This is a genomic window from Moraxella pluranimalium, from assembly GCF_002014825.1.
Classification (GTDB): Bacteria; Pseudomonadota; Gammaproteobacteria; order Pseudomonadales; family Moraxellaceae; genus Moraxella; species Moraxella pluranimalium.
The window spans coordinates 1-115,343 of record NZ_MUYU01000009.1 but is presented as its reverse complement, the minus strand read 5'-3'; the positions used below and the strand labels follow the sequence as shown (position 1 = coordinate 115,343).

Sequence of the window (115,343 nt, the reverse complement as noted above, 5' to 3'; positions counted from 1 at the left end):
TATTTGGCATATTGACATCCAGCAAAATCACATCAGGGCAGAGGGCTCTCGCCTGTAGCACGGCACTATCACCATTATCCGCTTCGCCGACGACTTCAATTTCGGGTGAGTCATCGAGCATACGAGTGATGCCCATTCGCACCAAATCATGGTCATCAACGACCAATACTTTAATCATTATTTTGCCTTTGCATAGTATTTGTGGACATTGTACCAAAATGGCGATATCTTGTCATTGAATTGCTTGGGAAATTTTCAATTTGCTCAATCAAGCCTGCCCTGTGTTAGAAAAATTGATAAAAAGTCTTGCTCAAGCGTTACGCCATTATTTCCAATCTTTTATGAATTGGTGTAATTCTATAAAATTTGGGATATTGTTCAGTGTTTTTGTGAGATTTGCTCAAAAATCAGCCATCTTGCACAACCATTACAGCCAAAATGTGCTACAATTAAATTAAGAAAAGTGTGTCCAAATCCTGTCAAATCATGATAGATATGATGAATAATAAATCAATTTGCAGGACTTGAGACGCATGGTGACAGTTGTCTTATCATTCATGAGATGAGTGATGGGGCGGTTGATTAAAGTGGACACAGTGTCTGCGTGGGTAGTATTGCCCAACAAATGAGGATTAAGCATGAAACCAACCCAATTTACAAAACGAACGAGCAAACACCTAGCGTTGATGCTGGCGGTCGTGGCAAGTTCAAGTGCATCAGCATTTGTGGTCGATAACAGTCAATCCAAAACTGTTAGTAGTACAAATGGCGTCACAACCAGCAATCAGCGTGCCTATGCAGTCGGTGAGAGTGTCACTGTACAAAGCACGCCGACTTATACCATCAGCCAAAGCGAATACTACGAGCCAGCACCCACTTATACATCAACACCTGCGCCAGCACCACAGCTAAGCCAAAGCCAAACGGTATCGGTCGCACCTGCGGGTAGTCAGCCTGTACAAGCCCAAGCATCAACCAACTACAGCACTCAGCAGTATAATAACTACAATTTTAGCTCAGGTTCAAGCTTTGCTGGTGATCAGCTAGCGATTTCACCACGCTCAGCGGCGGTATTGGTTTATGATATCCAATCAGATCAAGTGCTATTTGCAAAAAATGCCGATGTACAGCGTTCTATCGCATCGATCAGTAAAGTGATGACAGCGATGGTTATTCTAGATGCACAGCTTGATATGCGTGAAGAAATTACCTTGATTGCATCGGATTTGGTGGGTGCTAAGCAAGCTAGCACACGCCTCAAAGCGGGTGATCGCATGACACGCTCAGAGTTTACCTTGATGATGTTGATGCGTTCAGAGAACCCTGCTGCCAAAGCGCTTGGACGTACTTATCCGGGTGGTTATGATGCGTTTATCGATGCCATGAACCGCAAGGCACAAGAGCTGGGTATGTACCAAACGGCATTTAGCGATACATCAGGTCTAGACCCACGTAACCGCTCATCAGCGACGGATTTGGTCAAGATGATGAAAGCGGTCAATACAGATCCGCGCTATCATAGCATCCGCAATTTCTCAACTGCGCCACAATACGATTTTTATATCGCCAACTACAACTCAGGCAACCGCACCTACAAGGGCAACAACACCAACCGTCTGGTGCGTGAAGGTACTTATCCAATCGGCGTCCAAAAAACTGGCTTTATCCGTGAAGCAGGCTACAGCGTCGTCATGGAGACCAATGTCAATAACCGTCCCGCAATCATTGTTCAGCTAGGTGCAAGCAACAGCGAGAACCGCTGGTCTGATGCCGAGAGTATCTTGACCGAATTGGCATATCGTCGCTAATAGCGTGATAAAATCTTAAGCTTGGGCATCTGCTCAAGCTTTTGTTTTATTTACTTGCAAATTTCGCTATAATTCATCCTGATGCCGTTTGCCATGCTAAGGAATGATATGGATATACAAAGTAAAGACAAAGCACCGAAACTGTACCTGCTTACCAATGATGATGAAATCAGCACCTTGCTTGATAAACTAGAAAGAGCCTTTGATACAGGTGCGGTATCACTACTACAGATACGTCGCAAGGTGACGCTCAAGCAGTTTGATTTGGCAACTGTGTATAAAGAAGCGGAACTGCTCGTCAGCCTTGCCAATGATTATGATATTGATGTGGTGATGAATGACGATTTGGAATTGGCATCGCATTTTGGTACAGGCTTGCACTTGGGTCAGCGTGATGGCAGCGTGCGTGTGGCTCGTGAAATTTTGGGCGAAGATGTGGTGATTGGGCGTACTTGTCATGCTGATATTGCCCTGTTTAAAGAAGCCAAGCGAGAAGGCGCAAGTTATGGCGCAATGGGTACGGCTTTTGCATCCATCACCAAACCCCGTGCCAATATTGTGCCTAGGCAAATTTTGACCAAAGCTTGCGAATTTGATTTTCCGCTATGTGTGATTGGCGGTATTGCTTTGGATAATATTTATCAGTTACGTGATGACTTACAAGGTCATCCAATCGAATATATCGCTGTCACGGCGGATATTATGGGTCATTCTGCTGATAGCATTGGCGCAAAATGCCTTGCTTGGGCGGAGAAATTGAAACATTGGTAAGTGTATTCTTATCGGTGTGATTATGATTGCCAACTTAGGTCAGCTGATGCTATAGATGTATCAATGAATGATGTCAAGGTCATGGCGACATCAAAATATCATTAGCTTAAAAACACATAAAAAAAGACCCAATCAAGGGTCTTTTTTGCCACAAGGCGTGCAGTGATTAGCCTTTTAGTGCTTTTACAGCTGCGTTTAGACGGCTCTTATGACGAGCTGCTTTGTTCTTGTGGATGATGCCTTTGTCCGCCATACGGTCAATTACTGGCACAGCTTTGTTATAAGCTTCAGTCGCTAGCTCGTATGATTTAGCTTCGATTGCAGCATTCACACGCTTGATGAAGGTACGAACCATAGAACGCTGAGAAGCGTTGTGTTGGCGACGCTTAGTGTTTTGACGAGCGCGTTTGCGAGCTTGTGCAGAGTTTGCCATTGTGTTTATCCTTATAGATAAAATAAAAAGTTAAAAGTTTAAGAATAAAGTGGGTGCGATCAAATGTGAGGAGGTTTAATCGCTTGGACAATATAAACGCCTATATTACCAAATTATTAAACATACCACAATAAAAAAATGCAAAATTTTGTTAATTTCATGCTGTCATCAGAGTGCTTGAGATGATTTGAAGTAAAAGTTATATTTTGTAGCAATTTGCCGATGAATATATTGTGGATTTTTGGCGTGTCGCCGTGTGATTTGTGATAAAATAGACTGTTAGTATTATATTGGCGATTCATAACAGATGAAAACAAAAGCGATCATCATTGGTGGTTCGGGGCGTGTCGGTCAGGCATTGGCTCGTGAACTTGCGACCATGTATGAGACGGTGATTTTGATTACACGCACACAGCCAAAGGTGATGAGCGAAAATATGCAGGTCTATCAAGTGCCTGATTTTCAGTCATTGACCACGACGGTTGAGTCTATCTCGATTGGTGAAGATACTGATGCGTTCAGCTGTCTTGGCGTGTCAAAAGAACAAACCGCCAGCCGCGATGAATTTTATCAGGTCAATGTGCTATACAATATGGAATTTGCCCGAGTGTGCCAAAGTAAGGGCGTGGGTCGGTTTTTCTTTTTGTCGATGACCGGCGCTGAAAATCCGCAGTATAATGATGAGCTGATGGCAAAGGCGGATGTCGAATATTACCTAAAGACGCTCAATTTCCAAGAATTGCTGATTTTTCGCTTATCAAAACTCACGCCCATCAATCCGACATTGAGTGTTACAGGTGTTAGACAACTACTCAATCGCACCAAAGATACACTCATTTCTGCCATCGGTTTTAATAAGGCTGAGCCTTTAAGCCCAAGCCGTGCAGCGGCTAGTATTGCGATTGTGGCATTTCGTCTGCACGCACGAGCCAGCCAAAAATCATCCAAGCAAGTGCAAATCATCAGCCATGAGCAAATGTGCCAATTGACCGAGCCAAAAAAATCCAAGCGCAAATTTGCCGTTGTCAATGCTTAGTGAATTGTCATTGATTTGATTAAGTTTATAAATAATTTATCTGGAAAAAATAAAAGTCGCACAACACGGTGCGACTTTTTTGTTTGGCAATAGCATTAAGCATTAAGCAGATAGCACTTGACGAATCTTGACTAAGGCTTGGTCTAGCTCATCTTTGGTGATGATGAGCGGCGGTGCAAAGCGAATCACGGTGTCGTGCGTCTCTTTGCACAACAAGCCAAGTTCTTTGAGTGCTTCACAGTATGGGCGAGCTGCTTCGGTCAGCTCAACGCCGATGAATAGCCCACGGCCACGCACTTCTTTGATTTTTGGGTTTTGGATTTTTTGTAGCTCGGCTAGGAAATATGCGCCCAATTCGGCAGAGTTTTCGGACAATTTTTCATCCACAAGCACATCAAGCGCAGCGATAGAGACAGCGCAGGCTAGTGGGTTACCACCAAAGGTTGAGCCGTGTGAACCAGGGTTGAATACGCCCAAAATGTCATCATCAGCGACCACGCACGAGATTGGGAATACGCCGCCACCCAAAGCCTTGCCTAGGATGTACATATCAGGGACAAAGCCTTCGTGCTCACAGGCGAACAGCTTGCCCGTGCGTCCAAGACCTGCTTGGATTTCGTCAGCGATAAACAGCACATTATTGGCACGGCAGACATCATAGGCAGCTTTCATATAGCCTTGTGGTGGGATGTTGATACCTGCTTCGCCTTGGATAGGCTCAATCAAGAACGCCACAGTATTTGGCGTGATGGCAGCTTGTAGTGCGTCCAAATCGCCATAAGGCACAAGCTTGATACCGCCAAGCATCGGGCCAAAGCCACGCTTGTAGTCATCATCGCTCGATAGCGACACCGCACCCATTGTGCGACCATGAAAGTTGCCAACGCAGGCGATGATTTCGGCTTGATTATCCGCCACGCCCTTGACATCGTAGCCCCATCGCCTTGCGGTCTTGATGGCAGTTTCGACGGCTTCAGCACCAGTGTTCATTGGTAGCACACGAGATTTGCCGGTAAGTTTGCTGACTTTTTCGTACCATGGGCCAAGCTGATCATTATGAAACGCACGGCTGGTCAGCGTCGCACGGTCGGCTTGGTCTTTGAGTGCTTGGATGATTTTTGGGTGGCAATGACCTTGGTTCACCGCTGAATAGGCGCTTAGCATATCCATGTAGCGGTTGCCTTCAGGGTCTTCAACCCAGATGCCTTGAGCCTTTGAGATGACGATAGGTAGGGGTAGGTAGTTGTTCGCCCCGTAGGTTTCGGTTTGTTTGATTAAATCTTGAGAAATTGTCATGATTGATTATCCTTACAATTTGGTACAATAATAGTAAGTCAAGTGAGACTTGGTCAATGCGCCAACAGTTGGCAAAAATCCTTTTTTTGTTGGATGGTCAATCATAGCGACGACCAAAAATGACAACAAAAAGCCATTTTATCACCTTAACCGAACTTTGCAAGCCAAAATAACCAAAAATCCGTGTGAAATTTATGCGAATTTTTTAATCATAGTATCGGAAAATATTAAAAAAATCACGCCATGATGCATGACGTGATTGGGTAAGTGGTTTTATGATGGCTAAAAAGTCATCATTAGCCGATAATACCACCAAATTGCAACAAGAACAAAATGGTAAATCCTGACAAGAACACGATGCCTGCTAGGGCAAATAGCGTCATGCCTGTGCTGATGTTACCTTCTTTTTTGATGAGCTTGTAGTTCAGATAACCAAAAATCGGTGCAGTGACAAATGCTGTAATCATCGCAAACTTGAGTAGTGCCGCCATTTGACCCAAGAAAAAGGCAATCAGCACATAGCCTGATACGATAAAGAACGCAGTCCATTTGGCGACGAATTTTTCGGTCTCTTCGGTGGTGTCAGTTTTGATCAGTGATAAGCTCTCAGCGGTGGTACGACCATAGCCGTCAGCACAGGTGATGACCGTGCCATACATACATAAGAACGCAATAAAAGCAACCAATAGGCGTGACCATTCACCGATGGTTTCGGTGTACATCTGAATCAGCTGACCGACATAAGCGCCACCTTGCATGGCAATCTCTTGACCTGTGCCGTACTGAACGAATACGCCCAGTGCCAAGAAAAACAGTGCCAAAATCGCTGAAGTCAAATAGCCGACATTAAAGTCAATCATGCCTTGATAGCGGCTGGTGTGGTCGGTGCGAATTTTTTTGGCAGTCCAAACTGAAGTAATCGCCGAGAACTCAAGCGGTGCAGGCATCCAGCCCATCAAGGCAATGATAAAGCCAAGCGCTGCCAAATTCCAAGGTGAGGCAGGGACAAAGTCAGGTGCGATTTGTGCAGGCTTGCCCATCGCCACAAATACCGCCGCCACAGTCGCCACCGTCAACGCCACGATAATCCATTTGGTTACGCCATCGAGTAGCTTATAGTGACCAGCGAACAAGAGTAGCCATGATGATAGCATTACAATGGCAGACAGTGCCAAAGTGTTAAGCTCAAAGGGTAGCATATAGCCCAAAATCGCCGCAGCAAGCAGGGCGACCGCACCTGTACTGATAATCCCTGATAGGATACACATGATAAAAAATGCCCACAGATAAAAGCGAGACAGCTTGGCATAACCTGCCACAAGGCTCTCGCCCGTGCTATAAGCGTATTCTGTGCCGAAGCGATAAAATGGATATTTGAACAAATTGGCAAGAATAATCATAATCGCCAACTGCCAACCATAGAGCGCACCTGCTTGGGTGGATGCCACCAAATGCGAACCACCGATGGCGGCTGACGCCATCAAAATCCCCGGCCCAAAGGCTTTCCAATTGAGTTTGTGGCTCGTGCCAATATTTGCGGTATTATCAGTCATGCTATCTTAGCCAAAATGGCTCTCCAAAGTTATCTAAAGTTATCAAGGTTGTCTTGGTCAATCGACAAAGAAGGTTATTATCTTTATTGCTTACATTACCAAAGTAAAATTTGAGAAGTACAAAATAACACAAAACACACAAATGATAAATTAAAAAATGGAATGATTGATATAACTTTGCGTATGCTGAATGAATAAGATGAATATTGGAATGGATAAATTTGATGAAAAAGTCGCAGCAATGATAGATGGCAATAAAAAACCGCTTTGGCATGACCAAAACGGTTTGGGATGATTTTATGATTAGCACTGACTAAAGCCACTACCGACATTCACCACATCAATGCGGTTCATGGCATCGGTGGCATGAATGGCAAGTCCGCCTTTGGCAGTTTCTTTGTATTTATCCATCATATCCATGCCGGTGGCTTTCATGGTGGCGATGGCTTTGTCGAGCGAAACATGATGGCTACCATCACCACGCAGGGCAAGGCGTGCGGCGTTGATGGCTTTGACAGATGCCATCGCATTACGCTCGATACAGGGGACTTGTACAAGCCCTGCAATCGGGTCGCAGGTGAGACCCAGATTATGCTCAAGTCCGATTTCGGCGGCGTTTAGGCACTGAGCGACACTCCCGCCAAGCACATGAGCAAGACCTGCCGCCGCCATCGCACAGGCTGAGCCAACTTCCCCTTGGCAGCCAACTTCAGCACCTGAGATGGACGCATTTTTCTTAATCAGCGCACCAACAGCACCTGCGACGAGTAGAAAATCACGCACCCCTTGATAATCAAACGACGGGATAAAGCCACGATAATAGTGTAGCACCGCAGGAATGATACCGGCAGCACCATTAGTTGGTGCGGTGACGACTTTACCGCCGGCGGCGTTTTCTTCATTGACCGCTAGGGCGTATAGGTTTACCCAATCCATCGCAAGTAGCCCGCCATTACCTGAGTAGCCGTATTCTTTGGACAGCTGTTCATACAGGGCTTTGGCACGGCGTTTGACATTGAGACCACCGGGCAAGATGCCATCGACTTTACAGCCTTGGGTGACACAGCCTTGCATCACCATCCAGACTTCATTGAGATAGTCTTTGAGCTCATCTTCAGTGCGGATGGCGGTTTCGTTGGCAAGCATGATGTCGCTGATGCGCATATCGTGCTTTTGGCAGAGATTGGCAAGCTCTTCTGCACTATTAAAGTCATAAGGATAAGGCGACACCGCTGACTCATCAGGCAGTTCGTGAATTTCAAATTCATCTTTGATAAAACCGCCACCGATAGAATAAAAGGTACGAGCAAAGGGCTTGCCATCACCAAAATGCGCCACCAGTCGCATACCATTGGGATGTGCAGGCAGGGCGTTATCATCCCACAGTAGATGCTTATCGGCGTCAAATTTCACCGTGTGCACACCGTTTAGGCTAAGGGTGTTTTCTTGATAAATGGGCGCAAGATACTTATCGGTCTTGGTAGTGTCGATGGTGCGTGGCTCATGACCAAGCAGTCCAAGCAAAATCGCCGTATCGGTGGCATGACCTTTACCTGTCGATGATAATGAGCCGTACAGTTCGATGTAGATTTCTTGGACGCTGTGGATTTTATCACCAAGTTCATTCACAAAGCGATTGGCAGCGACCATTGGGCCGACGGTGTGCGAGCTGGATGGGCCGATGCCGATTTTAAAGAGTTCAAAGACGCTAATCATTGTTATGCATTCCTTTTTATGTTCATTGTGTCCATGCCATTATATGACAAATTTTATCATAAGCATAGCGCACGATTGCTAACGGTAGTGGTGGCTGTTTTGTTGCTTGGTTGTATAGGGCTAATCTTGACAAGCAGCGGGATTGCCTTGACGGTCGATACACATCTTTGTGCCATTGGCAAGATTGCCAATCCATGCTCGGCCATTTTCAAATTTAAAAGGCGTACTTGGTAGGGTAGGTGTTGCACCGTTTGGCACGACGCCACTTTGCTCAAAACGAAAATCAATCACCAAATCACCCCGACCGTCGATATAACCCCAACGGCTACCCATGCGTACCGCTGCCAAGCCTTCGCTATAGCTTTGTACTTCATCAAAGACATATTGAATCATCGCCACGCCATTGGCATCAATAAAGCCCCATTTGCCGTTTTGCTCGGCAGGGAAAAATGGCGGTGATGTGGTGGATGAACGCATTGGCACGGCTGAGACGGTCGCAGCTTGATTGACCGGCGTACTGACAACCGATGAGCTGACAAAGGCTTGTGACATGGCGGGCGTTGTGCTTGTAGGCTGTGTCACGATATGCGTGCTAGACGCACCAAGCACATTACTACTGGTCTGCGAGATGGTGACCGATGCAGGCGGTGGCTTGGTCTGCGTATAGCTTGGCGGCGGACTGCTTGGCTCGGTAGCGACTTGCGGTGTAGGTGCTAGCGTCGCTGGTGTGCTTGCAATACGCTTGCCACTGGTATCGATTTGATAGCGTTGATTGCCTTTGGTGACGGTCGCTACCCCATTTTGAAAATCAGTGATATTGCTGATACTACGGTCAAAGCCAACCACCGTCTTGCCCCGTGTGTCAATCACCCCAAACGCACCATTTTTATAGACGACGATACGCCCATCAGAGACACCACGAGCCCACGCGCCTGTTGGCATACGGTCGTATTGGGCGCTGATGGCGGTTTTGCCATTTTTATTGATATAGCCGACCTTGCCACCTAATTGAACAGGCATCAAGCCATCGCCAAACTGATGTGCTAGCACCGCATGATAAGTGAACAAATCGGCGGTCTTTTTGCCTTTGTTATCAAGTAGTGCCACAGGCGAGCCATCATCTTTGGTCGCAAGATAAACACCGCTTTGGGCGGTACAGCTGACATTTTTGTAGTCGCTTTTTGGTGGTTTGCACGCAGCGGCAGCTACGCCGATGCTGGCATAGCTTAAGATTGCAAAAAGTCCAAGTCTAGATACGTGTGTTAAATAAGTTGTCGTCATTATCGTCACAAAGCTTAAAACAATAAACACATTTTACTGCCAAAATAGGCCAATGTATAGCCAAAATATGGGTGAAAGTACATTCATGGTATAGAATCTTTATGTACCAACATGGTCTGTCAGCTAGATAAATCAGAGTGAGATTTTGCATAATAGTTATTAAAAATCTGAGTAAATTAGTCAAGTTAATCGGAATCCATTTGATGATTAAAAATTTGTATCAAAAACTTTAAATAAATCAATCAAAACAGTTGCAAATGGGAACGGTTATTGTTATTATAACCGCATAAACAAGAATCACTCGCTTTTGAGAGTGAAATGTATTCAACTTCAACAAGCAAGCAACCGTCTTGCAGATACAAGGATTTGAGCGATGTATGTTTGTATTTGTCATGATGTCAAAGACACCCAAATCAAGACCGCACTCGCATCTGGCGTGGACGGCATGAATGGACTGCAAGAGACTTTGTCAGTCGGTACTTGCTGTGGTTGCTGTATCCCGATGGTGCAGGATTTGGTGGATGAGCATCAAGCAAACTTTGTAGCAATTGATGTGATGGCAGGCTAAGACTGCTAGCATCAGAGAATGATGCTGATTAAAGTGTATAAACTTTGTAATTATATTGCTAGATTATTGCTAAGATGTGATAATCATTCTTAAAAATAGCCAAGTGCCAAGTTTGTAAATTTTATCAATCGATAATCATTTTCAAATTTAAAAAACTAAATGATAGTGATTTTTGATTAACTTTTGTGCAAGATTTTAGATAATTATAATAAAATCAAAGACTTATCATATTTTACATACGATCATCTAGATGCGACAGTGTCTGGATGATTTTTTATGTCATTTGCAAGTTATTATCAGAGTGCTAAGCGTTCGCAGTTCTATAGCATTACAAAGTCATGCTAGATTTTTATCAAGTCTGTGTTAAGATAATGCTATAGCAAATTGGCAAGTTGCCCCGTGTTTATTTGGAGTACGACTATGAAATCTTCACAAAAAGTTATCGATTATCTAAATTTCCTATTGGCAGGCGAGCTTGGTGCTCGTGACCAATATTTTATCCATTCGCAAATGTATGCTGAATGGCATCTTGGCAAGCTGTATGACCGTATCCATCACGAGATGGAAGATGAAACCTTGCACGCACAGCTGCTGATTACTCGTATTTTGATGCTTGGTGGCACGCCAAATATGCAAGTGGGCGCGCTTAATATCGGTACTGATGTGCCAAGTATGCTAAAAAGCGACCTTGAGCTAGAATACAGCGTCCAAGAACACCTAAAAGAAGGTATCGCCCTATGCGAAGCTGAGCGTGATTATGTCACTCGTGATATGCTGGTGCGTCAGCTAGAAGATACTGAACAAGACCACGCGCATTGGCTAGAACAACAACTACGCCTAATCGAGCTGATGGGTCTGCAAAATTACCTACAAAGCGTGGCAGGCGAAGCGGTACAAGCGACCGCAGCGCACTAATATAGGATAAGGGAGTATTTATGAAAGGTAATAAAGAAGTTATCCGTGCATTGAACGCCGTGCTTGGTCAGTCATTGATTGCGATTAACCAGTATTTTTTGCACGCACGCATCGTCAAAAACTGGGGCATCGGCGAGCTTAATGAAGCGTTTTATAAGCAGTCAATCCAAGAAATGAAATGGTCTGATGAGCTGATTGAGCGTGTGTTATTGCTTGAAGGTTTGCCAAACCTACAAGAATACGGCAAGCTGATGATTGGCGAGACTGTCGAAGAAATCCTAGCTTGCGATCTAAAGCTTGAACAGCGTAAGCACGACATTCTAGTCGATGCCATCGGTGTTTGTGAAGCTAATCGTGATTATGTCTCTCGTGAACTTCTCGTTAATCTCAAAGATGGTAACGAAGAGTATGAAGATTGGATAACAACACAGCAAGAAATGATTGAAGATATGGGTATCCAAAACTTCATTCAGCTAAAAGCAAGCGACGACTAATCGACTACTTTATCTGTTTTGCGATTGGTAAAAGCGAGCCAAAAAAAGCCCTAATACAGCTTGGTATTTGGGCTTTTTGCTGTGTTTGCACTGTACCGCTCAACTTTGAGTGCACAGTAGTAAATTTTTTTAATGGCAATCATTGACAAAATTGATACAAAATCAGTAGCATATGCAGAGATTTTGACCGAAAATGCCGTGATTTAGCAGGTGTTTTGTGGTATTATTCACCAAATAAATGAAAGCTATATAAGTATTTATTTTTGGGAATAAACTTTTTTTACCAATACTCTTATAATAGCAATACGAAAAAGTTTTGATTTGCTGTTGATACTTTGTATCATAAGTAATTAAATGTGGTGCGTGTCAAGATTGTCTATCGGTCTTGGCATGTGTGTTTTGTAATCGCTGAGCGTTTTGGCGATTGCTTGGTTAACGCAGGATAAATGTGATGACTTATTATAACGATACCGATCACATCGAAACCCAAGAGTGGTTAGATGCTTTTGAATCGGTTATTAAAAATGCCGACAAAGATCGTGCACAATTTCTACTAAAAGCACTATACAACATGGCAGTTCAAGAAGGCTTGCCATTCAACCGACTAGATACCGCTTATATCAACACCATTCCTGCTGAAGATGAGCCAAATTATCCTGGTGATCTACACATGGAGCGCAAATTGCGTGCCTTGATTCGCTACAATGCGTTAGCGATGGTTATGCGTGCCAACCAAAATGATGACGAGCTGGGTGGTCACTTGGCGACTTTTGCGTCATCAGCGACTTTGTACGAAACAGGCTTTAACCATTTTTGGCGTGCACCAAGCGAAGCGCACGGCGGTGACATGATTTATTATCAAGGTCATGGTGCGCCGGGTATGTACGCTCGTTCGTTCCTAGAAGGTCGCCTAAGCGAAGAGCAGCTTGAGAATTTCCGCCGTGAAGTCGATGGTAAAGGTCTATCAAGCTATCCGCACCCATATTTGATGCCGGACTATTGGCAGTTCCCAACCGTATCGATGGGTCTAGGTCCGTTGATGTCGATTTATCAAGCTCGCAACCAAAAATACCTAACCAACCGTGGTCTGATCAAAGACGAAGACCGTAAAGTATGGGCATTCTTGGGCGACGGTGAGACGGACGAACCAGAAAGCTTGGGTGCGATCTCAATGGCGGGCCGTGAAAAGCTTGACAACCTAATTTGGGTTATCAACTGTAACCTACAGCGTCTAGACGGCCCTGTGCGTGGTAACGGCAAAATCATCCAAGAGCTTGAGTCGGTATTCCGTGGTGCAGGCTGGAAAGTGATTAAAGTCATTTGGGGCGATCATTGGGATCCGCTACTTGCCAAAGACAAATCAGGTGCGCTAAGACAGCGTATGGATGAAGTGGTTGATGGTGAATATCAGCTATATGCAGCCCGTGATGGTGCTTTTGTCCGCAAAGAGTTCTTTGGTAAATATCCAGAGCTTGCAGAGATGGTTAAAGACTGGACGGATGAAGAGCTGATGCACCTAAACCGTGGTGGCCACGATCCGAAGAAAGTTTATGCAGCGTATGCTGAAGCAATGAAAGCCAAAGGTCAGCCGACAGTTATTTTGGTCAAAACCGTCAAAGGCTATGGTCTATCAAGCCAAATCCAAGCGGTGAACAAAGCACACCAATTGAAGAAATTGGATGAAAGTGGTCTGAAATATTTCCGTGACCGTTTTGACTTGCCATTTACCGATGAGCAGCTTAAAGAATTACCATTCTACCGCCCAAGCCCTGATAGTGCTGAATACAAATATTTGATGGGTCGCCGCGAATCATTGGGCGGTCATTTGCCTGCGCGTCGTAGTGGTCATATTCCGCTACAGATTCCTGAGCTGTCAATCTTTGACCAAGTGCTACAAGGCTCAAAAGGCAAAGAACAATCTACGACGATGGTCTATGTGCGCTTGCTATCAGCACTACTAAAAGACAAAGGCCTAAACAAACACGTCGTGCCAATCGTACCGGATGAAGCGCGTACCTTTGGTCTAGAAGGCATGTTCCGTCAGTTGGGTATTTATTCATCAGTCGGTCAAAACTATGTTGCCGAAGATGCCGAAGCCTTGATGGGCTATCGTGAAGCCAAAGACGGCCATATGCTTGAAGAAGGCATCAACGAAGCAGGTGCGATGAGTGCGTGGATTGCTTTGGCGACCAGCTACTCGGTGAACGCATTGCCGATGATTCCGATGTACATCTACTACTCAATGTTTGGTTTCCAGCGTATCGGTGACTTGGCATGGGCGGCAGGTGACTGCCAAGCGCAAGGTTTCCTATTTGGTGCAACCGCAGGTCGTACCACGCTAAACGGTGAAGGTCTGCAACACCAAGACGGTCATAGCCACATCCTATTTGGTACAATTCCAAACTGTGTGACTTATGACCCATGCTATGGCTATGAGCTAGCTGTTGTGATGCATGACGGTCTGCGCCGTATGTATGGCGAAGGTGAGCGTGTGTACTACTACATCACCTTGATGAACGAAAACTACGAACAACCTGCAATGCCTGCAGGTGTCGAAGAAGGCATCAAGCGTGGTATGTATCTGCTTGAAGACAATGGCTCAACACAAGTTCAGCTACTTGGTTCAGGTGTGATTCTGCGTGAAGTCCAAAAAGCCGCTCGCATCCTAAAAGATGAATTTGGCATCACAGCAAACGTGTGGAGCGTGACCAGCTTCAATGAGCTGACCCGCGATGGTATGGCGTGCGATGACTACAACCGCCTACACCCAACTGCTGAACAAAAAACTCCTTGGGTGACTCAGCAAATGGCGCCACACAAAGGTATCGTGGTTGCAGCGACTGACTATATGCGCAACTACTCAGAGCAAATCCGTGGCTGGCTACCTGACAGCCGTCCATATGTGACGCTAGGTACTGATGGCTTTGGTCGTTCGGACAGCCGTGCCAAACTGCGTAGCTTCTTTAATGTCAATGCTGAACACATCGTTGTTGCGACTTTGAAGAAATTGGCAGACGAAGGCGAAATCGATGTACGCCTAGTACAAGATGCTATCAATAGCTTTGAGATTGATGCTGACCAAGCACCTGCATGGCAGCCACAACCACAGTACGATTTCTTCCCTGATGCGCCAGCACCGAAGACAACTCGTGAGCCAAACCCAGTGCCAGAACTGGTTGACGACAATCACTAATCACCCGAACTATAGGAGAATATGATGGAAATCAAAGCCCCCGATTTGGGTGTAGAAAGTGCCGAAGTTGCCGAAGTGATGGTAAAAGTCGGTGATGTTATTAGCGAAAATGACAACCTAGTCTTGGTTGAGTCGGACAAAGCATCTGTTGAAGTACCTGCACCTGTTGCAGGTACCATCACCGCCGTTCATGTCAATGTCGGCGATAGTATCAGCGAAGGCTCGGTACTATTCGCTGTTGAAACTGGTGCAGCTGTACCAGCACAAGAAGAAAAGCCTGCCGAATCAGCACCAGCACCAACTGAACAGCCTGCACAAGCAGTTGCACCAGTTGCATCAGCACCAGCATCAAGCCAAACGCACAACCTGCCTGATCTAGGTGTGGACAGTGCCGAAGTTGCCGATGTAATGGTGAAAGTAGGTGATACTGTGACCAAAGATCAGCCGTTGATTTTGGTTGAGTCAGATAAAGCATCTGTGGAAGTACCTGCGCCGGTTGATGGTGTTGTAGAAGCTATCCTTGTCAAACAAGGCGATGCCGTATCAAATGGTCAAGCATTCATCACCATCAAAGGTGGCGCATCTGCTGACACTGCACCACAAACTGCCCCTGTACAAGCAGAACAAGCACCAGTAACCGCACAAGCACCTGCACCAGCTGCCGCAGCATCAAGCCAAACGCACAACCTACCTGATCTAGGCGTGGACAGTGCTGAAGTCGCTGATGTGATGGTCAAGGTTGGCGATACCGTCACCAAAGATCAGCCGTTGATTTTGGTGGAATCAGACAAAGCATCTGTGGAAGTGCCTGCACCGGTTGATGGTGTGATTGAAGCCATCCTTGTCAAACAAGGCGATGCCGTATCAAACGGTCAAGCATTCATCACCATCAAAGGTGGTGCACAGGCTTCTGCGCCTGTGGCGACTGCTACACCTGCCGCACCTGCACAAGCACCACAAGCCAGTGCGCCAAAAGCAGCTGCACCACAAGCAAGCACAGCACCAAGCCAAAAACTGCCTGAAGCTGTCGTGAACGAAAAAGCGCGCAATGCTCATGCAGGTCCTGCGGTGCGTAAGTTGGCTCGTGAGATGGGTGTGGATATTAGCCTTGTGACAGGTACAGCGGCACATGGTCGTATCCTAAAAGAAGACCTATTCGGCTATGTCAAGAGCGTGATGAGCGGTGCTACTAAGCCTGCAGCTGCAGCAAGTGCACAAGCTGTTGCGGCACGAGTTGGCTTGCCACCACTACCAGATATGTCAAACAAAGAAATCTGGGGTGAGATTGAGACTGTTGAGCTATCTCGACTACAAAAAGTCTCTATCCCGCAGCTGAATCTGAACACGCTGATTCCACAAGTCACCCAGTTTGACCTAGCGGACATCACCGACACCGAGAACTTGCGTAATGAGCTTAAGGGCGAATTTAAAGCGCAGGGCGTCAGCCTAACTATCTTGGCATTCATCGTCAAGGCAGTGGCATACGCACTGACTCAGCATCCAAAATTCAACAGCCATGTCTCTGATGACAACACCCAAATGATTATCCGCAAGTCGGTCAATATGGGTATCGCTGTCGCAACGGATGATGGTCTGATTGTCCCTGTCATCAAAGATGCGCAAGCTAAGGGCATCCGTCAGCTGGCTGTGGAAATTGGCGAACTTGCCAAGAAAGCTCGTGATAAGAAGCTGTCTGCCAAAGAGCTACAAGGCGCAAGCTTTACCATCTCAAGTCAAGGCAATATGGGCGGTACTTACTTCACGCCACTGGTCAATTTCCCACAAGTGGCAATTTTGGGTATCTCAGAATCAACCTTCCAACCACGCTGGAATGGCAAAGAGTTTGAGCCACGCCTAATGCTACCACTGTCATTGTCTTATGACCATCGCACCATCAATGGCGCTGATGCGGCAGTGTTTACACGCTATATCGCCAAGCTATTGGCAGATCCACGCCGTATCTTGATGTAAGATATATCGTGTCAAGACGACAAAAAGGTGGCTTCGGCCGCCTTTTTTGTTATACTACATGAGTATGAAGGTTGGAGTTTATTATGCAAAAATTGCCATTATTCTCATTGCTGCTTGGCTTGGCTGTGACAACAGGGACATCAGCAAATACCACAGAGCAGCAGTTGATTGGAAAGTGGAGTTGCTCATACATTGCCAAGACCGAACTGACTTATGGAACAGGCTCTGATACCTTGACCTTTTCACCTGATGGGACGGGCTACGGCATTTCTAATTATTTTGAATGGTTCAATGGTGTTGCGTTAGAATGGTTTGAGTTTAAATATCATTTTAAATGGATGGTTGCAGGCGATAAATTGCACTATACGCAAGTTATCAGTGATGGACTTGAAGAATCCAAAGCAGAAATGATTGGTGAGACCGTGCCAAATGATGAGCTTGCCAATGATATCATGCAAAGTATGATGGCTGAGCCAACTACGATCAAATTTCACAATGCTGATGTATTTGAAACTATTGTGGAAGATCCAGAGTTAATTTTTAAAGATTTATGCGTCAGATACTATGAACCAGCAGAAGGGGAAACGCCATGAGCTACACACCACCAGCCGTTTGGGATTATGAAAGCGTCAAAGCCAAAGCGGGCGGTAAATTTGGCGGGACGAACCGTCCAACCGCAGGGGCAACGCACGAGCAGCGTCTGCCAATCGGCGATGCGCCATATCAGCTGTATTCACTTAACACGCCAAATGGCATTAAGGTGAATATCTTGTTAGAAGAATTAAAATCTCTTGGCAAAATCACAGGCTATGATGGGTACAAAATCAACATCATGAACGGTGATCAATTTGGCTCAGATTTTGTCAAAATCAACCCAAATTCCAAGATTCCTGCCTTGCTTGACTGTACGAATACGCCGCCTGTACCTGTATTTGAAAGTGGGGCGATTTTGCTGTATTTGGCAGAAAAGTATCAAGCCTTTATGCCAAATGATTTAACCAAAAAGGCCGAGATGTACTCATGGCTGATGTGGCAGATGGGTTCTGCACCATTTGTTGGCGGTGGCTTTGGGCATTTTTATGCGTATGCGCCATACCCGATGGAATATCCGATTGATCGCTATGCGATGGAAACCAAGCGTCAGTTAGATTTGCTAAATAAACACCTAGAAAATCGCAATTACATTTTGGGCGATGAGTATAGTATTGCTGACATGGCGATTTATCCATGGTATGGCAGACTGTGCTTGGGTGAGCTGTATGTGAGTGAGCAGTATGATGCTTCCAAATTCCTTGCAGTGCATGAATATAGACACATTATCCGCTGGGCAAAGATGATGGCTGACAAGCTGACGGTACAAACTGCACAAACGCTTGAGCTGTTGCCGATTGATTAGTAAATTTAATCCGATATAGCCAAATCATCCAAGCCAAGCCATAAAACAGCAGGGCGATAATAGGGTGAGTTGGCTTATTCTGGGCAAAATAAAAGGGCGTTTACATACAAACACCCTTTTGTTTTTTTAGCCAATTTAATCAATCAAAATTTGTAATTGATACCAATTCTGGTTTTGGTATCAAGTGCATCATCGGTCAATGGACTGTTCTTTTGAGCAGATGATAGCCATTCCACACGCTGATTGCCAAAGACGCTGATGTCATTGGTTAATTGATAGCTTGCTGTCACGGTAGCAAATGGCATAAAGCCTGAGTCGGCATTATATTGAGCAACGCCTGTGCGGGTGCTTTCGTCAGCTGATACGCCGTAGTAGTACTGGTTGTAGTCTTTACTTTGCCATACAGCGCCAAACTCTGGATAAACGGTTAATTTATCTTTATTGAATTTAGATAGGTGTGATAAGCTGATGGTTTGACCGTCATGACGGCTAAGTGCATCGGTAGTGGCTTTGATTTTAAAACCGCCATACGGTGTGATGTGCATATAGCTTGCGTGTGCAAGCACCGACCAATCGCGCTTGTCTAGATTTTTGTGCGTATCCGCCAAAGCATCACTTGGGTCAAAATCACGTCCGTCGTAGCTGACGCCGACACGCACGTGATTTTTGCTGTCTTTATAAGGATAAAAACCAGCTTCAGCACCTTCGATATATAGGCGGTTGTTGTCATAGAACGCCTGTGGCATCACGCTGATACCATTATCAATGGCGTAGGCGCTTGAGTTGTAGGTGGCGTTTATGCCAACGCTGAGCTTGGCATCTTTGTCAACGGGTAGCTGTCCTGATGGGCTGACGCTTGCCAAAGGTAGCAATGCCAATGCCATGACGGATTTGAATGGTGCTGATTGTGGGCGCATAAAAACTCCGCTGAATTTGAGTGTCTGTTGGTTATTATAAAACAAATTTGCCATCAGCGTGCGAGAATTTCATCACAAGCGGATAAATTTCACGATAATTGTACAAAGTGCACAAATTCAATGAGAGCTTGGGACAAGTTGGGCTGTATGGCAATCAACAGTGATTGGATTTAGTCGTGCTCATGGTGATAAGTTGCCAAATAACTGACAAATTTATGCCAAATTTGCTTGGAGCTTTTTCCCAAGCTCGATTGCTTATACTTCGCATAATGTATATTATGTTAAATAATTATGAGTTGAATTGCTAGCTATCAATTAGATTCTTAAAATGCCTTCAAAGCCAAACAAGAAAAGCATCTTATTGGATACGCAATAAGATGCTTTTGGTTAATTTACAAACTTATACTCGCTCAATCGCTATTGCAAGTCCCATACCGCCACCGACGCACAAGGTAGCAACGCCTTTGGATTTACCACTACGGATCAGCTCATGCACGAGCGTCACTAGGATGCGACAGCCAGATGCGCCGATTGGATGACCGATGGCGATCGCACCGCCATTGATATTCACTCGCTCAGCTGGCAGATTCAGCTCTTTGGCGACGCCCAGTGCTTGAGCAGCAAAGGCTTCATTGGCCTCAAACAGATCAACGTCATCGACCTGCCAGCCTGCCTTGTCCAGTACTGATTTGACTGCTGATACAGGACCTAAGCCCATCACTTCAGGCTCGATACCTGTGGCTGAATATGAGACGATTTTTGCCAATATTGGCAGTCCAAGCGCTTCGGCTCGGCTTTGCGTCATCAGCATCACTGCTGCTGCACCATCATTGATGCCTGATGCGTTGCCTGCGGTGACGGTGCCGTCTTTTTTGAAAGCGGCACGAAGTTTGCCAAGACCATCTAGGCTTGTGTTAGGCTTGATGTACTCATCACGATCGACGATGATGGCATCGCCCTTTTTCTGTGGCACCGATACAGCACTGATTTCATGGATAAATTTACCATCGGCGGCAGCCTTGGCGGCTTTTTGTTGGGATGAGAGTGCAAATTCATCTTGGGTGCTGCGATCAATGCCATATCTCTCAGCGATGTTTTCGGCGGTGATGCCCATGTGATAGCCATGATACACATCGGTCAAGCCATCTGCGACCATGCTGTCGGTCAGACTGCCGTTGCCCATCTTGATGCCGTCACGCAGATGGATGAAATGCGGACTTTGGCTCATCGATTCTTGACCACCTGCGATGACGATGTCGCTATCACCGCATAGGATGGCTTGCACGCCCATTTGTACGGCTTTTAGGCCGGAGCCACAGACGACATTGACGGTGGTGGCAGGCGTTTGGACTGGTAGTCCTGCAAAGATGGCAGCTTGGCGAGCGGGATTCTGCCCCACGCCAGTGGTCAAGACATTGCCCATAATCACTTCGCTTACCGCATCAGGGTTAATGCCTGTGTCAGCCAGTAAGTCGCTAATCACAGCCGAGCCAAGCTTGGGTGCAGGCACGCTGGATAATGACCCTAAAAATGAACCCACTGCCGTTCGTTTGGCAGCAACGATGACGACTGCATCAGCCATGATATCTCCTTATGATTAATTTTCCTAAATTTATTGTGATACTTTTACGCCAGTTTTGCTTTGTAATTCATCAAAACTTACGCCATCGGCAAGCTCAACTAGCTTTAGACCATCAGCAGTCACATCCAGCACAGCAAGATCGGTGATGATGCGGTGAACGACCTTTTGACCGGTCAATGGCAAATCGCAGTTTGGCTTGATCTTAAACGAGCCATCTTTGGCGGTATGCTCCATCAGCACAATGACTCGTTGAACGCCTGCGACCAAGTCCATCGCCCCACCCATGCCTTTGACCATCTTGCCAGGGATCATCCAGTTCGCCAAATCGCCCTGCTCACTGACTTCCATCGCACCCAGGATTGCCAAATTCACCTTGCCGCCACGAATCATGCCAAAGGACTGGCTGCTGCTAAAGAAACTGGCGCCGGTCTGTGCGGTGACAGTCTGCTTACCAGCGTTAATCAAATCAGCATCCAGCTCATCTTCGGTAGGAAATGCACCGATGCCAAGCAGACCATTTTCGGACTGCAGCATGACATTGACGCCATCGGGGATGTAGTTTGCGACCAATGTCGGCAATCCAATGCCAAGATTGACATAAAAACCGTCTTGTAATTCTGCGGCGGCACGCTGTGCCATCTGTTCACGAGTCCAAGCCATGAGTTACTCCTTATTTTTTAATATTATTTATGATATCAATTATGATTTTGAAATAGTGCGTTGTTCGATGCGTTTTTCGGGGTTGTTATTGACCACGATACGATGCACATAGATACCAGGCAGATGGACGCTGTCAGGGTCAATCTCACCCGTCTCAACGAGTTCTTCGACTTCAACGACGGTAATTTTGCCTGCGGTGGCAACATCGGGGTTGAAGTTGCGTGCGGTCTTGCGAAACACCAGATTTCCTGCCTTATCCGCCTTGTACGCCTTGACGAGCGCCACATCGGCGGTGAGTGAGCGTTCCATCACATATGCTTCACCGTCAAATTCACGCACTTCTTTGTCTTCAGCGACTTGGGTGCCGACCCCTGTTTTGGTAAAAAAGGCTGGAATCCCTGCACCACCTGCGCGCAGTTTTTCTGCCAAAGTACCTTGTGGTGTGAGTTCAACTTCCAATTCCCCTGATAAAAACTGGCGTTCAAATTCTTTGTTTTCGCCAACATACGAGGCGATCATTTTTTTGATTTGACGAGTTTGTAATAGTAGCCCCAAGCCAAAATCATCCACGCCAGCGTTGTTGCTAATGCAAGTCAAACCAGTCACGCCACTATCACGCAAGGCAGCGATTAAGCTTTCTGGGATGCCGCACAGTCCAAAGCCGCCGACAGCGATGGTTTGGTGATCTGCGACGATATCGGCAAGTGCTGCTTGTGCTGATGGATAAACTTTACTCATAATCATTCCTTAGGTTGAGTTGATATTAAAGTTAGATAAAAAATAAAAATGCTGTGCAGATGAGCAGACCTGAGTACACCAGAGCAATCAGGCAATACCCCATGATCGAGCGTGCATCCAGCCCAACGATACCAAGCAAAGGTAATGCCCAAAACGGCTGAATCATATTCGTCCACGCATCGCCCCAAGCAATAGCCATCGCTGATACAACGGGATCAACGCCTAGCTGAACACCTGCTGGAAGCATGATGGGTCCTTGAACCGCCCATTGACCACCACCTGATGGTACAAAGACATTGACAAGGCCTGCGCTTAAAAAGGTGAGCACTGGAAAGGTTTGCTGATTTGAAATCGCCACAAAGCCATTGCTAATCATACCTGCCAAAGACTGCCCGCCTTCAGCCGAACCCATCATCAGACCCATGATGCCACCATAGAAGGGAAATAACAACACAATCCCAGCGATTCCCTTGGCGCTGTCTTCGATGGCACGACTGTATCGCTCAGGTGTCTTATGTGCTAATATCCCTGCAAATAAAAACAGAGCAATGACAATATTTAATCCCAGATTAAAACCGCTGCCACTAAAATGTACATATAAATAAATCGCTCCCAAGCCAACGATTAACAGTGCCATCAAGCGATTGTCATCAATTTTTTGGGCAGGTGTAGTGACACTAGGTAGCTCTGGCGTAGGTTCGATGAGCTTGGCAGGATCGGCAATGATTGGTGTTTTTGGCAGCATCAGCATATTGATAAAAGGCAATCCAATCAACAAGCCTGCAATAATAAAAAGATTCAGTGTTGAAAAAATGGTCTGACTTACAGGAACTGCAGTTGTGATGGTCTCTCCTGAAATTCGCAGCAAATCCGCCCCTTCGGTCGCGAGTGCTAAAGGGATGGAGCCAGATAAACCGCCATGCCAAATTAAAAAGCCAGAATATGCAGATGCCACCAACAACGGATAATCCACACCCTTAACTTGACGGGCTAGTGACTTGGCAAATACCGCTCCAACAATCAACCCAAAGCCCCAGTTTAACCAGCAGCCAATCAGTGCCACCAAAGTAACAGCGATAATGGCTTGCTTTGGGCTCTTGACTTTGGCGGCAATACTATCTAAAAAGCGGCTGATCACAGGTGCTTTGGCCAATACATGACCTGTTACCAAGATCAATGCCATTTGCATCGAAAAACCGAGCAATGACCACATGCCATCGCCCCAAAATTTCGCGGTTTCAAACAACGTTTGATTGGTGAGTGTAATGGCAGCTGCAAAAACCGCCACAGTTAATAGAATGCAAAACACAAAAGGTGATGGTAAATAGTTTTTAACCATCTTGACCGACATATTTGTAATCGTACCAAACATATGATATCTCCATCCTTGTTGTTAAGTACCTTAAATCCTTTAGGTGTGATTTATGCAATAGTATTGCATAAATCATGATGGTTTTGAAGCTAATTTTATTCATCATAGACTCAAAACCATCGCCCTACTCATCACCCATTCAGGACATGGACCAGCCACAGTGCCATCGATGGCATAAATACCAGTGCCACGATGCGGATGAGATCCGAACATAAAAATGGCAGCACACCTTTATAAGTTTCTTTCATCGAGACATTTTTTGCCATGCTGTTGATGATAAAGATATTCATACCTACAGGCGGTGTGATCAGGCCGATCTCGACGACCATCAAAGCAAGTACACCAAACCAAATCGCCTTATCTGTCGGATCCAGTCCCCAGAAATCCATACCCATGATGATAGGGAAAAACACAGGAATCGTCAAGAGAATCATTGATAAGCTATCCATCACACAGCCCAGCACGATATAGATGATGATCATCGCAAAGAGTACAGTCAATGGCGACAGACCGCTATTAATCACCCATTCAGCCAAACTAATCGGCATCTGTGATAGTGCAAAAAATGCGTTCAATACATCAGCGCCAAGTAAGATTAGAAAAATCATCGCCGTCGATGCAGCAGTGTCATACAGCGCATTCATCAGACCCGACCAAGTCATTTCTTTGGTCACAAAGGCTAGGATACCGACAGCAACCGTACCGATGGCAGCAGCTTCTGTTGGGGTGAATAGACCGCCATAGATACCGCCGATGACCAATACAAATACCGCAATCACAGGCCATACGCCTTTTAATAGCGTGATGCGATCGCTCCAGCTCATGCGTGGCATCGCAGGACCGCTATTCGGCACGATGCGTACATAGATGGCGATGGCAAGCATGTAGCCCAGCATGGCGATGATGCCAGGGATCAGTGATGCCATAAACATTGCTGAGACATTTTGTTCGGTCAAGACGGCATAGATCACCAGCACCACCGATGGCGGAATCAAGATCCCTAGCGTGCCGCCTGCTGCCAGAGCGCCCGTTGCCAGTGCATCTGAATAATTGGCTCGCTTAAGTTCAGGCAATGCCACTTGTCCCATCGTCGCTGCGGTAGCCAATGATGATCCACAAATCGCACCAAAGCCAGCACAAGCACCGACAGCACTGATGGCAGCACCGCCACGATAATGCCCCAAAAACGCATTGGCAGATTGGAATAGTCGCTTGGATAAGCCACCACGAGAAGCGATGTTACCCATCAATAAAAACAGCGGCACGACGGATAAATCATAGACCGAAAAGCGAGCAAATGGCATACCTTTTAGGTAGCTCAATAGCGGATACCAGCCTGCGATCATCACATAGCCTGTGACACCAGCCATCAGCATGGCAATACCAATATGAATACGAAAAACCAATAACAAGATGGTAAATGCACCCATCCCAAGTCCGATAATCATTGGATCCATAATTTTCCATCCTTAGTTATTATTTGGCATAGCCATCATAGTTTTTGATAAATTGCCAAGCGGTGTACAAAGCCGTCAAAGCCAATAAGAAAAATCCTGGTGCGATGGTGATGTGAGCAATCCACTCTGGCATTCCCAAAATCATCGTTGTCGTGCCATGCTTGATGGCATCAACAGCACCAAAATAACTGCGCCACATCAATAGCAGTGCAAATAATGCTAATAATACTGCCGCAAAAATATCAAACACGCAACGCAGACTTTTTGGTGCCTTTAGGGTAAAAAAGTCCACGATGACATGTGCTTTTTTCATCTGACCATATGGCAAAAATGCCGCAATCGCCCAAGAGCAGCCAAGCTGTACCAGCTCCACATCACCTTTGATGGGCGTGGCAAATAACGCACGGCCGATGACGCTTGCAGTGGCAATTAAACAAATCAAGACCAACACCACCACACCACCAAAGGCTGACAGCTTTGACCACGCCATCAAAAATCTGCCGATGGCGTCCTGTGGTGTGTCATCTTGTACTTGTGTTTCAAAAAATTCGGCCATAGTCACCTCTCATCCTGATTTTGTCTTTTTTTTTGACAAATTCCATCATTATTTAATTTAGTTGGTTGTCGCTGCTGCATCTTTAGCTTGTTTGGCTTCAGCGATCAACTCTTTTGCTCGATTGACGATGGCTTGACCATCATAGCCCTTGGCGTTCATTTCAGCAATCCAGTCAGCTTCAACTTGCTTGGCAGCTTCTTGGATGCGTGCCACTTCATCAGATGCGATCTGATTGATCGGATTGCCGTTATCCTCGATTTTTTGGCGTGCGGTGGTGATTTGTTCATCCCAAGTGCGACCAAGCTGTTGTGAGAAATTGGCGCCCGTGTTGTCATCGATGATTTTTTTGAGCTTAGGCGGTAGTGCTTCGTATTTATATTTATTCATGGAAATCGTGAATAGCGCACTGTACAGCACAGGATCTGGAGCGTTGATTTCGCTGGCATAGCGAGCGACCTCTTGTAATTTTAAAGTTGGAATCACCTCCCAGGGTAGCACCACGCCATCGACGACACCCTTAGATGTCGCATCGGTCAAAGCCGGCATTGGGATGCTGACAGGAGTTGCACCCAGTGCCTCGACCATCTTGTTGGTCAAGCGAGTCGGAGCACGCAGTTTGAGCCCTTTAAAATCTTCAATCTTGGTGATCGGGCGGCGGTTATTTAAAATTTGTCCACGATCATGCACATTGAATGCCAATGGCTTGACCATTGCAAATTCTTCTTGGGCAAATTCTTGATAAATCTGCCATGCCACACGGCTGCTGTATTCACCGTCGATGGTCATAAATGGTAGCTCCATCACTTCCATGATCGGGAAGCGACCTGGTGTATAGCCTGGCAGTGTAAAGACGATGTCAGCGATGCCATCTTGAGCCAGATCCATTAGTTGTGCAGGCGTGCCACCCAGCTGCATCGCAGGATAGAACTGACAGGTCATCTGTCCGCCAGACTGCTCGGTGATGGTGGCACACCATGGCTCAAGTACTTTCTTTTGGCTCATGGCTGTCGCTGGCCAAAAATGTGCCACACGCAATACCACTCGTTCGTTTTCGCCGATCGGTGATGGTTTTGGCAGTCTGTCTTCGGTGCAGGCTGCCAAGATCATGACACCCATAATCATTGATAGTGTTTTTAGCTTCATGCTACTCTCCCAATCCCATGCCTTGCTTGGCACCCATATAATTTGAATCGATGTGCTTATTAAACCTGTTTTGACAAAAAAATAACAGTGGTATTTTCTGATTTATTTATACAAATTCATGATAAATTCATCGGATGATTGACTGTACGATGATGGCGTGTTGTGATTTATTTAAGTTATTGATTATAAAAATAAAAATTGACCATCAAAGCTATGATGGTCAATGTTATGTTTAATGGATACTATGGATAATCAAATCGCTTTGACAGTATTCTCAATCGTGCCAAAGATGTTATTACCTGCTTTGTCAAACATCTCCACGCGCACCACATCACCATCAGTCATAAATGGGGTTTGTGGTTTGCCCTCGATGGCTTCGTACATACGAAGTTCGGCTAGGCAGCAATAGCCAACCCCACCATGCTCAACGCTTGAACCCCATAGGCTATCCTGCTTATTTGACACTGTGCCTGAGCCGATGATGGTGCCAGCGGCTAGGTTGCGAGTTTTGGCGGCGTGAGCGACGAGCTGACCAAAGCTAAAAGTCATATCCGTGCCAGCGTTTGGGCGACCAAATAGGTTGTTATTTAGATGTACGACCAATGGTAGGTGCAATTTGGCGTCATCTGACCAATCTTCTAGCTCATCTGGGGTGACTGCCACAGGGCTAAATGCTGATGCAGGCTTACTTTGGAAAAAGCCAAAGCCTTTGGCAAGCTCTGCTGGAATTAGGTTTCGTAGCGAGACATCATTGACCAGCATCACTAGGCGAATCTGCTTAGCCGCTTCTTCAGGCGTGCTACCTAGAGCGACTTTACCAGTCACGACGGTGACTTCTGCTTCCATGTCGATACCCCATGCTTCTTTGGCGACGATCTCATCTCGTGGACCGATGAAGCTGTCTGAGCCGCCTTGATACATGAGTGGATCTTCATAAAAAGACGCAGGCACTTCTGAATTACGAGCCTTACGTACCAGCTCCACATGGTTTAGGTAAGCTGAGCCATCCGCCCATTGATAGGCGCGTGGTAGAGGTGAATGACAAGCGGTTTGGTCGAATGCCACGCCATCTTTGCCATCATTAAGCTCTTGATAGACGGCTTGTAGTTTTGGGGCGACTTCATCCCAGTTATCTAGGGCGTTCTGCAGTGTCGGTGCGATGTCAGCGACTTCACGGCAGATGCTCAAATCACGGCTAACGACGACCAAAGTACCATCCAAACCGCCTTTTTTTAGAGTTGCTAATTTCATTTGATATTTCCTTATTGTTAATTAAATTAAATGATGATTGAGACAAATCACACTTCTGGTGGCTCAGTGCCATCATGCACCCAGCGTGCGTGCTGTGGGGCTTTTTTGGTGACTGCCCATTCGTTGAGCATATCCCATTTGACTTTATCGAGTGCCTTTGCCATCTTGTCAGTAGTGACATCACAAGCAAGCTCGATGCGGTGGCCATTTGGATCAAAGCAATAAATCGACTGAAACAGCGTATGATTCACTGGACCTAGCACATCGACACCGCCTGCGATTAGGCGTTCTTTGGTGGCAAGTAACGTATCCATGTCCTTGACTTTGAGTGCCAAGTGCTGCGTCCATAGCGGTGTGTTCTCATCACGCCCCATTTCAGGCTTGGTCGGCAGCTCAAAAAACGCCAAAATATTACCACCGCCCACATCCAAAAATATGTGCATATACGGGTCAGGCTCACCTGTGGATGGTACTTTGTCTTCGGCGATGGCGAGTACAAAGCCCAAATCCAGATGTTTTTGATACCATTCGACGGTTTCTTTGGCATCTTTACAGCGATAAGCCACATGATGCACGCCTTGGGTGATTGTCATATCTTTACTCCTTGATATTAAGTTGTGCCATCTTGGTGAATGAAAAATGCACCTGCATTGATCTTGGTGTCATTTCACCAAAAAACCCACCGAAGGTAAAGCGGGATTTTCTTGATTATTTATCGATATTTATGATAAGTTATGCATAATTCAATAGTAGGCAGGTATTATGAACCTAAATAACATCACCTTACGCCAGCTCCGTGCCTTTAAGGCAGTGGCGGAGACGGGCAGTTTTACAAAGGCGGCAGAGAGCCTGCATCTGACACAATCGGCATTGAGCGGCTTGATTAAGGATTTTGAGGGCACGCTATCACTGCGTCTATTTGATCGGACGACGCGTAAGCTGACCTTATCGGTGGCGGGTCAGCACATCTACCCAATGGCGACCAAGATTTTGTATGATGTTGAAAATATGACCACCGAAGTGAGCAGACTAAAGGCGCTCGAAAGCGGTGTGGTGAATGTCGCTGTCAGTCAGCAGCTGGCGGCGTCGATTCTGCCCAAGGTGATCGCAGAGTTTGTCGCCTCCTATCCCAATATCAAAGTATCAATGAAAGATTGCTCAGTCGATGCGGTCATCGATGCAGTGGCGTCAAGCGAGGTGGATTTTGGGATAGCGCCTGCTCGCAATATCGCCGATAGCTTGTCATCGGAGCTGTTGTTTGATTTGCCATTTTATGTGGTGATGCCACCGACGCATCCTTTATGTCAGCGTGAAAGTGTCGAATGGAAGGATCTTAAGCATGAGCCGCTAATCACGATGGCTGGGATGTTTTCTGAAGTGCTAAGTGCTGATTTGCCAAGCGATGAAGCAGCGATGGTCAAAAATGCCGCTTATCAGGTGAATTTTTTGACGACGGCATTTAGTATGGTCAGCCAAGGGTTGGGACTGACAATATGCCTGCCCTATTCTCGCACCCGAGTCGCCCAAAATGGTCTTGAAATGCGAGCACTGGCGTCACCACGCATCACCCGAGCATCCTATCTGTATCGTTTGCGTGGTCGCACGCTGTCGGATGCAGCACATAAGTTTTATGTGGTACTTTGTCAGCATCTTCAAAGCCACGATTATACTTAACATACAAATAAAGACTGTTGCCTTGTCATTGTAATAAAAAAATATCCAAGCATTCAAATGCTTGGATATTTTGTTGGCGTGGTTTAAACTTAAAACCGTACCTTAAAGCCAATATTGGCAGAGTGGCTGTCATAGCCTGATTGCCATTGACCTTGGTAGCCTGCGTTGATTTGCGCCATCGGGCTAAGCTGATATGTTGCGCCAATGCCAACGATACCAATAGCACGCCCCACTTCATGACCATGTGTGGTGAACTGCCCTACTGTATCCACGAAGCCTGCTCGAATATCAGTACGGCGATCGCCATTTTCACCTGCAACAGCCAATGTGCCTGTCAGTCCAAGTTTTGAGCCAAATGTTTGTTTAAACTTAGCACCGACAGTTGCCTGCAAGCTTTGGTAATCTTGGGCATTAACGGATAAATTATACACGCCCGCGCCTGTTTCTTGGTAGGCATCAGCCTGTACAAGTGCATAATTTAGGCGCATAAATGGCGTGATATTGGCTGATGGTGTGCCAATGCGATATTCAACGCCAAATCCTGCATTCATGGTATCGGCTTGATAATCCGACTCTGCGACAGCAGATGTTAATGCATTTATGTAGCGTTTGCCTTGGATTTGGCTTTGTCCAATGGCGGCTTGTCCATACAGGCGTACGCTGTCTGTCGGATAGTGATCTGCATAAGCAATCACTTGAGCAGTATCGGCAGTCACGGTGTGCACTGTGCTTGCGCCATTGGTGTCGGCGTCGCTTTGGACGTATGAGAGCGCAAGACCTGCTTTGGTATTGCCATACCAATGATCAATACCTGTCACCACGCCCAATTCATCATTGGCATAGCCAAATAAGCCGTCATCTGTCGCATCAAGTGTGCTATTTTTGCCAATGACTTTTGCCCATAGTGTGCGATCACGGATGGTGTCTTGCTCAAATACCGCATCAATAGCCCCTGCATTAGCCTGATGGATCAGGCGATTGGTTGAGCCAACCAGTAGTGGCTGTAGTTCGCTGGCGGCTTGGCTGAATTTTGCACCATCTGCCACAAAGCCATTGGTGGTCGTTGCATTGGCAATGATAGCGGTTGCAAGCGCACTTGCACTTCCTGCCAAAGCGGTATCCACCTGCTGATCTAGGTAGGCGGCAATGCCTAGCGAAGCTAGATTGCTATTGTCTGTGACAGATTTGACAAATCTAGTTGTTGCTGATGGCGTTAGGGTGCTTGGGTCAATGCTCGGCAGTGCATCCGCTGTAGCTGCTGCGCCAGTATCGATATCGCCTTTGTGCGTCACCAGAGGTGTCTCGACCGGCTGAGTTGGCACTAGAGTGCTTGGGTCAATACTTGGCAAAGGCTCTGCTGTGGCCGCTGCACCCGTATCAATGTCGCCTTTATGGGTAACAAGCTCGGGCTCTGTCGGCGTGGTTGGTGTAGTTGGCGTGGTTGGAGTAGTTGGAGCAGTTGCACTGCCTTCTTTAACCATACGCAGATGCACTTTGTTGGCATCTGAATAATCCGCAGAAAAGTCAACCAATAGGCTGTTATCAGTCACTTGCTTAAATTGACCTGTAAGTGTGCCTGCGGTGACGACATCTTTGACGACGGTGTCAGCGGTTATGCCATTTTTGATTAATTCATCCACATAAACAGCCAAATTACCGTTACTTACATCGGCTTTGCCTGTCACGATTAATTTGCCGTATTCGTCTTTATTATCAAAGGTATCGTCACTATTCCAGTCAATCAGACCAATGATGAGATTTTCGCCGTTCATGGTGTAATTACCATCAATTTTTAGCGTGCCACGAGAGATAGCGATATCACCAGCGAACTGTTTGGTATTTTCAGAAATCGTTAATGTACCAACCCCGCTTTTGAAAAACCCGCCCGGGATATCAGGATTGTTGATATCAAAGCTACCTGCATTGCCTGTGATGACTGCATTGGGGTTGATGGTGACATTTGTCCCCTGGTTGTTAAGATACCCTTCGGTCTCAAAATACACGCCTTTGCTACCAATTTCAATTTTGTTATCTTTGGTAAAATTGGCAAATAGATTGGCTTGGTCTTGCTGGATACCAATTTCCGCTCCGTTGATATAAATTTCAGACAGTTTGGAATTGATATCGCGACTGATTTGGTTTGCATATAACCCTGTTAGATAATTATCAGCATCGAGCGAATCTAGTCGAAGTGTACCACTGCCTGTATGACCTACCACAATCTCATTGGTGCGTAGTGTACTATCATTTAGGATGAGTGTACCTGTACCGCCCTGGGTGCCAACAGTGCCACCGACACCACTGCCACCGATATAAGTGTTGCCACTTACATAAGTATGTCCGACATGATAATTAGAATTTTGATTTAAAGTAAGTGTGCCTGTACCGCCCGAACCAATGTGTAGTTCATTTTCAATCTGTAAACGTGCTTCTGCACCATTAATGACAACTTCACCACTCGAACCTTCAAGTACGGCAATATTCAAATCATTTGCTGATATAATGCTGTTTGCAAAGTTTACCACTCCTTTAGAGTTGGCTTCTTGACCAACAGTTAGATTTTTCTGGATTTTATAGACATCCTTGGTGCTATTTAATATTGCTTCTCCGCTGACTCCAATGGCTGTCAGACCATTTACATTAATGATATTATTTTGGCTATCAACTTTGGCTGTAGAACCCTGTCCATCCGCTAGGGAATAAATATTGGCAAGATTTAAAACGCTATTTGTTAGATTGGCGACACCGTTACCTTCATAGCCCACGGTTAACGAATGGGTGCTAAGAGAGGCATTGTTGCTATTAAGTGTGCCTGTTGAGCTAGAGGTGCGCCCAACTATTATCTGATCAGCACTCGCAGTTGATTTATCGCTTAGACTTAGCGTACCTTTGGAGTTTGCTTGTTCACCCAAATTAATGACCGTTCCTTGCAAGGTGGTGTTTACGCCTGTTAGCTCAATGCTTGCTATGCTGTCATTACTGTTGGCAATACTAACAATGCTATCAGATGTAATTTTTGCACCATTTTTGCCAATGAGTTTGGCAACACCGTTTGGCGATAGTCCCAATGCCAAGACCCCACTTTGATTCTCTAAGCTTGCATTATCAACGGTGACGGTAGCATTTTGCCCAACAGAAATGGCAATGTCGTTACTACTCTGAACCACTGCTTGATTGGAGATATTGGTATTTGTCTCTTGGCTAATACCAAACACAAGCTGACCTTTAACGGTCAATTTGGTATTTGGATTGGATATAGATACATTGCCATCATAGCCTCTATTACCTTCTACAACATATGATTGCCCGTCGGTTAGCTCAATATCTGCCAACGCCTCACCGCTCATTGTCAAGGCTGTTGCAACAGCCAACGCCTTAAACGACTTGCTTTTGCCTTTACTGCGTGCCAATTCACTCACGCACTGCCATACGCCTGTGGCATGGTTAAAAATCACTCGATAAGCTCGGTTCATACAACACTCCTATTGTTTGGATTTGCTTTATTGCGCTTATAATGCGAAAACATTGCTCGATAGTAACAGCATTTCCACACTATGACAAGTGATTTATCCAAATAAAAACAGCCATCACAAAAAATTTTGCAATGACTGCCTAATAATTATACAAAACTCACAATATAACCGAACGAATCAACCTGCAAACCAATTAAAAAATACTCAAAAATTTATCCACCGCCCGATACTGCTCGGCGGTCGTCTCGCAGGCATACATCGCCTCACGAAAGGCATTGGAATTAGGCAGACCACCTGTGTACCATGCGATGTGCTTGCGAGCGATGCGACAGCCTGAGTATTCACCATAAAAGCGGTATAACTCTTCTAAATGCGTCAGGACAATTTGGCGCAGCTCTGCTACACTTGGTGGCGACAACTCTTCGCCCGTCTCGGCAAAATGTGCAATATCACGAAACAGCCAAGGTCGCCCCTGCGCCGCTCGCCCTATCATCACCGCATCAGCACCAGTTTGTTGCCAGACATCCAGTGCCTTTTGTGGGCTATCAATATCGCCATTGACAATGACGGGAATTGTTAAGCTATCTTTCACTTTTTTGATTAACTCATAGCGCGCCTGCCCTGTATAAAAATCTTCACGAGTGCGCCCATGAATGGCGATGGCGGCGATGCCTGCATCTTCAGCGATTTTGGCGACTTCTAGGATATTTTCTTGACCATTGGCAAAGCCGAGCCGAGTTTTGAGCGTGACAGGCACATCCACCGATTGTACAGCAGTATTTAGTAGTCTTTTGACTAAATCCACATCTTGTAGCAATGCCGAGCCTGCCAATTTTTTGCATACTTTTTTGGCAGGACAGCCCATATTGATATCGACGATTTGCGCGCCATTGGCAACTTGAAAGCGTGCTGCTTCGGCAAGTTTGTCAGGTTCAGCCCCTGCGATTTGGGCAGAAATCGGCGCAATTTCACCATCAAAATTCGCCCGATATAGCGATTTTTTGCGAGCGTATAAGGCGGTATCAGCAATAATCATCTCGCTGACGGCGTGCCCAGCGCCAAAGGACTTGCATAGCCTTCTGAAAGGATTGTCAGTAACTCCCGCCATTGGTGCCACGAACAAACGGTTCTTGATTTCCAAACCCCCGATATATAAGGGCTGTAGCAAAGGATGTTGATTTTCAAGGGGTTTTTGGGGGTTTTGCATTGTGTGTTTTTCTATTGTTGTCTATTTTGCGCCATGATAAGCGTAGCAAGCGCTAAGATTTGCCCGATTTTACACGCTAAAAGGCGTTTAGTAAAGAATCATTGGTGAAAGAGTTAATTTGAGATTTGCTTATTTTATGCCATCTGCATGAATAAAACTGTGTGATATCATTGGCAAAGCTTGCAATTCTTGTGGGGTTTGTTGTGTCTGCTCAACCCCATTTTCATACATCTATCCGATATGCCTGCTACTTTTAACATTACCTGACGGGTATATTTGCTATTTTCTGTGGCATGGGTTGATTTTTGGATGAATATTGGTTATAAAATAATCAAATCATAACCAAAGGATAATTATGCTAAAGCGTGCATTTATAGGCGTTGTTGGACTTTTGCTGTCAGCACCATCATGGGCTAATGACAAGATTAATTGCGATACACTCACTTTGCATCTGTCGTCTAAGCGCTATAATGATGCTGATATTGTTGGCACAAGTGTACAGGTAAGCTATGAGACACCAGCACAATTTCCCATTCTGCCAGAGAAAGTTACATTTCATGCCACCGCCGAAAAACCAATAGATATCGATTGTAAAGGCGTCTTGGTGAAGTCAATTGGGCATTTTCATCACCTGCAAGCGACAAAATATGAGCGAATTTTTGACCTTGTTCAACCTACACAGGGGAGCTCTGTCGTTGTGGCTTTTCGTAGGGATTATGGGCAATTTGGTTTCGATGTCGAGAATTTTCGCCTTGTTGGACGCCCAAAACCAACAGATGTACTCGCCTATCGCATTGATGATGGTGAACCAAAACCCTTATATTATCAAGGACTTAAACCATATAAGCAAGATATGGATAAAGCCAAGATAATCGATATTTATTTTAACTATGACCAGCTTGGCATAGGTCCGCATATTCGAATTGACAAATCCGGTAGCATCACTATTAACAATATTGCCGATTTCCCCAAGCAGTAGGAGAATTGGGGGTATTAGCATAGTATTATTGCCAGTCTAGCAAAGCTTCAAAATTTTTAGCAATCTAACTTTTTTCGACATCATTTGTAAAACAAACAACAAGTTAATCACACTGATTTGCATACATCTGCAAGGCTTCGGTGACGATTTGCGCTTGAGATTTGCCCGTTTGTTCGGATAATGTTTTGACTAGTGCCACTGTATCTTCGTGCAGTTTGAATGCTTTATTGACAATGCCACGGCGTGCCATAGATGCTTCATTGATTTCACGGCCTGTTTTGGGAGTGGATGTGATTTTTGGCATAACAACCCTTGATTTATAAAATAAACATTATAAAATAAACATTATAAAAAAACTACACAACTTATCACCCTAACCTGCAAAGTCCACAACCGCAAGCCCTGTCTGTCTGACGGTCGGTGTGGTTATCGCAAGCATGATGGTAGGCTTGGTGCTGTATATCACCACTTGGGATTTGGCTCGGGTGATGGCGGTATAAATCAGCTCTTTTGACAGCAGGCGTGCATTGGCTTCATCAAAGACGATGGCGATTTTTTCCCATTCAGAGCCTTGCGATTTGTGCACTGTGATGGCATAGGCAGTGGTGATGGTATGCTCATCGAGCACTTCGGCGGACAGCTTACGCACGCTATCACCTTCAAAATACACCGTCAAGCCATCAGCGCCCCACAAGCACACGCCAATATCCCCATTAAACAGACCTAAGTCATAGCGGTTTTGGGTTACCATCACCACACGCCCATGATACCACGGTGAATTGGATGGCGGTGTGTGCAGATGCTTGCGGTGCATCTTGGATAAGTGCGCATTGATGGCATCATCGCCACACGCCCCCATGTGCGATGCACACAGGATACGGTAGTTGTTTAAGGTTTTAAAAATGTCACTCACCGCCTGCGCCTGAGCATCCGTATCCATCGTGGCAAAGCGATATTGATACTGCTTGGTCAGCTCAAAATACGGCATAAAATCCGCTACCAAGCCATCATAACACGCCGTGATTTGCTGTGCTTGCAAAGGATAAAAATGCAACTGATTAAATCGCTGAACCAGTGTATCAAACTCTGTAAAATCAGTATCATCATCTGCGAGCTGCACAAACTTTGCCAGCTGCCCCACCGCAGATTTGTCATCAAATCGCTTGGATTCTACAAGATTGACCCGATATGGCGACAAGCTAGGCATACGGCACAAATCCGCCAGTACCGCACCGGCATCGACAGCGGCCAGCTGATTGGCATCCCCAAGCAGTATCACTCGTGTTCCTGTGGCGATTGCTGCTAGTAATTGGCACGCAAGCTCCGTGCCGAGCATGGATGCTTCATCGATGATAATCATCTGATATGGCAGTGGATTGTTGGCATCGTAGCGTGGCTTGCCCCGATTACCCATACCGAGCAGGCGGTGAATGGTCTTGGGTTCGGGTAGGCTAAGATTGTGCTTATCAGGCAGTGATTTGTGCAATGAGTTTTGTAGCGATTCGCTCATACGCTGTGCCGCCTTGCCTGTCGGTGCAGCCAGTGCCAAAGACGGCATTTCACCTTGCAAATCACGCATTAGCGCAAGTACGATTTGCGCTACAGTGTAGGTCTTGCCCGTTCCCGGCCCGCCGGTAATTAGCCCAAAGGCATGAGTTGCCACCAGTTTTACCGCCGCCGCCTGCTCGGCATTTAGCTCGGATGATATGCCAGCCGTGCCAAACGGCTGCACCACCGCACGACTAAGTCGATGGATATGCGCCATCAGCTGTGATTCTGCTCGGTAGGCACGCTGAGTCCACAGATACACCGCATCAGCGCTCATGCTATAGCGAATGGGTGCGATGTGCTCACCGTCATAACGCTCACCATCTATACTGCTCGGCGTAAAAAACGCCTTCGGCAGACACTGTGCCCATGTCATCAGATTGCCACCTGCGATTTTTTGCATCACATAGTATGCACGCAGCACCCACAAAAATCGCTCACGCACTTGGGCGATTTGTCCATCGCTGATGACCTTAGGCTGTGCCTTTAGCTGTGCAATCAGCGTATTGGTTTGCTGAATTGTCCATGATAGCAACGCCTGTGCATCATCAAGCAGTGCATTCATTTGGTCAAATACCGTATCAAACCCAAACGGCGTATCCAAATACTGATTGATCTGCACCAATATCGGCTCAAGACACAACGACTGCCAAGACTGTAATGATGTGATGCCAAGCGTGTCGGTAGATTGATTATCAAGTTTTAATACAGTATGACCTGATGAGATGAGCTGTAATAATGCTTCATGAATGACATAAAAAGTCGCTTCATCTGATGCTTTTAGCTCAAACGGAGTCGCAAGCAATGACTTGTGCTGATACCAATTGGCATGGTCATGAATGCGTCTGGTGACATAGCGACTGATGCTATCTTCTAAAATGGTGCTCGTCATGATTATTTATTATCCTTTATCAATATCTATCAACTTTATCACAATATCAGCCAAATAAGGCATCAACCGCCATAATCAGCTCAAACGGCGGCTGCCACACCATCTTGCCCATATCTGCATCATCATTATAAATCCCTCTTAAGAAAAAGTACTCAACCGCACCAAGATAACGCTGTTCATTGCCGGTATAATCAGCCAATTTAATCTTTAATAAACGATGTAGTGCCACTTGATAAATCACGGCTTGTAGCCAGTACCCCGCCTCGCTCATCGCCTCATTCATCTTGTCAAGGTGATAATCATCACGGCTATCACCCAGATAATTGGATTTGTAATCTACAATAAAAAATCTGCCTGCGTGCTCATACACCAAGTCAATCTCACCACGCATAAAGCGATACCACACCGCTTGATGCTCTTGGGTGGATAATGACAGTGGTTTATCACTATATTGTTTAAATACTTCGTTAAGCTTATCAATATCAAATGACGGCTTAAGCCCCAAGGTAAAGCCAAGCTCTCGCACCTGCACACCACTTGCAAGTGATGCCAAGCTGACACCAGATGCGGCAAATGGCGCATGAATGACATCATTTAGCCACATCACCAGCTGGTCATGCTCGCCTTTGTCATTTATCCCATCTTTTAATTGGCTTTGGCTATTGTACTTACTTGGTAAAGACAATCGACGGACAAAGTCATCAACCACACCACTGATACGATTGGGTTCAATGTGTTGTAATACTTTGTGCAAAAAATCGCCCGCCCTGCTACCTTTAATAAAGCTATTGCGAATATTTATCTCATGACCATCTACCGCCTGCACATCAGCCTGTAGTTCGGTCAATACCGCCATCTCATCATGGTCGGCAAGCTCGGTCAATAAATCTTTGGTCGGCTTATCCAGTCGGCTCACCAAGGCGGTAAAGCTGGTTTTATACGCACCAACAAAGCGTTTGATAGGCAATAGCGTATCCCAATCTTGATAAGTCAGCGGTATGAGCTCATGCGTTTGTGATTGCTTATAGATGGCGTCATTCAGTATCACTTCATCTAGATTAATCTCATCCATCAGTGATGTCATACGCTCGGGCAATTGTGGGGTTTTTGGTGAGCATTCTAGCCATTGAAATAGTGGTCTAGAATCAATGCTAGAATTTCTGCCAGCAACCTTTGCCACAATAAAAATTTGCTCACTGGCACGGGTCAGTGCCACATAGCCTAGTCGTCGCATCTCAGCGATACCTTCTTGATTATCAAGATTTTTGAAATAATCATCATCGTTATCTTTGTACATCACTGTTGAGATACAGCGCTCAAACCGCTCATTACTATACGGATAAATCTTCTCGCCATGCACTGTGGCGACAGCGGATGCATCAAGCCCAAGTGCATAAACGATGGGAAATTCCAAACCTTTGGATTTGTGCATAGTCATCAGATTGACACCAGTTTCACTGGGCAAGATACGACGTCCGACACTCTCATCTTCGCTGTGCCTTTGCGATTGATACCAAGTTAATAGCTGTTTTTCGTGCAAGTCACTTTGGGCGCTCAAAAGTTCAATCAACTGCCACAAGTCCGCCAAATAACGCTCACCAAGCGATGCAGCGACCAGCCATAGATTGCCACCATCGGTAAATGGCGCTTTGCCAAGTGCATAGTTCAGTGCTGATGATAAGCTGTGATTTTGCCATTTGTCATGAATTTTATGTAGATATGATAAAATGTCGGATTTATTAAACGATGCGTCACTGGATGTCATTTCACTGTCAGCATCCCCGTCGAGCAATCGAACGGCATCATCAAGCGACATACCGACTAAGCGGCCGACCAAAAGCCTGCCAAGATTGGCTGTGGAGCGACTATCTATCACTGCCAATAGTAAGGTGTGCAAATCATCACCGGCAGGCGTGGCAAAGACACTGATGGTCTTGGTATTTAGCGCAGGAATTTTTAGTTCATCTAAACACTTTTTGACTTCGGCAAGCTGTTTATGTCCGCGTGCCAACACTGCGATATCTGATGGCTGCACCAATCGCCCATCGATGTGATAGCCTTGCTGTAATAAGCTGTTGATATGCAGTGCGGTTTTTTCGGCAATATCCGATGCGGTGTGGAGTAGCGACATTGGCATCCGACCGATAAACTCCGCTTGTGGCGATCCCTGCTGCCATGACAATCGCTGGGTTTCATTCACCGCTTCGATGGTCTCGTAGCTGATGCTTTGCCCTAGATTGGCATGATTTGACCAATCGTCTGTGTTGCCTTTGACAAACCATTCATTCAACGCACCAATCAGCGCTTGGTTGGAACGGCGGTTTTGGGTCAGTGATAGCGACTGATTGAGTACAGGGTGACCGAGCTTATCTTCGCCATAAAATTTTAGCCAGTTGTAGTTGGCGACATCACCACCACGAAAGCGATAAATCGCCTGCTTGGGGTCGCCCACAAGTAACAAAAATCCTTTGACAGGCTTAGGCTTATCGCCACCATATTTGTGATATGTGTTTAGCTTGTCTTCATAATTGAACAAGCGTGAGAGATAGATTTTTTCAATCATCTGCGCTTGCAAGCCATTGATATCCTGTGACTCATCAATCAGCGCTACAGGATAGTGATGGCGTATGTGCTCCGCCAAGCCTTCATCAGCATCTAGTGCTTGATTTAGACGCACCATTTGCAGTTCAAAGGTGGTTTGCCCTTGTGATTCTAGCACACTCATGAGCTGTTCACGCACAGAGTTGATGATGTCATATTTTAGCAAATCATAATGATACTTTGCTTGAGTGTTGAGTGTGTTGTATATTGTTTTGACCAGTGTCACCCTATCCCACGGCAGTCCGATAAAGGTCGCTTTGGCTGTCGTATCGCAAGTTTTATTAAAAAAATCCACCTGTGAAAATTTTTCTATTTCATCGATAAAAGCAATCTCTTGCTTGGTCAGATGGTGAACAAAATCCAAACGATGTGCGGATAACTTATCATATAGCTCTGCAAGCAATGGCAGCTGTTTTGGCAAGGATTTTGTGCCACCGATGCCCACTTGACGGCGATATTCTGCATCAAAAAACGGTGCAAATTGCGACAAATCCACTGCCAAAAACTCATCAAGCCAGCACTCAATGACTGCCGTATCCACGATGTTAATGGGCTTGATTTTGTCAAGTGGCGCAGAATAAAAATTGATGGCTGTATTGACAAACTGTGCAAACTGTTCAACATTACTAAAAAATGATGGTGAAACACTCAGTATTTGCTGATAAATATCAGGCTGATGTTTACTTAGGCGAGACTGATGCGCACGCAATTGGTCATGCACCAGTGCATGAATGACGGCACTTTTGTCCATCAAAATCTCACTGTCTGAGCGATGACCGATTTGAGATGAAAATTCCCGTAGCCATTTTTGGGCAAGACTGTCTAGCGTCCCAACAAATAGCTTATCCAAAGTTGTCAAAACCAGTGCTGTACGCCGTAGAGATTCATCAATGGCGTGCCCACCTGCTAGCAGTAGATTTGTTAATAAATACTGATTAATAGGGTCATCACCTGCGACTTGTGCATCACTTGCATATTCATTGATTTCTTGAATAATAGTATCAATATTTTCTTCATCTGCAACGAACCAATGCGGATGCTGTGTTTGCACACTTTTTAGCCAACGCATCAGCCCATAGAATGATTGCAAGCGCTCATAGATGCGCTCTTGCATCTCTGCGGCGGCAGCTTTGGTAAATGTCGTGGCGATGATACGCTCGGGGGCATATTTATGCTCAATCAGTAGTCGCAAGATAATACCCGTCAGCGTCCAAGTCTTGCCCGTGCCTGCCGATGCTTCAATCAGATAGCCACCTGTTAGCGTACAGTCAATGGCAGGAATGCCTGTTGTTTTGTTGCTCATGATTTATCCCCTTTTGCGACTGCAAGCGTATCGATGGTGCATAGCATGGATGGCAGAATTTGGTAGAGAATTTGTCCCAAATCATATGCACGCTGCATCTCAGATTCTATGTCTGTATTTGTTAGCAATACTTGCCATGCTTGTTCCATCTCTTGTTGATAGCTGTTGATATATTGATAAAATATTTTTTCGTTTAAGTTTAATTTATCTGTACCATGATGAAAAGCAATCTTGATAGCTGCATCGATGGTCATAGGTAGCACCAGATGATAGCTCAGCTGTGCAATCAGCACAAAGCACTCAAGCAAATGCTTGGCAGTTGTGGCTCCGATAGGCTTAAAGCATAGCATATCCACATCATCACCGAGTCCGATATCTTTGGTCAATCCTGAAGATTTACTAAATTGCCAAATGCTATGATAACGCCCTGCCGTGATGTCATCTTGTGTGGTTTGGCACACAATTTGCCATGCTAGGTGCGATAGCCACGCCTGCAGTAGATGCTTGGCACGGACGGATTTTGGCAAAATAGATAGCCAACAGTTTGGTGTATCTTTGGGTAGGTGTGCCATTAGACTAAGCTTGTGCTCGCCAAACTGTAGCGTCACACCGACTTCATGCACAGGATGAATCAGCTTGGAATAATTCATGTCATCAGCACTAGCTATCGCTTGGCAGTCATCTGTGCTTAGGATGTGGTGCTTGGATAGATGTTCAAATAGCGTATCGGCAATGTCAGCAATCGCCACCAATCGCTCGTGCAGACTGTCAAATCGACTGACACCTGCAGGCAATAAGTCATCATAAAAAATCGCACGAAACTGTCTTTGTGCATTTGCCTGTGTACTTACTTGTGTATTATGCCCAGCTGTCTGACTTGCCACTTGATTGGGTTGATTGGATGATATTGATAAGTTTTTATTCAAAATCTGTGCCATCCAGTCACGCATACTCATACCATCAAACGCCCCATTCGCCATCGCTTGGATGATCCGATCGTGAGTCTGATAGCGTGTCAGCGCATCTAGGCTAAGCGGCTCATCTTGTGTATCTTCATCGTTTTCATCATCTAGGCTAATTTTATTTTGTAAAAAATTAAGCGCAAAACGACTGTGCCGTGACGCAAGTTCGCTGACCGTCATGATACTTGGTAATATCAGCTGATACTGTGCTATTAGCTTTGTGATTTTGGCTTGACCATCTGATTGATATGATAAATGGCCAATGAGTGCATCAAAGATTGCTTGATATTCATCATCACTTGGGAATGTGGCAAGTGCTTGCTGTGCCATCTGTTCGCTTTGCTGATCGAGCATGGTGCGAATCGATTGCCAAAGTGGCGCTGGGACGAGACGTGCTCGCTCAGCGTCTTTGAGGGTGTGTATTTTTGCCATGAGCAAGTCATGTACATAACTCTCAAGCTGTTCGGCGTGTTCTATCACCTCTTTGGCATCTGATTGATAAAATAACGACTCATCAAAGCTTGTGGCGGCGTGATGTGTAACCAAATACTGCTCAACCACGCTTGGCATGGCTTTGGCAATAGCAGAACCAATCTCATCGGATGTGACATCCATCCAAGTGATGCCCTTGGCAAGACTGGTTTGCCAATCAACGCCATTTTTCAAAAATTCTAATAACTCACTGACGGGCGATGCCGGCAATAATTCAGTAATGCCATCAGATGCAATGCTGTCATAAAAAATCATACACGCATCACGGCTACACAATATCGCATCCAAAAACGCCCCATTGTCATCATCTTCGTTCATGCGGTCACCACGACGGCGTAGCCCTGCACGCATCAGATCAAGCCGTTGTACGGTATCTTGGCGTGGGAATGCGGATAAATTCATGCCCAGCATCACAGTCAGCCCAAACGGAATACTACGCAGTGCACCAAACCGTGCAAAGGTAATCACGCCTGCAGGCTCGGCACTGATGGCTTGATTTGCTACCATTGCACTGATACTCTCTAGGACAAATTGTAAGCTTAGCTTAATTTCATCATTGCTTTGTAAGATATGTTCGTGATGGTTTTTTAGGTGCTTATGGTAGTTTTTATTGGCTCGTAGGCTCGCTGCGATGCTGTTTTTGGCTTCAAAGATGGCTCGCATCTGTGGCGTGTCTTTGAGATGGGCAAAATAGCGGTCAATGACATCGGTTTCGATTTTATCCAGCCAAGTCTGCACCAAGTCCACCTGCTGATACTGCCCATAGACAGCGGATAGCCCGTCATGGATGGCGCACAGGGCGCTGATGATTTTTTGGTCGGATAGGCTGACACCCGATAGCGGTGTCGTCGCTTCGCCAAATGCCCCTGCTTGCCAGTCAAATGGATACAATAGGCTATTTGGCTTGGTATCATCATCGGGATTGAGTAGCCCAAGTACCAAGCGGTCTAAAGCATAGCTAAAGCTATAACGATAATCGACATCATCGCCATCGAGCGTCTGTGCCAAATGCCGTGCATCAAATCCCCGTCGAAAACCTGCTTGGGCAAGTAGCTCGCAAGCTCGGCTCATCTCATCAAAGCTTAGGTGAAAGCTTTGGTACATCGCAGGGAGCATCAGCCAGTCATAGACATCTTGGCAATAAAATCTGCCATGACCGCCAAGCAAAGTATAAAACCCGGCAATTGCCTGCATCAGCTCATCAATCGTCTTATTGGTCGTGCCGGTGATTTTGGCGGGCAATGACAAGCCATCGACACCCACCCCGTCATCGAACACCAGTCGTATCAGCGATTCGGCTTCGGCGACATCAGGCAGATACACCACGACATCGGATAGATGGCGTGCACTGCCGTCGGCATTGGGCTCATTGAGATAGCGAGCAATCATGATACGTGCGATTTCAAGCTGTCTTTTTAGGCTATGACAAGCATGGATGGATAAGCTTGGCAAGCGTGCTGTGTCGTCAAGCGTCATGATGCCTTTGGCTCGCTGTTTGTCTTGAAGTATATCCAGTACATCGCCAAGCCATTCATCGCTGACGCCTGATTCATCAAGCATCAAAATGTCTTTTTTGAGCTGATTGAGCAGTCCTTGACTGCTGTCAAATTGACGAAATTCATCCGACCACACCACCTGCCAATCATGCGGGCGGATGGTATCATCAGTCGTTGAGCTTGCTTGCAATGGTTTTTCATAATAAAACTCACCGCCTGACATATCAGCAAGCATGGCAAAAGTTTCTCTTGATTCTTTACCTAATCTTGATAATAAGCTGTGCCCGTGATCTTTGAGATAAACGGTATTGGGTCTGATGATGCGCTGTGTGGCAAGCCAGTTTTTATCGACGATATCCGCCCAAAACATCTTGGATGGATTAAAGTGGAATAAATGCACATCAATGAATGTCGATAAACGCTTTAAAAATTGTAACTCAACCAGCGGAATCTGCTGAACAGTAAATAAGTACAACGCCTGTGGCAATACGCCTGTGGCAAGATGATACACCGCATCGCCCCGCTCGCCTGTCAGCACCTGCCAAAATCGGTGTTCTAAGGCTTCACGATAGTCATACACCTGTGCAAATAACGAACGCCACAGATAGCGTAGCAGCGCTTCGAGTTTGTGATAATGCAGGCTTAGCCATTCGGGTGTCTCGGCATCATCGCCAAAGACAGTGGCAAATTGCTGTTTTTGCGCTATCATTGCATCGACGCTCATCGGCAGTGGCTCATCATGTGTCCAAGCGTGTAACCACTCGGGGCGATGGGTCAGATAGCGCACATAGACCGCAGACAGCTCTTCACAGACTTGCCAAATGCGGTGCTCGGGCAAAGTGTCTGCCTTTTTATCATGTAGTGTTGCTAACAAAAACTCAAGCGGATGATTGTGATTATCTAAAATCTCATGTAGCTGATTATTATCAATCGCACTCAAAAATCCAAACAATCGCCAACGCATCACTGATGCGGATAGTACCGCCACTTCGGGGACTTCTAAGCTGTCATTGCGACCGATTTGGGCGTTGTGCTCGGCGTCGATTTTGAGCACTTTTTGAATCATCTGCCACTGATATTGACCCCAAAACTGTGCAGTAAACAGCGTGCTGATACCGATTTGGCTCGCCACCGCCTTAGTGAGCCAATCGCCAAGCACCATCGATGGCACAATCACCGTAAACGGCGCAAACACTTGTGCACCCAGTGATGTGTGTCGTCCATCAGCGGTTTGGCTTTGATAAATTTGGATTAAACGGTCTAATAAAATCTGCGTATCATTGGATTGGGTGATATAAAACATGGCAGTCGCACAATAAAAGGATGAATTTATTGTACCGATATTTTTATCAATTTTCCATATCGGTTACATGTTAAAAAGACAGGCTTATTCAGTCTGTCTTTTTAACATGGCGCATATCAACGTTTAATTTGCATAAATATCTGACTTGGTGATTGCTTTTAGTGTGATGCCACCACCTTCAAAGTGCTCACTTTGTATTTTTTGTAGATATGACGGCACACTAAAAGCTAACTCTTTGGGAATGCAAATTGCATTCGTATCATATCCAAATTCAAAAAATTGTCCTTTTGGCAAGTCTTCTACTTTTATCTGGCGATAGTTATCGGACTGGTAACGACACGATGCAAACCAATAGCACTCGTAATCCATTTGAGTCATTTTGTGCCAAATATCCACGCCCGCTTTAAGTTGCATTTCGGTAAAAATCAATGGGCGAAAGCGATTAATAAGCGATTTTGCACCGTCCAACACACGAGTTTCATAGCCTTCAGCATCCATTTTTAGCAACTTGAGATGTTGCAACTTAGCAACTTGCGGATGCGTATCCAGTGTAACAATTTGCACCTTTTGCGTTTGGGTGGATGCTGGAAATTGATGTTCGGTTGAAAATCCTTTATCCAAAGAAAAACTGCCATAATTCCATTGAGTCTGATAATTTGACGTCTCAATTTCAAGCCACGCATTCTTATCCCCTACGCCCTGACAAAAACACAGCGCATGATCCAGCTGATTCAAACGAAGATTGGTGGACAGATGCTCAAAAATCACTTGTTGCGGCTCAAAACCAATAAACACACCTTGTGGTATGGCTTTTGCCAAAGGTACGGCGTGCAATCCAAGATTAGAGCCAACTTCAATAATATTATCTGTCGGCTCAAGTAGTGTGTGCAAAAATGCAATCTCAACATCCGACCATTCGCCAAACAGTCTGGCAGTACCACTTACAAGGTCGCAATCCATTAAAGCAAATCTTCCCCAACGAAGATCATCAATACGATTGGTCAACTTTTGACACTCCTTAGCTAAATCAAACCAATTAGCAAACTCAAGATACAATTGGAGCGTCGGGAGCGTTCAATTATATGTATCGTTGTGTTGCATTACAGAAAGAATAAAAATAGCATTATAACACAAAGCAACAAATTAGCATAGTAAAATTTACATAAGACTAATTAGTTTTGTTAAATTTCTATGCTAATTTTATGAACATTTTATACATAAAATCAATAGTTTAAGTTATATATAGTAATTTTATAACAAAAATACTATTTATAGCGCAAATACAATGAGCTGCCATATATTTTGCCGATTGACCGGTGGGCGAACAAAAGCATTTGTTGCAATTTGGGCGCATTACCACAATAAGCCACCCAAAGCCACGCAATCATGCTATAATCATCAATTTGTCTAACAAAGGAAGCGGTATGTCTAAATCACAGATGAGCACGGCACGCATTTTTCGCTTGGCGGTGTTAATCATTGGCTTTGCCATCATTGCCTTTGTGCTGCTTAATCAAATTTTGCCAAGCTAAATTGGTATGCTATCAGACTTATACCGATTGATAAGCTTGAAAAAAGTTAGCTATTCACTTTTGCAATTTATATTAATTTATCTATTTAAATAAACTATGTCATTTGTACACTTGGGCGTTCGTAGCGAATTTGCCATTGTCGATTCTATCATCCGTATCAAAGAGCTGGTCAAAGCGGCGGCAGCTGATGGTCAGACATCGCTTGCGCTTGCCGACTGGAACAATATGTTTGCGGTGGTGAAGTTCTATAAAGCGTGTATCGGCGCAGGCATCAAGCCAATCATCGGCACTGAATTTGTCATCGGCAACGCCATCAGCCGTGAAGATGAAGAGAACCGCTTTAGCGTGATTTTGTACGCCATGAATAATGATGGCTACAAAAACTTATTACGCCTAGTATCAGATGCCTATACCATGCGTCCGATGAATGACAATGGCTCGGTGAGTGTTGTCACGCCGATTATCACCAAGCAAGCACTGTTTGAGCGACATGATGGCATCATTGCGGTGCTGACTTCTCGCTCCGAGATGGCGACGACACTGATGGGCAATCACCCTGAGAACGCCCAAGCGACGCTCAAAGCATGGCAAGCGGTGTTTGGCGATAGACTATACCTGGGTATCAAACGCACGCACAACCAAGACAACCGCTTTAATGAACAGGCCATCATCCAAGCATCAGCGCTTGGCATCCCTATCATTGCCCATAATGATGTACGCTTTATGAAAGCTACGCCCAAGCCAAGCGATGGCGCAAAAGAAGTCGATACCAGTAGCGACTTTGATGCTCACGAAGCCCGTGTGTGTATTGCTAGTGGCTATACGCTTGGCAACTCCCACCGTCCACGCATCTATAGCGAAGAGCAGTATTTTAAGACCCAAGCTGAGATGACGGCGCTGTTTGCTGATTTGCCACAAGTCATCGAAAATACCAATCGCTTGGCATCTCGTTGTAATGTTACGCTCACGCTTGGCATTAATGTCTTGCCTGATTTTCCTATTCCCGAAGGCGATACGATTGAGACATTTTTTCGTAAGACATCCGCCGATGGTCTCAATAAACGCCTTGATAAACTCTATCCGCCTGCTGAGCGTGGCGATGACTGGGCAGATATCCGCAAACCTTATGATGAACGGCTTGAATATGAGCTTGGCATTATCCTAAAAATGGGTTTTCCAGGATATTTTCTTATCGTTATGGACTTTATCCGCTGGGCAAAAGCCAATGGCGTACCCGTCGGGCCTGGGCGTGGCTCGGGCGCAGGTTCGCTTGTGGCATATGCGCTGAACATCACTGACCTTGACCCTTTGCGTTATGATTTGCTGTTTGAGCGGTTCTTGAACCCTGAGCGTGTGTCGATGCCTGACTTTGATATCGACTTTTGTATCGAAGGGCGTGACCGTGTCATCGACTATGTGGCACGCACTTATGGCCGCCAAGCGGTCAGCCAAATCATCACCTTTGGTACGATGGCGGCTCGTGCGGTGGTGCGAGATGTTACTCGTGTCCAAGACAAGCCCTTTGGTATGGGCGATCGCATCTCAAAGCTGATTCCAAAAACCCCTGGCATCAGCCTAGATGATGCGCTAGAGCAAGAGCCACAGCTCAAAGATTTGGTCACCAACGAAGACAACCCTGACCACGAAGCCATCACCGAGATTTGGGAGATGGCAAAAAAACTCGAAGGCTTGACACGCAATGTCGGCAAGCACGCAGGTGGCGTACTGATTGCCCCCAATCGCATCAGTGATTTTAGTGCGGTGTATTGTGATGATGAAGGTCATCCTGTCAGTCAGTTTGATAAGGATGATGTCGAAGCGGTCGGTTTGGTGAAGTTTGACTTCTTGGGACTGCGAAACTTAACGGTCATTCAAGCAGCAATTGACAACATCAACGCCACTCGCAAGGCGCAAAACCTTGACCCGATTGACCTTGACACACTTCCCTTGGATGACATGAATGTCTATGAATCGGTGCTACAAGAAGCCAAGACTTCGGCGGTATTCCAGCTAGAAAGCTCGGGGATGAAAAAATACCTAGCACAGCTTAAGCCATCAAACATCGAAGACATCATTGCGATGTGTGCCCTATATCGCCCGGGCCCGCTCGAGTCTGGCATGGTGATGGACTTTATTGACCGCAAGCATGGCATCCAAGAAGTCGCCTACCCTGACCCAAATTTTCAGCATGAATGGCTACAGCCTGCGCTTGAGCCGACTTATGGCGTCATCGTCTATCAAGAGCAGGTGATGCAGATTGCGCAGGTGCTGGCAGGCTATACGCTCGGCGGCGCTGATATGCTACGCCGTGCGATGGGTAAGAAAAAACCCGAAGAGATGGCAAAACAGCGTTCGACCTTTGTAGATGGTGCGATTGAGCAAGGGGTGGATGGTGCGCTTGCGGCATCGATTTTTGATTTAGTCGAAAAATTTGCAGGCTACGGCTTTAACAAATCGCACTCGGCAGCCTATGGCGTGCTTGCCTACCAGACGGCGTATCTAAAGCACTACTACCCTGCCGAATTTATGGCGGCGGTATTGACATCGGAGATGGATGATACCGACCAAGTCGTTTTCTTAAGAAGTGATTGTACGGATAACTTTGGGCTGGATGTCATTCCGCCAAGCGTCAATCACAGCCAATGGAAATTCGTCGTACGAGACAGCAAAACCATCGTCTATGGACTCGGTGCAGTCAAGGGCGTGGGCGAAGAAGCAGTGAATAGCATCGTCGCCGCTCGCCGTGATGGGCCGTTCAAAGACCTTTATGATTTTTGTAATCGTGTGGACATTAAAAAAGTCGGCAAACGCTCGCTTGAAGCACTGATTAAGGCAGGCTGTTTTGATATTTTAGCAGAAACGCTCAAGCCGCAGTATCTTGCCAATGGTATCAATCTGAGCCATCAAATCCGCCGTGGGCTATGGCGACAGCTACCCGAAGCGATGGCAGCCGCCACCCAAAATCGCCAAAACCAGCTATCAGGCACTTTTGATTTATTCCAAGAAGTTGATGACAGCCTAGCGGTTGCGCCTGATCTTGAAGATGTCTATTGGAATGCCCAAGACCGCCTACGCTATGAGATGCAGACGCTTGGCTTGTATCTGACTGGTCATCCGCTCGATGAATATCGTGGCGAGACGGGGCTTTATACTTCGGTGTCAAGCGTGCTCAATCTATCGGATACCGGCTTTAAGGGCGGTAGTAAGATTGCCGGCGTGATTTTTGATGTGGCGCACTTTGGTGATCGTACGGTGGTCAAGCTCGATGACGGCAAAGGCCGTGTTGAGTTAAGCTGTTATAATGATACTTTTTCACGATTTAGCCATATTCTCACCGCAGGCAAAAAAGTGAGCGCCTATGATGAAGAATATCAGCCTGTATATGACAAAAAAGGCAATCTTGAAACCATGCAGATCGCCAATGTCGTCATCGCCAAAGTGGGCGTGCGTGAGAGCGATGATGGGCGATTGTTCCTACGCTTACAAGCTGCCGAGCCGATTGAGCAAGCACGCCTACGCCGTCTCAAAGAAATCCATGTCAAAGTGCCATCCCAAGACATCCAAGCAATCGATACGCTGATTAGTATTCTTAAAGAAAATAGCCCACCGCCACGGGCATTGGCTTATCAATTTGATCAAGAAGATGAGAATACACCAAGCACCGCTCATGCAGATTATTGTGTGTCAATCAGCCTATATCTGTATGATGAGTGCAGTATCAGCCGTATCAATGTCAATGAGCGATTTAGACTTTTCCCAAGCGAAGAAAATATCGCCAAGCTCAAATCGGTGCTTGGCGTGGATAATGTGATTTTTAGATAAATTAATCAATAAAGCCATCAATCACCAAAAAATAACAAAAGAGCATCCTATGAGCCAAACGCACGACTACCTTGATTATCTGCCTAGCATTCGCATTGTGATGGTTGAGACCACCTTGCCCGCCAATATCGGCTCGGCAGCTCGTGCGCTACATACGATGGGCTTGGCGGATTTGGTGGTGGTCAATCCACGCCTACCGATTGATGAGACCAGCACTGCCAATGCCGCAGGGGCGCAAGAGATTTTGACCAATACTCGCATCACGGAGACGCTTGATGAAGCGCTTGCTGATTGTACGCTGATTTTTGCTGCCAGTGCTCGCAGTCGTCAGATGCCACGCCCTGTGGTGACGCCTGCCTTTGCTGCATCAATGATGGCGCAGCACCTATCGGCGCAGGTATCAGCAGAAGATAAATCTGCCGATAAGCCTATTGATACCGCCATCACGCCACGCATTGCTATTTTATTTGGTCGTGAAAATCATGGGCTGAACAACGACGAGCTTGCCAAAGCAGATTATCATATCCAAATCCCTGCCAACCCTACTTATCCGGTACTCAATGTCGCCAGTGCCATTCAGGTGATTGCAGCCAATATCTATGCATACTTTTCACATCCTTGTGATGGTAATGCACAGACAAATAGCGTACAGGGTATTTACTCCAACAAGCAAACTCAAGGCGCACCACAAATCACCCATCCGCTTGACATCACCATCCGTGGGCAATGGGATGAACCTGCCATCAATCAGGCGCAGGCGACGAGCCTTAATACCGCAGTAATTGACTTATTAAAAAAACTCAACCTTGCCCACGATGACGACCTAAAACACCTACCGCATCGCCTATCACGGCTGTCATCACGGCTACAGCTTGACCAAAAAGAATATGCGCTGATTCGTGCGCTGATTGCCAAGATGGATAAGATGATTGGCTAGTTGTCTTGTTGATGGATTGCTGACGGATTATCGTGATTTGCTTAGTAATTTTTTGCACATTGATATCCCGATTGCGACTTGATAATTCCCTTTGCCGTCGCTAATATGTTCACATCTTGCAGATGAGTTAGGAAAACCACCATGTCGATTTTTGCCAAATTAAGCGAACTAAAAAACGCCATCAATGATGATGTACAAGCCGTCCTAGAGCGAGACCCTGCTGCCCGTACCAAAGCCGAAGTGCTCTTGACCTATCCCGGCATCCATGCGCGCATCATGCACCGCGGCGCACACGCCCTGTGGCAGTGCGACCAAAAATTCTTGGCACGCGCCTTATCGCATTTTAGCCGCTGCACCACAGGCATTGAGATTCACCCTGCCGCCAAGATTGGCAAGCGATTTTTTATTGACCATGGCATGGGTGTGGTGATTGGCGAGACTGCTGAGATTGGCGATGATGTCACGCTTTATCATGGCGTGACGCTGGGCGGCGTGTCGTGGGAAAAAGGCGCAAAACGCCATCCAACACTGGGTAATAATGTCGTCGTCGGTGCAGGGGCGAAGATTCTGGGTGGCTTTAGTGTCGGTGATGGCGCCAAAGTCGGCTCAAATGCCGTCGTCGTCAAGCCTGTACCAGCAGGCGCAACGATGGTCGGTAGTGCTGCTCGTATGATTGTCAAAGAAGAGCCAGCAAGCCCTACCGAGCATCAAGCGCAGTCCGAGCATTTGTTTAACGCCTATGGACTCAAGCCTAATGCCAAAGACCCTGTGGCATCAAGCATCGCTGCCTTACTTGCGCATATCCAAGACCAGGATAAGCAAATCTGCGAGCTGATGACGGCGGTGAAGCGCCTTGACCCAAATTTTGAGCCAAAATCCATCAAATCCATCTGCAAAGATGATTTATCTGTGCTAGACGACCAGCAAGATGGCAACGGCACAACTGACAATTATCAAATTTAATTAAATGGTTTAATAATATTATGAATAACGACTATACCCCACCACCATTGTATGACGATTACCCTTTTTATCATTATAAAGGGCGTATCGGGCGTATTCGCTATCTTGCGTATTCGATGATTCTTAACATCTTGCTAAGCTTGCTGTTTGCAGTCCCGATGGGCGTGCTATTTGCGATGATTGATGCGGTCAATCCTGATGCGATGTTTGGCATTTTGCTGATGTTTTGGCTGCCGATGATGCTGATTGGTCTATATACCACCTTTGCGCCGACCATTCGCAGATTGCATGATTTGGGTAAAACAGGCTGGATGTCGCTACTGCTACTTGTGCCACTTGCCAATCTGATTTTGCTTTTGTATCTGCTATTTGCCAAAGGTGAGCCACTGCCAAATCAATATGGCAACCCTGCCAAGCCTGCAGGTATGGTGCTTAAGGTCTTTGTGGTGGTGATGCTTGTACTACAGCTGATTTGGGCGATTGTGTTCTTTGTGTTTTTTGATGCCTTGACGCAGTCGGCTCAGATGGGGCAATTTGTATGACACATCGCTGTACTTGGTGCTTATCCGACCCGATGTATATCGCTTATCATGATAACGAATGGGGCAGGCCTGTCTATGATGACGATACCTTATTTGCCATGCTGTGCCTAGAGTCAATGCAGGCAGGGCTTAGCTGGATTACGATTTTGAAGCGCCGTGATGGCTATTATCGGGCGTTTGATGGCTTTGATGCGGTCAAGATTGTTGCCTATGATGATGCCAAAGTCGATGAACTCATGCTAGATGCTGGTATTATCCGCCATCGTGCCAAGATTTTGGCGATTATCAATAATGCTAAAGCATATTTAAAAATTAAACAATATCAAAGCTTTAGCGACTATCTATGGGGCATCACCACAGCGGATGGCAAGCCAATTGACAACCGCCCTGCCGATTTATCCGATATTCCTGCACAGACGGATGTGTCGGTACGCCTAGCCAAACAGCTCAAAAAAGACGGATTTAAATTCGTCGGTGCAACCACTTGCTATGCCTTTATGCAGGCGGTGGGTATGGTCAATGACCATGTGGCAGACTGTGCATTTCGCTGATGGGTTTTATTAATCAAAACAAAAAAGCTCTTAATATAACATTAAGAGCTTTTTTGTTGCATAATCCGATGTCAATACAGATTACATGGTTTTTTGGCAGACGGTTTGGATTGGTGTGCCGTGGATATTTTTGGCTGCCAAGATGCCCATATTGCCTTTTTGGTGCCATTCACCGCCATAGCCAAATAGACCGGTATTGCTTACATAACGGCTGCCTGATGCGCTTTGGGCGATGGCAAGTTCACCAGTGTAGCCTTGCATACTAACCTGAACCTTGTCTGTGCCTAGATAGCGGACATTGAGCGCCAAGCCGTTATCGCAGTCGTATGTGTGGGTGGTGACGGTTTGGGCAGCTGGTGCAGGTGCTTTGCTGGTTGTGGTGCTACCTGTGGCGGTGCTGTTGCTTGCACAAGCGCTCAAAGCCAATGCTGATACCATCGCGGTGAATAAAGCCAATTTTTTCATTGTACACTCCTAAAAAACTGCCAATTGGCAACAATCAAATCATTAGTTTGCGACACCCCTGCTATCAAGGCTTGTATAAGACTTGTATGATATCCGCGGTATCGCTTTGATAATTATCATAGCCATTTTTACATTTGGTTACAACTGTTATATTGTATAACTTTGATTGCATTATCTGTATGTAATCTGTATGTAGCTTGCGCAATTCTTGCCAAAATATTCATCGCTAATTCAAAAAGACCCATCACAACCATTGAAAATAGCCGACCATGCCCTTATTAATAGCCAAGCGTCCGTTGTATATTTGCCACACAACACGCAAAGCGTGGCAAACCCAACAGCGCAACCATTTATCCGACCTTGAAGACCTTGAATGTATTTTTGCTGATTGATTCAGCAAATTAAGCGAATACAGATTGGGTAATTTTGCACCATTCAACACCACCGCCCAGATGCGCTTAGGCATGGGATTTAGTCTATTATTAAGTTGAAACACTGCCCAAACACAGGTATAATTCAAGGTTTACCATTTTGCTACATCAATAAGAGCGCATTTATGAGCAATGATAACATCACAGGCAACGAAGGCTACCAAGAAGAGTCATCATCTCAATTAGCAGAGCTAATTCGCCTTGGCAAGGAACAAGGGTATCTGACCTATGCCGAAGTGAATGACCAACTGCCCGATTCGGTCACCGAAAGCGATCAAATCGAAGACATCATTCAGATGCTGACCGATGTCGGTATTCAGGTCTTTGAAGTCGCCCCTGATGATGACGATATGCTACTGGCTGATACAGGTAGCGATGATGATATGGCAGCCGATGAAGCCGCTGCTGTCTTGGCATCGGTAGAAACCGAGCCGGGTCGTACCACCGACCCTGTGCGTATGTATATGCGTGAAATGGGTACGGTCGATCTATTGACCCGCGAAGGTGAGATTGGCATCGCCAAACGCATCGAAGAAGGCACACGTGAAGTGCAGTACATCATGGCGTATTGGCCGGGCACGGTCAAGCTTGTGCTGGACGAATACCAACAAGTCCTAGATGGCGAAAAGAAAATTTCTGATGTGGTGTCAGGCTTTTTGAGCCTTGAAGACACCGATTTTGAGCTGAGCGAAGAAGATGCTGAGCTAAACTTGGACGAGCCAAAAGCTGACACGCCTGACATTGATGATCTCGATGACGAAGATGAAGATGGCGACGGCGGTAGTATGGATGCCGATGCCGATGACTCAAATCTTGATCCCGAAGAAGTGCGTGTCCGCTTTGAAGAGCTACAAGCCCTATATGACAAGACGCAACAAGTCCTAGACAAGCACGGTCGTGGTAGTGATGAAGCCAAAGCCGCCGAAGATGAGCTTGCCAATCGCTTTATGCTCATCAAGCTAAACAATCGCTTGTCTGATCAAGTGATGGAGCTGATGCGTGAAGTCTATGAAGATGTGCGTGCCAACGAACGCCGTATCATGAAGCTGGTGATTCGTCGTGGTAAAATGCCACTAGAAGAGTTCAAAAAGACTTTCCCAAGTAACGAAACCAATATCGAGTGGCTGGCACATCGTATCGAAGGCAAGCCTGCTTTTGCAGAGACTTTGGCAAAAATCGAAAAAGATGTCGTCGCCCTACAAGAAAAAATCCTAGCGCACGAAGTCGCCCTAAAAATGGACATTCGTGATATGAAGGCGGTCGCTCGACAAATGGCCATCGGTGAAGCCAAAGCACGCCGAGCCAAAAAAGATATGGTCGAAGCCAACTTGCGTCTGGTCATCAGTATCGCCAAGAAATATACCAACCGTGGCTTGCAGTTCTTGGATTTGATCCAAGAAGGTAACATCGGTCTGATGAAAGCGGTGGATAAGTTTGAATATCGTCGTGGCTATAAGTTCTCTACCTATGCAACATGGTGGATTCGTCAAGCCATCACCCGCTCGATTGCCGACCAAGCACGCACGATTCGTATCCCTGTGCATATGATTGAGACGATTAATAAAATCAACCGTGTCAGCCGTCAGCTACTCCAAGAGATGGGTCGTGAGCCAACGCCCGAAGAGCTGGGCGAACGCCTAGATATGGACGAAGCCAAAGTCCGCAAAGTGCTAAAAATCGCCAAAGAGCCAATCTCTATGGAGACACCAATCGGTGATGATGAAGATAGCCACTTGGGTGATTTTATCGAAGACAACACCATCTCAAGCCCGATTGAGAATGCCACCGCCGAAGGCTTGCGTGAAGCGACTCGTGAAGTCTTGGATAATCTGACCGAAAGAGAAGCCAAAGTCTTGAAGATGCGTTTTGGTATCGATATGCCAAGCGACCACACGCTTGAAGAAGTGGGCAAGCAGTTTGATGTGACTCGTGAGCGTATCCGCCAAATCGAAGCCAAAGCACTGCGTAAACTACGCCATCCTTCTCGCTCAGAGCATCTGCGTTCATTCTTAGAAAACGATTGATAGCCACTTTATCAATCTTTCAAGGTCTGCTAAAGTCTGCTAATGATGATTGGCAGACTTATTTTATCCCTATCAATTTTAAAAACTTATTTATGATGAAAATTATCGGTTCAAAATACTATCATCCCCGCCGTATCGTGGATGAACACTATGTCAATGGCGTGCATCAGCTACAAGTGCAGGCACTCGATGAGCGTGTCAGCTCAGACAGTCACCCTTTTGCTGGCTTGATTAGTCGTATGATGGCGACGGTCAATTTTCGTGGTGATGATATCGTCATCAAAAAAGAATCGCTCAAGGACTTTGTGCAATGCACCGATTACAGTACGGCGCATTATAATGGTCAGACAGGCGTGTTCTATGCAGGTGAATTGTGCTATTTTCATCCAGACTATGAGTTTTTCTTAGTTTTGAATGAAGATTTGAGCAATGATTATGACAAGACCATCATTGAATCAGGGTTTTATGGCGTGTCACTGCTTGGTTATAATAGCCAACAAGCGGACAATTTGACAAAAATCCGTCAATTTTTTGATAAATATCTGAGCAAATATGTCTCAACAGATGCCAAAATCAGCCTATTGCTCAAAGAAGGTCAAGATTTGGTGTTCAAAACCCATGTCATCAAGCCGCTTAGCCTAGATATTGACACCATGTACAATGATGACTTTGTGCCTGTGCATCAAAAAATCAAGCAGGATTTGACGCAAGGCAATAAAGGCGTGATGCTATTGCATGGCGTGGCAGGCTCAGGCAAGACCAACTACATCAAGTGGCTCACCGCCCAAATCCCCGATAAGAACTTTATCTTTGTGCCAAACAATCTCATCGGCGCATTGGCTGATCCGCAGTTTATGGGTATGCTGATTGATAACAAAAATTCAGTGCTGGTGCTCGAAGACTGCGAAAACTATATCGCCGAGCGTGTCGGTGGTGGCAATACATCGGATGTCGTTTCGAGCATCTTAAATATCGCTGATGGTATCTTGTCAGATGTACTTGAATGTCAATTTATCTGTACTTTTAATGCTGATTTGATGGATATCGACCACGCCCTACTGCGACATGGTCGTCTGATTGCCGAATATCAATTTGGCGCACTCAGCGTCGATAAGGCAAATGCGTATTTGGCAAGTATTGGTAAACAAATGACAGTCGATACACCAAAGACACTTGCACAAATCACTAATATGGATGATGCGCATTTAGTCGCCAAGCAAAACAAAGGCGGATTTGGCTTTATTAACTAAAAACCGACCAGATGGTTTGGTGTTAACATCCTACGATGGCGACTTGAAAAAACTAACAGTCATCCCCATTGATACGACATCAAACCAATTAGGAAAAATGAATCATGACTAATAATACCACTCCAAGCCGTACCGAAATCCAAAACCCAGAGCTTTGGACTTTTCCGATGGATTATCCGATGAGCATCATTGGCAACGAAGGCTATCGTGAAGAATTACTAAACGAAGTGAAGCTAATTTTGGCGGAGATTTTCCCTGAATTTGACCATGCAAGCATCCAAATGCGTGCATCAAAAACAGGTCGCTATCATGCACTGCGCCTAAGCCTATACTTAACCCATGCCGACGAAGTCAATCGACTCTACACCGCACTGGATAAGGCAAAAACTGTACGCACTGTCGTATAACCGACAATCCCAAAAAGATCGCCTGATGGCGGTCTTTTTTTGTGATGTGATTTGATAAACCAGTTTATCACACCCTACAAAAAATCGCACACCCCGCCAAAAAAGTGCTATAGTATCCATAAGATTTCAATACTTGATAGACTATGAATAGCATCAAAACACATCTGTGCACCGATACGCCCAAAGATACCGCCGTCCCTGCCAAGCCTGCCCATGCACTGCGAATTTTACACACATCAGATTGGCATTTAGGTAAGCTATTATACAATCAATCTCGCTATGATGAGTTTGAGTGCTTTTTAAAATGGCTACAAGAAAGCTTGCTTAGTCATCAAGCGGATGTGCTGATTGTCGCTGGTGATATTTTTGATACGATGACGCCAAGCAATAAGGCGGAGCACCTGTATCATCATTTTTTGGCGCAAGCGTTCAAAAATCATATCAAGCACATCATCATCGTCGCAGGCAATCACGACTCACCGACCAGCCTACAAAAGACCAAAGAAGTGCTTGGCGTGCTCAACACTCATGTCATCGGTAGCGCCACTGACAATCTTGAAGATGAGCTCATCACCTTGTATGACGGCGAGACACCGAGTGCGATTATCATCGCAACGCCCTATTTGCGTGACCGTGATGTGCGTACCAGTGGCGATGCCCAAAGTATCGAACAAAAAAACAGCGACCTACTTCAAGGTGTTGCTGACCATTATCACCTATTAGCCAATCTTGCTAAACAAAAACAGCAATATATTAAAGATACTTATCAAATAACCATTCCAATCATCGCCACAGGACATCTGTTCGTCGCAGGCTCAAGCGTCTCATCGGCGGATGATGGTATGCGAGATTTGCAAGTGGGTACACTTGGACAAATCAGCGCAAGTATCTTTGATGATGATATCGACTATGTGGCGCTCGGTCATATTCATGCAAGCCAAATCGTCGCTAAGCAAAGTCGTATCCGCTACTGTGGTTCGCCGATTGCGATGGGTTTTGGTGAGATTGGACGGCATAAACAGGTGCTGATTGTGGATATCGCCGATGGCCAGCCGATTCAGGTGAACGCCCTATCCGTGCCAATTTTTCAAAGCTTAGCCAAGATTAGTGGCGAACTTGATTTTATTTATGATAATTTAGCAAAACTATCAGAATACGACCAAGATATTTGGCTTGAGATTGAATACACGGGGTCAAAAGTATTGCCAGATTTACGGCAATTAATTACTGATGCTATTAGTGAGACACGACTGACGGCGCTGAGTATCAAAAATCGCAGTACCTATAAAGGCAGTCTGTCACAGGGTGTTACATCAGCTGTACCAAAGCTTGAGATGTTGAGCGCGACCGATGTGTTTGATAAGCGACTTGAAAAAGAAGCACTCAATGATGACGAAAAAACCGCACTCAAGCACGCATATCAAACCCTACTCAAAGAATTACAAGAAACCGATACCAAAGCCCAATAATCGATACACATACATGGACAAACAATGAAAATTATTAAGCTAAGCTTTGAAAATATCAACTCACTCAAAGGCAAATGGCAGGTTAATTTTGAAGACCCTGCCTTTGATGCCAATGCGTTATTTGCCATCACGGGTGCGACGGGCGCAGGCAAGACAACAGTGCTTGATGCGATTTGTTTGGCGCTGTATGGTGAGACACCCCGAGTTACGGTCTCAGCAGCACATAACGAGCTGATGAGTATCGGCACGGCTTTTGCATCGAGTGAAGTGATTTTTCAAGTCAATAAAACGGTGTACCGTGCGTATTGGTCACAGCGCCGAGCCAATAAAAACCCTAATGGCAAGCTACAGCCCATTGTCCGTGAATTATCATTATTAAGTAGTACTCAAGATGATACCGGCAAGATTATTGAAGAAAAAGCGAGTAATGTTGAAAAAAAAATTATCGAAATCTTGGGTATGAATAAAGAGCAGTTCACGCGTTCGGTGATGCTTGTTCAGGGGGATTTTTCGGCATTTTTGCAAGCTGAAGCTGGCAAGCGTGGCGCAATTTTGGAGCAGATTACCGGCACGCAGATTTATGCTGAGATTGGTAAGCTTGCCTTTGAAAAGAATAAAGAGCAAGCACTTGCGCTCAAACAGCTAACGACACGACTTGGTGAAGTTAATTGTATGGACCAAGCGACTTTTGATGCGCTGATTGGCGAGCTCAATCAAGCTCAAGCACACAGCGATACACTAGCCAAACAGCTAAATAATTATGAAAATGAGCTAAATGCTGCCAATCACTATCAAAAGCTACATGATGAGATACATCTTTGGCAAGCTAAATTGGATGACAGCCAAGATAAGCTTAATGACTTTGCTGATGATAAGGCTAGGCTTGATAAAGCAAAGCGTGCTTTTGAGATTTTGCCCTTTTATCAGCAGTATCATGAGCTGAAAAATGATCATGATACCGCCAATCAATCTTTAACTCATCTCAATAATCAGCTGCCACAACTCACCGCACAACTGGATATGCATAGCAATCAGCTAGCACAGTATAAGCAGGATTATGAGCAGGCGGTGCAAGCACTCAATGACAAAAAACCTGCCATCACGGATGCGCGCAAGCTAGACCAACAGATTGCACTGACACAGCAAAGTCTAAATCTGTGCGATGCGCAGTATAAGGATAGACAGCAATCTTATGCAGAAAATAGCAAGCATATCACAGAGACACGCTCAAAAGTCGCAAGCATCAGTGATGCACTAGTCCAACTTCAGCAGCAACTAATGGCTGATGAACAAGATGAACATTTATTAGACAAGATTAACCATCTTAAGCATAGTGCCAACAAAATCAGCGATGCAAAAGCCTATATCGGTAAGCAATATCAGCATCTAAAAAAAGCGCATCAGGATCTACATCAAGCCAATACCAATCGCTTAGCCAAGCGTGAAGCGTACAAATCGGTAAAAGACAAAATTGCAGATGCTCATAATACACTGGCATCACAACAAAGCGAACTTGCAACTATCTTGGGCGTAAGTGCGATTGATTCTACGGATAATTATCAAGACTATCTAACTAGGCTTGATAATCAGCTAAAGCATCTGCAACAACAAGCACATCACTACGAACAGCTCATTGCTCATACACACAATCATCAAGCGCTGATGACTGAAATAGCCAAGCTTGATGAATCTATCCATAATGAGCAAAATCAGCTAAACAATGCCAAGCATAATATCGCAAACAAACAGCAAGCACTGACCGATGCGATGGCACTACAAAATGCACTTAGTGAGACATACGAAACCAAAAAACAGCTGATACACATGAAGTCGCAGTTTGATAAGCTGAGCGACGGTCATCCTTGTCCATTGTGCGGTTCGACAATACATCCGTATAAGCATAACGGCACGCAGCCAAGCGATGATGATGCACAAATCGCCAAAGATAAGCTAGATGCACAACTTGTCATCACGACCAATCTACAAGATGAAATCAATCAATATTTACTTAATATTCATACGCTAGAAACCAAAATCAGCACACTGTCAGCGACAAGCGGGCAGACCAAAGATCAGTGCCAACAGCTATCTGAGCAGATGATGGGGATTTGGGCGCAGTATCATTCAAATAAGCCATTGCCAAGTTACTTACAACTTGAAGAAGATTATCAAGCATTACTACAGGATTTGGCTCATAAAGATGGGCTAAAACAACAAGCGCATGAGCTGATTTATCAGATCAAAGATAGCCAATCCAATCTTGCGACCTTGACTGTGCAGCATGAGCATATCATCGCCGACGGTACATCGCTCAAATCCCAAATCGCAGGATATCTAGCGCAGATTGTCAGCATCCAAAATGAACTGACTGCACAATTTGACACCGTGAATACGCTGACAGATGGGCTTGGTGCATTTGGCATTGATTGTCAATCTTATCATCAGTGGCAAGAAAAGATTTGCAGTCAATGCACTATCCCAGAGCAGATATCGGTGGATGATTGGATTGCATCGCCTAGTCAGATGATTATGAATGTCAGTGCTGATGGCATTGATGATTTGTTATCTTTGATTAATAATTATCAACATAATCTTACTAAGCAATACGAGACTTATGAGCAGTTATCAGCCCAAAAAATCGCACTGACTCATGAGCAGATTGAACATCAAACCCGATTAAATGCACTGATGGCTGAACAACAAACGCTTGAATCAGCTTGTCATAGCTTAGATACTCAGCGACATGAGTATCAAAAAATTCTACAATCTCAAAGTGAGCAACGGTACGCCCTACTTGGCGATGCAAGTGTCGATGATGTAGAAAATGCACTGCAATCTGCCATCAGTCATCATCAAGCACAGCTTAGCCAAAGTGAACAAGCCTATCAGACAGCCAAACTCACACTTGAGCAAGCGACACTCAGCATCAAGCATCAAGGCGAACAAGTCGCTCAGCTACACAAAAAACTACAACAAGCAGGGAAGCTTTGGCAAGATAAGCTATCAGATTCTTTGTTTGATGATGAAGCAGACTTTGTGGCAGTACAGCTTGATAAAGATGCGATGCAAGCACTCGATGAGACCTTGCAAGCACTTGAGCAGGCGCATCAACTTGCCAAAATCACTTATCAAGATCGTGTCAATAGTTTAGATGAATTACAAAAAAATCATCCAACTATCCATGAGATTAATCTGCCACAGCTACAAGAGACCGTCAGTCAGCTTAAAGACGAACAAGCCTTACTGCACCAAAAAATCGGTGAGCTTAGCACCAAAAAAGATACTGAAGAACAAAACCGCCATTATCAACTAGAGCTAATTGAACAAATCGATCAGCAAAAGGCACAAAATGAAATTTGGGCGAAGTTAGATGTGCTCATTGGCTCGGCAGATGGTCGCAAGTATCGCAACTTTGTGCAGGGCTTGACACTGGATTTGGTGCTATATCATGCCAATCATATTTTACAAAAAATGAATGATCGCTATCTATTAACCCAAAATGCAGATAGCGGCAAGGCGCTTGAGATTTTGGTCACGGATTTGCATCAAGGCGATGTGGTACGCAGTAGCAAAAATCTGTCAGGTGGCGAGACATTTATGGTAAGTCTAGCGCTTGCGCTTGGTTTATCACAGATTAATAGTCGGCAGATGCAGATTGAGTCGCTGTTTTTGGATGAAGGCTTTGGCACGCTTGATGAAACTGCACTTGATATGGCGCTCAGCACCCTATTTGAGCTACAACAAAGTGGTAAAAGTATCGGCATCATCAGCCATGTCGCAAGCCTAAAAGAGCGTATCGATACCCAAATCATCATCGAAAAGCGTGCCGGCGGTACAAGCGTGATGAGCGGTGCTGGTGTCAGTCGGTTGGCGTGATTCGGCATTTATTGGGCGTTGTCTAGGCGTTATTTGGGTATTGTAGCCTGTTGTGATGGCTTTGTTGGTTTGTCATTGATTGAGCCAACCACCAAGTTTGCCCAGTTTGCTAAGTTTGCCAAGCTTTGTTACAATGCCGTTTGTTAAATGCCATTTATTATTAATCAACTGATATCCATCCATGCCAAAATCCATTGTCGAACAAGCACTGCGCCTAGGGGCAAGCCTACCAAGTAGTGATGACATCACAGCCAAGCACCGCCAAATCGCTGCCGAGTTTGAAGCGGATATGGCAACTGATGCGCCAAAAGCCTTGCTTAGCGATACGCATTTGTCATTATCGGATTATCTGACGGCGGTCAAGCTAGTCATCGATGACAGTTTTGACCATGAAGTGTGGGTGCGCGCCGAGATTCGCTTGATGAATACTAAGGGCGGGCATTATTATTTTGAGCTTGCCGAAAAAGACGATGCAGGCGACATCACCGCCAGTTGCCGTGCGACGCTGTGGCGGTTTCGTGCAAGCACTGTACTTGCCAAATTCAAGGCCGCCACAGGGCAAACGCTAAGCGCTGGCAGTAGCGTGCTGATTAAATGCTCGGCGACATTTCATGCGCAGTACGGCTTTAGCCTAAATATCAGCGATATTGACCCAAGTTATACGCTTGGTGAGATTGCGATGGCGTATCAAGCGATGAAAAAACGCCTAAGCGATGAAGGCTTATTGATGCTCAATCGCAAATTGCCGACGCCTTTTGATATTCGTCAAGTGGTGGTGATTGCACCCGAGCAGGCAGCGGGCTTAGGGGATTTTCGTGCAGAAGCTGACCGCTTAGCGTCGGCAAATGCCTGCCAATTTCATTATCATTATGCGACTTTTCAGGGCAATCATGCACCGAGCGAGATTCGTGCTGCCATCATGACGGGGATGAGTCATTTTATCGAATCATTTGATGACTTGCCTGATTTATTGGTCATCATTCGTGGTGGTGGTGCGGTGGGTGATTTGGCATATCTGAATGACTATGAACTCGCCGCACTCGTGGCGGAATGTCCTGTGCCTGTGTGGGTGGGCGTGGGGCATGAGCGAGATACGGTGATTTTGGATGAAGTGGCGCATACCAGCTTTGATACACCATCCAAAGTCATTCTTGGCATCGAATCACATCTGGTGGCAATGGTCAAAAAAGCCCAAGAGCAGATGACAAAAATCAATCGCTACAGCCAAACTAGCATTGCTCATGCCAAGCAAAACAGTGAACGCAGTCTTGAGCGTATTCGCCTAAATAGCTCACGCACGCTGATGCTCGCCAAAAAAGACAGCCATCATGAACTCAGACAGCTCCAATCAGCCATCAAGCATCAAGCACAGCGACAAAAACAGCACAATGATGCACTTATCAGTAGCATCAAATCCAGTGCAACCAAAAAGCTCGCCACTGCCAAAGCACTTAGCCAAACTGCATTTGAGCGACATCAATCGCTTGGCACACGCCTACATCAGCTCAAAGAAAATTGCCGACATCTGCAAAGTCTGATTCTGATTCAGCATCCCAAACGCACACTACAAAAAGGCTATGCCATCATCAGTGATGAGACGCACACACCGATTGGCAGTATCACCAAACTTCATCCCAATCAGACGGTGCATATCAGCTTTGCTGATGGTAAAGCATCGGCAAAGATTGAGCATATTGATCCATCAGACTTAAAATAAGGAAAATTATGACCACAACCATCTTGGCACAAACAGCGCTCGAGCTTGCTCAAACTCGCTATACTTGCAAGGCATACGATGCCACCAAAAAAATCGATGATACCACACTGCATACCTTGCTTGAGATGCTGCGACTTGCGCCATCGTCGATTAACATTCAGCCATGGTAGTTTTTGGTCGCAGGCAGTGATAATGCTAAAGCAACCATCACCACCGCCATGACTGGTGGCGATGCACACAATGTGCCAAAGGTACAAAACGCATCGCATACTCTGATTATGTGCACTCGCACGACGATTGATGATACACATCTAACTGCCGTGCTACACGCCGAAAAGGATGCGGGTCGATTCGCCAGCGATGAGATTATGCAATCTCGCCAAGCGCTGTGCAGTCACTATATCAGCCAATACGCTACGCAGCCCGAGCTATTATTACAATGGGCGGAGAATCAGACCTTTATTGCACTTGGGCATCTACTGCTATCTGCCAAGCTACTTGGCATTGATGCCACACCAATCGGTGGCTATGATGCTGCAGCACTTGATCAAGCCCTAGACCTGCCTGCCAAAGGGCTAAAAAGCTCGGTACTAGTCGCACTTGGTTATGCCAGCGATGCCGATGGCAATCGTACATTGCCAAAAGCTCGCTTGGCGATGGATCAGCTGGTAACTTGGCTGTAGTATCAGGTAAAACTTTGCTAAATGCCAAGCTTGTCATGCTTTGGCATTGCTGACCGCTCTTAATGCATAAATATAAAGAATCAATAAAAACAGCTATTGTTAATCTCTAACAATAGCTGTTTTGCTTAACCATGCTTGCTTATGAGCGATAATCCGCATTAATCTTCACATAATCATAAGATAAATCACAGGTATAAACCGTATCGGTCGCATCGCCCCGTCCAAGCTCGATATGCACGGTAATCTCAGGACGCTTCATGACTTCACTGCCACGCGCTTCGGTGTAGCCTGTCGCCAATCCACCACGCTCACAGATGGATACTTCATCGAGTGCGACATTGACACGGCTTTGGTCAAGCTCGACGCCTGCATAGCCGACCGCCGCTAGGATACGACCCCAGTTCGGATCGGAGGCAAAAAACGCTGTCTTGACCAGTGGTGAATGTGCCACCGCATAGGCGACATCGGCACACTCATTGGTATCTTTACCGCCAGTGACTTTGACGGTGATGAACTTGGTCGCCCCTTCGCCATCACGCACGATGAGCGTCGCCAAGCGGACAAATACACGCTCAAGCGCCGCATAAAACTCATCAAACTTAGGATGACTCTCACTTATCTCACCTGCCGTGCCTGTGGCAATCAGCGTACAGCAGTCATTGGTCGATGTATCACCATCGATGGTGATGCGGTTGAATGAGGCATTGGTCAGCTTGATGAGCATCGATTGGAGCAAATCTTGGTCAATCTTGGCATCAGTCGCCACAAAGCCAAGCATCGTCGCCATATTTGGGCGAATCATCCCTGCACCCTTTGAGATGCCTGTGATGTGATAGTCCACGCCATCAATGCTGACCTTTTCGCTAGCAAGCTTAGGGATGGTATCAGTCGTGCAGATACCGTGTGCAGCATCTAGCCAGTTATCTTCGGACAAATCCGCCAAAGCACTGTCCAGTCCTGCAATGATTTTATTACTTGGCAAGGCTTCACCGATGACGCCTGTTGAGTATGGCAAGATATTTTGGATACTGACCCCTGCTTTATTTGCCAAAGCATCACAAGTCGCCAGTGCACGCTCAACGCCATCTGCACCCGTTGCAGCGTTGGCATTACCGGTATTAATCAAAAGATGTGTAGGCACTGTATTTGCAATGTGCTTACGAAGTACCTGCACAGGCGCAGCACAAAACTGATTTTGGGTGGTGACAGCCGCCACCGTCGCCCCTTTAGCAATCTCAAACACCACCAAATCACGGCGGTCAGCGTATCGCACGTACGCTTTGGTCGTGCCGATTTTTACCCCAGAAATCGGATAAATCGTCTGTGGAATGCTAATATCACCAACTGCCATGAGCGTGCTCCTTGTCGTTTTATTAAAAAATGGTTTCGTTAAAAAAATCAGTTTAATTGCTTACCATCAAAGACATCTGATAAGGCGTTTGATAAGCTATGTGAAGTTTTTGGCTATCACAACTATGCACAGCCATGCCATCATCCCTGTTGAATTTACCCAAAAATCCAACAAAAGTCAAACGCCCAAATTCTTCGTAAATCAAATTTGTGCAAATCACCTTACAAATCAAACTTCGCCCAAATCGGCGCATGGTCAGATGGCTTATCCATACCACGAATATCATAGCTGATACCAGCATCGACACAGCGATTTTTTAGCCCATCTGTACATAAAATGTGGTCAATGCGTAGTCCACGCTTCGGCGTATCTTCAAAGCCACGAGAGCGATAATCAAACCAACTAAACTCATCGGCGGCATCGGGTCGGAACAATCGATAAGTATCGCTTAAACCTGTTTCCATCAAAGCTTGGTACCAGTCACGCTCTTCAGGCAAAAATGAACACGTACCTTTGGCAAGCCAGCGTTTGGCATTGACTTCACCGATACCGACATCGATATCCAGTGGCGAGATATTCATATCACCCATGATGATAAGCTCATTGCCATCGCTTTTTAGCTCGGTGATATAGCGGTTCAAATCGGCATAAAACGCACGCTTCATGGGGAATTTGGTCTCATGACTGCGATTTTCGCCCTGCGGAAAATAGCCGTTTAGCACATCAACCACCTGACCGCCAAAGTCATAGCGTGCATGAATCAGTCGGCGCTGGGCATCGGCATCGCCAAACGGAAAGCCCTTTTGCACAAAAATCGGCGCTTGCTTGGAGATGAGCGCCACGCCATAATGCGACTTTTGCCCAAAAAATTCCACATGATAGCCAAGCTCGCTTGCCATCTCAAGCGGAAATGCTTCATCATGCACTTTGGTTTCTTGAAGTCCGATGACATCTGCATTCAAGCTTTCTTTGACGGCTTGTAGCTGATGCGGACGAGCTCGCAGCCCATTGATATTAAAACTGACAAAAGTAGTCATCATTATGCGCCTAATGTATTTATTTTCAAAAAAATTAGGCTATTGTAACAATTTTTGGGGCAAATGGCGAAATTTTTTGTACAAAGTTTTGTTGCATCAACATTCATCAGACACTCTTGTAAAATACTAACACCCAAGCGGATAAAAGGTGTACAATAGTAAGCCAATTTCATTGATTATCTTTGGGCAATTATAGGGAAATCGTGATGTCAATTTATCAAAAAAATTACAAAGTCTATATCAATCACACCGATGCAGGTGGGATTGTTTATCATGCCAATCATTTAACTTTTTTTGAAAACTGTCGCCGTGATTGGTTGGCATCATTGGGTTATGATGGCTACTTTTTTGACTTATCCGATGATGGCGAAGGCACGGCAAATACACATGGTCAAGGCGGTGCGGTGCATTTTGTGGTAAGTCAAGCCGAGCTCAAATACATCGCCCCGCTGCTCGTTGATGATGAGCTAAGCGTTACTGTAGATAGCCTGACCATTAAGCCTGCAAGCCTAATCCTATCCCAAAGTATCTATAGACCCGATAGTGATAAGCCTGCGACCACAGGCAGTATCACCCTTGCTTGTGTGCGTAATGATGGCAAGGCCATTCGTCCGCACCGTCTGCCGACATCCTTTGTTCAGACGCTCAAAGCTTTGTCGTCGCTTAGCCATCATAATTAAGCTGTGCTGATATGTCAAATCATCCTTTAATAATCTTTAATCATATATCCATCACAGATAATGACGCACAGGGTACTCATGTGCTACTCGATGATGTCTCAGGCGTGCTCTATGGCGGTGATAAAGTGGTGTTGACGGGCGCATCAGGTGCGGGCAAATCCGTACTACTGTCTGCTTTGGCAGGACAAATACCACTGACACAAGGTCAAATTCTGCTAGATACGCCAACAGCGCAGAACCTAGCCGCCACACCACCGCAAGTTTGGCGTCATCAAGTCGCTCTACTGACTCAGACGCCTGTGATGATGGATGGCACGGTATTGGATAATTTGAAGTTACCTTACCGCTTTAGCCATCATAAAAATCAGCACTTTGATGAACATCAACATCTAGCATGGCTATCACGATTTGGCAAATCGGCAGATTTTATTCATCAAGACATCACCAAGCTGTCTGGCGGTGAACGCCAAATCGTGCATTTTTTGCGTATGCTACAGCTTGAGCCGACGGTGCTACTGCTCGATGAGCCGACCGCAGCGCTCGATACGGTGAGTGCAGGCGTGCTGATGACGCTCGTGCATGAATGGCTTGATACGCATCGTGCTTATATTTGGATTAGTCATCGCACGGATGAAGTGGATATGCTGGGTGCGATATCGTGGCAGATGACGGCAGGACGGCTTGAGTGTGCACAGCCTGATGGCTTGGAGCGTGTATGATTTTAGATATCATTGATGTGCTGATGGCATCGCTGCTTGTGCTGATAGCGATTGGGATATCTGTTTATCTTAAGCTTGGACTTGCCAAGACCTTGCTCATCGCTAGTATCCGCACGATAGCACAGCTTAGCCTAATCGGGCTGATACTGGCATGGGTCTTTGCCCGCGAAGCATGGTACGAAGTGCTGACGATATTATCCATCATGACGCTCATCGCCGCTATCTCTGCCAAAAACCGCATCAAACGCCCCTATCGTGGGCTACTGACCGATACCCTGCTCTCACTGGGTGTGGCAACAGGTGTGGTGACGCTCGTGGCGATGATGCTGATTTTGCAGGTTTCGCCGTGGTATGCGCCGCAGTACATCATTCCGATTTTGGGCTTGATTTTGGGTAATTCGCTGACTGCCATTTCGCTAACCACAGGACGGCTGATTGACCATCTGCACAGTGAGCAGGCCGAGATTCGTACGATGTTATCGCTGTCTGCAACCCCTTATGAAGCATGCCACAGTGCCATCGCCACAGCCATTAGTAGCGGGATGATGCCGACGATCAACTCAATGATGGTGGTGGGCGTGGTGAGCCTACCAGGAATGATGACAGGTCAAATCCTAGCCGGTGCTGATCCGACGCAGGCGGTGCGTTATCAGATTATTACCATGTTTTTTATTTGTGCAGGCAGTGCGCTGTCGTGTACGCTATCGGCATTGTTTGTGGTGAGACGGTTTTTTAATCGCAGAATGCAGCTTGTGATACCAAAATAGGATTGTGAATTGACCAAACAAAAAAACCGAACCATCACAGTTCGGTTTTTTTGACTTAAGTTATCACTGATTTTGTAGCTTTTTGAGCTCATTGAATAAGTGATTGAGCTGAGCTTCATAGCTGCCGTCATGTGGTGCACTATTTGGTGCATTTTGCGCAGGTGCATCTTGTGGCGTTGATGGCGTGGTTTGTTGGTTCTGCGCTTGGCTTGGTGCTTGAGTTGGCACTTGGGCAGATGGATTTGGACGCTCGGCAAGTGTGATTGGTAGATTGAGCGTTTCACTGCCACGACGAACGACCGCAGTCATCTGCGTGCCCGGTGCTTTTTTGGCAACCAAATTCACCAAAGCATTGCCATTGGTCAGCTGCATATCATCCAAAGCAAGCAACACATCGCCCGATTTGATGCCTGCTTTATCAGCTGGACCATCTGCGAGCACTCGGGCAATCAATAGCCCTTCTTGGGTGTCGATGGCGGTTGGGTTGTCAGCGGTGCGAGCGATTTCCACGCCAATCCAGCCACGGCTGACATAGCCTTTATTAATCAAATCATTCATCACTTGGCTGACGATGGTTGTCGGGATGGCAAAGCCGATACCCATTGAGCCACCTGAGCGAGAATAGATGGCGGTATTGATACCGATTAACGCACCATTGGCATCGACCAATGCACCGCCTGAGTTGCCCGGGTTGATGGCAGCATCCGTTTGAATAAAATCTTCAAAATTACTAACGCCAATCCCAGCACGCCCTGTCGCTGAGATGATGCCTTGAGTGACAGTTTGTCCCACGCCAAATGGATTGCCGATTGCCAGTGCGACATCACCCACTTGGATGGCAGTATCACGAAACGCCATCGGCACAAGGTCGCTACGCTCAACACGAATGACCGCCAAATCGCTCTCAACATCGCGCCCGATGACTTTGGCATGAGCCTTTGAGCCATCATGAAACACCACAGTAATCTCGGTGGCATCTTCGATTACATGGGCATTGGTGATGATATAGCCATCTTTTGAGACGACCACACCTGAGCCGAGACTATTTTCTTCTCGTTCAATCTTGCCATAATGCTGTTCAAATAACTGCTGAAGTACAGGGTCATTGGCATAAGGGCTACGGCTGATACGCTGTGTGGTGTAGATATTGACGACTGACTGCGCCGCTAGGCTGACCGCATTATGATAAGAGCTGACAGGGCTTGGCGTATCGGGATTGACCCCTGTATTATCGGCGACTTTGGGCTGCCAGACGGTTTGGGCGGGCTGTTGGCTGAGTGTATCCACTTGCGTGCGTGTATTTTGCAGTTGCTCATAGACGAGCCATAGCACGGCTGCCAAAGCGATGGCAAGTAGCCAAGGCAAAATCGCCCAAGCGCTAAAGCCTTGTTGTTTTTGGTGAATTGGCTTTTGGTTCATAGTTTATCCTTTTAATGGCAAGATGGTGTCATTTGCAGTTGATGTGCAGTTGATGGCGAAGTATATCATGGGCGTATCAAGCAAGTTTTTCAAGGTGGATACATTTGGTAATTATTAGTCTAATGAATTTTTCTAAATTTTATCATCACATCAGCACTGCACTCATTGGCGATGGCTAAGTGATAAAAAGCAATCAAGCAAATCCAAACACCCTTGCCAAGCTTGCCAATCACTCATGAAGTCATTACAATAGCCTAAATTGATAAATTTTTGGAAAATTGCCATGACAACCACCATCAGCGCCCAAGAATTGACCCGTTTTTGTGATGAATATTTGCAGGCGAGTAATTTTAGCGATTATTGCCCAAATGGACTGCAGGTCGATGCAGGCGTGCCAATCAGCAACATCATCACAGGCGTGACTGCAAGCCAAGCTTTGATTGATACCGCCATCGCCCAAAACGCCCAAGCGATTTTGGTGCATCATGGCTATTTTTGGAAAGGTGAACCTGCCCCGCTCGTCGGTATGAAAGGCGCACGCATTCGCAGTTTGATGCAAAACGGTATTTCGCTCATTGCCTATCATCTGCCATTAGACGCCCACCCTATCATCGGTAATAATGCCGTCCTTGCTGATGAGCTGGATTTGCAAATTGTCGGTGCATTGTATCCACATGAGAAGTACCCTGTAGGTAATATCGCCACCACAGCACCGATTCGCGCATCAGATTTTGCCCAAAAAATCAGCGATGCACTATGCATTGCACCCCTACACATCAATGCAGGCGAAAAAGACCGTATCCTAACCAAAATCGGCATCTGCACAGGTGGTGCACAAGATATGATTGAGCAGGCGTATGCGATGGGCTGTGATGCCTTTGTGTCTGGGGAAATCAGCGAACGTACCACGCATTTTGCCCGTGAAATGGGCATTGATTATTTTGCCGCAGGTCATCATGCCACCGAGCGCGGCGGTATCCGTGAGCTTGGGCGGGTGGTGCAAGCATCATTGGGTATCCCGACCAAGTTTGTTGATATTTTTAATCCTGCGTGATGCACAAAAAAACTAGCTTACAATTAACGAAAAAATTGCCAATGATATCGATTGGCAATTTTTTATACCCTATAATGACTATGCAGTCATAAATTAAATTTGACAGCGTGTTTAAAATAATAGCAATAATTTATTTATAACTAATATTTAATTGATAGCTTATAATAAATTTTTAATATGAAATAAATTCAGCGTTTTTGGTAACAATTCTACACATTATTGTAAAGTTGTGTTTTTTTGAATTGAACTTGACCGAATTTTTTTGCATAGTGTACAAATACCAATCGAACTTTGGTGTGATTTTAACCAAATTTGATGGTTCTTGCTCGGTGATTGCCTAGCAAGTTGGGAGAATGAATGCAAAATCAGTCAGACAAAAGACACAATAACAACCAATCAACTCACAAATCGCCCTATCGTGCCAAGCCGGTACGAGCGGTGTTTTTGCACGACCTTGAAAAAGGCAAATGGGCTTTTGTCAAAAATAAGATTTTTCGCCCGATAACAGAGCGTTTGGATACGGCTTATCGCACGATTAAGCAGTATCGCACGACCCATCCCCACTACTTCACCCGACTATGGCAAGCTTTGGCAGTGACTGTGCTTGTCATCATCCCTATCACAGGCGTCCTAAATCGCACCGCACCACTACAGACTGTGGACGGTGTCGAAAAAATCACCACCAATCAGGTGCTAACCGTCGCAACCGTGCCTAATCATAGCATTGCTTATACTACCGACGGGCTGATGCATGGCTTTGGCTATGATGTCGCTAGACAATACGCCAGCCATCTTGGTGTGCCGTTGGCATTGGTTCATTATAGTAATGACAGCCAAGCGCTACAGGCGGTTGCATCTGGTACGGCTGATATGGCACTATTGAGCAATGGTGAAAATCAGCTGAATAATCAAGACGAGATGGTGATTAGTCCAGTTGCTTGTAGTGATGAAGAGATGGCGATTTTTGCTAAAGCAGGTATTGATAATACCTTAAGCTTTGTAACGACATCTGCGGTGGATACCAATGAGCATTTGACCAAATTTTTGTGCAATGGCGAATTTCAAGAAGATTTGACCTATTTAGCACAATTTCATAATGATACTTTACTTGAAAATGCTTATAACGCCAAGCATTTTCAAGCAGCTATCAAAAAACTGCCATTGTTTGAGTATGGCTTTAAGGTCAGCGCCAAAGAGTTCAATCATGATTGGCAATTACTTGCGATGATTGGCTATCAAGAATCGCATCTCAATGCCGATGCAACATCACCAACAGGCGTGCAAGGCATCATGATGCTTACCCAAGACACCGCAAAAATGATGGGTGTCAAAGACCGCAACAATGTCACCCAAAGCATTCATGGCGGTGCTAAATATTTAAATAAACTACAAGGTCAATTTGCTGATATTCCTGAAGTTGACCGTTTATGGTTTGTGCTTGCGGCATATAACATGGGCCCAAACGCCGTCAGAAATATTCAAGATAAGCTAAAAGAACAAGGCAAAGACCCTAATCTGTGGCTCAATGTCTATGCCTATCTAAATAAGCACGCCGATACCAACAGTCGATATGGTCAGTGCGTCACCTATGTTACCAATATCCGCACATATCTAGAAGCGATTAAACGCCACAATCAAAACGCTCAAAGCGAACAAACACAAATCACCGCCAAAAGCGACAGCAAATAAAGTAAATAAAAGCTCAATAACAAAGCCCACCTGATATTTTTTGGTGGGCTTGTCGTTTGGTTTGGCTATGAGTTATTTGTTAGGCACGGTCAGCACTTGTCCAATTCTAAGACTGGTATTTGGCTCAAGATTATTCATCTTGGCAAGCTCAGCAGCGCTGATACCATAGCGTCTGGCCAATGAAATCAAGCCATCACCTGCCTTGACGGTATAAGTTGTCGTGGTTTTTGGGATTTTGATACGCTGACCGATGAGCAAATTAGCAGTTGGTGATAGACCATTGAGCGATGCTAATTCTTGTACGCTGACCCCAGAGCGATTGGCGATGGCGGTTAGGCTTTCACCTGCTTTGACGGTGTAGCTATCGGTTGCACGATTGTTGGCTGTGGCTGTAGCGACAGCTTTTGGTGTAGTTGCCTGCTTAGCCGTATTACTTGCCTGCGCTTGAGATTGTGCTGTACTCACGTTTGCACCATTTGGCAGTTTTAATACTTGTCCAATCAGTACATTGTCAGTCACTGATAAGCCGTTTTCGGCTGCTAAGGCTTGTAGCGAGACATTGTATTTACGAGCGATGGCAGTTAAGCTTTCGCCTGCGACAACTTTATGCGTTGCACCACTGCTTGTTGTGCTTGAATTATTAGCAGGTGCTGACTGTGTGCGTGTTGGTGCAGGTGTCTGTTGTGGTTTGACTTTACCTGAGACTAGCCATAGCTTTTGGCCAACAAAAATATGTGAATCAACAGGCAGATTATTATAACTTGCCAATTGCCCCACTGTTAAACCATTGGCAGCAGCCACAGAAGTCAAGCTATCGCCTGTGCGTACTGTGTAGCTTTCGGGTTTGGTGGCGGGTTTTGGTGTAGGTTTTGGCGTGGCGACAGGTTTTGGCTGTGCCTGTGGTTTTGGCGCGGTCGGTGTCTGTGCTGACACTTGGGTTTGTGACTGAGTTTGGTTTTGAGTCTGTACTGACGCTTGGAATGCTGTATTGGATAAATTATCGGTTGAGCCATCATTGAATGATGTAGGCGTAGTATTAGGTGTAGTTTGTACCTGCGGCTGATTGATTTGAGTTTCTGCAATGATGGCAGGCTGGGTGTGGTTCTGAGCAGGTGGTAGTTGTGGCGTTACCACTGGTTGCGACTTTGGCGTACTACCTGCAAAGCTGATGGTTTTGGTTTCGCCACGTGCATCAAGTACAGACTGCCCTGTTTGTACTGCGTTGAGCTCAATATTGCCATCGGTTGGGTTGATGGCTTGAACTTGATTTTTGGTATCTGCTTGAATTTGGGCGGCGATAAAATCACGCTCCGCTTGGCTCAAGGCAGGCTCTTGGATGATGGTGTTGTTTTCGGTGACTTGTGCAATCGTGGTTGGCAAGGTATTTGCCAAAATGAGCTCTTGCTGAGACTGGTTGTTTGCTGCTGCGCCTGATTTTGGCACAACATAGTCGATACTTTGAGCGGGTGCGGTTGCCACATAATCACCCCCAAAACCAAAACCGCGTAATGCCGAAAGCTTGGCATCGATTGAGCTTGGTAGGCTGTCTGGGATGACAATACGATTTGGGCCGATTTCATCCACGCTTTGACTCAGTAGCGCAGGATTGAGTAGCTTAAGCTCATCAATGCTCACGCCTGTTAGTGATGAGACTTCAGATAGGCTGACGCCATAATTGACCGGTACAGTACGAAAATGGCTGTGGTTGGCGATGGCGGGCAAATCAATGCCATAGCTATTTGGCGATTTGACAATTTGTGACACAGCAATAAAGCGTGGCACGTAGTTCATGGTTTCGGTGGGTAGCTTTAGCGACCAATAATCAGTTGGCAAGCCCTGCTCTTGGTTGGCTCTGATGGCTTTTGAGATACGTCCTGGCCCTGCGTTATACGCCGCCAAAGCAAGTTCCCATGAGCCAAATTGATTATATAGACTGGTCAAAAAATCATACGCCGCACGGGTTGACTCAATGACATCACGGCGACCATCATAGCTTGAGCTTTGGTTAAGACCATAGATACGCCCAGTGCTTGGGATAAATTGCCACAAACCAGCGGCGGCGGCATTACTCGTTGCCGTTGGGTCGTATGAGCTTTCAATAATAGGGAGTAGTGCCAATTCGGTTGGGATACCACGACGCTCTGCTTCGGCGACTGTATGATGTAGATAGCGTGATGCACGTGCAGTTAGACGGTTTAGGTAACTTTGACGTGAGTAGAACCAAGATTTTTGGGCTTCGATACGGGCATTATTTACTTCGCTCATGCGATAGCCACGGCGGACACGGTCCCATAGGTTGCCATAGCGTTGCACCGCAAGCTCATCACCTTCTACCATGCTCATATCGGTTGCTTGGAGCAAATCTTCCATGGCATCAAGCAGTTCAGCATCAAGCACGCCTGTATAAGTACCCGAGCTGGTTTGTGGTTGCTGGCGAGTGGTCTGGGGCTTGGTGGTGACGACAGCGGTGGGTTTGGAGCTGCTGACTGTACCTGTGCTGCTACACGCTACCAAAATACAAGAAGAAATTGCAATGCTCAGCGGTTTTAACAATCTGGGTGCTTTGAGTGATTGTGTGGAATAGAACATAAGCAATTTCCTTAATTTGGTATAAAATCAAGCGGTGACAAAGATAATAAAACAATCAAAATAACAAATCAAAATCCAGTCAAGTCATATATGTCTGCGATAATCAAAAGTAGATAATTACATCATAAATAAAATCTGATAAATGCGCTTAATACAATGGATTGATGCTGGATAAACTCGAGCAAATGCTCAAAAGAGTTAATAATGCCTGATTTTTCTAATTTTATCAACCATTTCAATGCAAAAAGCCATAGGTTTTATCTTGGCTTACAAAATAAAACCTATGGCAAAAAAATGCGTAAGAACAATCAGTGGTTAGTCAACAGTCACTTGGGCAACTGAGCGTAGCAGTACGGCGTTTGCACCCGATTGTGAGAGTGTGGCTCGAGATGATGTAGTAATTTTGACAGGTTTACCGTCTTGCGTCCAAGTTTCGGTTGTCGTGACTTGCGCTCTGGCTTGATTGCCAGTAACGACAACATCGCTGATGTTGATGTGATAGCGATAATTGGATGCTTTTGCCCAGCTTTTTTGGAGTAATTGCAGATAACCTTCTTTGTCCAGACTTGTGGTCTTGTTGTTGCGTGATAGCGAGATAATCGCATCATCAGCAATCAGCTTTGAGATTTGGGCGATGTTTTGGTTGTTCGCAGCAGCAGTCATTGCGCTGGCGTAGCCGCCAATGTCTTTTTCGCTGATGGCATAAGCAGGCGTTGTGATTAGGCTTTGCACGCCTAAAGCACCAATAAATAGCCCTAGGCTCAAGCCTTTGCCAAGATTTTTGCCAGAAAGTTTACCCAGTGTGCCAATCGCTGCAGTCAATAGGCTGGCGTTCACGGTTTTTTTGAGAAAATGTCGGGTGTTGTTTTTCATAGGACAACCCTTTGTTGGTCATGCTTGTTATCAAGCCAAAATCATCTGCGATATCCCAAAATAGCTCAGTTAGGCAACACAGATGGTGTCAAATTTATCTACATACTACAATAGCAGGCAAAGCTTAAGCCATCATGGCAAATTGTAACATTTTGTTGCAATTATGGGAAGTCTATGTGCAAAAATAATTGTCTTTTTACACGAAGTGATAATAGCAATCTTTGAGTGGATATATGCCAACCAATACCAAAATCAAAAAAAGGAGCTTGGCGCCCCTTTTTTGTTATGTTTAATTTGATGATTTGTCAGCATCATCCGATGCGTCATCTTGTTCAAGCTTTGCACCTAGGCGCGCCATACGACGATCCATGAGCTGACGAGCCAGCGCCTGCATATCATCGACACGGTCAAATTCATCGACAATCTCAAGACCTAACAAGGTCTCAAGTATATCTTCAAGGCTAACCAAGCCCTTGACTTCGCCAAATTCACCAACGGCAAGCGCGATATGCACGCGTTCTTTGAGCATCAAATCGAGCAAATCAAACAGTTTCATTTTGGCAAATACAAAGCTGATATCACGCTTGAACTGCTTGATTGGCGTATGAATTTCTTGGTTCGCTTTGGCAATGAGCAAATCTGATTTGAGCACAAAGCCTGTGGCATTGTCCAAATCTTCATCAAAAATCGGAAAGCGTGAAAAAGGCAGTTTTGGATGCAGGGCAAAAATATCACCCACAGTCATATGCTGATCAAAAGCAGTCACCACCGAACGAGGTGTAACGATATCTTCGACATTGATCATGCCAAGAGCCAAAGAGTTTTTGATAATGCGAGTCTCAAGCTCACTCATTTGCCCTGAGCTTTCTCCTTGATTGGCAAGCGCCAAAAATTCATGACGATTAAAGCTACTTTCTTGATGACCGCGGGTCAATAGGCGAGAGATTTTTTCGGTAATCCAAATAATCGGCATCAATAACCAGTTAATCGCACGCACATAGTACGCCACAGGTACGGCAAATCGACGCCAATAGGTCGTGCCAAGCGTCTTTGGGATAATCTCTGTACCAATAAGAATGATTAATGTCAGCACACCGCTAAACACCCCAAACCATACATCACCAAAGACAATCACCGCCTGAGCGCCAGCACCAAGTGATCCCAGCGTATGCGCAACGGTATTTAGGGTCAAGATTGCCGAGATGGATTTTTCAATATTGTCAATTTTCACATCTTTTAGTAGTGCGGCTAATTTTGGCTGATCTTCTTGTAGTGTATCAATATATGAAGGTGTCATCGTGAGCAGCACGGCTTCTGACACTGAGCAAATAAACGATACAATCAGCGATAAAGAGATAAAAAAGATCAGTAAAATCAGATTGATACTTGTGCCGCCAAGCTCAAAGCCTGCATGGGCAAGTGTCGGCAAAAATACAGATGCGATGATGGCAAAGGGAATGAATTGATTAAAAAATCGGGTTCGGTGTCGGGACATAAAGGGATAAGATAACAAAAATTAGTGCTCATATTAAGTGAAATTTAGCATAACTGCAAGTATTGATTTGATAAAATCGCCAAAAGCCACGAAAATCCATGCCAGCACCCCAAAAATATGTTATGATATCTGTTATTTTTGTCTTTCGCTTGAGTGTTTGTCGCCAATGATTGGCAGACTTTGGCATTTTTGCGAGCCATTGAATTTGATTGAAAATTGTAAATTTAGGAGTTTTTTATGTTAGATCTATTTATCACTGCTGCTCATGCAACTGCTGGCGCACCAGCTGGACAACAGCCATTTTATATGCAACTTTTGTTGCCACTGGCGTTTGTTGCGATTTTTTATTTTCTAATCATCCGCCCACAATCAAAGCGCAATAAGCAACACAAAGCGATGGTTGATGGCTTGGCAGCAGGCAACGAAGTTGTATTCGCTGGTGGCTTGGTTGGTAAAATCAAAAAAGTTGAAGGTGACTATGCGGTCATCAGCCTAGGTGCAACCGAAGTAAAAATCCAAAAAGCAAGCGTATTGATGGTATTGCCTGCTGGTACTGTTGATAATATCTAATCACTTCTATTGCCAATGCCTGTAATTTTTTTTCGCAGGCATTGTTTGTTTTTCGTTTCGTAAGCCAAAAGCTTACATTGTCTATAAGATTACCCTATGCACTACCCTGCTTGGAAATATATACTCATTGCTGTGGTGCTGATTATTTCTAGCATCTATGCACTACCCAATCTCTATCCTGACGAGCCTGCTGTACAGATTACAGGGGCGACTGCCGGTACAGAACTGACCCAAGAAGTGCTGACTCAAGCCGAAAGCGTGCTGACCAATGCTGGTCTATCACACCATGATGGCAGTTTTGAGAATAACAGTGCTTTGGTTCGCCTAAATACCCCAGAAGATCAGCTAAAAGCGCAAGCAGTGCTACGCCGTGAACTGGGCGATAATTATGTCGTGGCGCTGAACCTTGCCCAAACCACCCCTGAATGGCTCAAGAACTTTGGTGCAAAGCCAATGAAACTTGGTCTTGACTTGCGTGGCGGTGTTCGTTTTGTACTTGAAGTGGATATGGAAAAGGCGCTTGAACAGCGTCTGACAACCACTTCTCAAGAAGTGCGCCGTGCCCTACGTGCCAAACAAATTCCTGTCGCCAGTCTAAAAGCCACCAATAACGGTCTGATGCTCACCTTTGCATCTGCTGATGACCGTAATGCAGCACAAACTACCTTACAAGGCAGTATGGGTGCTGATTTTGCCTTGCGTCCATTGATGGATACCCAAGGCCCAGCACTTGAGATGATTTATACCGACCAAAAATTGCAAGAAATCAGCGAATATGCGGTCAGCCAAAACTTAACCACACTGCGTAACCGTATCAATGAGCTTGGCGTTGCCGAAGCGTTGGTGCAGACTCAAGGCTCAAACCGTATTGTCGTTGAGCTACCGGGCGTCCAAGATACCGCTGAAGCCAAGCGTGTACTTGGCCGTACAGCGAACCTAGAGTTTCGCATGGTGAGCGATTTGGAATCGTCTTATACAGGTGGCGTACCACCTGCTGGCACTGAAGTTTTCCCATTTGGCAGTATTGACGGTCCTCCGGTACTACTGGAACGACAAGCCATTATCACTGGTGAAAAAGTCCAAGGTGCACAGCCGGGTCTGGACGAAAACGGTCAGCCACAAGTCGCTATCACGCTAGATACCGCTGGTGGTAAGCTGATGCAAAATGCTACCAAGACTGCCGTTGGCAAACAGATGGCAGTGCTATTTATCGAGCATAAGCAAAAAATCAGCTACGAAACCGACCCAACCACAGGTGAACAAAAAGAAATTCGCACCCCATATACCGAATCTCGTGTGATTAACCGTGCGACGATTCAGGCGGTGCTTGGTTCATCATTCGTGATTAATGGTCTAGACAGCGATGCAGAAGCTGGCGAACTTGCCCTGCTACTGCGTTCAGGTGCGTTGGCTGCGCCGATGTACTTTGTCGAAGAGCGTACCATCGGTCCTTCACTGGGTCAGGATAATATTGACAAAGGTCTGTTATCTACGCAGATTGGTTATCTGTTGGTATTCTTGTGGATGATTGTATTCTATCGTGGCTTTGGTATGGTGGCAAATATCGCCCTAGCGTTCAACGTCATTATGATGGTTGCTATCATGTCGGTGATTGGTTCGTCATTGACGCTACCGGGTATCGCAGGTATTGTATTGACCATCGGTATGGCGGTCGATGCTAACGTACTGATTTTTGAGCGTATTCGTGAAGAACTTGCCAATGGCGTACGACCAAAAGCTGCTATCGTGGCTGGTTTTGACCGTGCCTTTAGCTCGATTGTCGATGGTAACATCACCACGCTATTGATTGCTGTGATTTTGTTCTCAATTGGTACAGGCCCTATCAAAGGCTTTGCGGTAACGCTTGCTATTGGTAACATCACCTCACTATTTACCGCGATTGTGGTTACTCGTGCTATCATTCATTTGTTGTACGGCTATCGCAAAAATGTCGCTAAACTAAGTATTGGTTAGGAGTCTAAAATGAGTAATGAAAATAACCCAATTGACCCAACCACTCAAGCGTCAGGCGATGCCGTGCGTCGCCGTCGCACAGGCCCACGCCGTGATGGTAAAGGCTCAAACGCCATCGCCAACCAAAATGCTTTGGCAGACCAAGCAATCATTGCTGAAGTGGATGACGTTGCCGAAAAAGCAGGTGGCGTCAAGCTGATTGCCAATCAACGCATCATTCCATTTCTAAAAATCGCAAAGCCAATGATGGCGCTGTCAATCATTGCGACTGTCGCAAGTATTGTGGCATTTTTTGTCAAAGGGCTCAATCTTGGTTTGGACTTCACCGGCGGTGTGTCTGCTGATGTCAAATATGAGCAGTCGGTCGAACAAGTACAAGTGGTTGATGCACTTGCCAAAAATGGCTTTAATGATGCGGTGGTGCAATATCTTGGCACGAACCAAGAGCTGTTGGTACGCCTACCACCGCAAGAGAGCAACGCCGAAGGTCTTAGCCAAGCATTGGCACAAGCGTTAAACCTGCCAAATAATACGGCGATTGTCGATAATATCAACATCATCGGTAGTCAGGTTGGTGGTGAAATCTATACCACATCACTACTGGCTTTGGCAGTATCGCTTGCGATGATGCTGATTTATATCTCAATTCGCTTCCAGTTTAAGCTTGCGATGGGTGCGATGCTATCACTGTTTCATGATGCCATCGTGGTCGTCGGTGTGTTTGCGATTTTTGGCTTTCCATTTGACTTGACGGTATTGGCGGCGGTGCTTGCGCTGATTGGTTATTCGGTGAACGATACCATCGTCGTCTATGACCGTATCCGTGAGAATTTCCGCCGTGTACGTGGCTTGACGCCAAAACAAGTGGTGGATTTGTCATTGACCGAGACACTTCGCCGTACCATCATGACCAGTGGTACAGTACTGATTGTTGTCATTGCCATGCTGTTCTTGGGCGGTGATGGTCTGTACTGGTTCTCATTGGCGCTACTGATTGGTCTGATTGCGGGTACGTATTCATCCATCTATATCGCTAGTGTGATTCCACTGTGGATGGGTCTGTCTCGTGATGACTTTGTCGTCAAGGTCAAGCCAGAGTTTGAAGAAGAAGTGGTGGTATTTGCCGACCCTGACCTTCAAAATAGCAAAGACTGATTGGCTAATCTTTATAAATGCGCTCAAAAGTTGGGCGCATTTTTTTGTTGTGCTGATATCCAAAATCCGCTATCATCAAGACTATCGTTTTTAAGTTTCTATTATCAAGATTTACATGGAGATAAGATGAATCCGATGAATAAAGTAGTCGTGTATTGTGGCTCAAATTTTGGCGATGTACCCGATTATTATCACGCTGCCAAGTTGCTTGGGCAGACACTTGCCAAACAAGGCTCAAGCTTGGTCTATGGCGGTGGCAAGGTGGGCTTGATGGGGGCGATTGCCGATAGTATCTTGGCATCAGGCGGTCAAGCAATTGGCGTGATTCCAAGCTTTTTAAAAGATAAAGAAGTGGCACATCTGGGGCTAAATGAGCTGATTGTTACGCCTGACATGGCAAGTCGTAAGAATAAGATGATTGAGCTGGGTGATGCGTTCATTGCATTGGCAGGTGGAATTGGCACTTATGAAGAGCTGTTTGAAGTGGTGTCGCTTGCTCAGCTTAGACAGCACGCCAAGCCAATTGGTGTGCTTAATACCAACGGCTTTTTTGACCCGCTCATCACGATGCTCAAGCATACCGCCCAAGCAGGCTTTATGCCCCCTGCCAATGTCGATTTGCTATGCGTGAGTGATGATGTTGATGAGCTTTTGCACCTGATGGCGAATTATCAATTTGTCGAAACTCAAAAATGGGTCAAGCCTGACTGGATGGATGAGCATCCCGAGATTCCAAAATTTTAGCCAAAGCTTGAATAAGCGGCTTGCCATCATTGCTATCATGACAATGATGGCAATTTTTTGTGCCCAAATCACAGATTGGCAAGAAATATCAGCGATTTGTACCAAAATATTACAAAAAACACTTGCAATAAAATAAAACGAATGTACACTATATATAATTAAATTTGGCAGTTCAACATACGCTAATTTGGCAAGCGATTGCCCAATTTCAAGTATTTTTTGAACAACTTTAACTGATTTGTCTTGCTGATGCGTGTTGCTCGGCAGTTTTGATTTATGGAAGGTGATGCGATGGACATCAAAAAAATTCGTGAACTTGTTGACCTGATGGAAGAAAAAGACCTATTGAACCTAGAATATGGTCATGATGATAAATACATCAGCCTAACACGAAATACCGCTGTACAGACAGTTGCCGTACCACAAGTTGCGGCCGCACCAGCTACTGCCCCGACTGCCCCTGCTGCCAAGACACCAAGTGGCAAAGTTGAAACATCACCGATGGTTGGTGTGTTCTATTCAGCACCAAGCCCAAATGACCCACCGTTTGTCAAAGTTGGTCAAAAAGTGGAAGCAGGCGATACGCTTGGCATCATCGAAGCGATGAAAATCATGAACCCTTTAGAGGCAACCCAAAGCGGTATCATCGAAGAGATTTTGGTCAGCAATGCTGAAGTGGTCGAATTTGGTCAACCTGTCATCCGCTACAAAGCCTAACAGGAAGTTGCCATGATTAAAAAACTTCTCATTGCAAACCGTGGCGAAATCGCCCTGCGTATCGTGCGAGCGTGCAAACAGCTTGGCATTGCGACGGTGGGTGTCTATTCGACCGCGGACAAGGATTTGATGCATCTGCGTTTTGTTGATGAAGCGGTCTGTATTGGTAATGCCCCATCATCCCAAAGCTATTTGGACATCAATGCCCTACTAGCAGCCGCTGAAGTCACTGGCGCTGACGCCATCCATCCGGGCTATGGCTTTTTGTCCGAGAATGCTGAATTTGCCGAAAAGGTCGAAGAAGCAGGTCTGACTTTTGTTGGCCCACATCCTGAACATATCCGCTTGATGGGTAACAAAGTCTCTGCCATCAATGCAATGAAAGAAGCGGGCGTACCGACCGTACCCGGCTCAGTGGGTGCAATCACCCTAAGCAACGCCGAAGAGCAAGCCCGCAATATTGGCTTTCCATTGATTGTCAAGGCAGCAGCAGGCGGTGGCGGTCGTGGTATGCGTGTGGTTGAACGCTTTGAAGAGCTATTAAACCAAGTCCAAGCAGCCAAAACCGAAGCCCAAAGTGCCTTTGGCGATGATACTGTGTATATGGAGCGTTTCCTAAAAAATCCACGCCACGTCGAAGTGCAAGTGCTTGGCGATGGCAATGGCAATGCTCTACACCTATTTGACCGTGACTGCTCACTACAGCGTCGCCACCAAAAAGTACTCGAAGAAGCACCAGCACCGGGCATCCCTGACGATGTTCGTCAGCCTATCCTAGAAGCGTGCGTGCGTGCGTGTGAGCAGATTGGCTATCGTGGCGCAGGTACATTTGAGTTCTTGTACGAAGACGGTCAATTCTTCTTTATTGAGATGAATACCCGTGTGCAGGTTGAGCACCCTGTGACCGAGATGATTACTGGGATTGATATCGTCGTTGAACAGCTCAAAATCGCTGCAGGCTACGGACTGTCTTATCACCAAGACGAAATCACCATCCGTGGCCATGCCATTGAGTGCCGTATTAATGCCGAAGACCCGAAGACCTTTATGCCAAGCCCGGGTAAGATTCAACAGCTATTTACCCCAAGCGGTTCGGGTGTTCGTTTTGATTCGCACCTGTATCAAGGCTATACCATCCCGACTTATTATGATTCGCTCATTGGTAAGCTGATTTGTCATGCGCAGACACGCCGTCAAGCCATCGGCAAGACCTTGCACGCACTTGATGAACTGGTGGTTGAAGGTATCAAAACCAATATTCCGCTACATCGTGATGTGATTTTGCAAGATGAAGCATTCTGCGAAGAAGCACAGAATATCCACTATCTTGAAGGTCATATGCTACAAGGCAACAAAGAAGAAAAAGCCAAAGCTTAAGTGTAGTACTCTCAAGCCCCAGTACTCTCAAGCCCCAGTACTCTCAAGGCTTAGTTAAGCGGTCGATATTTCTGATATCGACCGTTTTTATATATTTCATCAAGTTGTACACACTTATCCACCCTGCCATCTCCGTTGTCCTATCATTTTTTTGATTTGTGAAAAAAATCAAGCCTATTGCTAGGCTTGATTGATAGATGAGATTGAGCGTAATGATATGCTTATTGATTATCAGGCATATCGACAGGCTCAACCGGTGCATCTGCAGGTGCATCGCTTGGTTCAAGCAGTTCGGTTTCATCATAGATAGGCGCTTCAGATTCACCTGTGATGAGTGCGAGCATGGCTTTTAGGTATTTATCATCACCTGTTTTGAGTCGTTCAATCAGCTCATTGCTATAGTCAAACAAGTTGATACTATTGGCATCGGTTGGGGTCACGGCATGGGTAGGTAAGCGTGCAAAGACAGGCTTGGCTGATGGTGTGATGGTGGTGAACAAATCCATCAATACAGGTTGCTGGCTTGAGATAGTATCTTGCGATAGCTGGCCGCCTTTTAGCTTGGTATTTGTCAGGTATTGACGCTGATGAATCCAATTCACACGATTGGCTTGAATACCATAATGCGACAACGGTGCATAAGGGGTTGGCGTGCTGACAGCATTTGGCGAGCTGATATAGTTATCCGATACACCTGCCAAATAAGCCAGTAAAATATTGAGCATCAGCTGGCTATTGAGTTTGGTTGTAGGCTGTGTATCAATGCTTGGTTTGTCAGTTGCTACTTCGCTGACGACAATCAGACTCTCACCATCAGCAATCACCCGATCGTCCATGGTCATTTGTGGGATAAGCGATGGATAAGCTTGCAAAATGCCATTGTACAAGGTATCTGCAAAGACATAATCGGCAAATCGCTTGGCGTCTTCGCTTGGATTGCTTTGGACGATGGTTGGGCTTTTTTGGATGATTGAGAGTACATCGGTTGGCAGATTTTGGCTAAGATACGGTGTTTGTAGCATGGTATCAGCATCGACATAACGAAACGATGTCGCATCCAAGCTCAAAAAACTCTCTTTTTTGGCTTGAATCAATAGCTTCATAAAGGTCTTGGCAAAATCATCAGGCAAGCTACCATCATTGAGCGGTAGTTTTAGCCATTTATTTTGCCATTGATTGCCAAGTTTTTTGTCCAATAATTCACTATTAATCATCGCAAAATTATCTGCCCACAGATAAATATCGCCATTTTTTAGGTCAACATGGATTGGCTGATTCAGATGCGTGCTGATATTTTTGGCTTGATAATCAAAGCTTGGTAAAGCGGTGAACACCCCTGCCAATGGCTGATATTGCCCCTTGACTTGGATGTGTGTCGGCTCAAATAAGTACGCCTTGGCAAGCTCGGCTTTTTTGGCGTCTAGTGCTGTGTGGTCGCTGTCATAGTCGGGCAAGTAGTCGCTATTAGGCTGGGTGCTTTGGGTATCTTGGTCGAATGCTTGCATTTCTTGATACAATAAATCAAACTGTGATTCGGTATCCATATCGGCAGTTTTGTCAAAAAATGCATCAAAATCAAATTCCTTAAGCCCAGTCAAATCACCCCGTGCATCTAAGCAGTCTTTATAGGCTTGCTTAATGGCTTCATGCTCATCACCTGCTGTGATATCTTCGGCTTTTTTGCCTTGTTCTGCCATCAGTTTTTTGGTCAGGGCGATATAGGCTTGGTCGTGTTCATCTTCGCAGACGACTGATTTATCTTCACTGGCTTGTTTTTGTTCGTCGCTGGCATTGGCGAGCGCATCTTCACGGATGGCATTGGAAACATAGACATCGGTTTGATAGCCAAATGAGCTACGCAATTGCCCTGTCATCGCATCACCAAGCGCACTTTGGGCATCGGCAGAGTTGCTTGCAACAGGCTGTGTCGTCGCACAGCCTGTTGCAAGCACGGCAATGACACCGAGCGTAATGGGCTTAAGCGACAGAGATTTGTTTGTTGATTTTAATAACTTCATACACTATCCTTAATATTTTAATGACAAATCACTTGTCCATCATCATCAAAGCTGCACTGTGTCTCGCCAGATGCAGGCTCACCCATAGCGGCAGCGGCATCTGTTGCGGCTCGTGCAGCAATAGTTGGGCTAAACTCATACTGCTCACGAGTATCTATGGCAAGTGATTTGAGCGTATTTTCTTCACGAATCTTGGCAAGCCATGCATTACCATCTACGGCATCGCCTGCTTGGGCGAAGCTTTGGGTGAACTGCTTGGCATAAGCATGGTCAATCATCTTGGTGCTGTAGCGAGTTTGCCCTACCGTCTGCAGGCGCAGATTTTGCATTTGATCATCCATCGTCTGTAGTGATTGCAGACCAATCAGTTTGCCACGCCCATCAAGATAGTAGTAAAGACTGCTATCCATGCCAATTGGCAAAATCGATTCAAATAGCGCAAACAGACTGCCAACATCGCTTGTGTGATAGCCTTGATTGATCAGCACCCAGTTATCGACGACTTGTTTGAGCTTGGCGGCATCTAGCTTATCATTTTGGTCATCGGATGGCTGATCAGATTCGGTAACGCTTGGCAATGCATCAGCTGTATCGCCTACATCTGCACTATCTATATCTGCACTATCGGCATCTGCTTTGGCTTGATACAATTCAGGGTGTGCGTCGATATAGGCTTTTAAATCATTTGCCAATTGCTTACTGACAATGCCAAACATCTTACCCATATCTTTTGAGCTTAGGTTGAGTTTAATCACTTGGCTTGCGCCGATTTGTTTGGCATAAGCATCATGCGTCATCGCCATCGGGGTGAATCGCTCGCCATCAAGCTCACTAACGCTGAGCAAAAATGCACGATTGAGCGCATCATAAATCACAGGCAGTGGCAATACGCCTTGTAGCTCACTTGGTAGGCTGAATTTCACCAAGCCATTTGGCATATCAGCAGGCAGTGGTGCGTGTTTTGGGCTGACCAGTGCAATCAATGGCAAAGCAGCTGAAACATCAGCAGTCAGTTGCTGCTGATTAAAATCCATCGCCACAGGCAGTTGTATCGACTGATCTGCGGTCGCTGAATGATAATCAAATGCCAATAGCGTGTTAAGCTTTTTTTGGCTTGGCTGATGATGACTGATGACGGTCATCACGGTGTTGTTGTATTGATAAGCGTTCTTGGCATCGAGCTGTTCGGGTGATTTTTTCATATAATCCAGCATCGATGACATCATATTGGTGTACAGTCCGCCCATGCCATTGGTAGGAATTGGTAAATCTGGCAAAGCTGTGGTGCTATCTGCTGATGCATCCGATTTGCCTGCTGTTTTCATCTGCTTATAGGCATCAAACCAAGTGCCAAAACGGCTCTTTGGCTCGTATTCACTGTCATAATCACCATAAAACGCTGCGGTATATTGTGAATACAGCGAGCTGACTTCATCAGGGGTAGTTGGTTTGGTAATCGGTGTATCAGGCGTTTGCCCTAGCCCATCATACACGCCTGTCGCCAAGCAATAACTAGTGTCATATACTGCTTGTGCATAAGACTCGGCATCATTGCGGTAGGTTTTGTTTTGGGCTTTTAGGGTGTCAATCACGGTGTGATGCTTGGTTGAGCATTGGCGCAGATTGGCATAGGCGTTGAGTGCAGGTTTGGACATCCCATTGCCAATATAGGTATATGGCTCGACATCGGCGCTGTAATAATAAGCTTGGCTACACGCCCAATAATTGAGCCAAACGGTATCATACAGCTGATAGTGCTTATCAGTTAGGGATTTGTGCTGACGATTGGGTGATAAGATATGCCCGATATCGGTTGTAAAATTCAGCGCGCATTGGCGAATTTGCCCGATGTCTTGTTTTTGATAACCTTGAGCGTGCATTTGAATCTCATCAATGCTTTGATTGTGCTCAGTGATACAGTCATTCATCTGATTGATGATGGTTTTCACCGCTTTATCATTGCTTGTGGCGGTCGGCTTGGCTTTGATGACATCATCAAGCTCACTGGATAAGTCGCCCAAGCACAGTCTTAGATCGGCATAATTATCTCTGATTTTCTCATTAACTTCTTGATACTCAGCGCCCATCCCCACTTCACGACTGATGACATTCTCAGGTATGATGCCTGCTTTTTCGTCGTCGTATCTCAGATAAGGCAAATCGCCACTTTCGTCAGCATAAGTTTCGTTCGTGCGATAGGCATCGCTTTTATAATTGGCATTATCCTGTGTGCTTTTGTACTCATAAGTTTTTAGCGCAGTCATCCACAGCGGATCTGACCCTGCATCAATACTGCCTGCATGATTGATCGGCATGGCTTTGTAGTGATAAGTGGATAGCACATAGCGTTCACTGTTTAGATAGTCGCTGATGGCACTGACTAGGCTTGACTTGGCTTGATTGGACGCTGTGTCTGCATTGTCGCTAAATAGCAGACGGGCTGAAGTCGCCTGCGGTGCTTGTACAGCCCCGCTATTGGCGCAAGCACTCAGCAAAGCAGTCGTAATCAATAGACAGCTTGTCTTGAGCACAAATCCTTTGGTGGGTTTATTTATCATAGACATAGGACTTCCTGTAAGATAATGCAAATTGTTGTTATTGTATCATCATTTATCCTGCTCTGCTACCGAGTAGCCTGTATAAAGCACAAAAAAGACCTTGTATATTCACAAGGTCTTTTTGATACAAAGATTAGATAAATTTGGTAATTACCTTGAGTGGTAAATATTTCATCCCAAGTCCAATCGGTAGCCACGGCCAAGCAGGGACATAGGCTTCATCGACTTTGGCTTCGATGGCTTTGATGATGACTTCTGCCCCTTCTTCTTCTTCGATTTCAAAAGGCAAATATTTAGCACCGATGTTCAAATCAGTACGCACATAGCCGGGGTAGATGGTCGATACCGTGATGGGTAGTTTTTCTTTAATCATATCGGCTCGGATACCTTCGGCAAGGCGAGCTAAGCCTGCTTTGGCAGCAGCATAAGTGGTCAAATGACGTGGCAAGCCACGCACGGCTGACATACTTGAGATGACGACCAGCTGACCGCTGTTTTGGGCACGAAAAATCTGCATGGCAGCTTCGCACTGTGCGATGGCAGCGATAAAATTAGTCTCAGCGGTCGCACGGTTGATGTTAAATCTGCCATGACCGATGACACGGCTATCACCTACGCCAGCATTAACGATGATTTTATCCAAGACGCCCGCATCACTGGCGAATGCGTCAAAGACCTCAAAAATCTGATCATAATCCGTCACATCCAATCGCTTGGTATGAACCTTGATGCCATACTCGGCTTCTAGTTCAGCTTTTAGGGCATCTAGTCGCTCAAGTCGTCTAGCACAGATTGCCAAATCATAACCCAAAAAGGCAAACTTACGCGCCATCATCGCACCAAGACCACTACTTGCACCTGTGATGAGTACAGTTTTGCCTGCACCGATACCACGGATATCGTTTAAGTCCTTGATTTTACCGAATTGATTGGCGATTGTACGACCAAATTTATCGGCACGGGCAAATAATTCTTCTAATTTTTTCATCTAAGCATCCAATGATACAAAACGGCTATTGTAGCATATTTTGTGTGGCGTGTGTTGAGCGTGACCTAGCAGTCAAAGTTGCTTGGCCATAGCTTATGGACGGTTCAAGCTGTTGATGGCTTGATTGGTTAGCTGAACTGTCTTGTCAATAGCATTGGCGATGCTACTACTGACTTGATCTGCCAAACCTAATTTCTCCGCCAACGTTGGCTTGGTACGGGTATGTAATGCATAGACATTGTGCTTATCAAGTAATGACAAAATATAGGCATCAGATGTGGCGATTTCATCAATCAAACCCAAATCCAGTGCATATTGACCAAACCAAATCTCCCCTGTGGCAATCTTCTCAACTGCCAAGCTTGGGCGATGCTTGGCAACAAATGCCTTAAATAGCTCATGAATACGCTCAAGATCTTCTTGGTATTTAGCTCGATCTTCATCGGTATTTTCGCCAAACATCGTCACTGTACGCTTGTATTCACCTGCGGTAAATTGCTCAAAGTTCACATCATGCTTTTTCAAAAACTCATGGAAATTTGGTAATTGGCTCACCACGCCCACCGAGCCAAGCACGCCAAAGTCGCTTGCGATAATCTTATTGGCGGTACACGCCATCATATAGCCACCGCTAGCAGCGATTTTATCCACGCAGACAGTCAGCGTCAGCCCTGCTTCTTTGATGCGTACAAGCTGTGCTGCTGCCAAGCCATAGCTTGAGACTTGACCGCCGCCACTTTCTAGGCGTAGCACGACTTCATCGCCTGCTTTGGCGATACTGATGATATTGCTAATCTCTTCACGCAGATGTGCCACTGCACTTGCTTTGATATCGCCATCAAAATCAAGCACATAGATGGTTTTATCATCTTTGGCGCTTGGGGTGTCATCGGCTGGCTTAGCTTTATTTTTAAGCAATTTTTTCAGCTTGGCAAAGCCACAAGCCTTGCCATCTGTTTGTTTGATGATGTCTTCAAAGTGCTTTTGCGACTGTTCTTGAGCTTTGTTCAGATGGATGATTTGTAATTCGACAGGTTTTTTGGATTGAAATAGCATAATTGTCTCAAATTCTACATAATAAATACATGATTTATCAGATGGTGGCGCTGTGGCACAATTTAAAGGTGCTTTACAAAAAAACACATAAGACACAAATCAGCCTTTGTGTCTTATGTGTCAAAATTGGGCTATTTATCCCGATTAAGATTTTTTAGACCGATGCCACGGATACGCCCCTTGCTATCAACATCACGGACGATGAGCGACCATGAGTCATTTAGGCGAATTTCATCGCCTTTGACAGGTTCAGTGTTAAACTGGCTAAGCATATACTCTTCGACGGTCAGATTTTGTGCTTCGGTCAAGCGATTAATCAGCTCATCATCAATGCCTGATAAGCCTGTGACCGTCGGCGCAACGGTGAATACATCAAGCGCACTGGCTACAGGTGGCAGACGACCTAGACGGCTATTATTGAGCGTGCGTGTCGCCACATTATAAAACGGCAAATCAGCAATCAGTGCGTGTGGCGATAGTAGCCAATCGCCATAAAATTCGCTATTTTTTTGGTATTGGGTAGCGGTGTTATTAAAAATCTTGGCGATATTGGCAGCATGGTCGCCGCGGATAGCGTACCAAACGACATCGCCCATTTTTAGGATGGTTTCGTCATTGACGGTCAGCAGTCGCTCATTACGCACGACAGCAAACACCGAAATCTCATTGGAATTAACCTTGCTTGAGATACTTTGTGGATGGCGACCGATGGCAAATGCCCCTGCTTTTACTTCAAATTCATATAAGGTGATATTGGCTTGGTCACCCACCCAAATCTCATGCTCGGCTTTTGGCTCGTGGTCGGTCGGTACCCAAACACGGAACAGTCGAGACATCATCGGAATGGTCGTCCCTTGTGCAAGTAATGATAAAATCACCACGCCAAAGGTAATATTAAACGCCAAATCTGCGCCCGGTACTTGCATCGTCACAGGAATGATGGCAAGCGTAATCGGTACTGCCCCGCGCAGACCAACCCACGAAATAAAACCAGTCTCACGCCAACCAAAGCGAAACGGCAACAAGGATGACGCCACCGCAAACGGACGAGCAACAAATAGCAAGAATAAGAAAATCAGCAGGGAATAATGCCACACTTCCAAGATGCTAGATGGCTTGACAAGCAATCCCAAGACCACGAACAGCCCCGCTTGAGATAGCCAAGCAAAACTGTCCATCACGCGCAAGACGTGCTCTGTTGCCCGCACTTTGGTATTGCCAATCACCACACCGGCAAGATACACCGCCAAAAAGCCCGAGCCGCCCAGCATATTGGTCGCACCAAATACCGCAAGCCCTGCCGATAGGATTAAGATGGCATACATCCCTTCTGCCAAATAGACCTTTGGCAGTAGTCGAGACAAGCCCCAGCCAGCAATCAATCCTGAAATCAAGCCGATACCGATTTGACTAATCAGCATCAACGCAATATCGCCAATGCCTTGACTTGCAGGGTCAAGATTGAGCGCAATCATCGCTGTGACAAGCAAAATCGCCAACGGGTCGTTAGCACCTGACTCAATCTCAAGCGTTGCTTGCACACGGTCATTGAGCTTGACACCGCCATTACGCAGTAGCGAAAAGACAGCCGCCGCATCGGTTGAACCGACGATTGCCGCCATCAACACGCCCAAACGCCAATCCACATCCAATAGCCAAGTGGCAAACACGCCAAGCACCATCACTGTCGCCAGTACGCCCCAGCTTGCCAACGTCACCGCAGGCTTTAGACCCACACGAAACGACTGCAACGATGTACGCAAACCACCGTCAAGCAAAATGCACGCAAGCGCCGCCTGCCCCATAAAGTTGGCAAGGTTATAATCGGCAAATTGAATGCCCATGACCCCTTCTTCACCAGCGAGCATCCCCACTGCCAAGAACAACAGCAATAACGGTACGCCAAGACGTGCCGATAAGGTGCTTGTCATGATACTCACAAAAATGAGTAAGGCTGCAACAACGTAGATAAAGTTCAAGGTGTCCATCGGTGGCAATATTCCTTATGATTTTGTTTATTAAATCAGACTAATCATCGGCTATAGTCAACGATTTGCTTAAAGGCGTATAAGACGCTTTGTCGTTTGGCAAAAATACTGTCATAAATTTGCCTTATAAATATAACAATTACAACAACTTTACCGCAATTTGGCATTCAAGTAATATCAGCAAAATCATCAGCAGTAAAGACTTGTATAATCCTATCACAGCTTGACAAATTAGACCACCGATAAATTAACTTTTTTAAATTGAATTTGCCAAATTTGCCGATTGATTTGAATGATAGCCGATGATTGGTTGGCAAATAGTGATTTTGGGTGCTTATTAAGTGGTTTTGGTTGCCGTCAGTTTTGGCTAGTTGATGATATTGCATCAAGATTGGCGGTGCTGATGATTTGTTATGCAACTTTTTTGTATAAATTCTTGCAAAAATGTCCGCCAATCACTTGCACCAAAATTCATTACAAGGCATAATGTATGGTTTACAAATACTATTAATCGTGATGGACAAATTCCAACGGGCAAATAAGCACCAAGATGGGAAATTGTGCCATTGTTTCATTTTCTTAAGGCAAAAATTCTATGATGCGTAGCACATATTGCGGTCAAGTGACCGAAGAGCTGATTGACCAAACCATTACCATTGCAGGCTGGGTACATCGTCGTCGTGACCACGGTGGCGTGATTTTCCTAGATATGCGTGATCGTGAAGGCTTATTGCAAGTGGTCATCGACCCAGATACCCCAGAAGCATTCGCCACTGCTGATGCTGCTCGTTCAGAATATTTGCTAAAAATCACTGGTCGTGTGCGTCGCCGTTATGCGGGCACCGAGAACCCAAATATGGTGAGCGGTCAGGTTGAGCTATTAGGCAAAGAGATTGAGCTACTTGCCAAAGCAGACACCCCGCCATTCCCGCTAAACGATGACAACATCACCGTCTCAGAAGAGCTACGCCTAAAATATCGCTTCCTAGATATGCGTCGCCCAGAGATGCAAGAGCGTATGAAATTCCGTGCCAAAGCCACTTCGACCATCCGTCGCTATCTAGACGATCATGGCTTTTTGGACGTTGAGACGCCCGTACTGACCCGTGCGACCCCTGAAGGTGCTCGTGACTATCTCGTACCATCTCGCACCCGTCAAGGCAACTTCTTTGCGCTACCACAATCACCACAGCTATTTAAGCAGCTATTGATGGTGGCAGGTTTTGACCGTTATTATCAAATCGCTAAGTGCTTCCGTGACGAAGACTTACGTGCTGACCGTCAGCCTGAATTTACACAGGTGGATATTGAGACATCATTCCTATCAGACGAAGAAATCATGGATATCGCCGAAGGCTTGACCAAAGATTTGTTCAAAACCATGCTGAATGTCGAATTTGACAAATTCCCACGCATGACTTATGCCACAGCGATGCGTGATTATGCATCAGATAAGCCCGATTTGCGTATTCCATTAAAACTCGTTGATGTCGCTGACATCATGCAAGGCGTTGAATTTAAAGTATTCTCAGGCCCAGCTCAAGATCCAAAAGGCCGTGTCGCTGCCCTGCGTGTACCAAATGGCGCAGAGATGAGCCGTAAGCAGATTGATGACTATACCAAGTTTGTCGGCATCTATGGCGCTAAAGGCTTGGCGTATATCAAAGTCAATGACGCCACCAAAATCAACAATGGCGTTGATCAAGAATCAGGCCTACAATCACCAATCATCAAAAACATGACTGATGAAGTATTGGTTGAGCTAATCAAGCGTACCGAAGCACAAACTGGCGATATCATCTTCTTTGGCGCTGACAAAGCCAAAGTCGTCAATGATGCAATGGGTGCGCTACGTGTCAAAATTGGTACTGATTTGAATTTATTCACCTGCGAATGGGCACCGCTATGGGTCGTTGATTTCCCAATGTTCGAAGAAACTGATGATGGCAAATGGACTTCGGTTCACCATCCATTCACCCGTCCAAAAGGTTCAGTCGAAGAGCTAAAAAACAGCCCAGAAACTGCCCTATCGATCGCTTATGATATGGTGCTAAACGGTACCGAAATCGGTGGTGGTTCATTGCGTATCAACACTGTTGAGATGCAAGAAGCGGTCTTTGATGCGCTAGGCATCTCAAAAGAAGAAGCCGAGCTGAAGTTTAAGTTCCTAATGGATGCGCTACGCTTTGGTGCGCCGCCGCACGGTGGTTTGGCATTTGGTCTGGATCGCTTGATTATGCTGATGGTGGGTGCAAGCTCAATCCGTGACGTGATCGCCTTCCCGAAAACCAAAACCGCTGACTGCCCATTGACCGAAGCGCCTGCTGCTGTGGATAATAAGCAGCTGCGTGAGCTTGGCATCCGTGTCCGTGAAAAAGAAAAATCAGAATAATCACTGATGGCTCTTGGTTTTATCAAGTACATTCCGCTGTCAGCCCTACATGGGTTGGCGGCTGTTTGTGCTTATTTTTCACATACTTTTAAGCTGAGTATCTATCGCAGCATCTATGCCAACTTGATTTTGGTTTATCCTGATATGGATGCAGGCGAACGTCATCAGCTTGCCAAGCAGACGCTCAAGCATCAGCTCATCAGCGCTGTTGATAGTGTCAAATGTTGGGCAATGCCCCCTGAATGGTCTGCCAAGCAGATTACAAAGGTGAATAACATTGAGATACTCGAAGCTGGCTTTGCTGATCCCAAAGGGATGCTACTGATCGTGCCACACTTGGGCACATGGGAGATGATGAATGCGTGGATCAATACCTATGGTTCGCCAACCATCATGTACAAACCCATCAAAAATGCACAAGTGGATGCATTTATCCTAGCAGGTCGTGAACGACTCAATGCAACCTTAGTGCCGACTGATGGCACGGGGGTTAAGGCGATTTTTAAGACGCTTAAAGATGGTGGCTTTAGTGTTGTGCTACCTGATCATGTGCCCGATCCATCAGGGGGTGTGATTGCACCATTTTTTGGGATTGAGACCATGACCAGTACGCTTGCGCCCAAGCTTGCCGCCAAAACTGGGTGTGCCCTAGTGGGGCTTAGCTGTATCAAGCGTACCGATGCTGATGGCTTTGAAGTGTTTTGTTATCGATTGGACGACCCACAGCTGTATGACAAAGATGTCAAGGTGGCAACGACTGCGCTCAATCGTGCGATGGAGCAGATGATTGCACCGCATTTTTGTCATTATATGTGGGGATATCGACGGTTCAAATCGACACCTTATGCCGAAAATCCCTATCTACTGCCTTGTGACGAACTACAAGCAGTTGCCAAACGGCTACATCAACGCAACAAGGATACGCCATGACAGACACCAATTACATCATCTGTATGAAATGGGGCACCAAATACGGCGCAGAATACGTCAATCGTCTGTATAATATGGTGGCTCGTAACATCACCCTGCCATTTACGATGGTGTGCCTGACCGATGACACCACAGGCATCCGTGATGAAGTGGTCTGCTATCCGATTCCTGAGCTGAATTTACCCAGCAATATCCCCGAGCGTGGCTGGAAAAAACTCACTACCTTTAAGCCTGATTTATACGGCCTAAAGGGTATGGCACTGTTTTTGGATATTGATATCGTCATCGTTGATAATATTGACTGCTTTTTTACGCACAAGGCCGAGCATGATGACAGCGTGATGATTATCCGTGACTGGAAAAAGCCGTGGCGCATGGTGGGTAATAGCTCTGTGTATCGCTTTAAGCTTGGCTATAATACTTATCCGCATTTGCTTGAGTATTTTGAACAAAACTTTGAAAAAATTCGCAGTGAAGTGCGTCATGAACAGGCTTTTTTGTCCAATTATCTGCGTGAGCACCATCACCTAGAATATTGGGATGCATCATGGTGTGTAAGCTTTAAATACCACTGCCTGCACAAGATTCCTTTGGCGTATTTTTTACCGCCCAAAAAACCTAGCGATGCCAAGATTGTTATTTTTCATGGTGAAATCAATCCACCCGATGCCATCAAAGGCGGTGGTGGTAAATGGTATCGCTATGTATTGCCGAGCGATTGGATTAAAGATGCTTGGCAGTAATGCTAAGCTTTAAAAGCGTTCATCATGAGCGCTTTTTTGTGCTTGAATGTATGGCTAAAATTGGTTTGGACAGCAAAAAAAGGCGTCTCAAACGCCCTTTTTTATGCCATTCAACTAGCTTATTTGAACATATCCGCTTGGCGGTTTTTCTTGACATAATCAATCATGCAATCACGCAGTAGCTGACTTGCGGTGCGGTTATTGGCTTTGGCGGCTTTTTTGAATTGTTCGACCAGATTTTTATCGACTCGCATATTAAATGTGGTCATTTCATCGTGTTTTTCTGACATGAGTACTCCAAAGTGATTTTGCCAAAGATGAATCAGCCAAGCCCAAACAGCTTTGGCGAAAAATTTGCCAATTATACCGACTAAATGCACACCTTGCAAGGACAAAATATATTCAATATTCTAAACAATCGGTTTACGACGATAAAACAAAATCCCCGGAATTGACAAGCCAAGCACCAATGCCGAAATCACAAAAATCGCATCAAAAAAGTAGCTCATCATCAGCACAAACAAATCCATGCTAAAGCCAAAATAACCAATCTGCACCATACTCACCATCGCTTTATAGGCGGTGATGCCCGGCATCATACAGATGAGACTTGGCACAATCAAAGCTTTGGGTGGTAAGCCGTATCGCTGAGCGTAGCGTACACCCAAAAAGCTGCCTATCATCGCCCCAAAAAAAGTGGCAATCGCAAGATGTGTGCCATCATGCACCATCAAAAGCTTGGTTCCAAAACCCAGTGCGGTCACCGTCATACAGTGCGGAATGTACTGCTTAGGCAAAGTGAACATCAAACACCAACCCACAGTGATAATGCATGATAATGCGATTTTTTGGATAATTATCAGCCAATCCATCATAGTCCCCAATGTGGAATTTGTAATAAAATCAACGCAATCACAATACCCACACAGGCTGATAGCGTCAGCATTGTGGCGAACATCCATCGCCCTACGCCCATGTTGATATAGCCTTTTAGGATGTCGGATAAGGCATTGATGATGGGAAAGCCAGGCACAAGTAGTAGCACACTTGCCGCCACAGCAATATCGGCATTATCACCAAGCTTCAAAAAATACGCCACCGCACCCAGCAATGTCGCCACAAATGCTGTGATAATCACCACCACAAACGGGTTGAAATGATGTGCCGACAGATACACACGCATCCGCATCGCCACACAGCCTGCCAAAAAAGTCACCAAAGCAATCGCTAGGCCGCCGCCATTGAGATAAGCAAAGCAGGCGCAAGATAAGCCAACAAATAGCGAAACCAGATAATTGGGATAAGCGGCACGCCCCATCGTATCAAATGCTTGAGTGGTATGCTCAATGAACTTATCCTGCTCATCGGTGCTTAATATCGCAAGCTGGGCAGCCTTGTACTGCTCTGCGTGTAGCACGATTTGCTGAATATGCACCAGAATGCTGACATTAATGCCCTGATGCACGGTGTTACGCACGGTTGTGATGCATCGCCCTTGATATAAGGTGGTCAAAGTCACGGCATTGAATGACAATCCACATTCAACCCCATCCACCCCAAGCGCCACCCCAAGCCGCTTGGTCAAATCGACGACAACAGCCGACTCTGCGCCAAACTGCATGAGTAGCAAGGCGCAGCGGATACATAGCCGAGTGATACGCTGTTGTTGGTGATAGCTGATGCGTGCTGTGGCTTTACCGTCATTGTACAAAATCACAGGCTGAGTTGCATCAGCCGAATTTGCCATATTTGCCGTTTGCGTCGTGGCAGGCTTTGGGCTTGTGAATTGTGCGTTCATGGTGACTTATGCACCAAGCAATGTATCAAGCAGTGCTGATAGCTTATCCACAATCAGCTGGGCATCAGCGTGCGATAGATTGAGCGCAGGCAACAGGCGAATAACATTACCACCGGTAACATTGACAATCAGATGATGTACATCACGAGCCGTATCAACCGCTTGGCTCAAATCCACCCCATCAGGCATCGCAAAGCCAATCATCATGCCACGACCACGAGCGCTGATGCCACGATTGGCAAATTTATCCAAAATCGCTTGGCGGATAAAATCGCCTTCGGTGACGGCATTTGTCATTACTTCGTCTGTTAAATGTTCATACACTGCACAGACAATACGACTGCCAAGCGGTGTACCGCCATAGGTTGAGCCATGACTGCCTGCACCAAACAGCCCTACTGCTTTGCCACTGACCATACACGCACCGATAGGAAAGCCATTGCCAAGCCCTTTGGCGGTTGTCAAGACATCAGGGGTGATATTGCTGTATTGATAGGCGAAATATTTGCCCGTGCGACCGTTGCCGGTTTGCACTTCGTCAAGCATGAGTAGCCAGCCCCTGTCATCACAGATTTTGGCAAGTGCATCCAGATAGTCATCAGGTGGTGTGTGCAGTCCGCCTTCGCCTTGGATAGGCTCAACCAGCAGTGCACAGATATCAGCATCATCAAGGTCGGCAACTGCTTGAATATCGCCAAATGGTACACGGATAAAGTCATCATCCAGCGTAAAAAAGCCTGCACGCGCCTTTGGATTGGCGGTAGCCGATACGGTCAATAGCGTGCGACCGTGAAATGAGTGCTCCATGACCACGACTTTTGGGCGTGCTTTGCCTTGATTGTGTGCATATAGGCGAGCAAGCTTGAGCGCACATTCATTGGCTTCAGCACCCGAATTGGCAAAAAACACCTGCTGCATATTGGCAGCACGGCACAAGACCTCCCCTGCCTTTTCTTGCCAATCCACACCGAATAAATTGCTGGTATGCACAAGCTGACCTGCCTGCTCGTTGATGGCACTCGTGATGGCAGGATGGCAATGACCCAAGCCACAGACAGCAATACCGGTCAACGCATCCAAATACGCCGTACCATCGGCAGTGTATAAATAAGACCCTTCGCCACGCACAAAGCTAATCGGCTGGCGTGCATAAGTTGGCATCAAATAGCTCATAAAACATCCTTTTGGTTATTTTGATAAATTTAAACTTGGCAAAGCATGATTAATAGCGAGATAACTGCTCGGCTTGGCTAAGCTCATCGCTAAACGGTGTATCATCGCTTGGGATTTTGTAATCTTCGGATGCCCATGCGCCAAGGTCAATCAGTTTACAGCGGTCAGAACAAAATGGCTTATAAGGATTGTCCGTCCAAGTGGTGGGCGTCTTGCACTGTGGGCAAGGATAGCTGATGACTTCGCTCAAGGCTTACTCCGATGATGAAACTTTTGGGAATATTTTAGCACAAAAAATCAAGCTTAGCTGATTGATACTGCATAATTTACATGAGTTGATTGACGATTAATTATGCAAAAACCAACTAAACAACTCGAATTTATGCACATATTTGCTAATTGATATGCGATTTTATCATACTCATCAGATTTTCTGATTTAATTATAAATTTTATAAAATAATACATGACAGACATAGTCAAGCAAGCTATAATCAGTGACCGATATTATGTAATAATTTCTCAATGGCATTTCTCAAGGAAATAAGGAGTCTGATGTGAGTGATGCACCCTTAGTCAATGATGACAAAGCGAATCAAAGCTATCAACAACTGCACAAGCCAAGCAGTAGTTTCGACTCTCGTGAAGCGTATCTGAATCATGAACTACAAATCATGCAACCCAAGCGGTGGCGTGCCAATCTGCCGTTTCGTGATTATCGTTTTGAGTTCGAAGATGCGATTCCTGCGATGGCGGGCACGATTGGTAAGATTGTGATGGTCGGTGCGATGGCCGCTGCCTTTGCGGCACCTTTGGGGCTTGGTGAAGCATTCGTACTTGAAAATGTGCGTTATGAGATGCTGATCGCATCTGTATTTGTGCTGTTATTATCAGGATTTTTGTTGCCGACGGCGAACTTGGCAGGGACACACGGTCCACTAATTCCGCTGATTCCATTAGTCGTAGCTGCAGGCGGTCATCCGTTGGCATTTGGGCTATTGATTGGGATTTTTGGTATTCTGCTCGGTGTGTTTAAGGGCGGTTCGCTCTTGGCAAGGCTTACCAGTAATGGCGTGGCAGGTGGTTTACTACTGTATCTTGGCTTTGTAGGCTTAATTGCGCAGGTCAAAAACATGATGACTTGGGCGGAATCCATCGGCTTGCCGCATTTGGCGTTCGTAATTATCCTTGCTACCATTGTGATGTACGCCCTACTTGAGCATTGGCAAAAACGCTGGCTTGCTGTGCCGATTGGCTGCGCACTCGCTGGTGTGATTGCTTTTGCGATGGGCGCTCCGTTTGAATTTAAGACCGAACCAGGCTTACCACCGCTCAATCCTGCCTACTGGTGGGGCGAAGATACGGGCTGGACTTTGGGTTTGCCTGATGCCAAAAGCTTTGTGGTGGTATTTCCATTTGCGGTGCTTGCCGTGGCGATGTGGTCGCCTGATTTTCTAGGGCATCAAGTTTTCCAAAAAATCAGCTATCCACCCAATTCTGAGCGGACGCACATGAATATCGATGATACTATGATTGGCTGTGCGGCAAGACAAGCAACAGGCTCGCTGCTTGGCGGTGCGAACTTTGCATCATCATGGGGTACTTATATCGTGCCTGCGGCGATTGCCAAGCGCCCTATCCCTGCCGGTGCAGTATTGACGGCGCTGTTTTGTATCATTGCTAGCATTTGGGGCTATCCGATGGATTTGGCAATTTGGCAGCCTGTGCTGTCTGTGGCTTTGATTGTTGCAGTGTTTGTACCGCTACTTGAAGCAGGCATGGAGATGACTCGTAAAGGCAAAACCACGCAGTCGGCGGCGATCGTCGTCTTTGCATCAGCACTTGTCAATCCTGTGTTTGGCTGGTCATTGACAATGATGCTAGACAATCTAGGCTTAATCGGCGATAAGCAGCGCAGTGTGGAGCTTGGACTTAGTGGTCGTGTGATTATTCCATTGGCGGGCTTTGTGATTTTGTGCGCTGTAATGGCGGCGGTTGGGATGTTCCCTGGTGTGCCTGCACTATTGCCACAGTTTAGAATTTAATAGTTTGATAAGACATATAAAATCACCGCCATCATGGCGGTGATTTTTTTGGGCACAAAAAAAGACCTTGTAGTTGACTCAATGTCTTTACAAGGTCTTTTTAGCAAGTTATGCGATGGCTTATTTTTTGAAATAAGCTTCTAGCACTTCTAGGCATTTTTGAGCTTTCACAGGGGTTTGCTCTTTTGAAGCAGTAACCGCTGAGATGGTCAATGCAGGTAGATCGTATTCAGGTAGTACAACAACCAATTCACCAGAAGCGATGAGATCTTTTGCCATCACTTCGTTGGTCTTAAGGATGCCATAGCCTTCACGAGCAAGGTTCAATGCGATGTTGGCATTGTTGCTGTATAGGCGTGAGCTGATACGCACATTGGTTTTTTCGCCGTTTTTGCGGAATTCTAGGTTCTCAGTTGATTTTTCGCTGCAAAGTACGACATCATGCTGAGTTAGGCCTTTTGGCGTTTCGATGGCATCACGGCCTGCTAGGTAGCTCGGTGCAGCAACCAATACTTGCTTAACTGATGCTAGTGCCAAGCCTTGATTGCCTTCTGATAGTACCAAAGCCAAATCAATGCGGTCTTCGATCATATCAGCATGATCACCACGAGAGATTAGGTTTAGCGTTAAGTTGTCATGCTCAGCAAGCCATGAAGACAGTGCAGGCAATAGGTAGTTTTTGGCAAGTTCAGGTGTAGTTGCGATACGCAGGCTACCTGAGATTTCGTCTTTTAGTTGGATAACGCTATCACGGCCTTGTTCAGCGGCTTTGACCATCTGAACAGCAGCATTGTACAGGCTCTCACCTGCTTCTGATAGGCTAAGTTTACGAGTAGAACGATGTAGTAGAGACACGCCCAAATCGGTCTCTAGTGAGCGGATTTGTTGGCTGACTGCACTCGTGGTAATGCCAAGCTCTTTGGCAGCACCGCTGAATGAACCATGACGAACAACACTGGCAAATACCGCCATACTACGAAGATTGTCTAACATAATTGATCACCCTTGAGTTTGTTGTTTACAGCATTGAAAAGTATAAACTTTTACTCTTTAATTGTAAAGTTAATGTTATATGAATGTGTTAATATATAGCACAGTCTGAAAAAGCAGGTTATTATATCTAACATTTACACTTTTTACAAACTGAATAATGACTATGCAGTCATATTTTTAACTTTTCAATTAAATAAAAATCGTGTAAGTCTAGGTCTAAATAACCTTTTTAGAAATACTTTTTATCATTTAATTGGTGATTTGTCAATAAAAAAATTGCACAAAATACTAAATAATCAATTTGGTTAGATTTAAGCATGAATTGAGATGCAATACAGCAAGTATGATTTACATTTTGGTAAGAAATAACAAAATCCACCATCAACAGTATCTGCTAGTACTTGCACTGATTGCACCGCTTTATTCAAGGCTGAGTTTAGAATTTAGCAAAACCGAATTGCCATCATTTACAATAAATCCTGATTGCCATAACCGCTGTAGCACAGGGCTATTAATCAGCTGTGTCTGTGCATCGAGCTGGATTTGCTGCTGACGCTGGCTGAGCAGATTGCTGGGTGATGCTTGGCATAGGCTGTCGTCAGTTTTTATCTGCTGATTTAGGCGGATATTTGGATAATGTATGGCAAATTTTTGATAAGCGTGCTCAAAGCTGATATTGACTTGAGCGGTCTCGCTACTGACGATTAGCTGGCTGTCGCCATCAATATCGCCCGTCATTATACTTTGGCTAAGTAGTGCCAACTCATCGGCATCGAACGCTTGTTCAAGGCGTGCTTGCGATAGCCAATAGTCCCACTTTTGCGGTGTCCACTCACCGCTCAATGTCACCGCTTGGGGCAATAGCCGTGCTTGCATTGCTTGCTTGGTCATGTAGGTAGCCACTTCGGTGCTTGGTGCGTCGCTGGTCTGCTGAGTATCCGCGAGTACATCAGGCGTGTCATGGGTAGATGGCGGATTGATAGGTTCATTGGGTGCGCTTGTTGCATTTGGCTCATGCTGAGCGGTCGAGACATCCAAGTCGGCATTGGTTGTGTCGGCAGTCTCTTGTGTTTGCTCAATTGGTTCAGGCTCATGGGCTGACTTATCATCAGGTGCAATCACGGTATCAGTTTGAGCTTGAGCTTGAGCCAAAATATCATCAGTGATTTCAGGCGTATCTTGTGGCTCATCCTGCACTGTATCAGATTGTGGTATATCCTGCATATCAAGCACGGACACATCAGGTACAGCACTGTCACTAGGCTCATCCACGACTGGCATATCAGCCATATCGATATCGGATGCGGATGGCTCGATATCCGATGTATCCGCCATATCTGCTTGGGTATGTTGGTCAATCGCATCAGGTGTGTCGGTATGGATGGCGACGGTATCCTGCTCGCTATGATCAACAGTATCATCCACTGATGAATGCTGAATGTCAGCACCTTGTTCATCTACCTGTGATGGCTTGGCTTGGGATGTGCTTGGCATCGGCTCAGACACCACCACTTCCCCCACCGCCAAAGGGCGAAACGCAAGCAGGCGCAAAATCCCCATCTCCAGTGCCTGCATCGGCGTGCTCGCTAGGCGGATACCGTCACGGCTTTTGATGAGAATTTCATAATACAGCTGCAGCACATCGGCACTGATTTGCTGTGAAAGCGTCGTCAAGAGTGCCTGCTCTTCTTCGCTCATATCCAGTGGCGACTGCGGTAGCACCTGCAGCAGCGCCATCTGATGAATACGATCAATCAGCTCATCAAACACAGATGCGGCATCCACCATCTTTTCACGCATCAGTGCAATCTGCGTACTGACCGCAGATTTATCATCTTGATAAATCGCTGCTATCAATGCCAACACATCGGTGCTATTGACTAGCCCAAGCATTTCATTAACCGTGTCGGCTTGGATTGCACCGCCACCAAAGGCAATCGCCTGATCGGTCAGTGACAGTGCATCACGCACCGAACCTTTGGCAGCGCTGGCAAGTTGCCACAGTGCAGATTCACTATATACCACAGACTCTTGCGACAGTACCTTTGCCAGATGCTCAGCAAGCAATGCTTGGGGCATCGGACGCAGCACGAACTGCAGACAGCGTGAGATGATGGTAATCGGCAGTTTCTGCGGATCGGTGGTGGCAAAGATAAATTTGACGTGCTCAGGTGGCTCTTCGAGCGTCTTTAAGAGTGCATTGAACGAGTGTGTCGATAACATATGCACTTCGTCAATCAGATAGACTTTGTAGCGACCTTGTACAGGTGCATAAGGCACGTTTTCGAGCAGATCTCTGGTGTCTTCGACCTTGGTGCGGCTGGCAGCATCAATCTCAATCAAGTCCAAAAATCGCCCTGCATCGATTGATTGGCAAGTATCACAGATACCGCATGGTGTACTTGTGATGCCTGTTTCGCAGTTTAGGCATTTGGCGAGAATACGAGCGATGGTCGTCTTGCCCACACCGCGCGTGCCAGTGAACAAATAGGCGTGATGCAGTCTGCCTGTGTCGATGGCATTGGCAAGTGCTTGAGAGACGTGTGTCTGACCGAGCAATTCGCTGAAGTTTTTTGGGCGATATTTACGCGCCAAGACTTGATATTGTTTATCCATGATAAATCATTAAAATCTGTCAGGTTCGATGTCAGGCTGAGCATCTTTGGCGATAGGATTGTAGATATGTACCGTCTGATTGCCCTGCTCATCCTCTTCTAAGATGTATTTTTGACCACTGCGATTGAGCTTGTGCATTAGGCGTTGATACCATCCCAAAAAGCCTGTGGTTGGCTCATGATCATTATGATAAAACGCATTCAGCACCGCTGGTAAGCCAAGTCCGCAAACTACCCCTGATAATAGCACAACAATGAAAGTATAGCCAATCAAAACATTATTATAAGGATGTAAAGCTGGCACATTCGCCACCGCCAAAATCAACGCAAGCGAAATGCCACCACGTACACCGCCCCATGATAGGATGGGTAAAGTGCCGTTATAGGCATTTTTTCGCACCGATGGAAAAAAGGCAAAAGACAGATAATTGGCAATGAATCGTGCCAAATGTAAAAGCACAAACGCCACCACACCACCGATGATGATGTGTACATTCAAATCCAAAATAAACAGTTCAAGCCCAATCAGGGTAAATAAGAAAGAGTTAATAATCCCTTCGATGGTATGCCAAAAGTGATTAATCTCTTCGATATCATGATGAGCGATAATATCCTGCCATTTATTACCAACAATCAAACCTGCCACCACACAAGCAATCGGCGCTGATGCATGGGCGTATAATGCCACCAAATAAGAACCAACCGCCAACAGTGCTGTGGTCAAAATCAGCGATTCCATCTCATTTTTGCCCTTGAGCAGGTATAGGGCACTACGACCAAATGCCACACCAATCACCACCGCCACAATGACTTCATAGGCTAGGTGTTCGACGACGGTCAATAGATTAAAATCATCACCTTGAATGACCTTTAAGATGGTCATAAAAATCGCAATACACATCGCATCATTAAACAGTGACTCACCTTCTAGCTTGACCATCAGATGTCGTGGTGCTTTGATCGAGCTGAGCACGCCTTTGATGCCAATCGGGTCAGTTGCACCCAGTGCCGAACCCAATAAAAGCAGCACAATCAATGGCACAGCATGACCAGTCAATGCCTGAAAGCCATAGAGCATCACCCCAAAGACGATGGCGCACAGCAATAAGGCCAGACTTGCCAAGATGCCAATGGGTTTCCAGTAGTTTTTTAGATCTGAGATTTGAAACTTGAGTGCCGATGACGTCAAAATAAAACAAATCACGCCATTGATTAGAAAGTCATAAAAATTAATATGGCGAACTGCTTCTTCGATGGCTTCAATATTGATATTGATAAATTGATTGCCATTTAATAAAGTCGCCACCCATTGTAAGATAAATACAAGCAATGCCGATACAATCGGCACGCCAATCGCCTGTGGCAAGCCAAGCACACGCTTATTGAACAATGTCGTTGCAATCGATACCAAACAAACAATCGCAAAAATCTCAAGAAAAATAAAACTGCCCATATCGCCCCATGACGCCAGATCTTTATTAGAAAAATAAAGGCGTTTTGTTTATTCACAAATACGCCTTTATGCACATCTCATCGCTTATTTTTGACGCATATGCGGGAACAAAATCACATCACGGATGCTTGGCGCATCAGCAAATAGCATCACCAAGCGATCGATACCAATGCCTTCACCCGCTGTCGGTGGCAAGCCATATTCTAGCGCTTCGATAAAGTCAGCATCATAGTGCATTGCTTCATCATCGCCTGCGTCTTTTTCGGCGACTTGCGCTTGGAAACGCTCGGCTTGGTCGATTGGGTCATTGAGCTCGCTAAAGCCGTTGGCAAGCTCACGACCACCGATAAAGAACTCAAAGCGATCCGTGATGTGCGGATTGTCATCATTACGGCGTGCTAGTGGCGAAGTTTCCGCAGGATATTCGGTGATAAAGGTCGGCTGACGCAGTTTTGATTCGACGGTTTCTTCAAAGACGATGGTTTGTAATTTGCCCAAACCAAAGCTTGGCTTAACTTCTTCTTTGAGCACTTCTTTGACGAACTTAGCAAGAAACTCACGGTCATTGACATTGTCAGGGGTAAAGCTTGGGTTGTGCTCAAGAATCGCATCAAACATTGAGATTTTCTTAAAAGGCCCTTTGAAGCTGAACACTTCGCCTTGATATGGCACATCGGTTGAGCCTAGAATGTCGATGGCAAGTTTTTCAAGCATATTTTCGGTCAATGCCATCAAATCTTTGTAATCGGCATAAGCTTGATAAAACTCAATCATGGTAAATTCAGGATTGTGGCGAGTTGAGACGCCTTCGTTACGGAAGTTGCGGTTGATTTCAAACACACGCTCAAAACCCCCGACCACCAAGCGTTTTAGGTACAATTCAGGTGCGATACGCAAAAACAGTGGCATATCCAGCGCATTGTGATGCGTCTCAAATGGACGAGCTGATGCACCACCCGGGATGACGTGCATCATCGGCGTTTCGACTTCCATAAAGCGTTCATTGGTCAAATAGTTGCGAATGCCTGCAACGACCTGAGCACGGATTTCAAAGGTGCGTTTGGTCTCTTCATTGACAATCAAATCTAAATAACGCTGACGGTATTTGACTTCGGTATCGGTCAAACCATGAAATTTGTCAGGCAGTGGACGCAGTGACTTGGTCAATAGTTCAAAGTCTTCTAGGTGGATGTACAAATCCCCCTTACCAGAACGACCGATATAGCCTGATGCCGCCACGATATCGCCCAAGTCCAGTGATTTGATGGTCTCAAGTGTCTCGCTTGGCAAGCCTTTGCGATCGACATACAGCTGAATGCGACCGGTCATGTCTTGGATGACGATGAATGAGCCACGGTTTAGCATCACACGGCCGGCAACTTTGGCATAGACCTTGTCGCCTGCTTCGATGGCTGCCTTGTCCACGCCATCAAATTGATTTTGTAGATCTTGGCAATAATCTTCGCGCTTAAAGGTGTTTGGATAAGCGGTTTTGCCTTGCTCGGCAGCTTTTTGTTGTAGCGCTTCTAGTTTGGCATGGCGTTGGGCGATAAGATCGTTTTCGCTGATGTGTTCTGCTTGGGTTTGCTCAGTCATGATAATTCCAATAATTGTCAAAAATCAAAAACAAAAAGATAGACTATTGTATCAGATTATGCGCCATCAATCATTATTAAATTTGGCAAATTTTTATCAAACGAGCAGGATGTAAAAGATTTGGCAAGCATCCAAAAACCTGCTATGATACCAAAAACCCACAACCAAAAAGGAGTTTGTGATGGCGACCAAAACCGTAGGTGTCCCTTATCGAATTTTGCGTGATGATACGCAGGCCATCTTAATCGATGTTCAAGAAAAATTAACCCCGCATATCCACGACCATGAAGCTGTCACGGACAAGATGGCGATTTTAATTCAAGGCTTACAAGCGCTTGGCGTGCCTGTGATGCTGAACGAACAATACAAAAAAGGCTTGGGCGAAACCATCCCAAAGCTATATGATATCCTTGATGATGCCAACAAACAAAGCTTTGAAAAATTAAGCTTTAGCGTCTGCGACAACGCCCCATCATGGGCGCATATCGTTCGACAAAATCGCCGTATTGCGCTACTGTTTGGCATTGAGACCCATGTCTGTGTACTACAGACGGCGCTAGATCTTTTGGATAATGGTATGCAACCTGTCATCGTCGCTGATGCGGTCGGCTCAAGAAATCCCTATGATAAGAAAATCGCCCTACGCCGTATGCGCCGTGCCGGTGCGGTGATTACCACCACCGAAGCGATTTTGTTTGAGCTACTGCGTGGTGCGGATGATCCTGCGTTTAAGACCATTGCCAAATTGGTGAAATAACCTGCGCCAATTACGCAAATTGGTCAATACTGATTGACAAAAAATCGCCGAGAGTTGTGACTGTCGGCGATTTTTTTGATGCAAAAGGATTGATAAAGTTAAAGTTAAAGTTAAAGTTATTGCTTAAGTTTCCAATCCTTGACCTGCCATCCACCTGCTGGATCGTTGATACTTTCAGCGATAATTTCAGGCTTGACTAGGCGTGAATTGACCGTGTTGTACAAAAAAGTACCGGGCGCATCTTTTTGTAAAATCATCTCCGCTTGGGCGTATAGCTTTTGGCGCTCGGTGCTATCTGCGGTATTGATGGCTTGTTCGAGCAAGGCATCATAGGCGGCATTGTGATAGCGACTGCGGTTATTTTCGTTGCCTGTCTTAAAGATATTTAAAAATGTCGTCGGCTCGTTATAATCTGCGCACCATGATGCGAGCACGGCTTGATATTTACCTTGTTTGCGATTGTCTTGTAGTGCTTTCCATTCCATTTTTGACAGATTAATATCAATAAAATCAAGCGATTCTTTGTAGATGGCTTGGGATGCGACGGTGACATTTTTGGCAATCTCATTACTGCTTGAGAGTAGCTCAAACTTTAGCGGATTTTGCGCATTGTATCCTGCTTCATTGAGCAGTGCTTTGGCTTTGGCAATGCGTGTGACTCGGTCATCTTTGACCCAATCAGGCTCAATCACACTCATGCCTGCGATGACACTTGGGGTGAATTGATAAGCAGGTTTTTCGCCACGCTTGAGCACATCTTTGGTGATGATATCACGATCAATAATCAAAGACAGCGCTTGGCGTACTCGCACATCATCAAATGGCGCAACTTGATTATGATATTCAAAATAAGCCGTGCATAAGCGTGGCATGGTCACAAGCTCATTGCCGTGCTTGGCTTTGATTTGTTCAAATTGCTCTGGTGGCACATCCGATGTGATATCCACCTCCCCTGCTTGATAGCGACTAATCTCTCCAACCCCTGCAATCGGCAAGAATGACACCGTATCAAATGTCGTTTTCTCATTATCAAAATAAGCAGAATTTCGCTCAAGCTTGACATGACTACCCACCACTTGCTCAACCGGCTTATACGCACCACTGACCACGATATTGGCAGGATTGACCCATGCATCGCCGTGTTGCTCGATGGCTTTGGCATTCACCGCATAAGTCGCTGGTAATACCAATAAATCCACAAAATACGGTACAGGCTCGGTCAAAGTAATCTGTAAGGTCTTATCATCAATCGCAACCACGCCTAAGCTATCGACACTGGCAGTGCCGGCAATGATTTTATCAGCATTGACCACCTTAGCATCCGCCAAATAAGATGCATAAGGCGCAGCGGTCGCAGGATCGGTCAGACGACGCAAAGAATACACAAAATCCTGTGCAGTAATCGGCGTACCATCAGACCAATTGGCATCACGCAGATAAAATGTCCACTGCTTATTATCCGCACTCTCCCAACGCTCGGCAAGTGATGGAATGGTTTTGCCTGTGGCATCGGTCGCCACAAGCCCCACCAAAAACTGACGGATGATATTAAAAGATGGAATGTCTGATGTCTTGTGCGGATCAAGCGATGTCGGCTCGGCGGTATTACCAATCTCTATGCTATGCGAGGTGGCTGCATCTGTTTTTGGGTCATTGCTTGTGCGATTTGGACTATCATGACAAGCTGATAATGCACAGACGCTACCCATGCCGAGCGCCAATGCCAGTAATTTGAATGAGAATTTCATAAAATATCCTTATTAAAGCGACTAAATCAATGCGACAAATCAAGTAGTCAAGCGGTATGCCAACCCACGATATTTACAAAATGAAATATTATATTAGAATACCTGCTTGTCTCATGCAAGTCAATCGCTATTAAAAACCCGTCGGTCAAGTCAGATTTGGTTGATTTATAAAAATAAGTTCAGGACTAAATTTATAATACCTAATAATAAAGCGACCCAAAAGCCGCTTTATTATCAATCTACCAACCCATCACTCACCACTAACACTTGCCATCAAATCCGCCTGATGCTCACGCAATAGGCTGTCCAATAGCTCGGTCAAATCCCCTTCCATAATCGCATCTAGCTTATAAAGGGTCAAATTGATCCTGTGGATTTACCAAGAAATACAGTGAGTTACTAGTGATTTTAGGGTAATACCATTACACCTGTTAAGTGTTTAGTCAGTATAGGGAATAATTCTTTAGTTGCCTATGCCTCATTATTTATACCAAAAATAAACCCCATGAATACTCACAGGGTCTATTTTCAGATTGAGCTACTATAAGTATAAACTTATAAGAAGATACTCAACCAAGGCAACATTGTAAATCCACTAAACCAACCTGCTGCACTCATACCCACATTTGGTACGATACCCAATGGGTTCAAGATACCTGCAAATGGTAGGAATGACTCTACCAAGAAGTGCTGTGCAATCACATGACCACCGTTGCTGTGTAGATGTCTAGCCAGTACTCGTTGGAAGCGGAACAAGAACTTAGTAAACATAAGAACACCAAGGTCATTGGCTGACTGCATACCACGGGCAGTAGGTGTATCATAGTTAATGAATGCTTCTTGTGCAGCTTGAATACCTAGCTCAAATGCTTCAGCTTTACTCTTACCTGCTTTCTTGGCTTTGGCTTCAGTATGTTTAGCCAGTGCGTATTTAGCAGCAAAGTCAGAGAACTGAGTAGCTTCAGACATCATCTTATGCATAGGTGTATCAGGATGCATCGTCAGATACTTCAGTGCAGTACGAGCAGGTTGCACATTCCACTCCAAATGATCACCCATTCCACTCTTCACGTGACCACTTATTCCACTCTTATTTGACCATCCAATAAAAAACCACCAGTCAAGCCAATTTGCTCAACTGATGGGTTTGATGTCAATTTGCTTTTAAAACCCATCCCAAACTCACACCACTGACCCAATCTTTATTTGAAAAGCCGTTGGGATCACTGATTGCTTTTGAGATGAAAATGACGTAATTAAAACTTAGGTAAGGCACCACGACCACGCTTACCCTTACGGATACCGCCAAAATAACTTTCATCAAGTTCCATCTCACCATCAAAGAGTTCTTTGGCTTCTTGGGCAAGATGATATTCTATCACAAGTCTAATTTTGTGGTAAAACAATATGGCTGTATTGTACTGAACACCAAGCAAATCTGCCGATGTTCTAGCAGTAACTTCTGCAACAAAAAACTCAAGCAGTTTTGAACCGCACCCCAAAAGTTAGACAACCTTTGGGGTGTTTTTATGACCAAATACACAATAGACTTTAAACTTAAAGTCATTGATCATTAT

87 protein-coding genes and 2 pseudogenes (1 of these 89 running past the window's edge) are annotated in these 115,343 nt (G+C 45.7%); 41 read left to right on the top strand and 48 right to left on the bottom strand.

The features are described from left to right. Nucleotides 1-178, bottom strand: partial view of a response regulator gene (locus B0680_RS04160; RefSeq protein WP_078253796.1) — the start only. The gene continues 461 nt to the left of window position 1, outside the view; 178 of the gene's 639 nt are visible here — the first part of the coding sequence; it begins with the start codon at nt 176-178; its stop codon lies beyond the left edge, outside the window. Nucleotides 179-638: 460 nt separating this feature from the next. Between B0680_RS04160 and B0680_RS04155 the strand changes: the two genes are divergently transcribed. After that, nucleotides 639-1,808 carry a D-alanyl-D-alanine carboxypeptidase family protein gene (locus B0680_RS04155; RefSeq protein WP_078253795.1) on the top strand — a complete coding sequence of 390 codons (1,170 nt, stop codon included), beginning with the start codon at nt 639-641 and terminating at the stop codon, nt 1,806-1,808. Nucleotides 1,809-1,916: 108 nt separating this feature from the next. Then, a complete protein-coding gene (locus B0680_RS04150; protein ID WP_078253794.1) occupies nt 1,917-2,579 on the top strand; it encodes a thiamine phosphate synthase in 663 nt (220 codons plus the stop codon). Between the two features lie 166 nt (nt 2,580-2,745). Here B0680_RS04150 and rpsT read toward each other — a convergent pair whose 3' ends face one another. Then, nucleotides 2,746-3,012 (bottom strand): 30S ribosomal protein S20, encoded by a 267-nt coding sequence (rpsT, locus tag B0680_RS04145; protein WP_078253793.1) that lies wholly within the window; start codon nt 3,010-3,012, stop codon nt 2,746-2,748. Nucleotides 3,013-3,319: 307 nt separating this feature from the next. Here rpsT and B0680_RS04140 point away from each other — a divergent pair, with 307 nt between their 5' ends. Further along, nucleotides 3,320-4,048, top strand: a complete 729-nt coding sequence (locus tag B0680_RS04140; RefSeq protein ID WP_078253792.1) for an NAD-dependent epimerase/dehydratase family protein — start codon at nt 3,320-3,322, stop codon at nt 4,046-4,048. Nucleotides 4,049-4,150: 102 nt separating this feature from the next. On the opposite strand, the gene B0680_RS04135 is transcribed toward B0680_RS04140, so the two are convergent. The 4 genes from B0680_RS04135 to B0680_RS04120 all read right to left on the bottom strand — a co-directional run bounded on the left by B0680_RS04135 (nt 4,151) and on the right by B0680_RS04120 (nt 9,894). Then, a complete protein-coding gene (locus B0680_RS04135; RefSeq protein WP_078253791.1) occupies nt 4,151-5,344 on the bottom strand; it encodes an ornithine--oxo-acid transaminase in 1,194 nt (397 codons plus the stop codon). A 296-nt stretch (nt 5,345-5,640) separates the two neighbouring features. Further along, on the bottom strand, nt 5,641-6,897 hold the full coding sequence (locus tag B0680_RS04130) for an NRAMP family divalent metal transporter (RefSeq protein ID WP_078253790.1): 1,257 nt from the start codon (nt 6,895-6,897) through the stop codon (nt 5,641-5,643). Between the two features lie 303 nt (nt 6,898-7,200). Further along, nucleotides 7,201-8,613, bottom strand: a complete 1,413-nt coding sequence (locus tag B0680_RS04125; RefSeq protein WP_078253789.1) for an L-serine ammonia-lyase — start codon at nt 8,611-8,613, stop codon at nt 7,201-7,203. A 120-nt stretch (nt 8,614-8,733) separates the two neighbouring features. Beyond that, on the bottom strand, nt 8,734-9,894 hold the full coding sequence (locus B0680_RS04120; RefSeq protein ID WP_078253788.1) for a WG repeat-containing protein: 1,161 nt from the start codon (nt 9,892-9,894) through the stop codon (nt 8,734-8,736). Between the two features lie 373 nt (nt 9,895-10,267). Here B0680_RS04120 and B0680_RS04115 point away from each other — a divergent pair, with 373 nt between their 5' ends. The 7 genes from B0680_RS04115 to yghU all read left to right on the top strand — a co-directional run bounded on the left by B0680_RS04115 (nt 10,268) and on the right by yghU (nt 18,431). After that, nucleotides 10,268-10,462 (top strand): (2Fe-2S)-binding protein, encoded by a 195-nt coding sequence (locus B0680_RS04115; RefSeq protein WP_078253787.1) that lies wholly within the window; start codon nt 10,268-10,270, stop codon nt 10,460-10,462. 420 nt (nt 10,463-10,882) lie between these two features. Continuing rightward, nucleotides 10,883-11,377, top strand: coding sequence for a bacterioferritin (gene bfr, locus B0680_RS04110; protein ID WP_078253786.1), 495 nt, complete (start codon nt 10,883-10,885; stop codon nt 11,375-11,377). A gap of 20 nt (nt 11,378-11,397) precedes the next feature. Then, nucleotides 11,398-11,871, top strand: coding sequence for a bacterioferritin (gene bfr, locus B0680_RS04105; RefSeq protein ID WP_078253785.1), 474 nt, complete (start codon nt 11,398-11,400; stop codon nt 11,869-11,871). A 451-nt stretch (nt 11,872-12,322) separates the two neighbouring features. Beyond that, nucleotides 12,323-15,064 carry a pyruvate dehydrogenase (acetyl-transferring), homodimeric type gene (gene aceE / locus B0680_RS04100; protein ID WP_078253784.1) on the top strand — a complete coding sequence of 914 codons (2,742 nt, stop codon included), beginning with the start codon at nt 12,323-12,325 and terminating at the stop codon, nt 15,062-15,064. A 24-nt stretch (nt 15,065-15,088) separates the two neighbouring features. Beyond that, nucleotides 15,089-17,035, top strand: a complete 1,947-nt coding sequence (locus tag B0680_RS04095) for a 2-oxo acid dehydrogenase subunit E2 (protein ID WP_078253783.1) — start codon at nt 15,089-15,091, stop codon at nt 17,033-17,035. A gap of 83 nt (nt 17,036-17,118) precedes the next feature. Next, nucleotides 17,119-17,628 carry a hypothetical protein gene (locus tag B0680_RS04090; protein ID WP_078253782.1) on the top strand — a complete coding sequence of 170 codons (510 nt, stop codon included), beginning with the start codon at nt 17,119-17,121 and terminating at the stop codon, nt 17,626-17,628. Then, nucleotides 17,625-18,431, top strand: coding sequence for a glutathione-dependent disulfide-bond oxidoreductase (gene yghU / locus B0680_RS04085; RefSeq protein WP_078253781.1), 807 nt, complete (start codon nt 17,625-17,627; stop codon nt 18,429-18,431). Before B0680_RS04090 ends, yghU begins: the two co-directional genes overlap by 4 nt. 143 nt (nt 18,432-18,574) lie before the next feature. Here yghU and B0680_RS04080 read toward each other — a convergent pair whose 3' ends face one another. From B0680_RS04080 to B0680_RS04035, 10 genes are all read right to left on the bottom strand, one after another. Further along, the gene (locus B0680_RS04080) at nt 18,575-19,348 is read right to left on the bottom strand and encodes a MipA/OmpV family protein (RefSeq protein WP_228143745.1); all 774 of its coding nucleotides are present in this window, start codon (nt 19,346-19,348) and stop codon (nt 18,575-18,577) included. A 400-nt stretch (nt 19,349-19,748) separates the two neighbouring features. Next, the gene (locus tag B0680_RS04075; protein WP_078253780.1) at nt 19,749-20,930 is read right to left on the bottom strand and encodes an acetyl-CoA C-acetyltransferase; all 1,182 of its coding nucleotides are present in this window, start codon (nt 20,928-20,930) and stop codon (nt 19,749-19,751) included. A gap of 30 nt (nt 20,931-20,960) precedes the next feature. Then, nucleotides 20,961-21,590 carry a 3-oxoacid CoA-transferase subunit B gene (locus B0680_RS04070; protein ID WP_078253779.1) on the bottom strand — a complete coding sequence of 210 codons (630 nt, stop codon included), beginning with the start codon at nt 21,588-21,590 and terminating at the stop codon, nt 20,961-20,963. Nucleotides 21,591-21,629: 39 nt separating this feature from the next. Further along, entirely contained in the window at nt 21,630-22,328 is a 699-nt protein-coding gene (locus tag B0680_RS04065) for a CoA transferase subunit A (RefSeq protein ID WP_078253778.1), read from the bottom strand. 31 nt (nt 22,329-22,359) lie between these two features. Beyond that, on the bottom strand, nt 22,360-23,700 hold the full coding sequence (locus B0680_RS04060) for a short-chain fatty acid transporter (RefSeq protein ID WP_078253777.1): 1,341 nt from the start codon (nt 23,698-23,700) through the stop codon (nt 22,360-22,362). Nucleotides 23,701-23,831: 131 nt separating this feature from the next. Further along, nucleotides 23,832-25,157, bottom strand: a complete 1,326-nt coding sequence (locus B0680_RS04055) for a TRAP transporter large permease (protein ID WP_078253776.1) — start codon at nt 25,155-25,157, stop codon at nt 23,832-23,834. Between the two features lie 19 nt (nt 25,158-25,176). Then, nucleotides 25,177-25,713, bottom strand: coding sequence for a TRAP transporter small permease (locus B0680_RS04050; protein ID WP_078253775.1), 537 nt, complete (start codon nt 25,711-25,713; stop codon nt 25,177-25,179). Between the two features lie 57 nt (nt 25,714-25,770). Next, nucleotides 25,771-26,856, bottom strand: coding sequence for a TRAP transporter substrate-binding protein (locus B0680_RS04045; protein ID WP_199174055.1), 1,086 nt, complete (start codon nt 26,854-26,856; stop codon nt 25,771-25,773). A gap of 252 nt (nt 26,857-27,108) precedes the next feature. Then, nucleotides 27,109-28,107 carry a fumarylacetoacetate hydrolase family protein gene (locus tag B0680_RS04040; RefSeq protein WP_078253774.1) on the bottom strand — a complete coding sequence of 333 codons (999 nt, stop codon included), beginning with the start codon at nt 28,105-28,107 and terminating at the stop codon, nt 27,109-27,111. A 47-nt stretch (nt 28,108-28,154) separates the two neighbouring features. Beyond that, on the bottom strand, nt 28,155-28,700 hold the full coding sequence (locus B0680_RS04035; RefSeq protein WP_078253773.1) for a VOC family protein: 546 nt from the start codon (nt 28,698-28,700) through the stop codon (nt 28,155-28,157). Nucleotides 28,701-28,869: 169 nt separating this feature from the next. Here B0680_RS04035 and B0680_RS04030 point away from each other — a divergent pair, with 169 nt between their 5' ends. Beyond that, nucleotides 28,870-29,781, top strand: a complete 912-nt coding sequence (locus tag B0680_RS04030; protein WP_078253772.1) for a LysR family transcriptional regulator — start codon at nt 28,870-28,872, stop codon at nt 29,779-29,781. A gap of 89 nt (nt 29,782-29,870) precedes the next feature. Here B0680_RS04030 and B0680_RS04025 read toward each other — a convergent pair whose 3' ends face one another. Then, nucleotides 29,871-33,254 (bottom strand): autotransporter domain-containing protein, encoded by a 3,384-nt coding sequence (locus tag B0680_RS04025; protein WP_078253771.1) that lies wholly within the window; start codon nt 33,252-33,254, stop codon nt 29,871-29,873. 193 nt (nt 33,255-33,447) lie between these two features. Then, nucleotides 33,448-34,461, bottom strand: a complete 1,014-nt coding sequence (gene dusB, locus B0680_RS04020) for a tRNA dihydrouridine synthase DusB (RefSeq protein WP_078253770.1) — start codon at nt 34,459-34,461, stop codon at nt 33,448-33,450. 355 nt (nt 34,462-34,816) lie between these two features. On the opposite strand from dusB, the gene B0680_RS04015 reads away from it, so the two are divergent. Beyond that, nucleotides 34,817-35,440 carry a hypothetical protein gene (locus B0680_RS04015; RefSeq protein WP_078253769.1) on the top strand — a complete coding sequence of 208 codons (624 nt, stop codon included), beginning with the start codon at nt 34,817-34,819 and terminating at the stop codon, nt 35,438-35,440. Nucleotides 35,441-35,543: 103 nt separating this feature from the next. On the opposite strand, the gene B0680_RS04010 is transcribed toward B0680_RS04015, so the two are convergent. The 5 genes from B0680_RS04010 to B0680_RS03990 all read right to left on the bottom strand — a co-directional run bounded on the left by B0680_RS04010 (nt 35,544) and on the right by B0680_RS03990 (nt 47,042). After that, the gene (locus B0680_RS04010) at nt 35,544-35,744 is read right to left on the bottom strand and encodes a ribbon-helix-helix domain-containing protein (protein ID WP_078253768.1); all 201 of its coding nucleotides are present in this window, start codon (nt 35,742-35,744) and stop codon (nt 35,544-35,546) included. A 69-nt stretch (nt 35,745-35,813) separates the two neighbouring features. After that, nucleotides 35,814-37,880, bottom strand: coding sequence for an exodeoxyribonuclease V subunit alpha (gene recD, locus B0680_RS04005; RefSeq protein ID WP_078253767.1), 2,067 nt, complete (start codon nt 37,878-37,880; stop codon nt 35,814-35,816). A gap of 46 nt (nt 37,881-37,926) precedes the next feature. Then, nucleotides 37,927-41,784 (bottom strand): UvrD-helicase domain-containing protein, encoded by a 3,858-nt coding sequence (locus tag B0680_RS04000; protein WP_078253766.1) that lies wholly within the window; start codon nt 41,782-41,784, stop codon nt 37,927-37,929. Next, nucleotides 41,781-46,037 carry an exodeoxyribonuclease V subunit gamma gene (locus tag B0680_RS03995; protein WP_078253765.1) on the bottom strand — a complete coding sequence of 1,419 codons (4,257 nt, stop codon included), beginning with the start codon at nt 46,035-46,037 and terminating at the stop codon, nt 41,781-41,783. The genes B0680_RS04000 and B0680_RS03995 overlap by 4 nt, the downstream gene beginning before the upstream one ends. Nucleotides 46,038-46,160: 123 nt before the next feature. Beyond that, a complete protein-coding gene (locus B0680_RS03990) occupies nt 46,161-47,042 on the bottom strand; it encodes an FkbM family methyltransferase (RefSeq protein ID WP_078253764.1) in 882 nt (293 codons plus the stop codon). 623 nt (nt 47,043-47,665) lie between these two features. On the opposite strand from B0680_RS03990, the gene dnaE reads away from it, so the two are divergent. The 5 genes from dnaE (at nt 47,666) to B0680_RS03965 (ending at nt 54,384) form a co-directional block, all read left to right on the top strand. Continuing rightward, on the top strand, nt 47,666-51,391 hold the full coding sequence (gene dnaE, locus B0680_RS03985; RefSeq protein WP_078253763.1) for a DNA polymerase III subunit alpha: 3,726 nt from the start codon (nt 47,666-47,668) through the stop codon (nt 51,389-51,391). A gap of 49 nt (nt 51,392-51,440) precedes the next feature. Further along, complete coding sequence (locus tag B0680_RS03980) at nt 51,441-52,328, top strand: RNA methyltransferase (RefSeq protein WP_078253762.1); 888 nt, start codon at nt 51,441-51,443, stop codon at nt 52,326-52,328. Nucleotides 52,329-52,469: 141 nt separating this feature from the next. Continuing rightward, entirely contained in the window at nt 52,470-53,291 is an 822-nt protein-coding gene (cysE, locus tag B0680_RS03975; RefSeq protein ID WP_078253761.1) for a serine O-acetyltransferase, read from the top strand. Between the two features lie 20 nt (nt 53,292-53,311). Further along, nucleotides 53,312-53,833 (top strand): DUF805 domain-containing protein, encoded by a 522-nt coding sequence (locus tag B0680_RS03970; RefSeq protein ID WP_078253760.1) that lies wholly within the window; start codon nt 53,312-53,314, stop codon nt 53,831-53,833. After that, the gene (locus B0680_RS03965; RefSeq protein ID WP_078253759.1) at nt 53,830-54,384 is read left to right on the top strand and encodes a DNA-3-methyladenine glycosylase I; all 555 of its coding nucleotides are present in this window, start codon (nt 53,830-53,832) and stop codon (nt 54,382-54,384) included. The genes B0680_RS03970 and B0680_RS03965 overlap by 4 nt, the downstream gene beginning before the upstream one ends. Before the next feature lie 81 nt (nt 54,385-54,465). Here B0680_RS03965 and B0680_RS03960 read toward each other — a convergent pair whose 3' ends face one another. Beyond that, complete coding sequence (locus B0680_RS03960; RefSeq protein ID WP_078253758.1) at nt 54,466-54,849, bottom strand: MliC family protein; 384 nt, start codon at nt 54,847-54,849, stop codon at nt 54,466-54,468. Nucleotides 54,850-55,405: 556 nt separating this feature from the next. Here B0680_RS03960 and rpoD point away from each other — a divergent pair. The 8 genes from rpoD to B0680_RS03920 all read left to right on the top strand — a co-directional run bounded on the left by rpoD (nt 55,406) and on the right by B0680_RS03920 (nt 66,706). Then, a complete protein-coding gene (rpoD, locus tag B0680_RS03955) occupies nt 55,406-57,304 on the top strand; it encodes an RNA polymerase sigma factor RpoD (protein WP_078253757.1) in 1,899 nt (632 codons plus the stop codon). Nucleotides 57,305-57,396: 92 nt separating this feature from the next. Further along, nucleotides 57,397-58,554, top strand: a complete 1,158-nt coding sequence (locus B0680_RS03950) for an AAA family ATPase (protein ID WP_228143744.1) — start codon at nt 57,397-57,399, stop codon at nt 58,552-58,554. A 104-nt stretch (nt 58,555-58,658) separates the two neighbouring features. Further along, on the top strand, nt 58,659-58,961 hold the full coding sequence (locus tag B0680_RS03945; protein ID WP_078253756.1) for a YbeD family protein: 303 nt from the start codon (nt 58,659-58,661) through the stop codon (nt 58,959-58,961). Nucleotides 58,962-59,104: 143 nt separating this feature from the next. After that, nucleotides 59,105-60,430 carry an exonuclease SbcCD subunit D C-terminal domain-containing protein gene (locus B0680_RS03940; RefSeq protein WP_078253755.1) on the top strand — a complete coding sequence of 442 codons (1,326 nt, stop codon included), beginning with the start codon at nt 59,105-59,107 and terminating at the stop codon, nt 60,428-60,430. 24 nt (nt 60,431-60,454) lie between these two features. Then, nucleotides 60,455-64,306: an AAA family ATPase gene (locus B0680_RS03935; RefSeq protein WP_078253754.1), complete on the top strand. Its 3,852-nt coding sequence runs from the start codon at nt 60,455-60,457 to the stop codon at nt 64,304-64,306. Between the two features lie 181 nt (nt 64,307-64,487). After that, the gene (xseA, locus tag B0680_RS03930) at nt 64,488-66,023 is read left to right on the top strand and encodes an exodeoxyribonuclease VII large subunit (protein WP_078253753.1); all 1,536 of its coding nucleotides are present in this window, start codon (nt 64,488-64,490) and stop codon (nt 66,021-66,023) included. Nucleotides 66,024-66,031: 8 nt separating this feature from the next. Beyond that, a complete protein-coding gene (locus tag B0680_RS03925) occupies nt 66,032-66,193 on the top strand; it encodes a nitroreductase family protein (protein ID WP_078253752.1) in 162 nt (53 codons plus the stop codon). 3 nt (nt 66,194-66,196) lie between these two features. Further along, nucleotides 66,197-66,706, top strand: a complete 510-nt coding sequence (locus B0680_RS03920; RefSeq protein ID WP_078253751.1) for a nitroreductase family protein — start codon at nt 66,197-66,199, stop codon at nt 66,704-66,706. 139 nt (nt 66,707-66,845) lie between these two features. Here B0680_RS03920 and argJ read toward each other — a convergent pair whose 3' ends face one another. Both argJ and xthA read right to left on the bottom strand, forming a co-directional pair. Continuing rightward, nucleotides 66,846-68,057: a bifunctional glutamate N-acetyltransferase/amino-acid acetyltransferase ArgJ gene (gene argJ / locus B0680_RS03915; RefSeq protein ID WP_078253750.1), complete on the bottom strand. Its 1,212-nt coding sequence runs from the start codon at nt 68,055-68,057 to the stop codon at nt 66,846-66,848. Nucleotides 68,058-68,278: 221 nt separating this feature from the next. Next, entirely contained in the window at nt 68,279-69,094 is an 816-nt protein-coding gene (gene xthA / locus B0680_RS03910; RefSeq protein ID WP_078253911.1) for an exodeoxyribonuclease III, read from the bottom strand. 206 nt (nt 69,095-69,300) lie between these two features. Between xthA and B0680_RS03905 the strand changes: the two genes are divergently transcribed. The 3 genes from B0680_RS03905 to B0680_RS03895 are packed head-to-tail and all read left to right on the top strand — an operon-like array spanning nt 69,301 to nt 71,260. After that, entirely contained in the window at nt 69,301-69,774 is a 474-nt protein-coding gene (locus B0680_RS03905) for a thioesterase family protein (RefSeq protein ID WP_078253749.1), read from the top strand. 11 nt (nt 69,775-69,785) lie between these two features. Then, nucleotides 69,786-70,493 carry an ABC transporter ATP-binding protein gene (locus B0680_RS03900; protein WP_078253748.1) on the top strand — a complete coding sequence of 236 codons (708 nt, stop codon included), beginning with the start codon at nt 69,786-69,788 and terminating at the stop codon, nt 70,491-70,493. Then, nucleotides 70,490-71,260, top strand: a complete 771-nt coding sequence (locus tag B0680_RS03895) for an ABC transporter permease (protein WP_078253747.1) — start codon at nt 70,490-70,492, stop codon at nt 71,258-71,260. Before B0680_RS03900 ends, B0680_RS03895 begins: the two co-directional genes overlap by 4 nt. A gap of 63 nt (nt 71,261-71,323) precedes the next feature. Here the strand turns inward: B0680_RS03895 and B0680_RS03890 are convergent, their stop codons facing one another. Next, nucleotides 71,324-72,679, bottom strand: a complete 1,356-nt coding sequence (locus B0680_RS03890; protein WP_078253746.1) for a S1C family serine protease — start codon at nt 72,677-72,679, stop codon at nt 71,324-71,326. Between the two features lie 283 nt (nt 72,680-72,962). Here B0680_RS03890 and B0680_RS03885 point away from each other — a divergent pair, with 283 nt between their 5' ends. Both B0680_RS03885 and B0680_RS03880 read left to right on the top strand, forming a co-directional pair. Further along, on the top strand, nt 72,963-73,733 hold the full coding sequence (locus B0680_RS03885; protein ID WP_078253745.1) for a Nif3-like dinuclear metal center hexameric protein: 771 nt from the start codon (nt 72,963-72,965) through the stop codon (nt 73,731-73,733). A 357-nt stretch (nt 73,734-74,090) separates the two neighbouring features. After that, nucleotides 74,091-75,422 (top strand): transglycosylase SLT domain-containing protein, encoded by a 1,332-nt coding sequence (locus tag B0680_RS03880; RefSeq protein ID WP_078253744.1) that lies wholly within the window; start codon nt 74,091-74,093, stop codon nt 75,420-75,422. Between the two features lie 72 nt (nt 75,423-75,494). Here B0680_RS03880 and B0680_RS03875 read toward each other — a convergent pair whose 3' ends face one another. The 3 genes from B0680_RS03875 to B0680_RS03865 all read right to left on the bottom strand — a co-directional run bounded on the left by B0680_RS03875 (nt 75,495) and on the right by B0680_RS03865 (nt 80,379). Further along, nucleotides 75,495-78,011: a LysM peptidoglycan-binding domain-containing protein gene (locus tag B0680_RS03875; protein ID WP_078253743.1), complete on the bottom strand. Its 2,517-nt coding sequence runs from the start codon at nt 78,009-78,011 to the stop codon at nt 75,495-75,497. A gap of 315 nt (nt 78,012-78,326) precedes the next feature. Beyond that, nucleotides 78,327-78,884 (bottom strand): nuclear transport factor 2 family protein, encoded by a 558-nt coding sequence (locus tag B0680_RS03870; protein ID WP_078253742.1) that lies wholly within the window; start codon nt 78,882-78,884, stop codon nt 78,327-78,329. A 289-nt stretch (nt 78,885-79,173) separates the two neighbouring features. Further along, nucleotides 79,174-80,379, bottom strand: a complete 1,206-nt coding sequence (locus tag B0680_RS03865) for a CNNM domain-containing protein (protein ID WP_078253741.1) — start codon at nt 80,377-80,379, stop codon at nt 79,174-79,176. Between the two features lie 237 nt (nt 80,380-80,616). On the opposite strand from B0680_RS03865, the gene yajC reads away from it, so the two are divergent. The 6 genes from yajC to accC all read left to right on the top strand — a co-directional run bounded on the left by yajC (nt 80,617) and on the right by accC (nt 86,916). Continuing rightward, complete coding sequence (gene yajC, locus B0680_RS03860) at nt 80,617-80,949, top strand: preprotein translocase subunit YajC (protein ID WP_078253740.1); 333 nt, start codon at nt 80,617-80,619, stop codon at nt 80,947-80,949. Nucleotides 80,950-81,045: 96 nt separating this feature from the next. Then, on the top strand, nt 81,046-82,923 hold the full coding sequence (secD, locus tag B0680_RS03855) for a protein translocase subunit SecD (protein WP_078253739.1): 1,878 nt from the start codon (nt 81,046-81,048) through the stop codon (nt 82,921-82,923). A gap of 9 nt (nt 82,924-82,932) precedes the next feature. Then, nucleotides 82,933-84,078 carry a protein translocase subunit SecF gene (gene secF / locus B0680_RS03850; protein ID WP_078253738.1) on the top strand — a complete coding sequence of 382 codons (1,146 nt, stop codon included), beginning with the start codon at nt 82,933-82,935 and terminating at the stop codon, nt 84,076-84,078. A gap of 126 nt (nt 84,079-84,204) precedes the next feature. Continuing rightward, on the top strand, nt 84,205-84,822 hold the full coding sequence (locus B0680_RS03845) for an LOG family protein (protein ID WP_078253737.1): 618 nt from the start codon (nt 84,205-84,207) through the stop codon (nt 84,820-84,822). Between the two features lie 291 nt (nt 84,823-85,113). Beyond that, nucleotides 85,114-85,539: an acetyl-CoA carboxylase biotin carboxyl carrier protein gene (gene accB / locus B0680_RS03840; RefSeq protein ID WP_078253910.1), complete on the top strand. Its 426-nt coding sequence runs from the start codon at nt 85,114-85,116 to the stop codon at nt 85,537-85,539. Between the two features lie 12 nt (nt 85,540-85,551). After that, nucleotides 85,552-86,916 (top strand): acetyl-CoA carboxylase biotin carboxylase subunit, encoded by a 1,365-nt coding sequence (gene accC / locus B0680_RS03835; protein WP_078253736.1) that lies wholly within the window; start codon nt 85,552-85,554, stop codon nt 86,914-86,916. 221 nt (nt 86,917-87,137) lie between these two features. Here accC and B0680_RS03830 read toward each other — a convergent pair whose 3' ends face one another. The 5 genes from B0680_RS03830 to B0680_RS03810 all read right to left on the bottom strand — a co-directional run bounded on the left by B0680_RS03830 (nt 87,138) and on the right by B0680_RS03810 (nt 95,524). Continuing rightward, on the bottom strand, nt 87,138-88,934 hold the full coding sequence (locus B0680_RS03830) for a hypothetical protein (RefSeq protein WP_078253735.1): 1,797 nt from the start codon (nt 88,932-88,934) through the stop codon (nt 87,138-87,140). A 17-nt stretch (nt 88,935-88,951) separates the two neighbouring features. Then, nucleotides 88,952-91,498 carry a hypothetical protein gene (locus B0680_RS03825; protein WP_078253734.1) on the bottom strand — a complete coding sequence of 849 codons (2,547 nt, stop codon included), beginning with the start codon at nt 91,496-91,498 and terminating at the stop codon, nt 88,952-88,954. Between the two features lie 127 nt (nt 91,499-91,625). Beyond that, on the bottom strand, nt 91,626-92,480 hold the full coding sequence (locus tag B0680_RS03820; RefSeq protein WP_078253733.1) for an SDR family oxidoreductase: 855 nt from the start codon (nt 92,478-92,480) through the stop codon (nt 91,626-91,628). A 93-nt stretch (nt 92,481-92,573) separates the two neighbouring features. Then, nucleotides 92,574-93,536 carry a protease SohB gene (gene sohB / locus B0680_RS03815; protein ID WP_078253909.1) on the bottom strand — a complete coding sequence of 321 codons (963 nt, stop codon included), beginning with the start codon at nt 93,534-93,536 and terminating at the stop codon, nt 92,574-92,576. Nucleotides 93,537-93,667: 131 nt separating this feature from the next. Next, nucleotides 93,668-95,524 (bottom strand): potassium/proton antiporter, encoded by a 1,857-nt coding sequence (locus tag B0680_RS03810; RefSeq protein WP_078253732.1) that lies wholly within the window; start codon nt 95,522-95,524, stop codon nt 93,668-93,670. Nucleotides 95,525-96,119: 595 nt separating this feature from the next. On the opposite strand from B0680_RS03810, the gene aspS reads away from it, so the two are divergent. From aspS to B0680_RS03790, 3 genes are read left to right on the top strand one after another with little or no spacing between them, the layout of a single operon-like run. Next, nucleotides 96,120-97,916, top strand: coding sequence for an aspartate--tRNA ligase (aspS, locus tag B0680_RS03800; protein WP_211271254.1), 1,797 nt, complete (start codon nt 96,120-96,122; stop codon nt 97,914-97,916). 6 nt (nt 97,917-97,922) lie between these two features. Next, nucleotides 97,923-98,846, top strand: coding sequence for a lysophospholipid acyltransferase family protein (locus tag B0680_RS03795; protein WP_078253730.1), 924 nt, complete (start codon nt 97,923-97,925; stop codon nt 98,844-98,846). Beyond that, complete coding sequence (locus B0680_RS03790; protein ID WP_078253729.1) at nt 98,843-99,589, top strand: glycosyltransferase; 747 nt, start codon at nt 98,843-98,845, stop codon at nt 99,587-99,589. Before B0680_RS03795 ends, B0680_RS03790 begins: the two co-directional genes overlap by 4 nt. 119 nt (nt 99,590-99,708) lie before the next feature. Here B0680_RS03790 and B0680_RS10865 read toward each other — a convergent pair whose 3' ends face one another. The 5 genes from B0680_RS10865 to B0680_RS03770 form a co-directional block, all read right to left on the bottom strand. Next, the gene (locus B0680_RS10865; RefSeq protein ID WP_169835327.1) at nt 99,709-99,879 is read right to left on the bottom strand and encodes a hypothetical protein; all 171 of its coding nucleotides are present in this window, start codon (nt 99,877-99,879) and stop codon (nt 99,709-99,711) included. Nucleotides 99,880-99,999: 120 nt separating this feature from the next. Continuing rightward, the gene (locus tag B0680_RS03785) at nt 100,000-100,461 is read right to left on the bottom strand and encodes a threonine/serine exporter family protein (protein ID WP_078253728.1); all 462 of its coding nucleotides are present in this window, start codon (nt 100,459-100,461) and stop codon (nt 100,000-100,002) included. After that, entirely contained in the window at nt 100,461-101,387 is a 927-nt protein-coding gene (locus tag B0680_RS03780; protein ID WP_078253727.1) for a threonine/serine exporter family protein, read from the bottom strand. Before B0680_RS03780 ends, B0680_RS03785 begins: the two co-directional genes overlap by 1 nt. A 6-nt stretch (nt 101,388-101,393) precedes the next feature. After that, nucleotides 101,394-102,560 carry an aspartate aminotransferase family protein gene (locus B0680_RS03775; protein ID WP_078253726.1) on the bottom strand — a complete coding sequence of 389 codons (1,167 nt, stop codon included), beginning with the start codon at nt 102,558-102,560 and terminating at the stop codon, nt 101,394-101,396. Between the two features lie 49 nt (nt 102,561-102,609). Further along, nucleotides 102,610-102,810, bottom strand: coding sequence for a DNA gyrase inhibitor YacG (locus B0680_RS03770; protein WP_078253725.1), 201 nt, complete (start codon nt 102,808-102,810; stop codon nt 102,610-102,612). 306 nt (nt 102,811-103,116) lie between these two features. On the opposite strand from B0680_RS03770, the gene B0680_RS03765 reads away from it, so the two are divergent. After that, nucleotides 103,117-104,604: a DUF3360 family protein gene (locus B0680_RS03765; RefSeq protein ID WP_078253724.1), complete on the top strand. Its 1,488-nt coding sequence runs from the start codon at nt 103,117-103,119 to the stop codon at nt 104,602-104,604. Nucleotides 104,605-104,724: 120 nt separating this feature from the next. Here B0680_RS03765 and B0680_RS03760 read toward each other — a convergent pair whose 3' ends face one another. From B0680_RS03760 to lysS, 4 genes are all read right to left on the bottom strand, one after another. Further along, nucleotides 104,725-105,597, bottom strand: coding sequence for a LysR family transcriptional regulator (locus B0680_RS03760; RefSeq protein WP_078253723.1), 873 nt, complete (start codon nt 105,595-105,597; stop codon nt 104,725-104,727). 420 nt (nt 105,598-106,017) lie between these two features. Then, nucleotides 106,018-108,213 (bottom strand): DNA polymerase III subunit gamma/tau, encoded by a 2,196-nt coding sequence (gene dnaX, locus B0680_RS03755; RefSeq protein ID WP_078253722.1) that lies wholly within the window; start codon nt 108,211-108,213, stop codon nt 106,018-106,020. Between the two features lie 9 nt (nt 108,214-108,222). Continuing rightward, nucleotides 108,223-109,665 (bottom strand): cation:proton antiporter, encoded by a 1,443-nt coding sequence (locus B0680_RS03750; protein ID WP_078253721.1) that lies wholly within the window; start codon nt 109,663-109,665, stop codon nt 108,223-108,225. A gap of 84 nt (nt 109,666-109,749) precedes the next feature. Beyond that, nucleotides 109,750-111,261 carry a lysine--tRNA ligase gene (gene lysS / locus B0680_RS03745; protein ID WP_078253720.1) on the bottom strand — a complete coding sequence of 504 codons (1,512 nt, stop codon included), beginning with the start codon at nt 111,259-111,261 and terminating at the stop codon, nt 109,750-109,752. A gap of 181 nt (nt 111,262-111,442) precedes the next feature. Between lysS and B0680_RS03740 the strand changes: the two genes are divergently transcribed. Further along, the gene (locus B0680_RS03740; RefSeq protein WP_078253719.1) at nt 111,443-112,018 is read left to right on the top strand and encodes an isochorismatase family protein; all 576 of its coding nucleotides are present in this window, start codon (nt 111,443-111,445) and stop codon (nt 112,016-112,018) included. 116 nt (nt 112,019-112,134) lie between these two features. Here the strand turns inward: B0680_RS03740 and B0680_RS03735 are convergent, their stop codons facing one another. The 4 genes and pseudogenes from B0680_RS03735 to B0680_RS03725 all read right to left on the bottom strand — a co-directional run. Beyond that, nucleotides 112,135-113,766 (bottom strand): peptide ABC transporter substrate-binding protein, encoded by a 1,632-nt coding sequence (locus B0680_RS03735; protein WP_078253718.1) that lies wholly within the window; start codon nt 113,764-113,766, stop codon nt 112,135-112,137. A gap of 250 nt (nt 113,767-114,016) precedes the next feature. Then, nucleotides 114,017-114,139, bottom strand: a pseudogene (gene prfA / locus B0680_RS10725) (peptide chain release factor 1); the annotation flags it as partial. A 182-nt stretch (nt 114,140-114,321) separates the two neighbouring features. Beyond that, the gene (locus tag B0680_RS03730; protein ID WP_158078297.1) at nt 114,322-114,801 is read right to left on the bottom strand and encodes a hypothetical protein; all 480 of its coding nucleotides are present in this window, start codon (nt 114,799-114,801) and stop codon (nt 114,322-114,324) included. Between the two features lie 227 nt (nt 114,802-115,028). Beyond that, nucleotides 115,029-115,268 (bottom strand): annotated as a pseudogene (locus tag B0680_RS03725) (IS1595 family transposase); the annotation flags it as partial. Nucleotides 115,269-115,343: the final 75 nt, after the last annotated feature.

Bases quoted from the DNA above. Each gene is read 5' to 3' on its own strand.
- B0680_RS04140 (WP_078253792.1), top strand. From the start codon at position 3,320: ATGAAAACAAAAGCGATCATCATTGGTGGTTCGGGGCGTGTCGGTCAG.
- B0680_RS04130 (WP_078253790.1), bottom strand. From the start codon at position 6,897: ATGACTGATAATACCGCAAATATTGGCACGAGCCACAAACTCAATTGG.
- recD (WP_078253767.1), bottom strand. From the start codon at position 37,880: ATGACGAGCACCATTTTAGAAGATAGCATCAGTCGCTATGTCACCAGA.
- B0680_RS03735 (WP_078253718.1), bottom strand. From the start codon at position 113,766: ATGAAATTCTCATTCAAATTACTGGCATTGGCGCTCGGCATGGGTAGC.
- B0680_RS04045 (WP_199174055.1), bottom strand. From the start codon at position 26,856: ATGAAGCTAAAAACACTATCAATGATTATGGGTGTCATGATCTTGGCA.
- aceE (WP_078253784.1), top strand. From the start codon at position 12,323: ATGACTTATTATAACGATACCGATCACATCGAAACCCAAGAGTGGTTA.
- B0680_RS03845 (WP_078253737.1), top strand. From the start codon at position 84,205: ATGAATCCGATGAATAAAGTAGTCGTGTATTGTGGCTCAAATTTTGGC.
- B0680_RS03935 (WP_078253754.1), top strand. From the start codon at position 60,455: ATGAAAATTATTAAGCTAAGCTTTGAAAATATCAACTCACTCAAAGGC.
- B0680_RS03810 (WP_078253732.1), bottom strand. From the start codon at position 95,524: ATGGACACCTTGAACTTTATCTACGTTGTTGCAGCCTTACTCATTTTT.
- B0680_RS03820 (WP_078253733.1), bottom strand. From the start codon at position 92,480: ATGAAAAAATTAGAAGAATTATTTGCCCGTGCCGATAAATTTGGTCGT.
- B0680_RS04135 (WP_078253791.1), bottom strand. From the start codon at position 5,344: ATGACAATTTCTCAAGATTTAATCAAACAAACCGAAACCTACGGGGCG.
- B0680_RS04080 (WP_228143745.1), bottom strand. From the start codon at position 19,348: ATGCGCCCACAATCAGCACCATTCAAATCCGTCATGGCATTGGCATTG.
- yghU (WP_078253781.1), top strand. From the start codon at position 17,625: ATGAGCTACACACCACCAGCCGTTTGGGATTATGAAAGCGTCAAAGCC.
- B0680_RS03780 (WP_078253727.1), bottom strand. From the start codon at position 101,387: ATGAACGCACAATTCACAAGCCCAAAGCCTGCCACGACGCAAACGGCA.
- B0680_RS04030 (WP_078253772.1), top strand. From the start codon at position 28,870: ATGAACCTAAATAACATCACCTTACGCCAGCTCCGTGCCTTTAAGGCA.
- B0680_RS03870 (WP_078253742.1), bottom strand. From the start codon at position 78,884: ATGAAAAACAACACCCGACATTTTCTCAAAAAAACCGTGAACGCCAGC.
- dnaE (WP_078253763.1), top strand. From the start codon at position 47,666: ATGTCATTTGTACACTTGGGCGTTCGTAGCGAATTTGCCATTGTCGAT.
- B0680_RS04075 (WP_078253780.1), bottom strand. From the start codon at position 20,930: ATGGCTGATGCAGTCGTCATCGTTGCTGCCAAACGAACGGCAGTGGGT.
- B0680_RS04060 (WP_078253777.1), bottom strand. From the start codon at position 23,700: ATGTTTGGTACGATTACAAATATGTCGGTCAAGATGGTTAAAAACTAT.
- B0680_RS04155 (WP_078253795.1), top strand. From the start codon at position 639: ATGAAACCAACCCAATTTACAAAACGAACGAGCAAACACCTAGCGTTG.
- B0680_RS03740 (WP_078253719.1), top strand. From the start codon at position 111,443: ATGGCGACCAAAACCGTAGGTGTCCCTTATCGAATTTTGCGTGATGAT.
- accC (WP_078253736.1), top strand. From the start codon at position 85,552: ATGATTAAAAAACTTCTCATTGCAAACCGTGGCGAAATCGCCCTGCGT.
- lysS (WP_078253720.1), bottom strand. From the start codon at position 111,261: ATGACTGAGCAAACCCAAGCAGAACACATCAGCGAAAACGATCTTATC.
- B0680_RS03925 (WP_078253752.1), top strand. From the start codon at position 66,032: ATGACCACAACCATCTTGGCACAAACAGCGCTCGAGCTTGCTCAAACT.
- B0680_RS03885 (WP_078253745.1), top strand. From the start codon at position 72,963: ATGACAACCACCATCAGCGCCCAAGAATTGACCCGTTTTTGTGATGAA.
- B0680_RS03965 (WP_078253759.1), top strand. From the start codon at position 53,830: ATGACACATCGCTGTACTTGGTGCTTATCCGACCCGATGTATATCGCT.
- B0680_RS03825 (WP_078253734.1), bottom strand. From the start codon at position 91,498: ATGTCTATGATAAATAAACCCACCAAAGGATTTGTGCTCAAGACAAGC.
- argJ (WP_078253750.1), bottom strand. From the start codon at position 68,057: ATGGCAGTTGGTGATATTAGCATTCCACAGACGATTTATCCGATTTCT.
- B0680_RS04095 (WP_078253783.1), top strand. From the start codon at position 15,089: ATGGAAATCAAAGCCCCCGATTTGGGTGTAGAAAGTGCCGAAGTTGCC.
- B0680_RS10865 (WP_169835327.1), bottom strand. From the start codon at position 99,879: ATGTCAGAAAAACACGATGAAATGACCACATTTAATATGCGAGTCGAT.
- B0680_RS03940 (WP_078253755.1), top strand. From the start codon at position 59,105: ATGAATAGCATCAAAACACATCTGTGCACCGATACGCCCAAAGATACC.
- xseA (WP_078253753.1), top strand. From the start codon at position 64,488: ATGCCAAAATCCATTGTCGAACAAGCACTGCGCCTAGGGGCAAGCCTA.
- B0680_RS04090 (WP_078253782.1), top strand. From the start codon at position 17,119: ATGCAAAAATTGCCATTATTCTCATTGCTGCTTGGCTTGGCTGTGACA.
- B0680_RS03750 (WP_078253721.1), bottom strand. From the start codon at position 109,665: ATGGGCAGTTTTATTTTTCTTGAGATTTTTGCGATTGTTTGTTTGGTA.
- B0680_RS04050 (WP_078253775.1), bottom strand. From the start codon at position 25,713: ATGGCCGAATTTTTTGAAACACAAGTACAAGATGACACACCACAGGAC.
- B0680_RS03790 (WP_078253729.1), top strand. From the start codon at position 98,843: ATGACAGACACCAATTACATCATCTGTATGAAATGGGGCACCAAATAC.
- B0680_RS03795 (WP_078253730.1), top strand. From the start codon at position 97,923: ATGGCTCTTGGTTTTATCAAGTACATTCCGCTGTCAGCCCTACATGGG.
- B0680_RS03775 (WP_078253726.1), bottom strand. From the start codon at position 102,560: ATGAGCTATTTGATGCCAACTTATGCACGCCAGCCGATTAGCTTTGTG.
- B0680_RS03950 (WP_228143744.1), top strand. From the start codon at position 57,397: ATGATGAAAATTATCGGTTCAAAATACTATCATCCCCGCCGTATCGTG.
- aspS (WP_211271254.1), top strand. From the start codon at position 96,120: ATGATGCGTAGCACATATTGCGGTCAAGTGACCGAAGAGCTGATTGAC.
- dusB (WP_078253770.1), bottom strand. From the start codon at position 34,461: ATGCAAAACCCCCAAAAACCCCTTGAAAATCAACATCCTTTGCTACAG.
- secD (WP_078253739.1), top strand. From the start codon at position 81,046: ATGCACTACCCTGCTTGGAAATATATACTCATTGCTGTGGTGCTGATT.
- rpoD (WP_078253757.1), top strand. From the start codon at position 55,406: ATGAGCAATGATAACATCACAGGCAACGAAGGCTACCAAGAAGAGTCA.
- B0680_RS04015 (WP_078253769.1), top strand. From the start codon at position 34,817: ATGCTAAAGCGTGCATTTATAGGCGTTGTTGGACTTTTGCTGTCAGCA.
- B0680_RS03905 (WP_078253749.1), top strand. From the start codon at position 69,301: ATGTCAATTTATCAAAAAAATTACAAAGTCTATATCAATCACACCGAT.
- B0680_RS04070 (WP_078253779.1), bottom strand. From the start codon at position 21,590: ATGGCTTGGACTCGTGAACAGATGGCACAGCGTGCCGCCGCAGAATTA.
- B0680_RS03865 (WP_078253741.1), bottom strand. From the start codon at position 80,379: ATGTCCCGACACCGAACCCGATTTTTTAATCAATTCATTCCCTTTGCC.
- dnaX (WP_078253722.1), bottom strand. From the start codon at position 108,213: ATGGATAAACAATATCAAGTCTTGGCGCGTAAATATCGCCCAAAAAAC.
- B0680_RS04040 (WP_078253774.1), bottom strand. From the start codon at position 28,107: ATGAAATTAGCAACTCTAAAAAAAGGCGGTTTGGATGGTACTTTGGTC.
- sohB (WP_078253909.1), bottom strand. From the start codon at position 93,536: ATGCTATTTCAATCCAAAAAACCTGTCGAATTACAAATCATCCATCTG.
- B0680_RS03970 (WP_078253760.1), top strand. From the start codon at position 53,312: ATGAATAACGACTATACCCCACCACCATTGTATGACGATTACCCTTTT.
- B0680_RS04055 (WP_078253776.1), bottom strand. From the start codon at position 25,157: ATGGATCCAATGATTATCGGACTTGGGATGGGTGCATTTACCATCTTG.
- B0680_RS04115 (WP_078253787.1), top strand. From the start codon at position 10,268: ATGTATGTTTGTATTTGTCATGATGTCAAAGACACCCAAATCAAGACC.
- B0680_RS04010 (WP_078253768.1), bottom strand. From the start codon at position 35,744: ATGCCAAAAATCACATCCACTCCCAAAACAGGCCGTGAAATCAATGAA.
- B0680_RS03945 (WP_078253756.1), top strand. From the start codon at position 58,659: ATGACTAATAATACCACTCCAAGCCGTACCGAAATCCAAAACCCAGAG.
- B0680_RS04000 (WP_078253766.1), bottom strand. From the start codon at position 41,784: ATGAGCAACAAAACAACAGGCATTCCTGCCATTGACTGTACGCTAACA.
- bfr (WP_078253785.1), top strand. From the start codon at position 11,398: ATGAAAGGTAATAAAGAAGTTATCCGTGCATTGAACGCCGTGCTTGGT.
- B0680_RS03900 (WP_078253748.1), top strand. From the start codon at position 69,786: ATGTCAAATCATCCTTTAATAATCTTTAATCATATATCCATCACAGAT.
- B0680_RS03980 (WP_078253762.1), top strand. From the start codon at position 51,441: ATGAGCCAAACGCACGACTACCTTGATTATCTGCCTAGCATTCGCATT.
- B0680_RS04120 (WP_078253788.1), bottom strand. From the start codon at position 9,894: ATGACGACAACTTATTTAACACACGTATCTAGACTTGGACTTTTTGCA.
- B0680_RS04065 (WP_078253778.1), bottom strand. From the start codon at position 22,328: ATGAGTAAAGTTTATCCATCAGCACAAGCAGCACTTGCCGATATCGTC.
- xthA (WP_078253911.1), bottom strand. From the start codon at position 69,094: ATGACTACTTTTGTCAGTTTTAATATCAATGGGCTGCGAGCTCGTCCG.
- B0680_RS03960 (WP_078253758.1), bottom strand. From the start codon at position 54,849: ATGAAAAAATTGGCTTTATTCACCGCGATGGTATCAGCATTGGCTTTG.
- yajC (WP_078253740.1), top strand. From the start codon at position 80,617: ATGTTAGATCTATTTATCACTGCTGCTCATGCAACTGCTGGCGCACCA.
- B0680_RS04150 (WP_078253794.1), top strand. From the start codon at position 1,917: ATGGATATACAAAGTAAAGACAAAGCACCGAAACTGTACCTGCTTACC.
- B0680_RS03890 (WP_078253746.1), bottom strand. From the start codon at position 72,679: ATGAACCAAAAGCCAATTCACCAAAAACAACAAGGCTTTAGCGCTTGG.
- B0680_RS04035 (WP_078253773.1), bottom strand. From the start codon at position 28,700: ATGACAATCACCCAAGGCGTGCATCATGTGGCTTATCGCTGTAAAGAT.
- secF (WP_078253738.1), top strand. From the start codon at position 82,933: ATGAGTAATGAAAATAACCCAATTGACCCAACCACTCAAGCGTCAGGC.
- B0680_RS03875 (WP_078253743.1), bottom strand. From the start codon at position 78,011: ATGTTCTATTCCACACAATCACTCAAAGCACCCAGATTGTTAAAACCG.
- B0680_RS03760 (WP_078253723.1), bottom strand. From the start codon at position 105,597: ATGTTAGACAATCTTCGTAGTATGGCGGTATTTGCCAGTGTTGTTCGT.
- bfr (WP_078253786.1), top strand. From the start codon at position 10,883: ATGAAATCTTCACAAAAAGTTATCGATTATCTAAATTTCCTATTGGCA.
- B0680_RS04125 (WP_078253789.1), bottom strand. From the start codon at position 8,613: ATGATTAGCGTCTTTGAACTCTTTAAAATCGGCATCGGCCCATCCAGC.
- B0680_RS03995 (WP_078253765.1), bottom strand. From the start codon at position 46,037: ATGTTTTATATCACCCAATCCAATGATACGCAGATTTTATTAGACCGT.
- B0680_RS03880 (WP_078253744.1), top strand. From the start codon at position 74,091: ATGCAAAATCAGTCAGACAAAAGACACAATAACAACCAATCAACTCAC.
- rpsT (WP_078253793.1), bottom strand. From the start codon at position 3,012: ATGGCAAACTCTGCACAAGCTCGCAAACGCGCTCGTCAAAACACTAAG.
- accB (WP_078253910.1), top strand. From the start codon at position 85,114: ATGGACATCAAAAAAATTCGTGAACTTGTTGACCTGATGGAAGAAAAA.
- B0680_RS03895 (WP_078253747.1), top strand. From the start codon at position 70,490: ATGATTTTAGATATCATTGATGTGCTGATGGCATCGCTGCTTGTGCTG.
- cysE (WP_078253761.1), top strand. From the start codon at position 52,470: ATGTCGATTTTTGCCAAATTAAGCGAACTAAAAAACGCCATCAATGAT.
- B0680_RS03785 (WP_078253728.1), bottom strand. From the start codon at position 100,461: ATGGATTGGCTGATAATTATCCAAAAAATCGCATTATCATGCATTATC.
- B0680_RS04025 (WP_078253771.1), bottom strand. From the start codon at position 33,254: ATGAACCGAGCTTATCGAGTGATTTTTAACCATGCCACAGGCGTATGG.
- B0680_RS03830 (WP_078253735.1), bottom strand. From the start codon at position 88,934: ATGAAGTTATTAAAATCAACAAACAAATCTCTGTCGCTTAAGCCCATT.